94 protein-coding genes, 1 tRNA gene, 1 pseudogene and 1 riboswitch (2 of these 97 only partly in view) are annotated in these 115,343 nt (G+C 41.4%); of the genes and pseudogenes, 49 read left to right on the top strand and 47 right to left on the bottom strand.

Annotated elements, in window-relative coordinates:
- The 3 genes in view from IPM71_03825 to IPM71_03815 are tightly spaced (at most 14 nt apart) and all read left to right on the top strand, a layout consistent with a single transcriptional unit that may run on beyond the window.
- Positions 1–311 carry the 3' portion of a TPM domain-containing protein gene (locus tag IPM71_03825; GenBank protein QQS51863.1) on the top strand. It extends 130 nt beyond the left edge of the window, so 311 of the gene's 441 nt are visible here — the last part of the coding sequence; its start codon lies beyond the left edge, outside the window; its stop codon occupies positions 309–311.
- Positions 312–314: 3 nt separating this feature from the next.
- Positions 315–1,097 carry a TPM domain-containing protein gene (locus tag IPM71_03820; GenBank protein QQS51862.1) on the top strand — a complete coding sequence of 261 codons (783 nt, stop codon included), beginning with the start codon at positions 315–317 and terminating at the stop codon, positions 1,095–1,097.
- 14 nt (positions 1,098–1,111) lie between these two features.
- Complete coding sequence (locus IPM71_03815) at positions 1,112–2,293, top strand: CapA family protein (GenBank protein QQS51861.1); 1,182 nt, start codon at positions 1,112–1,114, stop codon at positions 2,291–2,293.
- A 70-nt stretch (positions 2,294–2,363) separates the two neighbouring features.
- Here IPM71_03815 and IPM71_03810 read toward each other — a convergent pair whose 3' ends face one another.
- The 5 genes from IPM71_03810 to IPM71_03790 all read right to left on the bottom strand — a co-directional run bounded on the left by IPM71_03810 (position 2,364) and on the right by IPM71_03790 (position 6,838).
- Complete coding sequence (locus tag IPM71_03810; GenBank protein ID QQS51860.1) at positions 2,364–3,143, bottom strand: hypothetical protein; 780 nt, start codon at positions 3,141–3,143, stop codon at positions 2,364–2,366.
- 1 nt (position 3,144) lies between these two features.
- Positions 3,145–4,242, bottom strand: coding sequence for a Nif3-like dinuclear metal center hexameric protein (locus IPM71_03805; protein QQS51859.1), 1,098 nt, complete (start codon positions 4,240–4,242; stop codon positions 3,145–3,147).
- Positions 4,243–4,371: 129 nt separating this feature from the next.
- Entirely contained in the window at positions 4,372–4,707 is a 336-nt protein-coding gene (locus IPM71_03800; GenBank protein QQS51858.1) for a MerR family transcriptional regulator, read from the bottom strand.
- Between the two features lie 182 nt (positions 4,708–4,889).
- Positions 4,890–5,861 (bottom strand): M23 family metallopeptidase, encoded by a 972-nt coding sequence (locus IPM71_03795; GenBank protein ID QQS51857.1) that lies wholly within the window; start codon positions 5,859–5,861, stop codon positions 4,890–4,892.
- A gap of 11 nt (positions 5,862–5,872) precedes the next feature.
- On the bottom strand, positions 5,873–6,838 hold the full coding sequence (locus tag IPM71_03790) for a M23 family metallopeptidase (protein ID QQS51856.1): 966 nt from the start codon (positions 6,836–6,838) through the stop codon (positions 5,873–5,875).
- A gap of 135 nt (positions 6,839–6,973) precedes the next feature.
- Here IPM71_03790 and alaS point away from each other — a divergent pair, with 135 nt between their 5' ends.
- From alaS to IPM71_03700, 18 genes are all read left to right on the top strand, one after another.
- Entirely contained in the window at positions 6,974–9,592 is a 2,619-nt protein-coding gene (alaS, locus tag IPM71_03785) for an alanine--tRNA ligase (protein QQS51855.1), read from the top strand.
- Positions 9,593–9,757: 165 nt separating this feature from the next.
- Complete coding sequence (locus tag IPM71_03780) at positions 9,758–11,899, top strand: S9 family peptidase (GenBank protein ID QQS51854.1); 2,142 nt, start codon at positions 9,758–9,760, stop codon at positions 11,897–11,899.
- A complete protein-coding gene (locus tag IPM71_03775; protein QQS51853.1) occupies positions 11,900–13,750 on the top strand; it encodes a long-chain fatty acid--CoA ligase in 1,851 nt (616 codons plus the stop codon).
- Positions 13,751–13,792: 42 nt separating this feature from the next.
- Positions 13,793–15,583 (top strand): long-chain fatty acid--CoA ligase, encoded by a 1,791-nt coding sequence (locus IPM71_03770; protein ID QQS51852.1) that lies wholly within the window; start codon positions 13,793–13,795, stop codon positions 15,581–15,583.
- 164 nt (positions 15,584–15,747) lie between these two features.
- The gene (locus tag IPM71_03765; GenBank protein ID QQS51851.1) at positions 15,748–17,655 is read left to right on the top strand and encodes a PD40 domain-containing protein; all 1,908 of its coding nucleotides are present in this window, start codon (positions 15,748–15,750) and stop codon (positions 17,653–17,655) included.
- Positions 17,656–17,669: 14 nt separating this feature from the next.
- Positions 17,670–18,668, top strand: coding sequence for a hypothetical protein (locus IPM71_03760; GenBank protein QQS51850.1), 999 nt, complete (start codon positions 17,670–17,672; stop codon positions 18,666–18,668).
- Between the two features lie 10 nt (positions 18,669–18,678).
- The gene (locus tag IPM71_03755; protein QQS51849.1) at positions 18,679–21,813 is read left to right on the top strand and encodes a SpoIIE family protein phosphatase; all 3,135 of its coding nucleotides are present in this window, start codon (positions 18,679–18,681) and stop codon (positions 21,811–21,813) included.
- Between the two features lie 268 nt (positions 21,814–22,081).
- On the top strand, positions 22,082–23,188 hold the full coding sequence (locus IPM71_03750; protein QQS51848.1) for an ABC transporter substrate-binding protein: 1,107 nt from the start codon (positions 22,082–22,084) through the stop codon (positions 23,186–23,188).
- Positions 23,181–24,218: an iron ABC transporter permease gene (locus IPM71_03745; GenBank protein QQS51847.1), complete on the top strand. Its 1,038-nt coding sequence runs from the start codon at positions 23,181–23,183 to the stop codon at positions 24,216–24,218. The genes IPM71_03750 and IPM71_03745 overlap by 8 nt, the downstream gene beginning before the upstream one ends.
- 6 nt (positions 24,219–24,224) lie before the next feature.
- A complete protein-coding gene (locus tag IPM71_03740; GenBank protein QQS51846.1) occupies positions 24,225–25,247 on the top strand; it encodes an ABC transporter ATP-binding protein in 1,023 nt (340 codons plus the stop codon).
- Positions 25,248–25,270: 23 nt separating this feature from the next.
- A complete protein-coding gene (locus IPM71_03735; protein QQS51845.1) occupies positions 25,271–25,984 on the top strand; it encodes a ubiquinone/menaquinone biosynthesis methyltransferase in 714 nt (237 codons plus the stop codon).
- Between the two features lie 67 nt (positions 25,985–26,051).
- Complete coding sequence (locus tag IPM71_03730; GenBank protein QQS52778.1) at positions 26,052–26,456, top strand: PaaI family thioesterase; 405 nt, start codon at positions 26,052–26,054, stop codon at positions 26,454–26,456.
- 9 nt (positions 26,457–26,465) lie between these two features.
- Entirely contained in the window at positions 26,466–27,599 is a 1,134-nt protein-coding gene (locus tag IPM71_03725; protein QQS51844.1) for a chorismate-binding protein, read from the top strand.
- On the top strand, positions 27,596–29,263 hold the full coding sequence (gene menD / locus IPM71_03720; protein QQS51843.1) for a 2-succinyl-5-enolpyruvyl-6-hydroxy-3-cyclohexene-1-carboxylic-acid synthase: 1,668 nt from the start codon (positions 27,596–27,598) through the stop codon (positions 29,261–29,263). The genes IPM71_03725 and menD overlap by 4 nt, the downstream gene beginning before the upstream one ends.
- Positions 29,253–30,077, top strand: coding sequence for a 1,4-dihydroxy-2-naphthoyl-CoA synthase (gene menB, locus IPM71_03715; protein QQS51842.1), 825 nt, complete (start codon positions 29,253–29,255; stop codon positions 30,075–30,077). Before menD ends, menB begins: the two co-directional genes overlap by 11 nt.
- Positions 30,078–30,083: 6 nt before the next feature.
- Positions 30,084–30,989, top strand: a complete 906-nt coding sequence (gene menA / locus IPM71_03710; protein QQS51841.1) for a 1,4-dihydroxy-2-naphthoate octaprenyltransferase — start codon at positions 30,084–30,086, stop codon at positions 30,987–30,989.
- Positions 30,990–32,036, top strand: coding sequence for an o-succinylbenzoate synthase (locus tag IPM71_03705; GenBank protein ID QQS51840.1), 1,047 nt, complete (start codon positions 30,990–30,992; stop codon positions 32,034–32,036).
- A 6-nt stretch (positions 32,037–32,042) separates the two neighbouring features.
- Entirely contained in the window at positions 32,043–33,116 is a 1,074-nt protein-coding gene (locus tag IPM71_03700) for an AMP-binding protein (protein ID QQS51839.1), read from the top strand.
- A gap of 39 nt (positions 33,117–33,155) precedes the next feature.
- On the opposite strand, the gene IPM71_03695 is transcribed toward IPM71_03700, so the two are convergent.
- The gene (locus IPM71_03695) at positions 33,156–33,410 is read right to left on the bottom strand and encodes a hypothetical protein (GenBank protein ID QQS51838.1); all 255 of its coding nucleotides are present in this window, start codon (positions 33,408–33,410) and stop codon (positions 33,156–33,158) included.
- A 4-nt stretch (positions 33,411–33,414) separates the two neighbouring features.
- Positions 33,415–33,774: a thioredoxin gene (gene trxA / locus IPM71_03690; protein ID QQS51837.1), complete on the bottom strand. Its 360-nt coding sequence runs from the start codon at positions 33,772–33,774 to the stop codon at positions 33,415–33,417.
- A 144-nt stretch (positions 33,775–33,918) separates the two neighbouring features.
- Between trxA (IPM71_03690) and IPM71_03685 the strand changes: the two genes are divergently transcribed.
- The gene (locus IPM71_03685) at positions 33,919–34,128 is read left to right on the top strand and encodes an RNA-binding S4 domain-containing protein (protein QQS51836.1); all 210 of its coding nucleotides are present in this window, start codon (positions 33,919–33,921) and stop codon (positions 34,126–34,128) included.
- A 3-nt stretch (positions 34,129–34,131) separates the two neighbouring features.
- On the opposite strand, the gene IPM71_03680 is transcribed toward IPM71_03685, so the two are convergent.
- Both IPM71_03680 and IPM71_03675 read right to left on the bottom strand, forming a co-directional pair.
- A complete protein-coding gene (locus IPM71_03680) occupies positions 34,132–35,484 on the bottom strand; it encodes an ATP-binding protein (protein ID QQS51835.1) in 1,353 nt (450 codons plus the stop codon).
- Positions 35,474–36,850 carry a sigma-54-dependent Fis family transcriptional regulator gene (locus IPM71_03675; GenBank protein ID QQS51834.1) on the bottom strand — a complete coding sequence of 459 codons (1,377 nt, stop codon included), beginning with the start codon at positions 36,848–36,850 and terminating at the stop codon, positions 35,474–35,476. The genes IPM71_03680 and IPM71_03675 overlap by 11 nt, the downstream gene beginning before the upstream one ends.
- A gap of 181 nt (positions 36,851–37,031) precedes the next feature.
- Here IPM71_03675 and IPM71_03670 point away from each other — a divergent pair, with 181 nt between their 5' ends.
- Together IPM71_03670 and IPM71_03665 are read left to right on the top strand one after the other, a co-directional pair.
- Positions 37,032–37,715 carry an ABC transporter ATP-binding protein gene (locus IPM71_03670; GenBank protein QQS51833.1) on the top strand — a complete coding sequence of 228 codons (684 nt, stop codon included), beginning with the start codon at positions 37,032–37,034 and terminating at the stop codon, positions 37,713–37,715.
- Between the two features lie 21 nt (positions 37,716–37,736).
- A complete protein-coding gene (locus IPM71_03665; GenBank protein QQS51832.1) occupies positions 37,737–39,074 on the top strand; it encodes a TolC family protein in 1,338 nt (445 codons plus the stop codon).
- A 43-nt stretch (positions 39,075–39,117) separates the two neighbouring features.
- Here IPM71_03665 and IPM71_03660 read toward each other — a convergent pair whose 3' ends face one another.
- On the bottom strand, positions 39,118–39,618 hold the full coding sequence (locus IPM71_03660) for a GNAT family N-acetyltransferase (protein ID QQS51831.1): 501 nt from the start codon (positions 39,616–39,618) through the stop codon (positions 39,118–39,120).
- A 260-nt stretch (positions 39,619–39,878) separates the two neighbouring features.
- On the opposite strand from IPM71_03660, the gene IPM71_03655 reads away from it, so the two are divergent.
- From IPM71_03655 to IPM71_03625, 7 genes are all read left to right on the top strand, one after another.
- On the top strand, positions 39,879–41,369 hold the full coding sequence (locus IPM71_03655; GenBank protein QQS51830.1) for a hypothetical protein: 1,491 nt from the start codon (positions 39,879–39,881) through the stop codon (positions 41,367–41,369).
- A gap of 335 nt (positions 41,370–41,704) precedes the next feature.
- The gene (locus IPM71_03650; GenBank protein ID QQS52777.1) at positions 41,705–42,919 is read left to right on the top strand and encodes an IS701 family transposase; all 1,215 of its coding nucleotides are present in this window, start codon (positions 41,705–41,707) and stop codon (positions 42,917–42,919) included.
- Between the two features lie 18 nt (positions 42,920–42,937).
- The gene (locus IPM71_03645; GenBank protein QQS51829.1) at positions 42,938–43,603 is read left to right on the top strand and encodes a peptidase inhibitor family I36 protein; all 666 of its coding nucleotides are present in this window, start codon (positions 42,938–42,940) and stop codon (positions 43,601–43,603) included.
- Positions 43,604–44,344: 741 nt separating this feature from the next.
- Positions 44,345–45,268, top strand: a complete 924-nt coding sequence (locus IPM71_03640; GenBank protein ID QQS51828.1) for a hypothetical protein — start codon at positions 44,345–44,347, stop codon at positions 45,266–45,268.
- Positions 45,269–45,377: 109 nt separating this feature from the next.
- The gene (locus IPM71_03635) at positions 45,378–48,317 is read left to right on the top strand and encodes a hypothetical protein (protein ID QQS51827.1); all 2,940 of its coding nucleotides are present in this window, start codon (positions 45,378–45,380) and stop codon (positions 48,315–48,317) included.
- A 216-nt stretch (positions 48,318–48,533) separates the two neighbouring features.
- Positions 48,534–49,598, top strand: a complete 1,065-nt coding sequence (locus tag IPM71_03630; GenBank protein ID QQS51826.1) for a rhodanese-related sulfurtransferase — start codon at positions 48,534–48,536, stop codon at positions 49,596–49,598.
- Positions 49,595–50,587, top strand: a complete 993-nt coding sequence (locus tag IPM71_03625) for a tRNA-dihydrouridine synthase (GenBank protein QQS51825.1) — start codon at positions 49,595–49,597, stop codon at positions 50,585–50,587. Before IPM71_03630 ends, IPM71_03625 begins: the two co-directional genes overlap by 4 nt.
- 12 nt (positions 50,588–50,599) lie before the next feature.
- Here IPM71_03625 and IPM71_03620 read toward each other — a convergent pair whose 3' ends face one another.
- Complete coding sequence (locus IPM71_03620) at positions 50,600–52,009, bottom strand: HD domain-containing protein (protein ID QQS51824.1); 1,410 nt, start codon at positions 52,007–52,009, stop codon at positions 50,600–50,602.
- A 105-nt stretch (positions 52,010–52,114) separates the two neighbouring features.
- On the opposite strand from IPM71_03620, the gene trxA (IPM71_03615) reads away from it, so the two are divergent.
- Both trxA (IPM71_03615) and IPM71_03610 read left to right on the top strand, forming a co-directional pair.
- Positions 52,115–52,471 carry a thioredoxin gene (gene trxA / locus IPM71_03615; GenBank protein ID QQS51823.1) on the top strand — a complete coding sequence of 119 codons (357 nt, stop codon included), beginning with the start codon at positions 52,115–52,117 and terminating at the stop codon, positions 52,469–52,471.
- A 231-nt stretch (positions 52,472–52,702) separates the two neighbouring features.
- Entirely contained in the window at positions 52,703–53,503 is an 801-nt protein-coding gene (locus tag IPM71_03610; GenBank protein QQS51822.1) for an SOS response-associated peptidase family protein, read from the top strand.
- Positions 53,504–53,554: 51 nt separating this feature from the next.
- On the opposite strand, the gene IPM71_03605 is transcribed toward IPM71_03610, so the two are convergent.
- The 4 genes from IPM71_03605 to IPM71_03590 form a co-directional block, all read right to left on the bottom strand.
- Positions 53,555–54,400: a hypothetical protein gene (locus IPM71_03605; protein ID QQS51821.1), complete on the bottom strand. Its 846-nt coding sequence runs from the start codon at positions 54,398–54,400 to the stop codon at positions 53,555–53,557.
- Positions 54,401–54,409: 9 nt separating this feature from the next.
- Complete coding sequence (locus tag IPM71_03600) at positions 54,410–55,567, bottom strand: aldo/keto reductase (protein ID QQS51820.1); 1,158 nt, start codon at positions 55,565–55,567, stop codon at positions 54,410–54,412.
- Between the two features lie 109 nt (positions 55,568–55,676).
- Positions 55,677–56,822 (bottom strand): gliding motility-associated C-terminal domain-containing protein, encoded by a 1,146-nt coding sequence (locus tag IPM71_03595; protein ID QQS51819.1) that lies wholly within the window; start codon positions 56,820–56,822, stop codon positions 55,677–55,679.
- Complete coding sequence (locus IPM71_03590; GenBank protein QQS51818.1) at positions 56,819–57,400, bottom strand: RNA polymerase sigma factor; 582 nt, start codon at positions 57,398–57,400, stop codon at positions 56,819–56,821. Before IPM71_03590 ends, IPM71_03595 begins: the two co-directional genes overlap by 4 nt.
- Positions 57,401–57,567: 167 nt before the next feature.
- Here IPM71_03590 and IPM71_03585 point away from each other — a divergent pair, with 167 nt between their 5' ends.
- From IPM71_03585 to IPM71_03565, 5 genes are all read left to right on the top strand, one after another.
- The gene (locus IPM71_03585; GenBank protein ID QQS51817.1) at positions 57,568–58,422 is read left to right on the top strand and encodes a type IX secretion system membrane protein PorP/SprF; all 855 of its coding nucleotides are present in this window, start codon (positions 57,568–57,570) and stop codon (positions 58,420–58,422) included.
- A gap of 137 nt (positions 58,423–58,559) precedes the next feature.
- A complete protein-coding gene (locus IPM71_03580; GenBank protein ID QQS51816.1) occupies positions 58,560–60,044 on the top strand; it encodes a hypothetical protein in 1,485 nt (494 codons plus the stop codon).
- 42 nt (positions 60,045–60,086) lie between these two features.
- Positions 60,087–60,797, top strand: coding sequence for a HesA/MoeB/ThiF family protein (locus IPM71_03575; protein QQS51815.1), 711 nt, complete (start codon positions 60,087–60,089; stop codon positions 60,795–60,797).
- A 131-nt stretch (positions 60,798–60,928) separates the two neighbouring features.
- Positions 60,929–61,023, top strand: a riboswitch (TPP riboswitch).
- A gap of 28 nt (positions 61,024–61,051) precedes the next feature.
- Positions 61,052–63,346 carry a TonB-dependent receptor gene (locus IPM71_03570; protein ID QQS51814.1) on the top strand — a complete coding sequence of 765 codons (2,295 nt, stop codon included), beginning with the start codon at positions 61,052–61,054 and terminating at the stop codon, positions 63,344–63,346.
- A 387-nt stretch (positions 63,347–63,733) separates the two neighbouring features.
- Positions 63,734–64,618: a hypothetical protein gene (locus tag IPM71_03565; protein QQS51813.1), complete on the top strand. Its 885-nt coding sequence runs from the start codon at positions 63,734–63,736 to the stop codon at positions 64,616–64,618.
- A 509-nt stretch (positions 64,619–65,127) separates the two neighbouring features.
- Here IPM71_03565 and IPM71_03560 read toward each other — a convergent pair.
- From IPM71_03560 to dnaK, 8 genes are all read right to left on the bottom strand, one after another.
- Positions 65,128–65,619 (bottom strand): porin family protein, encoded by a 492-nt coding sequence (locus IPM71_03560; protein ID QQS51812.1) that lies wholly within the window; start codon positions 65,617–65,619, stop codon positions 65,128–65,130.
- A 93-nt stretch (positions 65,620–65,712) separates the two neighbouring features.
- Complete coding sequence (xseB, locus tag IPM71_03555) at positions 65,713–65,922, bottom strand: exodeoxyribonuclease VII small subunit (GenBank protein QQS51811.1); 210 nt, start codon at positions 65,920–65,922, stop codon at positions 65,713–65,715.
- Between the two features lie 24 nt (positions 65,923–65,946).
- On the bottom strand, positions 65,947–67,311 hold the full coding sequence (locus IPM71_03550; GenBank protein ID QQS51810.1) for an exodeoxyribonuclease VII large subunit: 1,365 nt from the start codon (positions 67,309–67,311) through the stop codon (positions 65,947–65,949).
- A 1-nt stretch (position 67,312) separates the two neighbouring features.
- Positions 67,313–68,959: a S8 family serine peptidase gene (locus IPM71_03545; GenBank protein ID QQS51809.1), complete on the bottom strand. Its 1,647-nt coding sequence runs from the start codon at positions 68,957–68,959 to the stop codon at positions 67,313–67,315.
- Positions 68,960–69,010: 51 nt separating this feature from the next.
- The gene (locus IPM71_03540; protein ID QQS51808.1) at positions 69,011–69,814 is read right to left on the bottom strand and encodes a toxin-antitoxin system YwqK family antitoxin; all 804 of its coding nucleotides are present in this window, start codon (positions 69,812–69,814) and stop codon (positions 69,011–69,013) included.
- Between the two features lie 404 nt (positions 69,815–70,218).
- Entirely contained in the window at positions 70,219–71,661 is a 1,443-nt protein-coding gene (locus tag IPM71_03535; protein QQS51807.1) for a hypothetical protein, read from the bottom strand.
- A gap of 39 nt (positions 71,662–71,700) precedes the next feature.
- Positions 71,701–74,694, bottom strand: coding sequence for a hypothetical protein (locus IPM71_03530; GenBank protein ID QQS51806.1), 2,994 nt, complete (start codon positions 74,692–74,694; stop codon positions 71,701–71,703).
- 634 nt (positions 74,695–75,328) lie between these two features.
- Entirely contained in the window at positions 75,329–77,239 is a 1,911-nt protein-coding gene (dnaK, locus tag IPM71_03525) for a molecular chaperone DnaK (protein ID QQS51805.1), read from the bottom strand.
- 330 nt (positions 77,240–77,569) lie between these two features.
- On the opposite strand from dnaK, the gene panB reads away from it, so the two are divergent.
- The 3 genes from panB (at position 77,570) to IPM71_03510 (ending at position 80,345) form a co-directional block, all read left to right on the top strand.
- Positions 77,570–78,385, top strand: a complete 816-nt coding sequence (panB, locus tag IPM71_03520) for a 3-methyl-2-oxobutanoate hydroxymethyltransferase (GenBank protein ID QQS51804.1) — start codon at positions 77,570–77,572, stop codon at positions 78,383–78,385.
- 71 nt (positions 78,386–78,456) lie between these two features.
- Positions 78,457–79,137: an RNA pseudouridine synthase gene (locus IPM71_03515; GenBank protein ID QQS51803.1), complete on the top strand. Its 681-nt coding sequence runs from the start codon at positions 78,457–78,459 to the stop codon at positions 79,135–79,137.
- Positions 79,138–79,301: 164 nt separating this feature from the next.
- Positions 79,302–80,345: a glucosaminidase domain-containing protein gene (locus IPM71_03510; GenBank protein QQS51802.1), complete on the top strand. Its 1,044-nt coding sequence runs from the start codon at positions 79,302–79,304 to the stop codon at positions 80,343–80,345.
- Here IPM71_03510 and IPM71_03505 read toward each other — a convergent pair.
- The 6 genes from IPM71_03505 to IPM71_03480 form a co-directional block, all read right to left on the bottom strand.
- Entirely contained in the window at positions 80,331–81,296 is a 966-nt protein-coding gene (locus IPM71_03505; GenBank protein QQS51801.1) for a methionyl-tRNA formyltransferase, read from the bottom strand. The two genes, IPM71_03510 and IPM71_03505, sit on opposite strands and share 15 nt — an antisense overlap.
- A 15-nt stretch (positions 81,297–81,311) precedes the next feature.
- The gene (locus tag IPM71_03500; protein QQS51800.1) at positions 81,312–82,556 is read right to left on the bottom strand and encodes a bifunctional 3,4-dihydroxy-2-butanone-4-phosphate synthase/GTP cyclohydrolase II; all 1,245 of its coding nucleotides are present in this window, start codon (positions 82,554–82,556) and stop codon (positions 81,312–81,314) included.
- 116 nt (positions 82,557–82,672) lie between these two features.
- Positions 82,673–83,842: a glycosyltransferase family 2 protein gene (locus IPM71_03495; protein ID QQS51799.1), complete on the bottom strand. Its 1,170-nt coding sequence runs from the start codon at positions 83,840–83,842 to the stop codon at positions 82,673–82,675.
- Positions 83,842–85,038: a glycosyltransferase gene (locus tag IPM71_03490; protein QQS51798.1), complete on the bottom strand. Its 1,197-nt coding sequence runs from the start codon at positions 85,036–85,038 to the stop codon at positions 83,842–83,844. Before IPM71_03490 ends, IPM71_03495 begins: the two co-directional genes overlap by 1 nt.
- Positions 85,039–85,084: 46 nt before the next feature.
- Positions 85,085–87,142, bottom strand: a complete 2,058-nt coding sequence (locus tag IPM71_03485) for an LptF/LptG family permease (GenBank protein ID QQS51797.1) — start codon at positions 87,140–87,142, stop codon at positions 85,085–85,087.
- Between the two features lie 52 nt (positions 87,143–87,194).
- Entirely contained in the window at positions 87,195–87,566 is a 372-nt protein-coding gene (locus IPM71_03480; protein ID QQS51796.1) for an SRPBCC domain-containing protein, read from the bottom strand.
- Between the two features lie 243 nt (positions 87,567–87,809).
- Between IPM71_03480 and IPM71_03475 the strand changes: the two genes are divergently transcribed.
- Both IPM71_03475 and IPM71_03470 read left to right on the top strand, forming a co-directional pair.
- Positions 87,810–87,886 (top strand) — tRNA-Met (locus tag IPM71_03475).
- Between the two features lie 182 nt (positions 87,887–88,068).
- Positions 88,069–88,572, top strand: coding sequence for a hypothetical protein (locus IPM71_03470; GenBank protein QQS51795.1), 504 nt, complete (start codon positions 88,069–88,071; stop codon positions 88,570–88,572).
- A 187-nt stretch (positions 88,573–88,759) separates the two neighbouring features.
- On the opposite strand, the gene IPM71_03465 is transcribed toward IPM71_03470, so the two are convergent.
- The 7 genes and pseudogenes from IPM71_03465 to IPM71_03435 all read right to left on the bottom strand — a co-directional run bounded on the left by IPM71_03465 (position 88,760) and on the right by IPM71_03435 (position 97,419).
- The gene (locus tag IPM71_03465) at positions 88,760–89,197 is read right to left on the bottom strand and encodes a hypothetical protein (protein ID QQS51794.1); all 438 of its coding nucleotides are present in this window, start codon (positions 89,195–89,197) and stop codon (positions 88,760–88,762) included.
- Between the two features lie 10 nt (positions 89,198–89,207).
- Positions 89,208–90,368 (bottom strand): annotated as a pseudogene (locus IPM71_03460) (IS4 family transposase).
- A 110-nt stretch (positions 90,369–90,478) separates the two neighbouring features.
- Entirely contained in the window at positions 90,479–91,081 is a 603-nt protein-coding gene (locus IPM71_03455; protein ID QQS51793.1) for a hypothetical protein, read from the bottom strand.
- 458 nt (positions 91,082–91,539) lie between these two features.
- The gene (locus IPM71_03450; protein ID QQS51792.1) at positions 91,540–92,370 is read right to left on the bottom strand and encodes an endonuclease/exonuclease/phosphatase family protein; all 831 of its coding nucleotides are present in this window, start codon (positions 92,368–92,370) and stop codon (positions 91,540–91,542) included.
- 73 nt (positions 92,371–92,443) lie between these two features.
- A complete protein-coding gene (locus IPM71_03445) occupies positions 92,444–93,364 on the bottom strand; it encodes a type IX secretion system membrane protein PorP/SprF (protein ID QQS51791.1) in 921 nt (306 codons plus the stop codon).
- A complete protein-coding gene (locus IPM71_03440) occupies positions 93,365–96,457 on the bottom strand; it encodes a gliding motility-associated C-terminal domain-containing protein (GenBank protein ID QQS51790.1) in 3,093 nt (1,030 codons plus the stop codon).
- Positions 96,458–96,525: 68 nt separating this feature from the next.
- On the bottom strand, positions 96,526–97,419 hold the full coding sequence (locus IPM71_03435; protein ID QQS51789.1) for a DMT family transporter: 894 nt from the start codon (positions 97,417–97,419) through the stop codon (positions 96,526–96,528).
- A 101-nt stretch (positions 97,420–97,520) separates the two neighbouring features.
- Here IPM71_03435 and IPM71_03430 point away from each other — a divergent pair, with 101 nt between their 5' ends.
- On the top strand, positions 97,521–98,354 hold the full coding sequence (locus IPM71_03430) for a hypothetical protein (protein QQS51788.1): 834 nt from the start codon (positions 97,521–97,523) through the stop codon (positions 98,352–98,354).
- 142 nt (positions 98,355–98,496) lie between these two features.
- Here IPM71_03430 and IPM71_03425 read toward each other — a convergent pair whose 3' ends face one another.
- The 3 genes from IPM71_03425 to IPM71_03415 all read right to left on the bottom strand — a co-directional run bounded on the left by IPM71_03425 (position 98,497) and on the right by IPM71_03415 (position 102,606).
- A complete protein-coding gene (locus IPM71_03425; protein QQS51787.1) occupies positions 98,497–99,444 on the bottom strand; it encodes a TerC family protein in 948 nt (315 codons plus the stop codon).
- 94 nt (positions 99,445–99,538) lie between these two features.
- Positions 99,539–101,476 carry a T9SS type A sorting domain-containing protein gene (locus IPM71_03420; GenBank protein QQS51786.1) on the bottom strand — a complete coding sequence of 646 codons (1,938 nt, stop codon included), beginning with the start codon at positions 101,474–101,476 and terminating at the stop codon, positions 99,539–99,541.
- A gap of 77 nt (positions 101,477–101,553) precedes the next feature.
- A complete protein-coding gene (locus tag IPM71_03415) occupies positions 101,554–102,606 on the bottom strand; it encodes an endonuclease/exonuclease/phosphatase family protein (GenBank protein ID QQS51785.1) in 1,053 nt (350 codons plus the stop codon).
- Positions 102,607–102,910: 304 nt separating this feature from the next.
- Between IPM71_03415 and IPM71_03410 the strand changes: the two genes are divergently transcribed.
- The 4 genes from IPM71_03410 (at position 102,911) to IPM71_03395 (ending at position 106,065) form a co-directional block, all read left to right on the top strand.
- A complete protein-coding gene (locus IPM71_03410) occupies positions 102,911–103,591 on the top strand; it encodes an inorganic pyrophosphatase (GenBank protein ID QQS51784.1) in 681 nt (226 codons plus the stop codon).
- Positions 103,592–103,674: 83 nt separating this feature from the next.
- A complete protein-coding gene (locus IPM71_03405) occupies positions 103,675–103,953 on the top strand; it encodes a YkgJ family cysteine cluster protein (protein QQS52776.1) in 279 nt (92 codons plus the stop codon).
- 137 nt (positions 103,954–104,090) lie between these two features.
- Positions 104,091–105,281 carry an aminotransferase class I/II-fold pyridoxal phosphate-dependent enzyme gene (locus IPM71_03400; GenBank protein ID QQS51783.1) on the top strand — a complete coding sequence of 397 codons (1,191 nt, stop codon included), beginning with the start codon at positions 104,091–104,093 and terminating at the stop codon, positions 105,279–105,281.
- 241 nt (positions 105,282–105,522) lie between these two features.
- Positions 105,523–106,065, top strand: a complete 543-nt coding sequence (locus IPM71_03395; protein QQS51782.1) for a YkgJ family cysteine cluster protein — start codon at positions 105,523–105,525, stop codon at positions 106,063–106,065.
- 3 nt (positions 106,066–106,068) lie between these two features.
- On the opposite strand, the gene IPM71_03390 is transcribed toward IPM71_03395, so the two are convergent.
- The 4 genes from IPM71_03390 to IPM71_03375 form a co-directional block, all read right to left on the bottom strand.
- Positions 106,069–106,650, bottom strand: a complete 582-nt coding sequence (locus IPM71_03390; protein ID QQS51781.1) for an indolepyruvate oxidoreductase subunit beta — start codon at positions 106,648–106,650, stop codon at positions 106,069–106,071.
- A 32-nt stretch (positions 106,651–106,682) separates the two neighbouring features.
- Entirely contained in the window at positions 106,683–108,275 is a 1,593-nt protein-coding gene (locus IPM71_03385; GenBank protein QQS51780.1) for an indolepyruvate ferredoxin oxidoreductase, read from the bottom strand.
- Positions 108,276–108,410: 135 nt separating this feature from the next.
- Positions 108,411–109,817, bottom strand: a complete 1,407-nt coding sequence (locus tag IPM71_03380) for a GAF domain-containing sensor histidine kinase (protein QQS51779.1) — start codon at positions 109,815–109,817, stop codon at positions 108,411–108,413.
- A 168-nt stretch (positions 109,818–109,985) separates the two neighbouring features.
- On the bottom strand, positions 109,986–110,306 hold the full coding sequence (locus tag IPM71_03375; GenBank protein ID QQS51778.1) for a hypothetical protein: 321 nt from the start codon (positions 110,304–110,306) through the stop codon (positions 109,986–109,988).
- A gap of 197 nt (positions 110,307–110,503) precedes the next feature.
- On the opposite strand from IPM71_03375, the gene IPM71_03370 reads away from it, so the two are divergent.
- On the top strand, positions 110,504–111,841 hold the full coding sequence (locus IPM71_03370) for an MFS transporter (GenBank protein ID QQS51777.1): 1,338 nt from the start codon (positions 110,504–110,506) through the stop codon (positions 111,839–111,841).
- 183 nt (positions 111,842–112,024) lie between these two features.
- Here the strand turns inward: IPM71_03370 and IPM71_03365 are convergent, their stop codons facing one another.
- From IPM71_03365 to IPM71_03350, 4 genes are all read right to left on the bottom strand, one after another.
- On the bottom strand, positions 112,025–113,194 hold the full coding sequence (locus tag IPM71_03365; protein QQS51776.1) for a BamA/TamA family outer membrane protein: 1,170 nt from the start codon (positions 113,192–113,194) through the stop codon (positions 112,025–112,027).
- 413 nt (positions 113,195–113,607) lie between these two features.
- Entirely contained in the window at positions 113,608–114,048 is a 441-nt protein-coding gene (gene tnpA, locus IPM71_03360) for an IS200/IS605 family transposase (protein QQS51775.1), read from the bottom strand.
- Positions 114,049–114,152: 104 nt separating this feature from the next.
- On the bottom strand, positions 114,153–115,277 hold the full coding sequence (locus IPM71_03355) for a hypothetical protein (protein QQS51774.1): 1,125 nt from the start codon (positions 115,275–115,277) through the stop codon (positions 114,153–114,155).
- A gap of 44 nt (positions 115,278–115,321) precedes the next feature.
- A protein-coding gene (locus IPM71_03350; GenBank protein QQS51773.1) for an aquaporin crosses the window boundary here: on the bottom strand, positions 115,322–115,343 show its end. The gene runs 776 nt beyond the window's last position; only the last 22 of its 798 coding nucleotides appear in the window; its start codon lies beyond the right edge, outside the window; its stop codon occupies positions 115,322–115,324.

The following is a 115,343-nucleotide window of genomic DNA, read 5'->3' as shown; positions in this document are numbered from 1 at the left end:
ACAGGGCAGCCTTCATTTTCGAAAAACTGAAGATGCACCGCACCGAGCTTCGCAATGGTGTTTTGTTTTATCTTTCGGTAAACGACCGCAAATTTGCAATTCTTGGCGATGCTGGAATCAACCATGTGACTCCTGAAAACTTCTGGAATGAGATAAAAGAAACTGTGCTGACTGAATTTGCTCAGAATCGTTATGCCGATGGGATTTGCATCGGAATTCAAATGGCTGGCCAGGCCCTTCGGGCTAAGTTTCCCTGTCAGAGTGATGATGTGAATGAATTATCAAATGATTTATCGTTTGGAAAAAACTAAAAGATGAAAAAAGTTATAACACTGTTATTCTTTACAGCGGGTTTGTTCTTACAGTTGTTGGCAATTCCCCAAAAGCCAGTTCCAGCAAGGTTGGTAAACGACTTTACCAACACTTTAAGTCCTGCACAGCAACAAGCCATGGAAAGCAAACTGGTTGATTTTGGGAATACCACAACCACTCAGATTGTTGTAGTAATTACAAACTCTTTCGAAGGAAATGATAAAGCCATGTATGCCTACAGCATTGGCGAACAGTGGGGAGTTGGTAATGCTCAGTTCGATAACGGCATTGTTATACTGCTTAAACCCAAAACAGGAGCTGAATCGGGTGAGGTATTCATTGCCCCCGGTTATGGTCTGGAGGCTGTAATACCCGATGCCATAGCCAAGCGCATTGTTGAAAAGGAGATGATACCCTCGTTCAGACAAGGAAATTATTACGAAGGAATTGATAAGGCCCTGAATGTATTGATGGAATTAAGCCTAAAGGAGTATACAGCACAAGAATATCAGCAAAAGGCCAATCAGAAAGAGTCTGTAGGCGGATTTGTTTTCCTTATTATAATTGCGCTCTTTATCCTGTTATCTATTTTTTCAAAGGCAGGCAGAGTTAGGAAATCTTCTTTGGGTGGTGGTAGTATCCCATTTTGGCTTCTACTTTCGATGATGTCCTCAGGAGGCCGCAGTCATGGAGGTAGTTTTGGCAATTTTTCATCGGGCGGTGGATCTTTTGGTGGCTTTGGCGGCGGTAGTTTTGGCGGCGGAGGTGCAGGAGGTAGCTGGTAAATATTTTTATATCAATGAGTAGAATAAAAATAGTACTTCTTCTATCGATGGTTCTTCTGTTCGCATCGAAGCAAGCACTTACTGCTGAAAGTTTTCATAGTCATGCCGATTCACTCGCAGAGGAGGCTTATTTTTCTCAAAAAAACGATTCCGCTTCTCAAACTCTTACACTTGTTTTTGCAGGTGATATCATGGGGCACGATCCTCAAATTTCAGGTGCCTTTAACGAATCGGATTCAACATACAACTACGAGCCTACCTTCAGGTATATAACCGACTATATTTCGGCAGCCGATATTGCCATTGCCAACCTGGAAGTTACCCTTGCGGGTGCTCCCTATACAGGTTACCCTCAGTTTTCCAGTCCTGATGCCCTTGCTGCTGCAGCCCATGCAGCAGGTTTTGATGTGATGATTACCGCCAACAACCATGCCCTCGACCGTGGAGCCAGGGGATTGGTGCGTACACTAAATGTGCTCGACAGTTTAGGCTTTCAGCATACAGGAACTTTTAAAAACCCTGCCGACCGTGCAAGCAGGTATCCACTTATGCTGACTAAAAATGGATTTCGCATTGCCTTGCTAAATTATACCTATGGCACCAATGGCATAGTGGTAAAACCACCATACAGTGTAAATCGGATAGATACCGCTCAAATTCGCAAGGACATTGAAAAAGCAGGTACCGATAGCGCAGAATACATTCTCTGTCTTATGCATTGGGGGCTTGAGTATGAACGAACAGAAAATACCGAGCAGAAGAGACTTGCGCAGTTTATTTTTAGCTGTGGTGCCGATGCCATCATCGGATCGCATCCACATGTTGTGCAGCCAATTCGAATGGAGAGGTACACGGAAATAGACAGCCTGGTTGATTATCCTGTAGTGTATTCTATGGGCAATTTTGTTTCGAATCAGCGTGCACAATACAAAGATGGGGGAATAATGGCAGAAATGCACCTCAGCCGGCAGGATGGGAAAGTGAAACTCGATTCGCTCTTATACCTTCCTTATTGGGTTTACCGGGAAGAGGTAAGAGCAGAAAAGTTCACCTTTTATGTGATACCTGTTTCGTTAATTGAGAAGCATCCCGAAACAACACATTTGAACAACGACGATTTGTACAGGCTTAACCGATTTAAATCCGATACCCGGAATCATCTGCTCGAAGCCAGGGAATCTAACTTCTACAAGTAAAGCTCTGTTGGAAATAAAAAAAGCTGCATCATATAAAATGGTGCAGCTTTTTTCTTTTAAGAAGAATGAATTACATGTTTTCTTCCTTTTCTTGCATAATATCTTTATCGACGAGAATACGTCCGCAATATTCGCATACAATAATTTTTTTACGTGATTTAATATCAAGCTGACGTTGTGGAGGGATATTGTTGAAGCATCCACCGCAGGCATCGCGCTCTACACTTACCACAGCAAGTCCGTTACGGGCGTTTTTTCTTATCTTTTTAAAAGCAGTTAAGAGGCGTTCTTCAATCAGTTTTTCTAAATCAACAGCCTGTTGTCCGAATTCTTCTTCTTCTTTTTTGGTATCGTTCACGATCTCGTCCAACTCTTTACGTTTCGAGTCAAGATCGGCTAGTCTTTCTTCCAGTTTCGATTTCGATTCGGTGATGATTGTAGTTTTGTCAGCAATCTGGGCGGTAAATTCGCGTATGCGTTTTTCGCACAATTCAATTTCGAGAGTCTGGTATTCAGTTTCTTTCGACAAAGATTCGAATTCGCGGTTGTTACGCACGTTGTTCTGTTGATCCTGATACTTTTTAATAAGCGCCTTGGCCTCGTTGATTTCGTTCTTTTTGGCTACAATGTTTGTATCAAAGCTTTTTACTTCCTGCTCGTATTTTTCAATACGTGTTTGCAAACCAGCTATTTCATCTTCCAGATCCTGCACTTCAAGTGGTAACTCGCCACGAAGGGTTTTGATTTTATCTATTTCCGATTTAATCGTTTGTAATCTGTAAAGCGCACGAAGCTTTTCTTCAACGGTTATTTCGGTAGTTTCAGCCGATTTGTTTTTTACGTCAGCCATATTAGTTGTAATAATTTATGGGATTTGTTTTTACTTCTGATAAATGAACGGCAAATTTAGGCAATTTTTTTATAACTGATTCATAAAAAATCTCTTTCGTATATTGTTCGCTTTCGTAATGTCCTATATCGATGAGTGACATCCGCTCCGAACCCTCAAAAAACTGGTGGTATTTTAGATCAGCAGTAACGTAGGCATCGACTTGTTGTTTAACAGCCTGTCCAATCAGAAAGGCTCCGCTGCCACCGCAGACTGCTACTTTATTTATGTTTTTATTGGTGTGGCCTGTATAGCGTATACATCCTGTATTAAAACTATGTTTAAGTAGGCGGATAAATTCTCCCAAACTAATTTCTTTCTCAAGGTATCCAATCATTCCGGCACCCACAGCTGGATTTTCATTGGCCAAAGGAATCAAGTCGTAAGCTACTTCCTCGTAAGGATGGCTGCTGAGCATTGCTTTTATAATTTTCGGTTTTAAAATTCTTGGCAAGATCACCTCGAGTCGCATTTCCGGTTCGGTATGCAGTATTCCTTTTTTACCTACAAATGGTTTTGCCTGGTCGAGTGCACGAAAAGTACCCTGACCATTCAAACTAAAACTGCAGCTATCGTAGTTACCTATTTGTCCTGCCCCTGCTTCGAAGAGGGCTGTCTGCACAGTTTCGAAGTGGGTTAATGGTACATAGCACACTAGTTTGTATAAATCATCGGGCTGAGGAAGTAAAATTCTGGTTTTTGTAAGGCCTATTTTCTCCGAAATTCTGGCGTTTACCCCATTGGGTACATTGTCGAGATTGGTATGCTGTGCATAAACCGAGATCTGATGCCGGATGGCTTTCATAATCAGCGACCCGGTTGTATTCTCGCTTGTAATTGATATTAGAGGGCTAAAAAGCAAAGGGTGATGACAAATAATCAGATTGGCTTTTTTTTGTAATGCCTCGTCTAATACTTCGTGGGTTACATCAAGTGTACAAAGTATTCCTGTAACCTCTTGGTCGAACGAGCCCAGGTTCAGTCCGCAGTTGTCATAATTTTCCTGTAAGCCAAGCGGGGCAATTTCTTCCAGTATATTGGCGATGTCTCTTACAGTCATTCTTTAGGGTTTAGGGCTATTGTAAGTTAGAGTTTTCTATTTGTTAGAGCTGTTGTATGTAGGAGAGAATAGGAAAATATTCAACCTAGCCTATGAGGGATGTGGTTAAATTGAGAAAAGAAATAGAGCTTAGAGCTTCTCTTTAATTTCCAGTAAAAGTTGTTTGATTGTGTTGAGGGTTTGAATGGCTTCGAAATTATCGACAGTATCTTCTTTGTTTTCTTTTATCTTTTTCTTGGCACCACTCAGGGTCATACCCTTTTCTTTTACCAGGTGAAATATCAGGTGAAAGTTGTCGATGTCCTTTTTAGTAAAAAAACGATTACCTTTTTTATTCTTCTTAGGTTTAATCACATCGAACTCTTTTTCCCAGAAGCGTATGAGCGAGGTGTTGACTCCAAACATTTCGGCCACTTCGCCGATTGAATAATAGAGTTTTTCAACCTTTTTCTCGATGTATGGCATTGATTTAAATTTAGGTGTTTAAAAATATAAAATAAAAGCTAATAAACCAATACCTTATGCATAATTACCTAAACCTAAAAAACAAGTGTTATTAAATACTCAAATCAAGTCTTTTTCTGAAGAAAAAATAGCGATAAAGAATAAAACTCTTTATCGCTATTTGATTTGCGAAAGGAAAGATATTAGTCGAAGGTTTGACCTGATTTTTGTGATATATCAATCATTCTTTCATATTCATCGGCAGTAAGGTCGTTGAAATAATAATTTACCGGATTGACTTTTTCTCCATTCAGAATAATCTCATAATGCAGGTGAGGGGCCGTTGAAAGCCCTGTATTTCCTACTGTTCCAATTACATCACCGCGTTTTACCTTTTGACCATAATTTGCTTTAATGCTATACAAATGCGCATAGAGAGTCTGGTAGCCAAAGCCATGGTCAACAATTATTTTATTCCCGTAACCGCGTTTGGAGGTTTCAATTTCGGCAATTACACCATCACCGGTGGCATACACATCTGTACCGGTAGGGGCAGTAAAATCCATTCCATAATGGAATTTCCTTATTTTGTAAATTGGATGAATGCGGTATCCCCAGCCACTGGCAGTTCTTTCGAGAGTTTTGTTGCTTACGGGTTGAATAGCCGGAATAGAGGCGAGCATTTCACCTTTGTTTTTGGCCAGATCAATGAGCTCATCGTAAGAGATAGACTGGATGTAGATTTTTTTCATCACCTTATCCAGGTTCTTTTTAATATCAATTACAATGTCTGCATCTATCATTTTTTCAAGCTCGCTATAACTGTTGCTGCCACCAACACCAGCTTCCCTTATTGAAGAATGAATAGGTTCGGCTTCGAATATTGTCCGGTAGATATTGTCGTCTCTTTCCTGAAGGTCTTTAAGAACCGCATTGATATTTTCAAGGTCTTGTTTTACAATTTCATAGTTGACTTTGAGTTCGCCTATTTGCCTTTTCAAGCCTTTTTCTTTAGGAGAATCGAAAAGACGGAAAATAGCGAACCAATAAATAATTGCAAGTAAAACACTCGATAAAAAATAGGTAAGGAATCGAAAAAACTTATGCTTAAAAGTTTTTTTAACTTTTACATAGCTTAATGATTCCTGGTTAAATTTATAATTGTGTCTAGCCATTGTTTGTGAGTTTAACGGTCAGAACTTGCCAGTTCTATAATTAAGTTATAGTCCGTGGGGGTCAGATCATCGGCAAAAAAGTTGATAGGGTTAATTGCCTCTCCGTGCAGATGCACTTCGTAATGCAGGTGTGTTCCTGTTGAGCGGCCTGTATTCCCCATTTTGCCAATTACTTGCCCGCGTTTTATTTGCTGCCCTTGCTCTACTAAAATTTCACTCAGATGGGCATAAAGCGTCTTATAACCAAAATTATGCGAAATTACGATTAGTTTTCCGAAACCAGCAAGAGAAAACTCAGTAATTTCAACTTCTCCGTCGGCAGTAGCATATATTTCTGTGCCTTGCATCCCAACAAAATCAACGCCATTATGTGAATGGGATAATCCTGTAAACGGGTCGCTCCGATAGCCATAAAATGAGCTAATCCTAACAAATTCGGCCGGTTTAACAGGTTGAATAGCCGGAACGTATTTATGTTTATTGTTTAGCGTGCTGGCTTCTTCAAGTATGTTTTCGTAAGAACTGCGCTGTATGTTTACCTTGTTTTTCAAGGTTTTTGCATTCGTAGTAATCTGGGCAATTTGGTTTTTATTAGGATAAAAGGTTAAAGCATCGGGGTCAACAGACCCTCCGGTACCTGCAATTCGAATTTCAACCGGAATAGGGTTAAGTTCTAAAAGTTGGCGGTAAAAGGCATCGTTCCTGTAATGTTGGGTATGAAGCACATTTTGAAGACTATCGATTTCTTTGTTTAAGGCAAGTAAGTTTTCGGAGTTAAGCTGGAATTTATGTTGAAGGAAAGTTTCGATGGGTGAACCATGCAGAGAAATTATCAGAACCGAAAGGATTAAAGCTAAAACACTGCTGAAAAATCCGAACCGCAGAAGGGAGATAAGTCTATCTCTGAAGGTTGATTTGTGATACTCATAGCAGAGTGTCTCTGTATTAAACCTGTATTTTCTTCTGTTTAGAATCAATTGGTAATCAATTAATTTGAGCTTATTTTTTCAGTACGCGACAAATCTATGAGAAATAAATTATTTTTACAACCTTTTTGAAAGGGGTATTTGTTAACAAGCCTTAATATTTATCAAATTATAAATAAAACTTAAATGAATTCGATAGAGATTCGTCAAAAATTCCTCGATTTTTTCGCTTCGAAACAGCACAAAATTGTGCCTTCAGCTCCAATGGTGGTAAAGGACGATCCGACTTTAATGTTTACCAATGCCGGCATGAATCAGTTTAAGGATATTTTTCTGGAAAATGCAATGGCTACCGATAAAAGGGTTGCCAACACTCAAAAATGTTTACGGGTTTCGGGCAAGCATAACGATCTGGAAGAAGTAGGCCATGATACCTATCACCATACCATGTTTGAGATGTTGGGTAACTGGTCGTTCGGCGATTACTTTAAACAGGAAGCAATTTCGTGGGCATGGGAATTTCTGGTAGATCTGATGGGAGTAGAAAAGGATAGACTTTATGCCACCGTATTTGAGGGAGATAAAACAGATAAGCTCGAATGGGACGAGGAAGCCAATAGTTTATGGAGCAAATACCTGCCCGAAGAGCGTATTTTAAAAGGCAATAAGAAAGATAACTTCTGGGAAATGGGAGAAACAGGCCCTTGTGGCCCCTGCTCAGAGGTTCATGTCGACATACGTTCTGACCTGGAACGAAAAAAGATTCCTGGTCGCGATTTGGTCAATCAGGGTCATCCTCAGGTAATTGAAATCTGGAACCTTGTCTTTATTCAGTATAACAGAAAAGCCGATGGCAAACTATACCCGCTGCCTAAAAAGCATGTCGATACAGGAATGGGTTTTGAACGATTGTGCATGGTTCTTCAAGGGAAACAATCGAATTACGACACCGATATTTTTCTCACCATCATTCGCCGTATAGCTGAATTGAGCGGCACTAGCTACGGAGTCGACGAGAAATCGGATATCGCCATGCGGGTAGTGGCCGATCATCTCCGCGCCGTAGCCTTTTCCATTGCCGACGGCCAATTGCCCTCGAATGCCAAGGCTGGTTATGTGATCAGGCGTATTTTGCGCAGAGCCATTCGTTATAATTACACCTTTCTTAACCAAAAAGAACCACTTATTTATCTTTTAGTGAAGGAGTTGGTAAAGGTAATGGGTGGCAATTTCTCCGAGCTCGCTAAACAGCAGGAACTGATCGAAAAAGTTATACTCGACGAAGAAAAAGCGTTTTTACGTACCCTTGATGCAGGAATTAAATTACTCGATGCACTGATACTCGAAGCACAAAAGCAAGGAAAACAAACCATAAGTGGCGCCAAGGCTTTTGAACTTTACGATACTTATGGTTTTCCGCTTGACCTTACACAGCTTATTTTGCGCGAGAAGGATCTGTTGGTCGATTTGGATACTTTTCAAAGCGAAATGGCAGCTCAGAAGGAGCGTTCGCGTAAAGCCTCTGAGAGCGATGCCACAGACTGGACTATTTTAATTGACGACCAGGTGCAGGAATTTATTGGTTACGATCAACTCGAGGCCGATGTATTTATTAGTCGCTACCGTAAAGTGAGCTCGAAAAAGGGAGAGTATTATCACCTGGTGTTCAATAAAACGCCTTTTTATGGCGAAAGCGGAGGGCAGGTTGGCGATAAGGGCTATCTTGAAACGGGAGGCATTAAGATTCCTGTGATTGACACTATAAAAGAAAACAATCTGAGCATTCACCTTGTAAGCAGTCTGCCAGCTAAAATCAATGCATCCCTTCATGCGGTGGTCGATAAAGCAGCCCGTCAGTCGACCGTGAACAACCATACAGCGACTCACTTATTGCATTATGCCTTGCGCACAGTATTGGGTAAGCATGTGGAGCAAAAAGGATCGATGGTGCATCCTGATTATCTGCGGTTTGATTTTTCGCATTTCGAAAAAATCTCGGAAGAGCAGTTATTGCGTATCGAGGAAATTGTGAATGAGAAGATTAGAGAAAACGCTGTAGCCCAGATCCGGCAAGCCAGCTTCGAACAAGCTAAACAGTTGGGAGCCATGGCTCTTTTTGGCGAAAAGTATGGCGATATGGTACGTGTGGTTCAGTTTGGTGAATCAATCGAGCTTTGCGGGGGCACACATGCCGAATCAACAGGCAACATAGGCTTTTTTAAAATTACCTCCGAAAGCTCTATCGCAGCGGGTATTCGCCGAATCGAGGCGGTGAGCGCCCGCAAGGCAATGGAGTACATACACAACCGCCTGCACTTACTCGACCAGGCAGTGCAAACCTCTGGTGGGGCTGTGAACAGCCTTGTACAGACAATTCAATCGCTTCAGCAGCAAAATACCGAAATGCGGAAGAAGATTGATGAAATTAACCGTCAGGAGGCTAAAAGATTGAAGTCTACCCTTATTGCCTCTGCACGCTCAATTGGCGGCATTAAACTAATCACTGCCAAGGTAGAAGTAGACGATGCTGCTGTGCTGAAGGATCTTTCGTTTCAAATTAAATCTGAACTCGAAAATGTAGTGCTTGTATTGGGTGCGGTAATCGATTCTAAAGCGCTTTTAGCAGTAGCCATTTCGGATGATGTGATAAAAAATAAAAACTATAACGCCGGAAACATTGTAAGAGATTTGGCCAAGGATATTGAAGGTGGAGGCGGAGGTCAGCCATTTTATGCCACAGCCGGAGGAAAACGTCCGGAAGGCCTCGAAAAAGCACTTGCTCGAGCAGAAGCACTGTTGGCTTAACTATTACTTGAATTCTATTGAAACTGTGCAGAAAAAATTCTTTTTGCACAGTTTTTTTACTTTACAGACTAAAAAGGCTGAAGATTCTCATAATCTGGCGGCTTATTTTTATATTTATTTGTAAATATCTAACTTAACCAGGCAAGTTTAATTTATACTTCGACCATGAAAACAAATTTCCTTTATTCATTTATGCTGCTTTTTATGCTAGTTTCCTGTAAAAGTGGAAAATTTCCATCCATTCCTGTAGAATACCCTGCTACTGTAAAAATTCCGGTAACCGACAATTTTTTCGGCACTGAGGTAGTGGACAATTATCGCTGGCTCGAAGACGATCGTTCGCCGGAGACCATGCAATGGGTTATCAAACAAAATGAACTTACTTTTTCGTACCTCGATAAAATACCTTTTCGAAAGGATATAAGAACACAACTCGATGCGCTGATTAATTTCGAGCGGTATTCGACGCCTGAGGAAAAGAACCAAACCATTTACTATTTCAGAAACAGCGGGTTACAGAATCATTCGGTATTTTATGCTGTCAACAAGCAAACAGGAGAGGAGAAGATGATAATCGACCCCAATACTTTTTCGGCTGATGGTACTACCTCATTAAGCGAATTGTCTTTTTCTGAAAGTGGAAAGTATCTTGCTTATTCCATTTCAGAAGGTGGTTCGGATTGGAGGAAGATAGTTGTGATCGATGCAGTTAGTTTAGAGCGTGTGGGTGATACCATTGTTGATGCCAAGTTTACATCCATTGTATGGAACCAGGATGAAGGCTTTTTTTATTCAAGTTATGACAAACCCAAAGGATCTGAGTTATCGGCTATGACCGATATGCACAAAGTGTATTATCATCAACTGGGCACCTCTCAGAATAAAGATAAACTCATTTATGGTAACCAGGAACAGAAAAGAAGATATAGCGGTGTGGTTGCCTTTAAAAATAGCGATTACCTTTTTCTTTCTGCCGCCGAGAGCACTTCAGGCAATGAACTTTATCTGAAAAAAGGATTGACTTCAGAAAATAAATTTCAACCCATAGTGAGCAATTTTGAGAATGACTTTTCGGTCGTGTATGCCAATGGTAAAGACGTTTATTTGTATACCAATTTCAAAGCCAACAACAAGCGTGTGGTAAAACTCGATGCAGATAAATTGATACTCGACAGCATCACTGACATTATCCCGGAAAAAGAGGAGCCCATCGAATCGGTCAGTTTTGCTGGCGGATATTTTTTTGTGCAGTATCTGAAAGATGCCTCGAGTTTTGTTCAACAATACGACCTTAAAGGTAGTTTAATTCGTAACATTGATTTGCCAGGTATTGGTTCAGTTACGGGTTTCGAAGGGGAAGAAGACCAGAAAGAAGTGTTTTATTCTTTCGAATCTTTTACAACACCAGTAACTATTTATAAGCTGGATGTAAATACCGGAAAATCAGAACTTTTCCGTCAGCCCAAGCTAAGCAGCGATGTAACACAATACGAAACAAAGCAGGTTTTTTATAAAAGTAAAGATGGCACCCGGGTACCGATGTTTATTGTGGCTCGTAAAGGGATCAAACTCGATGGATCTAACCCTACCTTGCTCTATGGATATGGAGGGTTTAACATCAGCCTGCCGCCCTATTTTTCAGTGCGTGCCCTTGCCTGGCTGGAAATGGGAGGTGTTTTTGCCCTGGCCAATATCCGTGGCGGCGGAGAGTATGGTGAAGAATGGCATAAAGCAGGTATGCAACTGAACAAACAAAATGTATTTGACGATTTTATTGCGGCTGCCGAATATCTGCAACAGGAAAAATATACATCTTCTGAGAAACTCGCCATCATGGGTGGATCTAATGGAGGTTTGCTGGTAGGAGTAGTGATGACCCAGCGTCCGGAGCTCTATAGAGTTGCCCTGCCTGCAGTAGGCGTGCTGGACATGCTTCGCTACCACAAATTTACAGCAGGGGCAGGATGGATTAGTGATTACGGGTGCGCCGACAGCAGCAAAGCAATGTTCGATTATATGGTTGCCTATTCTCCGGTTCACAACATTAAGGATAGCGTTGCTTACCCGGCAACGCTCGTTACCACTGGCGATCACGACGACCGGGTTGTGCCGGCCCATTCCTACAAATTCATTGTGGGTTTACAGGAAAAGCAGGTTGGTGAATTGCCGGTTCTAATCCGCATCGAAACCAAAGGCGGACATGGTGCCGGAAAATCGACAGCCATGGCTCTTGACGAATTGGCCGATCAGCTGGTTTTTGCCTTTTACAATATGAATGAAACGCCAGTAAATTACAGCGAAAAATAGTTGTTAGAGGCTTTCAGGCAAAACCTACCTGAGAAGGGCCAGTTTTTTAAAGCAAGGCTTATCGAAAGCATTACTGACATAAGGTTTACCTTCGACATACCACGGTATTGTGCACAGCGATACGGTGAGAGCCCTATTTTTTATATAAAGAAAGGCAGAAAGTGGCAGGCAATAAGTTGCAAGGATTATGAAGCTACAGTCAATTCGCTGGCGCTTGGACTCCTTTCGATGGGAATAGAGCAGCAAGAGAATGTAGCCACTATTTTCAGTTATAATTGTCCGCAGTGGAATTTTCTCGACATGGCACTCTCTCGTATTGGAGCAGTGCATATTCCGGTGTATCCGAACAACAGCGACAGCGACTACCTTTATATTCTTAAACAGGCTGGTGTGAGGTTTGTATTTGCTTCGGACCAGATTATTTACAATAAGATGGCCCGCCTTCAAAAGGAGATTAAAAATCTTGAAAAGGTAATCACCATCGAGCAGCTGCCTTTTACCGATAACCTCGACGAGATTATACAATGGGGTTTAAGCTCAAACAGAGCATCCAGGGTTGCACTTGCAGAAAGGACGAGTAGCATCTCTCCCGATGATATTGTGAGTATTATTTATACCTCTGGCAGTACAGGAATTCCAAAAGGAGTAATGCTCACGCATTCGAACATTATAAGCAGCATGTATGCAGCAGCAGCCATTCAGCCGGTAGGCAAAGACCGAAAAGTGATTAGTTTTTTGCCCTTGTGCCATATTTATGAACGTACTGCCAATTACCAGTTTCAGATAAAAGGTGCTCAACTTTACTATGTTGAAACCCTAAAATCTTTGACCAGCAGTTTACGCGAAGTAAAACCACATGGCATAACCGTAGTGCCGCGTGTGCTGGAAAAGGTTATAAAATTGGCCCTCGTAAATGCCCGCCAAAGTAATTTAATTGCACGCATGTTGGTACGATGGGCTATTCGTTTTGGCTTTAAGTACAAACCTTACCGAACACGAATTAGGCTTGGTGAAAGAGTAAGGCATAAGCTTGCAGACCTTGTATTGTATAGCAAAGTCAGAGGCAGTTTTGGAGGACGGATACAATACATTGGCTGTGGGGGTGCGCCTTTGAATCCAAAGGTTGAACGTTTTTTTTGGGCAGCACGCATTCCTGTTTTTCAGGGTTATGGCCTTACTGAATGCGCCCCCCTCGTTGCGCTTAATTTCCCGGGAAAAGAAAACACTTGTATAGGTACTGTTGGCAAGGTGGTGGAAAGTATAGAAGTAAAGCTTGCCCCCGACGGAGAAATAATTTGCAAGGGCCCCAATGTGATGAAAGGCTATTACAAACAGCCTGATTTAACAGAAAAGACTTTAGTGGATGGATGGTTATATACCGGAGATATCGGCACATTTGTGCAGGGTGATTTTCTGAAAATTACCGGTCGTAAAAAGCAGATGTTTAAAACTTCTTATGGAAAGTACATTGTGCCCCAGGCGATTGAGAACCGTTTTGTCGGTTCAGAGCTAATCGAATACCTTATTGTAGTGGGCGAAGGACGTCATTGTGCCGCGGCTATAATATCGCCCAACTTTGATAACATCAGAAAAATATTTAGTAAAACAAAAAACCTATCGAATGCCCGACTTATTGAACAACCACTGGTAAAAGCTGCTATTCGGAAACAGATTGAAGAAGTGAACCATGAGTTAGGTAAAAGCGAGAGGATTCAGAAAATACTGATTGTACCCGACGAATGGTCAGTTGAAACGGGTGAACTTTCACCAACCCTTAAAATAAAACGCAACATCATTCAAAAAAAGTATTCCAGAAAAATACAGGAACTCTACAGTAAAGAATCGGTCTGATTTTGATTACGACGAAGTTTCGCGAAATTAAAAAATGATATTATGAATGCTACTCGATTATTCGATTTGCTCGACCAATATTCAGGTATCTATGCCTATAAAGAGGATGCCTTGGTAGCAAAAGAAGATGGCGAATGGGTCAAATACAGTTCGGCAGACTATGTGCATTACGCATCTAAACTCAGTTATGGCTTGCTTGCTTTAGGTATTAAGCCAGGAGACAGAATTGCTACTGTTTCCAACAATCGCCCCGAATGGAACTTTCTGGACATGGCTATGCTGATGGCAGGCATCATTCATGTTCCGATATATCCTACCATAAGCCAGGACGATTTTGAGTATATACTCCACCATTGCCAACCCAGCCTTTTTTTCATCTCCGATGCGCAATTGTTTAAAAAGCTTCAACCTCTTGCCAGCCAGGTGAAAACCATCAGGGATATTTATTCCTTTAATCGCATCGATGGGGTGAAGAACTGGAAGGAAATCTTCCAGGCTGGCAGAGAAAGGGAACCTGAATTGAAACAACAGATAGAAACGATTAAGAGTTCCATAAAACCCGATGACCTGGCTACAATTATCTATACCTCGGGTACAACCGGAAACCCTAAGGGGGTTATGTTAAGTCACAGAAATATTATTTCAAATCTTAGTGGAATCGAAAAGGTTTTTCCATTTCATCATACCCAGCGAACCTTAAGCTTTTTACCCATAAGCCATATTTTTGAACGCACGATTAATTACCATTTTCAGAACTGCGGGTTGTCGGTGTATTATGCCGAAAGTCTTGCAACCATTGCCAATAATCTCAAAGAAGTAAAACCTCATGCTTTTATTGCAGTTCCCCGGGTGCTGGAAAGAGTTTACGACCGGATTATTGGAAAGGGAAAAGATTTGAAGGGAATCAAACGGCAGATTTTTTTCTGGGCTGTAAACCTTGGTTTACGTTTCGAGTTTGAGCACAAGAATGGCTGGTTTTATCATTTTAAATTAAAAATAGCAGACAAGCTGATTTTTAGTAAGTGGCGCGAAGCAGTAGGCGGTAATTGCGAATTAATAGTGGTAGGTGGTGCTGCCATGCAGCCCCGGCTGATTCGAGTATTCAATGCCGCTGGCATACCCCTTGTGGAAGGTTATGGAATGACCGAGACTTCGCCTGTGATTGCTGCCAATAATTTTAAAAACAGGAAGGTATGCCCTGGTACGGTGGGCACAGTTCTTCCGGGTATAGAGGTTAAACTTCTTGACGATGGTGAAATCATGACTAGGAGTGAGTCTGTGATGCTGGGATATTACAAAGATGAGGAACATACCCGCCAGGTTATTGAACCAGAAGGGTGGTTGCATACCGGTGACATTGGAACCTGGGTGGATGACATTTACCTCAAAATAACCGACCGGAAGAAAGAAATATTCAAGCTCTCCAGCGGTAAATACATCTCGCCGCAAGCAATAGAAAACCGTTTCAAGGAATCGTTTTTTATTGAGCAGGTATTTGTTTTTGGCGAAAATCAAAAATTTGCCAGCGCACTCATTTCTCCAAACTTCCAGTTTCTGCACGACTGGAGTGCCCGCCACGGAGTTAAATTTCGCGATAACATGGAGTTAATTAATAATCCGGAGGTGGTGAAACGTTTTCAGCGCGAAGTAAACCTTATTAATAAATCACTGGGGCAAACAGAGCAAATTAAGCGCTTCAGACTTGTGCACGAGGAATGGACAACGGCAACTGGCGAACTTTCGCCTACGCTCAAATTAAGACGAAGATTTCTTGTGGAAAAGTATAAAACCATAATAGAAGAAATCTTTTCAGTCGATAACGCTGGTAAATAGACTACCAATGAACTCTCAATAAGTGTATTCTCTGTTTTTTTTGCATTAGGTTAGGTGTAGTTTTGTTATTAACTTATTTCAGTTGCCAATTGAAAAGTGGTTAATTTTGGCTCTTAATTGTTGAATGCCCAGTTAAAACAACATCTGAACCAAATCCCTGCACTATGCAAAGCAAGAGAGCTCCCAGCTTTATCTTGATTTTTGCTATGTTCTGCACGCATAGCCTTTTTAGCCAGTCGCCTGACTTTGAGGTTACTCCTCTGCCCTTTTGTTCAGGTATAAACGACGAATTTGCTGCAGTGATTTATGGCGATGCCCTGGTATATTGCTCCAATTCATTAAGTAACTCCAACATTAAAACCGACGAAGGTAAACTATTTAACATTCTGACTGTTTCACAGCGCGATTCGGGTTCGTGGAAAAGTCCGGAATTGTTTTCGAAAGAAATTACCAGTTTGCTCAACGAGGGACCTGTAAGCTTTATGCCCGAGGGCCAGGTGGTCTTTTTTTCGCGAAATATTCAGATAGAAGGAAATTTTAAAACCATCAACAAACCTTCGAATACGCTCGGAATCTTTTCGGCCAGATTAATTGATGGAGTCTGGACCGAAATCATACCTTTTCCCTTCAACAGCAAAGAATATTCACTTGGAACACCCTCGCTTACGCCTGATGGAACCCGTTTGTATTTTGCCTCCGATAAACCGGGAGGACTCGGTGGCACTGACATTTATTTTTCCGATTTAGTGAATGGCCAGTGGCAAGAGCCAGTGCACACAGGCAAACAGATTAACACAGCCGGAAATGAATCCTATCCGTTTATGAATAAAGAAGGTTTTTTGTTCTTTGCCAGCGATGGAATACCCGGAAAAGGTGGCAAGGATATTTTTTATGCCAAAGAAACCGACAAGGGTTGGCTGGAACCCATTAATCTTGGGGCAGAAATCAATTCTGCTTTTGATGATTATGCATTGGTCACCGACAAAAATTTCAAGCAAGGTTATTTTTCGAGCAACCGTAAGCGATCGGCAGATATCTATAGTTTTGTGTCGGTTGTTCCTCAATTTGGGTATTGCGACACCATTAAGTTTGTTCCGCAGTGTTTTAGCTTTTTCGACGAGCGGTTTACCGATTCACTGCATCTCGCATATACCTGGAATTTTGGAAAGGGAATTAAAAAGACAGGGTATCGTGTTTCGCATTGTTTCGATAAGCCCGGTAATTATTCGCTCATGCTTACCATCACTCACAAACTTGCCGATAGTGTATACCGAACTTATACCAATTATTCCTTTACTGTTTCTGATCCTTACGATCTGTCGATTACCTCACCCGAACACACCATACAGAATTACCCTACAGAGGTTAAAGCTTTGGTAGCCGGAAAGTCTCAAGATAGCTTAACTACCTTTTATTGGAATTTTGGGAATGGCTATCTGAAAGGCGATACCGTTTTTACTGGTAGTTTCAATTCTGGCGGCAAAAAAATGCTTGCATTAGGCATAGAAGGGCAAAAAGATGAATGGGGAAGAATACCCCGGCGATGTGTGCTGAAACCCATGCAGGTAGAACCTGATTTTGAACACTACGCGCACACATTAAACAGCCAGAATTATTCGAATATTACAATACCTCAATCTGAAACACAACAGAGCATTATTCTCAACTTCAAGATACTCTCTGAAAGCATTCCCCTTTACGAAACTACTTTGCTGGAAGAAAAACTTGAGGCGTATAAGTTCTTAGAGCTTACTCAAACTACAGATAGCCTGAGCGATAGCGCTAAGCAGACTATTGAGGAATTGGCAAGCATTTTTGGAGTCTATTCGTCGGATAAGTTGTTTGTGATTGTAAATGTAAGAAGTAAGACCAATACGAAGCAACAACAAGATATTTTGGCTTCGATGATAAAAGAACTCAGCCTTGCTCTTGAAAGCAATGGGTTTAATTCACAAAAACTGGAAATAATCTATTCTGATCAGAAACGCAACAAGACTAATGAAAAAGAGGGGAAACAAGCAGTTGAACGGGCAGATATGGAGTTTTTTCTTTTGCCGGAAAAAATAAAATAGAAAAGAGTTTTAAAATGATTTTTAACCCAATATATAAATTGTTGATTTTAGTATGCCTGGTGGCTGTGTTTGCATGTGCATACCTTAGGGAGACCTCAGCGCAACCGGCACCTGCACTGGATGAAAATATTCCTTTCCTGGTAACTTTTGGGGCAAAATCATCGACATCGTGGGGCGATGACGATTTCTGCCAGATATTTTTTTGTCTTATCCCCGAAAAGGAAACCCGTCCGGTGTATATCAGGGTGTTTGATCCCGATACAGGCAACGAGCATGATGAAGCAAAAGGGCCATTCGATTCCGAAGTAAGATTCTCGGTGTACGGAGGGAAAGGATGCTGGTCGGCAGAAGATGCAAGAGACATCGACCCCATTGGCAATTATAAATCTGGTAGAATGTTGGCGAGTAAAACCTTTGGAGCCGAACCTGCCTACGACAATACATGGTATACTTTTGGTCCATTTAACCCTATGGATGGGGAGTATGTACCCCAGTTCAAAGGACGTGTGCTTAAAATTATCGCCGAGGGTTTCTCCGGTGACGATGGAAATTTATACAGTTACTTTCTTAGCACAGATGCAAAAAGCAATTTACAGGTCGAAGGTGGAAATCTTTTCACCTACGAATATACTTTCAGGCTACACAACAATAACAAGCAGATATCGCAGATTTATCCCTTTATCGATGATAAAACCATATCTGTGGAGATTTCCAACTTCGACTGGGACGATGATGGTTTGATCAGACTGGTGTCTGTAGCCAAAAATGGAACATTAAGTAAGTTGTCGGGCGAGAATAATTGGAGCAAAAGTGAATTTCCGATTGTAAAACAAGAGAATAATACTACACTTGAATTACAATTTATAAAAAAGCAGACTTCGCTGGTGCGCAACAACAATGTAGCTATTGTAGTGAAAAACCAATATGGCGAAACTTTGCCTTTTTATGTCATTCCAATTGGGGGTATACCTGTCTATTCTCCTAAGATTCGTATGCAAAATATTACCCAATAACCGAAGATTTATGTGGCGACCTCTATCCTGCATTTTTTTTATTACATTCTTTCATGTAGGGCTGGTCTTTGGGCAACATTATCAGTACAAGCATTTCGATCAGCAGGCGGGTCTGAATCAGGCATATGTGTATGCATTTACGCAGGACCACCAGGGATATTTATGGGTAGGTACAGGGAATGGGCTCTTAAAATTCAATGGATTTTCTTTCGAGCAATTTTCCACCGACGATTCAATTGCCGATAATTACATAACCGCAATGCTGCATCAGGGCGAAACCCTTTGGCTGGGGCATCAGACAGGCCAGATAACTTCTATCAGTGGCAATAAGATTCAAAAACACAATCTGCCTGGGGTTGAAGAAGCTGTGGTGGTGGGTTTTCAGGCTGCATCAAATGAATCAATGTGGATTGCTACTTATGAAAACGGATTGTTTTTTCTAGATAAAAATCGGCAAATCAGGGCACTGACAATGGTAGGTGAAGTGCCCAACATCAATTGCTTTGCTGTTGATTCGGCAGGTTGGGTGATTTTGGGTACGGACAAGGGATTGTATCTTGCCCTTTTTCAGTCCGACAATAATCTTCTGATTTGCCAGTCTGTAGGAGGAATTGAAGAGGGGAGGGTTGTAGCCATTCAAACTCTTTCTTCGGGAGATTACATGGTTGCAACTGAGGACAAAGGTATTTTTCGACTTAAGATTGAAGAGGAAAAAGTTTGGATACATCGAATAATTCCTGGTAAAATGCTGAACGATTATCTGGTTTCTTATGCCCGGGTCGATAGGCAGAAGAATCTCTGGATTTCTGCCATGGGAGGTGGTTTGGCACAAGTTCCCGGAGCCTTCTCCATGCACGAATATAAACCTGAATTGATATGGATTACCGGCAATAAAACCGAGTACATTAAAACAATATTTATCGACCGTGACGAGAACCTTTGGCTGGGACTCTATGGGCAAGGTCTTACACAGTTTCGCACAAACCCCTTTGATCTTAAAAAAATTGAATATCAAGGAAAGGTGTTGAGCGTAAGAGCTATGGCAAGCGATAGAGGCTATTATTGGTTGGCTTCCGGCTCTCTATTATTTCAATACAACAAAAATGGTGTTTTAGTAAAGAACCCAGCCTCATTTTCTTCTCCGATTTCGGCTCTTTGCCTGGGTTCTTCAACAGAATTATATATCGGCACAGAAAGCAGTGGTTTATATAAATTGAACCAAGAAAACAACCAAATTTCAAAAGTCAATCTCGGTGTAGGTTTATTGGAAAATTCTATCACAGATCTGGAGGTATTAGACAACACCCTCTGGATTGGTACCCGTAAGGGGCTTGCTGGTAAGTACAATTCTGCAGACGAAACTGTTTGGTTTACCATTCAGAATGGCAATCTGCCCCACAATGTTGTGAATAGCATTTATAACGACAACAAAGGGATATGGGTAGCTACTCAAAGCAATACACTGGTCTATTTTCAAGCGGGAGTCCTCCATCGAAAAATTGAAATACCTTCGGAAAATGGACGTATTCTTATCAATGGAATAACCCTTGATACATTGGGTAATATTTGGGTTGGCAGCAATGGACAAGGTATTTTCAGACTCTCGTCCGATTCGGTATTGAATATTCGGGAAAAGGACGGACTTTTTTCCGATTACTGCTATTCTTTGCTTACATCCGATGACGGCAATATTTTGGTTAGCCACCGTGGAGGCTTAAGTCGGGTCAATCCTTCGAATCTTTTTGTAAGCAAAGTGCAATCGGCAGTGGGACTTTCTGGCCAGGAAGAAATTTTCCCCGGATCCATTCTGAAAGAATCTAACAGTGAAATCTGGATAGGGACCTCTTCTGGATTGATCCATTATAAGCCCCAATTAGAGCAACCATCTTCTCAATCACCCCTTTTAAGTATGGTTTCGATGCGGGCAAACGGAATTGAGCTGCCACAGAAGGAGGAAATTAAAATACATTATGGAAATTATAAACTCCGGTTTGAGTTTATTGGTATTTACCTCAAAGAACCAGAAGGCGTAAAATACCAGTATCGTTTACTGGGTTACGACAACGAATGGTCGGAAGTAAATACCGAGGGTTTGGCAGTATTTTCGAATGTGTCGGCCGGAAATTATACCTTTCAATTACTGGCATCTACGAGCGAAGGTATCGTGACTCCAGAACCGCTTGAAGTGAAACTTACCATCAGAAGGGCAATCTGGACCCTTTGGTATTTTTACCTGCTTGTTTTTTCAATTCTAGCGTTTGGTGCCTTTCTATATATCAAACGTCGCGAATTTTACCTTATGCAGCGTAACAGGTTGCTTGAAGAAAAGGTACAGGAGCGCACACTTGAAATAGAGCGGCAGGGAGAAATTATTATGAAAAAAAATCTGGATATTACCGATAGCATTAAGTATGCCCGGACCATCCAGTCGGCAATCTTTCCACCTGAAGAAATTCTGGTGGAAGCATTGCACGAATATTTTCTTATTAATAAACCCAAAGACATTGTGAGCGGGGATTTCTGCTGGTATACGCGAAGCAAGGGTAAGTATGTAATAGCCCTCACCGATTGCACCGGACATGGAGTGCCGGGTTCTATTATGAGCATGCTTGGTATTACCCTGCTTAACGAAGTGGTTAATAACCTCGGCATAACAGACTCTGCTGAAATATTGGAGTTGCTTCGCGAAAAGGTAATCTCGGCACTTAACCAGCACCGGAGAGATAATCCTTCTTACGATGGTATGAATGTGGGTTTAGTTGTAATCGATAAACAGCAACAGACCCTGCAATATTCAGGAGCCTTTCACAACCTTTACTTTTTCAGGGGTGGTGTTCATCACACCATTAAGGCAGAACGCACACCAGTTGGATTCACTCCTCTCGAAAAGCCGCCTTTTTCTGCGCATATTGTTCCTTATCAGAAGGGCGATATGTTTTACTTGTTTTCCGATGGTTATCAGGATCAGTTTGGGGGTATCGAGGATAAGAAATTTTCTAACCGCCGATTATTAAAACATTTGAGCGAATTGCAGGATAAGTCTATTCAATACCAGAAACAAAATCTGGAACAAACACTTACAAACTGGATGCAGGAACGCGAACAAACCGATGATATTATTCTACTTGGATTTCGGATGCTATAGTGATTGGCTTATTCGTTTTCTTTGTATCCCTGCCTGGTTAAGTGTAACATAGTTTTTGTAAAACGACTATCTTAGATTGGTTTTTTAACATATTCTTTCTATTTAGAGAGAAGGCAAAACAGTATGAGTAAAATGTTGCTAAAAAGGCAATTGGCTCAACTGAAAAGAATCAATTGGCTTACAAGCTCATGGGTATGTCTGAGCAAATAGTATGAAGTATGCTGTTAAATAATAAAGGGTATAATATTAAAGTCCAACCAAATTCTAGATGAAAATCTTAATTTATTTTCTTTTTCCGGTTATTTTATTTTGGTGTTGCAAATCAAGTTCAGAGCCCCAATCCAAGCCTATATCCACCTTAAAATATGCAAAAGGATTTTCCATTTCTCACTTAGGAGATACTACTCTGGTAGAGGTATACAATCCGTGGGACAACAACAAACTACTTTCGCACTATAAGCTGGTTAAGAAGAAAGATACACAAGTACAAGCCAATCATATTATTCAAGTGCCAGCGGATCGAATTGCCAGTCTCTCCTCCACTTATACCGGCATGCTTTCAATTCTCAATGCCCGCGATAGGCTGATTGCCTGTGCCAATGCAAATTGGTTGGTCGACTCCGTGCTTTATGCACGTTTCATCAATGGTGATTTGACTAATTTGGGTAACGAATTAAATACCGATGCTGAGAATGTTTTGTCGAAAAATCCGGGAGTGGTATTAAAGTATATTTACCAGTCACCTGATCCGATTGATCCAATTCTTTTGCGGGCAGGAATACCAGTGGTGTACATCATAGAATTTATGGAAGATCATCCGCTGGGTCGGGCCGAGTGGATAAAATTGGTAGGTGCTTTGCTCGATAAGGAAGCACTTGCTGATTCTGTTTTTCAGGCAATCGAATCGAACTATATCAATGTAAAGAACCTGGCTTCTACTGATACCAACAGGCCATCTGTTTTGGATGGCACCATTTACAAGGGAAACTGGTTTGCTGCCGGAGGAAATAGTTTCGTAGCACAACTCATCCGCGATGCCAATGCCGGTTATGCCTGGAGTGGCGATTCATCCAGAGGTAGCCTCAATCTTAGTTTCGAGGCTGTAATTCACCGTCAGCAGGATGCGGATTTCTGGATCAATGCAAGTGCAGGTAGTTTGCAGGAAATTGAATCCATAGAACCCCGCTGTAAAATTCTTCAATCGTTTCAGCAGGGTCAGGTGTATCATTACAATAAGCGTGTCAATCCGAATGGGGGACTCGATTATTTTGAAACGGGTGTGGTGCGTCCGGATTTGCTTCTGAGGGATTTGTTGATAATTTTGCACCCCGGTATCATCGACGAAGAAACAGTATATTACAAAAAACTTGAATAGCAGAAAGCGTTTTTCCTCCTCCTCCTGGTTGCTATGGTTTCTGGCTGCAGCACTAATATTGGTGTTTTTTACCGATTTGGCAGTGGCTAGTGCCGATATATCATTTCGTGATTTTTACCATACCTTATTAGGCTTCACCCACAATACAACTATTGAGTATATTATTTACGAAGTACGTTTACCAAGAGCCCTTACAGCCATTCTGGCAGGTGGTAGCCTTGCACTTTCAGGCCTTTTGCTGCAGACCCTGTTCCATAATCCACTAGCTGGACCTTATGTGTTGGGCATCAGTTCGGGTGCAGGTTTAGGGGTGGCAGTTTATACACTTAGCGCAGCCACTTTTTTTAGTATGCAACCCTTGGTGGCAGCAGGAGGACAAGTATTGGCAGCCATGATAGGTGCTGCCCTGGTATTTTTGGTGGTATTGAGCTTTTCATGGCGACTTGCCGATACAGTATCCCTGCTTATCATTGGTATTATGATCGGAGCTCTTGCCTCTTCAATAGTAGGAATTCTCGAATATTTTGCCCCACCGGAACTGGTGCATCGTTTTGTGATATGGTCATTGGGCAGTTTGGGTGCAACAAGTTGGTTGCATTTAAAAATAATTATACCTGTATTCTTTTTAGCAATAGCATCTTCAATCTTACTCATTAAACCGCTTGATGCTATGCTTATGGGTGAGGTTCATGCCCGGATTACAGGTGTTAATGTGCGGCGTACCCGCTTTATGATGATCGTTATTTCGAGCGTGTTAGTTGGGGTGCTTACGGCCTTTACCGGCCCTATAGCTTTTGTTGGAATGACCGTTCCGCATATGGTGCGTCTGGTTTCCCACCGGGTGTCGTTTCGTTTTGTATTGCCGGGCGTGCTGCTTGCAGGTCCATTGCTAATGCTTGTTTGTGATATTATTGCTCAGTTGCCCGGGCGTGCAGCCACCTTACCTATCAATGGTGTTACAGCCCTTTTTGGTGCTCCTGTAGTAATTTTGCTCATTATTCGTTCGCGTAAACTGAATTCGAGTCTGTAAATACTCATGCAACAATCCACGATAAAACCACTTTTATCTACCCGCAAGCTAAGTGTAGGTTATTGGGCGCGCAAATCCAGGCTCGAGGTTCTGGGCAATTTAAATCTGGTAATCAACCCGGGTGAACTAATCAGCTTTATAGGTCCTAATGGTTGCGGTAAATCAACCCTTATAAAAAGCCTGATTGGCCTTATACCTTCTTTGGAGGGAGCCATTTTTTTTAAGGACGAAAACCTCGATCATATTTCTTTTCTCCAAAGGGCCGAACGCATTGGAGTTGTTCTTACCGATCCGGTTTATGAACGCAACATGTCTGTGCTTGAACTGGTTTCCATGGGACGTTATCCGCATACCAACTGGCTAGGCCGACTTACCTCAGCCGATTTGAAAGTTGTACACGACTCGATTCAGAAAGTTGGTTTAGTGCATAAAGCAGGATCAAGGTTAGGTGAGCTGAGCGATGGCGAGCGCCAAAGGGCTATGATTTCGAGGGTGCTGGCACAGGATGTTGATATGATTATTCTGGATGAACCAACGGCTCACCTCGATTTATCAAACCGAATGGAAGTTCTATTGCTACTTAAAAAGCTGGCACATGAAATGGGAAAGGGAGTGTTGCTTTCCACGCACGAACTTGGACTTGCTTTGCAGGTGTCTGATAAGATATGGATGGTTGGTCCTGACCAACAATTGATGAGCGATATACCCGAAGCTTTTATATACAATGGTACGCTCGACAAGGTGTTTGGCAACGAGAAAATAAGTTTTCAACCTTGGTCAGCCTCCTTTGAAATTACTACAGACAAGGAAAAAAGAATAGTGGTGATTGGGATGGGTTTGCTCCAGGCCTGCGTGGTGAGGCTACTGAAGCGTCTGGGGTATACTGTACTTTACAACGAAACAGAGAAAGTTCCTACAGTAGAGGTAAACGAGGACAGTCAGGAAATACGCATGATTACACCTCAGACAAAAACTTTTAATAGTATTCATGTGTTTCAGGAGTATCTTATCCAACAAAATCCTGCATAGGGATAATCACAAATAACTTTCGCATGACCAAAATTAAAGGGTTCAATTTAAATAGTTTTTACTCTTCTATTTTCAGGCATTACGACCTGATGAACAAACTGTTTACTTTTGGCCTCGATCGAAAATGGCGGAGCATGGCTATAAAGCAATGCCTTGATGCTAATCCGGAGAGTGTGCTCGACTTGTGCACTGGCACGGGCGACCTCGCCATTTCCCTTTCTCGCAAATCGAAAAAAAACTTAAGCATTAAAGCTTATGACATGAATCACGACATGTTGGGTCGGGCAACCGAAAAGGCCTCCGGTTTAACAGAATCGAGGCCTGAATTTATCCAGGGGAAAGCCTCGGTGCTACCCTTTCAAACCAATTCTTTCGATAGCATTGTCATTGGTTTTGGTTTTCGAAACCTCACCTTTAATAACCCCGAGGAGCAAAAGCATATAGATGAGATGAAGCGGGTACTTAAACCCGGTGGTCAGTTGTTTATTCTTGAAAGTTCCGTACCACAAAATCCTTTTATCCGGTTTGCTTATCTGCTTCATTTATACCTGGTGGTTATTCCTATGGGTGGGATTTTAACCGGTAATTTTAAAGCCTACTGGTATCTGGCTCATTCAGCCTCGAAGTATTATACCATTCAGCAATTGGAACAGCTTTTTGTGAAAAATGGTTTCAGAGATTTCTGGGTGAAACGTTTTCTTTTCGGCTCGGCTTGTTTAATTAAGGTTAGAAAATAGCCACCCTGATGGATATTAGCTGGCTCCGGAAAACATTTTTATATATTTGAAGATAATTACAACGCCTATGACCATCGAACAGATTAACGAATTCTGCAAAGACACTTTTATTGGTCACCTCGAAATCGAGTTTATTGAGTATGGGGCCGATTATGTGAAAGCCCTTATGCCGGTCAACCAGAAAAAACATCAACCAACGGGAATTTTGCATGGAGGGGCCTCTCTGGCTTTGGCCGAAACAGTGGCCGGTGCAGGATCGGTGATGATAATCGACGAAAGTCGTTACGATGTGTTGGGCCTTCAAGTAAGTGGCAACCATGTGGGCACTGTGAGCAGCGGCAATATTTACGCTACGGCAACTATCATTCACAAAGGGCAGTCGACTCATGTGTGGGATGTAAAAATAACGGATGAAAGCGATAAACTTATTTCCACGATTCGGGTTACTAACATCATACGCGAAAAAACTTAAGGAGGATTTGTGTCAATTGTTCAAACCGATACGATAAGCGTTTATCAGGCTGTAAAAATATGTCTCGAAAAGAATCTTGTTTTTGCAGCTTATCGGCTCCCCAATGCCAAATACCCAGAGATTGTTATTCAACGCTCCGAAAAGATTAAGTTGTTGTCCGAGGGCGAATCCTATTTCGACCTGAAAGGCTTTCTTGTAACTCCCTTTTCAGCCGATTCAAATTGTCCTTCGTTTCTTATTGAATCTGATATTTATGGTCAGGAAATTATATCAGCAAGAGACCATGACTCACTAAATACTTACAATTATTTTCCAATCCAGTCAGACAGCAGCCATATTCCCGATTCGGTAAGCCACAACGAATACATTTCTCAAATCGATCAGATTCTAAAACACATCGAGACAGGTAATTTTGAAAAAGTTGTTCTAAGCCGTGTTAAGAATATCGATGGAAATTATGTTCCATTGCTTGGAAAGATTTTTGCCCGACTTACCGAATCCTATCCCAATGCCTTCGTTTATATCTTCAATGCCGGACCCCATTTATGGATTGGAGCCACACCCGAACCACTTCTGAAGGCGAAAAACGGAACCATGTATACTGTTTCTTTGGCAGGTACTAGACCCTTTAACGAGCAAAATTTAAACATCGGAGCCTGGAATAGCAAGGAACGCCTGGAACAGGAATATGTAACCCGATACATTTCCAAAGTGCTTTCTAAGTTTAACCTGGTTGATGTAGATCTCGAAGGCCCCTATACCAAGCAAGCCGGAAATTTGGTGCATTTACGTACAGATTTTTCGTTTCGTAGCACCGAGTTAAAGAATTGTCTGGGTGAATTTCTCAGGAATCTTCATCCAACTCCTGCAGTGTGCGGCATGCCTCGGAAAGAAAGCCTCGAACTTATAAGCAGCCTCGAAAAACACCAGCGCGAATACTATGCAGGTTTTTTGGGGCCTTTGGGTTTGAACGACAGACTCTCTTTGTTTGTAAATTTACGTTGCATGAAAGTGCTGGAGAACAACCTTTCTCTATTTATTGGTGGTGGAATTACTGCCGACTCAGTACCCGAAGACGAATGGCTTGAAACAGAGATGAAAGCCGAAACCCTATTGTCCGTTATACGCCAGGTAAAAGGATGAATCCGAAACAACACATAGCAGTCCTGCCGCTTATTCTAAAAAGACTGGGTGTTGAGCAGGTGGTTATTTCTCCTGGTTCGCGCAATGCCCCACTCATACAAGTTTTTGTTAAACTTTTTGGGAACAATTGTTTTAGCATTGTAGATGAGCGCAGTGCAGGATATTTTGCTCTGGGTTTGGCCGTATCGAGCCAAACTCCTGTAGTAGTAATCACTACGTCAGGCACAGCGGTGCTTAATCTGGCACCAGCGATAGCAGAGGCCTATCATCAGGGAGTGCCCTTGATTATCCTTTCTGCCGACCGCCCGCCTGAGTGGATCGACCAACAAGACAATCAAACAATCAGGCAAAAAGAAGTGTTTAGTAGCAACAGCAAAGCATTTTTCGAAATGCCGGTTGCGTGCCTTACCGAGCATGATGCGTGGTATTCAGAACGCATTGCCCATGAGTGCTTTTTTCAAGCTGTAAGGGGTAAGCCAGGACCAGTACATGTCAATATTCCTCTTCGGGAACCTCTCTACGAGGAAATTAGCAGCATTCAACCGCAGCGAAACTTTCAGTTTGATAACAATCAACAAGTTCAGCTAAGTAGTTACCTTCTTCAGGAGTGGAAAGCATTTAGCCGCATTCTTATAGTATGTGGTCAGATGCCTTCAAATGACAACTTAAAAAGCTCACTTCGAAGACTTGCCGCAGACAAGCGTATAGTTGTTCTTGCCGAATCCATTGCCAATATCGGAGGTGAGGAAGTATTTTTTAACCCCGATTTATTATTTCAAAGTTTTTCTGAACAACTTAGAAAGACCAAGCCTGAACTTGTGGTTTACTTTGGCGGCCAGGTAGTTTCGAAACGCACAAAGAACTTTTTACGGTCTTTGCACACTGCGGAATTCTGGTGGGTTTCTCCCGATGGGTCGTTGGTAGATACTTTCAAAAATCTGACACGAATTGTAGAATGCCAGCCACCGAGGTTTTTTGAAATACTCAGTGAGTTACCTCTGGAGCGGCAATCAGAATTTAGTCGTGAATGGAAAGACCTCCATGAAAAGCAAATCGCTTCTATCCGCCGGCTCGGTTCAGAAGCAAAATTTTCCGATCTGGGAGTTTTTAGCGCATTGGCCTGTAAATTCCGGGAGCAAGATGTTGTTTTTTCTGGCAATAGCAGTGTGATCAGGTACTTGCAGTTTTTTCAATTTAAATCCAATAAAGTATTTGCCAACAGAGGTACTTCCGGTATCGATGGTTGCCTTTCGACATCAGTGGGAGTGGCTATTAATACTACCAAAACAGTAATAAGCATATTAGGTGACCTGAGTTTTGTGTACGACTCCAATGCATTATGGAACAGGCGTTTGCCTTCCAATTTTAAAATAATTGTTATCAACAACAAAGGCGGTGGCATATTTAGCTTGCTTGATGGTCCGGCAGAACAAGATGGGTTTATAGAATACATTCAGACAAATCATCCTGTATCCATCGAAAAACTTGCAGCTGCTTATCACATTACTTATTTTCGCAGTAGCGATTTTGGTAGCCTTCACGCTCAATATAGTATGTTGCTTGAGGCAGATGGTCCGGCTTTATTGGAGGTATTTACCGACCCGGATCGAAACAATGAAGAATACCGTGTATTTATGAAAAAACTAATCGATTATGAACAATAAAAGGGAATGGAAAACGCTTAAAGAGTACGAAGAAATTAAATTTGAATACTTTGAAGGTATTGGAAAAATTACCATTAACCGACCACACCGTCATAATGCGTTTACACCCGATACTACCCGCGAAATGTGCGATGCAATGGTATTGTGCCGCGAAAGCCCTGACATCAGCGTAGTTGTGCTCACCGGTGAAGGAGATAAGGCCTTTTGCAGTGGTGGTGATCAGAATGTAAAGAGCCATGCAGGCTACATTGGCAAAGATGGGGTGCCTCGCCTAAACATTTTGGATATGCAAAAGCTCATTCGTTCCATTCCCAAACCCGTGGTGGCAATGGTTAACGGATATGCCATTGGCGGGGGGCATGTACTGCATGTGGTATGTGATTTGAGCATTGCCTCCGACAAAGCCATTTTTGGGCAAACAGGTCCTAAGGTCGGAAGTTTTGATGCCGGCTTTGGTTCCTCTTATCTTGCTCGTATTGTTGGACAGAAGAAAGCACGCGAAATTTGGTTTCTTTGCCAACAGTATACGGCTGCCGAAGCGCTGGAAATGGGTTTGGTGAACAAGGTTGTTCCCCATCATGAGCTCGAGAATGTTACAGTGCAATGGTGTCAGAAAATGATGGAGCACAGTCCGCTGGCATTGCGCATGATTAAGGCAGGACTAAATGCCGAACTCGACGGCCAGGCTGGAATACAGGAACTGGCAGGCAATGCCACCATGTTGTATTATATGACCGAAGAAGCCCAGGAAGGAAAAAAAGCCTTTCTCGAAAAAAGGAAACCTGATTACAAGAAATTCCCTAAATTACCCTGATATATTTTGAAAAATTCATTATCGATATGGCTTAAAGCCTTCAGGTTGCGCACCCTGCCCCTGGCTTTTTCCAGCACCTTTCTAGGAAGTTTTCTGGCCTATGCAAATGGTCGTTTCTATTGGACTGTATTTGCCTTTGCCACTTTAACCACGCTAAGTCTGCAAATTTTATCGAACCTGGCCAATGATTATGGCGATGCAAAAAAAGGTGCCGATAATTCGAAAAGAGTTGGTCCACTTCGCGTTACCCAGACTGGCCTGGTGACACCCGGTGCCATGCTTCGGATGATTGCAGCTTTTATTCTGCTTTCACTCCTGTCAGGTTCTCTTTTAATTTATTTTGGCTTGCGCGATTTGCCGGCTTATTTAAGCGTGTTTTTCTTTATATTAGGAGTTACCGCAATTTTTGCTGCCGTAAAATATACGGTGGGTCGAAATCCTTACGGCTACATTGGTCTGGGCGATGTGTTTGTATACGTTTATTTTGGTTTAATTGGCGTTTGTGGCACCTTTTACCTTCACACAGGTACTCTCGATCCATGGGTGCTGTTGCCTGCTTCCACTATTGGATTGTTTAGTGCAGGTGTATTAAATCTGAACAACATACGCGATGCCGAGAATGATGCAAACTGTGGTAAAAACACCCTTGTTGTGCGCATAGGCGTGAAAGCTGCCAAAAAATACCACTTACTGCTGGTGGTTTTTGCAATCTTACTCAGCATGGCTTACACGCTCATATTCTTTACTTCGCCTGTTCAGCTTATATTTCTGGTGACTCTTCCATTTTTAATCCGCGATGTAATAATTGTGCTGCGTACGACTATTCCTGCAGAACTAAATAAGGAATTAAAAAAACTTGCCATCACTACTTTTGTTTTTTCTACTACATTTGGATTGGGCCTGGTATTATAAATGAAAGCATCTTTCTGTAAGCGCATCCTTCAATTTAAACAAGCTGTCGGAACTTCCCGGGGGTACCTGAATGAAAAGCCATCTTGGTATATTCTCCTCGACCATCCAACACAAAATTATAGGGCTATGGGCGAAGTTTCGGTAATTCCGGGATTGAGCATAGATGATTTACATTCCATGGGCGATCAGTTGAACCGTATTTGTAGTGCCATCAACCAAGGTGTTTTTGAGTGGGGTCTGGTGCCTGATAACTATCCTGCCATCCGGTTTGGATTGGAAATGGCTTTTATCGATTATCAGAATCAGGGATCGAAAATATTATTTCATTCTTCCTTCACGAATGGACTCGAAGGTATCCACACAAATGGACTCATTTGGATGGGTTCGGAAGAATTTATGTTGCAGCAAGTGGAAGAGAAGCTTTCTCTGGGGTTTCGTTGTCTGAAATTTAAGATTGGAGCAGATAATACAGACAATGAACTCTTACTGATTCAGAGTTTAAGGAAAAGATTTTCAGCTCAGGAATTAGAAATTCGGGTCGACGCTAATGGAGCGTTTTCATACGAAAAAGCGCTTTTAGTGCTTGATAGGCTCGCCAAGCTGGAGGTGCATTCCATCGAACAACCTATTAAGTCAGGTCAACCTGTACGAATGGCAGCACTTTGCAACCGGGCTGCCATTGCAGTAGCTTTAGATGAAGAGCTAATCGGCCATCATAATTATTCCGAAAAAGACCAGATACTTAGCCTTATAAAACCTCACTATCTGATTATAAAACCCTCTCTGCTAGGTGGTTTTAAGCATTGTAAAGAATGGATTGAATTGGCCTCAGCGAATCAGATTGGATGGTGGGCCACTTCAGCGCTCGAATCGAACCTGGGTTTAAACGCCATTGCTCAATGGCTTACGCAGCACTCACCTCAATTGCACCAGGGACTTGGACTTGGCAATTTATACAAACAGAATATTGCTTGTCCTCTAGTCCTTCGTGGTGAAAAACTTTTTTACGATCCCTCACACAAATGGAGCTACGAATTTGTATATTAGCGGTCTATGGATATGCAGTTTCCGGGAATCATACTCAACGATAAGCTTTTCTCTACAGAGGATTTAGTGCCTCATTGCAAGAAAATGCTCCGCAGGGTAAAATTACCCGAATGGGAAGAAAAGATATACAGCTTTCTGCTTGAATTTCTTGATGAAAAAGACTACATCGAGCAATTGAGTTCCGGTACTACCGGACCTCCAAAAACCATTCGCCTTTCAAAGAAATCTATGATTGAGTCGGCCAAAAATACGGTGTCTCAATTAAAACTCAAGTGGACAGACAAGGCGCTGCTTTGTTTACCTGTGGAATACATTGCCGGAAAGATGATGATTGTGCGCGCTTTTGTTGCCGGGCTTAATTTATTCTGGGAAGAACCCTCTTCGATGCCATCGCTTTCGAAGTATGGTACCATCGATTTTTGTGCTATGGTGCCTCTTCAGGTATATAATTCGTTTAGCAATTATGAGTTTCTCAAGAACGTTCGCAACCTCATTATTGGCGGTGCAGAGCTACGTTCCGAAGTAATGGCAATGTTCAGCGACGTTCCCAACAATACATACGAAACATATGGTATGGCCGAAACCTGTTCTAGTATTGCTATGCGCCGGATCAATGGTGAAAAACCCGACAAGTATTTCAAATCTATGCCTGGGGTTAAATTGCGTATCGATGAAAGGGGTTGTCTGGTGATCAACGCGAACTACCTCGATTCGGAAGTAGTTACTAACGACGTGGTGGAGCTTATTGATACCCATCATTTTATTTGGAAAGGACGTATCGATAACCTCATTAATACCGGGGGAATTAAAGTAAAACCCGAAGAGCTCGAAGCTTCAATCTCAAAAATACTTGATCTGGAATGCGCCGTGATAGGTGTTTCTGACGAAAAATTGGGCCAGCGCATTGTATTAATTGCTGAGACTAATAAGCAGCCTGACCTGGCTGAAGTAATGAAAACGTTGAAACACAACCTTCAAATCCATCTTGTACCCCGTGAAGTTATTTTTGTGCAGGAGCTTCCACGCACCAGTTCATTCAAAATTGACCGTAGTCAATTAGCCAATCTTATTAGCCATTAATGCCAACAGCACAATTCTTTCATTACAGAACCAACGCTATCAGCCTTGTGATTGTTCCGGAACATTTTCTGTGCTTATGTTCTTTTCAGTATCGGTATTTTTTACTTTAATACTATCGCTTATCAGGTATCCAAAAATACCGCCCATAAGCGTACTCGTATGCCAGTTGGAGGTGAGGGGGCATGTGCCCGAAGTGCAGCCTATAAAGTGCCAGTAGGCATAACCGGCAGCCATACCGACGATAATACCGCCTGCTAGGATGTAAAGCTTCTTTTTATTGATTTTTTTAAACATATCCTTAGCTTATTTTTAAAACTTCGCTAATGGCCTTTTTAAACGTATCCTTCGGAAGCGCTCCCATTGCCATTTGCGGCTGACCTTCTGCCGGAACGAATAGAAGACTGGGGATGCTTTGTATGCCAAACATGCCTGCTAGCTCCTGCTCATTTTCGGTATTTATTTTATAGATATCCAGTTTGTCGCCATATTCGGTTTTCAATTCTTCAAGTATGGGCGCTACCATGCGACAGGGAGCACACCAGTCGGCATAGAAATCGATAATAGCCGGTTTCTTTCCTTCGAATTTCCAATCCGAATTTTGCTCGTAGTTAAATACCTTTTCTTTAAAAGTTTGCTGATTTAAATGTTCGATAGCCATAGTATTCTATTTTAAAATTTGCGGTTAAATATCAAATTCAATGCCAAATATATATAAATCTAAATATGTGTATATAAAAAGATTTTTGCATTATTTTAGAACAAATAAACAAAAAGTACCTTATAAAAGTTCTACTTTTGGTGCATGGAACACACCTTCACACTTAATGGCGAGTATATCGAACTATACAAATTGCTAAAAATTTTACACTTAAGTTCTACTGGTGGCCATGGCAAACTATTAATTGAAGATGGCTGCGTAAAGCGAAACGGCGAGGTGGAATTGCGCAAGCGTGCTAAAATTATAGCCGGCGACATTATCGAATTAGACGAGTATTTGATTCGAGTATTGTAGCTGTCAGAATGTCAGAGTAAAAACTGTTTCCTTTTCAGGTATCGAATGTGCTGTAATGGAGCCATTGTGCAACCTCATAATTTGCCGCGACAATGAAAGTCCAATTCCAGAACCATTTGGCTTAGTTGTAAAAAAGGGAATAAATATCTTGTCCAGTACATCGGGTAAAATTCCAGGTCCATTGTCTGCCACCTGCAAGGTTACTTTGCCCCTTTTATTGTAGAACCCTGTGAGTCTAAGTTTGGCTTTTTCGGTTCCATTCAAAGCCTGGGCAGCATTTTTTACCAGGTTTATAAGCACTTGTTCAATTAATTGACCATCAGCTGTAAAGGAGATATTATGCGGGTCGAGCTTAATTTCGAGTTCGATATTATTGTGTTTTAGTTCCTCACTCATTAGATTGCCTACATTGGCAAATACATCCGCTAGCCGACAAATGGAAAAATTGGGTTGGGGTATCTTGGTGAGGTTACGATAAGTGTTTACAAAATGAAGCAGACCATTGCTTCGTTTGTTAATGGTATGCAATGCATGGTTAATTTCGTCGAGACTTTCCTGATCAAACAAATAGTTCCCTAATTCATTTTTTTTGAGATGCTGGGTTAAGCCTGTCAGGGTAGTGGCAATACTTGAAATTGGGGCAATGGAATTCATTATTTCGTGTGTCAGCACCCTGATTAGTTTTTGCCAGGCATCGGTTTCCTGCTCCTCGAGTACTGTTTGAATATCTTTGATTGTTACGAGGGTAATAAGTTTGTCTTTTACTTTAAAGGTCGAAGAAAAGATGGTTAATTGAAGAAATCCTTCTTTATCCTGCACCTTTACCAATTCATTTTGTCCAGGTTGAATATTAAAAAGAGTTTTAACAAGCTCTGCACTAAACGTTTCCAGAGCCTGAATATTTCGCAAACCGCTTACCTGAAAGAGTTTTTTCGCAGCTTTATTTATTAGCTCGATGGTACCATCGGAGCGATAGGCTATAACGCTTACATCGATGTTTTGCAGTATGGTTTGGAGGTAATAGAAGTGTTCTTCCTTTTCGGTACGCACCCGCTGAAAGTCATTGATTACTTCGTTAAAGGCGTGGTTTAACTCGCTAAACGATGCCCCCATGTTTTGGAAGTTAAATGATTGTGAAAACTCGGAATACCTTATGGATTCCAGAAGATTAGCCAATTCGCGGTTCGTTCTATCGGCATACCGGATAAGTGATACAACTAAAAAGACAATGATGCCGCTTACTATAAATGGCGTAAAAAAGAAATTAATGGAGAATGAATAATAGAATAGGAAAACTGCCATTACAATGAGCAGAATTCTTACAATAATATTGAAACGATAGTTTTTAAAGTTCATGTTTTTCCATTCTGCGATACAGCGAGGTTCGGGTCAATCCCAGTTCTTTGGCGGCTTTGGAAATATTTCCCTGATTTTGCTTGAGTACTTTTGTAATAATTTTGCGTTCCACTTCATCGAGGTTATAAGTATCGATTTCCATTTCAGCTTCTTTCCTGCGTGTCTGATTCAAAAAGAAATCGTCTGCATCGAGCGATCCGGATTCGCACATAATAACGCCTCTTTCTATGGCATGTTGCAGTTCTCTTACATTCCCCGGCCAGGAATATGCACTTAGCTTTTTTAAAGCCTGGCTAGTGACTTTTCCTGAATTCTTCTTATACTTTTTCGCATAAATCTTAACAAAATGGTCTACTAAAACCGGAATATCGCCTGTACGTTCCCGCAGGGGTGGGAGATGAATCTCCACAGTGTTTATTCGATACAGTAAATCCTGCCGGAATGTACTATTTTCGACCATATCGTACACATTGTTGTTGGTGGCGCATATCAAGCGCACATCAATGTTTGTCGGATGATTGTCGCCCACTCTTGTAACCTCTTTTCTTTCAATAACAGTTAGAAGTTTAGCCTGCAATGGCAGAGAGAGATTGCCAATTTCATCAAGAAAAAGTGTACCGCCGGAAGCTATTTCAAATCGTCCGGGTTTATCTTTTTTCGCATCTGTAAATGAACCTTTGACGTGACCAAATAACTCGCTTTCGAATAGAGTTTCTGTAATTGAACCCAGGTCTACATTCACAAACACATTGTTGCTTCGTTGACTGTTGCGATAGATAGCCCTGGCAACGAGCTCTTTTCCTGTTCCGTTTTCGCCCAAAATCAATACGTTTGCATCGGTTTTTGCAACTTTTTGTATGGTGTTGAATACATCTTCCATTTCTGGCGACTTAGCAATAAAATCCTGAAAAGGTTGATCTGTGATTGCGGTTATGGCTTCCTGCTTGTTGCGAAGAAGGGAAATTTCTTTTCTCGACCGGCGAATTTCAAGGGCAGCAGACAAGGTTGCAAGCAGCTTCTCGTTTTGCCAGGGTTTTAGCACAAAGTCTGTGGCTCCAGCCTTTATGGCCTGAACTGCCTTTTCCGAATCGCCATAGGCAGTAATAAATACAACTACTGCCTTCGGGTCGAATTCCAGAATTTTAGCTAACCAGTCAAAACCCTCCTTGCCGCTACTGGCATCACGTGTAAAATTCATATCAAGAAGAATTACATCGTATTCTTCCACTTTAAGCAAATCCAATACTCTTGCCGGTGATGATAATGTAGTAATTTTCTCTACCAGAGGCTTGAGCAATAGCTTTAATGCAAATAAAATATCTTCATTATCGTCTATGGCTAAGATTTTTCCTTTAAGTTGTTCCATATGGGGTACTTGTTTTAAAAGGAATTAAATGTACGAAATCGTACTTATTTTGTCGCAATTGCGAACAGAAAAAATATTTGGGACATGAAATCGATCGATCTAAATAAAAGATTTACAATACAATAACTGTATTGGCATAAAAGATGCTTTGAGCTGGCTTCAGATTTCACAGTATTTCAGAATGATACGAACGGAAAATTTATCTAAAACAATACTCAAACAAGGCATTGAGATACCTACTCTTAAAAACATCAACCTTGCTGTGGAACAATCTGAATTTGTGGCAATTTATGGTCCTTCTGGCAGTGGCAAGAGTAGCTTAGTGAATATTTTGGGAATGCTGGATTCACCTACGAGCGGCCTATACTGGATAAACGAAACAGAGGTGAGTCGATACAATGACCAACAACGCACCCGTTTCCGAAAATCTATTATTGGTTATGTATTTCAGAGTTTCAATCTTCTCGAGGAGCTTACTGTTTTTAAGAATGTTGAATTGCCTCTTTTGTACCTCGGTATATCTGATAAAGTAAGAAACCGTATGGTGAATGAAGCCCTGGAAAAGGTTAATTTCCCCCATCTGCATCAGAGTTGGCCCGCGCAATTGTCAAACAGCCAGCAGCAAAGAGTTGCCATTGCAAGGGCTATCGTGCACTCACCTACGCTCCTTATTGCTGATGAGCCGGTTGGAAACCTCGATTCAAAAGGGGGAAGTGAAATTATGGAAATATTAACGGAAGTAAACAACAAAGGGATTACTCTTATATTAGCAACCCATTCTATCGCTGAAGCCCAAAAAGCCAATCGTATCATTCAGTTGTTCGATGGGGAGATTCTATCGGAGAATTTTCGCAAAGCCATTTAAAAATCGTATAATCTACCAAGTATGAAGTATCAAATTTCAATTTTATTATCTGTTCTGTTTTTATCGGGCCAAACAGTGTTCTCTCAAAAACAATGGTCGTTAACAGAGTGCATCGATTATGCACATGCCAATAATTTAAGTGTGAAACAAGCCCAATATCAGGCAAGTATTGCCAGTAACGATTTGTTTCAGTCGAAGCTAAACCTTTTGCCCGATTTAAATGCCAATGCAGGGCGTACCTATAGTTATGGACATATACTCGATCGGAATACCAACGAATTTGGAAATAGCAGTAATTTCTCTGACAATTATTCCTTGAATACAAGCGTGCGCTTGTTTTCGGGTTTAACGAATTACAATAGCATTAAGTTGAATGAGTATAATACGCTTAGCAAAATGCAAGAAGTTGAAAAGGAAAAAATTGAATTAACCCTTGATATCGCATCGGCTTATTTGCAGATTCTCTTTAGCCGCGAATTGCTTGATGTGGCCATCAGCCAGCGCGATATCGCTCAATTGCAGGTTGAACGTACCAGCAAGCTGGTGGAGGCTGGAAGTGTAGCCAGGGGCGATTTGTTGGAAATAAAAGCCCAGCTGGCCGCAGAAGAATACAATGTAACCTCGAAGGAAAATGAAAAAGAGATTGCATACCTGAATCTCACTCAATTACTGGATCTTAAATCGATTGAAGGTTTTGATGTGGTGATTCCGGCATCCATCGACTCGAATCTTTCGAGCCCTGTAACCGATGTGTCTATTGTTTATTCCGAAGCTCTCTTGTTTTTACCCCACATTAAAAGTGCCGAATACCTGGTGGAGGCCAACGAAAAATATTATCTCGTTCAAAAAGGAAGATTAAGTCCATCGCTTCTGGCCTCCGGATCATGGTCAACAGGATATTCGACTTCGAATGTAGATCCTGGAGGTATCCGTTACCCCTACAACGAGCAATTGGATAATTTTTCAGGTAAGAGCTTAACTTTTGGTTTACAAGTTCCGATATTTAACAAATGGGAGGTTAAAAATGCTATCAGCAATGCGCGTATTGGAGTGATGTCCGCCGAAAACACACTCAATCTCACAAAGCAACAACTGTACAAAGAAATTCAACAATCTTATATCGATGCAGTTTCTTCGTCCGATAAGTATAAATCAGCTTATGAGGCTGTGGAATCTTACCGTGAGGCATTTGCCTATACCGAGCAAAAGTTCAATGTGGGCATTGTAAATTCTGTCGATTACAATATTGCCAAGAACAACTATATCAAAGCACAATCGGAACTGCTCAAAGCAAAATACGAGTATGTGTTTGCAGTGAAAATCCTCGATTTCTATAGAGGTATACCCATTACCCTGTAAAGGCAAGACTTATAGATTCAAAGAAGGTGGAACCGAATTCAGGTTAAAGGCTTTTCTCAAAAGCCAGATAGGGATTCTGTTGAAATTTTGAATGAAACTGGCCGGTTTGGTTAAACCCCATGGTGGAGCATAGATTAAAAGCTCCTTCTATGCCGCTGTATATGTCCATTCTCATGGAGCTGAATGCATTTTTCTTGGCATGTTCTTCTGCAAAGGCTACCAGTTTTTTGGCAATGCCTTTGCCTTGCCAAAGGGGATGTACGGCCAGAAATCGTATAAACAATACTTTATTGTTTTTGCCTTGCCAATCGATATGCTTGTATTCTTCGGGCTCATCCTGGCTGAGAATAATCATTCCCTTCGCCACTTCATTTTCCCGACATAAAAAGAGTGTGTTATTTTCGATGCAGCTCAGAAGGTAGTTGGATCCGGGGTAGGCATTGTTCCAATGCTTTTGTCCCTTTTCATTCATGTCGCTAACGCACACCTTTACCAGGTATAGTATTTCAACTAGATCCTGCAAAACTGCCTGTTGAATTTTCATCTAAAACGGGATTAGTATTGAATTACAAAACTATAAAATAAATATAGTAAAACTTTTTATTTTTTTTCTGCATTGTCAGGTCGGGTCGTAAACTTTTCAATTGCTTATTTTCACCTTCCTATTAAGTTTCATCAACAAGTTAGAAAAAATTTGGATGTAGATAGAATAAAAATAAAGATAATCTGTTAATAAAAATGAAATGAAGTTATTTGTATTCTTCTGCACAAGAAACGAATCGTTATTTTAGCGAAAAATTTAGTATGCATATTCGAATTATTCCTTTGGTATTGATATTTGTTTATCTGATCGTAGCAGCAGGTTGCGACAAGGAAGAATTTACCCAGGATCCGAATGATCGCATAAATATCTCGCTGGACACTTTGAGTTTTGATACAGTATTTACCGAACAGGCCACAGTTACCCGCTTGTTCAAAATTTACAACCCGCACGACCGTTCCATTCAGCTTTCGCGTGTGTACGTAAAGGGAGGTGCATCCTCGGGTTTTAGGCTTAATGTAGACGGGTTTCCAGGAACCGACCTGAAGAATATTCTTTTACCACCAAAGGACAGTATTTATGTATTTGTTGCCCTAACCCTCGATCCGGTTGGAGGCGATCTGCCTTTGGTAGTTTACGATGCCATTGTGTTTGAATACAATGGCACCGAGAGTCAAATTACCCTGGAAGCTTTTGGGCAGGATGTTTTTCTCATAAGAGGTATGCTGCCGGAATCGGCTACCTGGACTGCCGGAAAGCCCTATCTGATCTACCGGAACCTGGTAATCGATACAGATCAAACACTCACAATCGAAGCTGGGGCACGCATTTATCTTCATTACAATTCAAGCATAGTAGTGTATGGTAAGCTAATTGTAGATGGCACTCACGTGGCTCCGGTTACTTTTGAGGGCGACCGCTTTGACCGCGGTTACGCTGAGTCGGCCGGGCGATGGGGCACCATTATTTTTCAACCAGGAAGTACCGGCAATCTTATCCGCTATGCAATTATCAAAAATGCTCAGGCAGGTCTGCAGGTGGGCATTCCCGGCGAATTTGAGGTGCAACCTTCTGTGGTGTTGCACAATACTTTAATACAAAACTCATCCTTTTCGAGCATTCTGGCATTTGGTGCGCAAATCGAAGCTTATAATTGCATCTTTGCCGATGCCCAGTATTATGGCCTTATTTTGTTGATGGGTGGGGAGTATAATTTTTTTCACAGTTCAATTTCAATTTATGGCGCCCTCGAAAAGAATGTATATGAAACTAAATACAAGCGTGGAAATCCATCCAATGCTTTGTTTTTGTCCAATTGGTACCCCTATTATGTTTTAAATGAATATTACCTGGTAGAAGAAAAAACTGCCAACATTGAACTGGTATCAGCCAATTTCATTAATTCAATTGTATATGGCAACAACAAACTTGAGTTGAACAAAGACGACAACGAACAGACTGCCTTTAATTTTCAGTTCGAAAACTGTATACTCAAACTGGTAGAAGATTCGGTGGAAGCCTATGGCAGCGAGTTTTTTAAGGAGGTAATACTAAATAAGGATCCAAGGTTTGTAAACGATAGCATCCTGTTAGGCCCAATGGATTTCAGGCTCGATACCCTTTCGCCTGCCATTGATGCAGGGTCGTTGGTTCGGGTCAATGAGCATTTACCTTATTTGCAATTCGATTACAACGGAAACGACCGAACCCTTGATGGAAAACCAGACCTTGGTGCATTTGAACGACAAGAATGATTTTTCTTTTTATTGATTATTTTTTATATTGCTGAAATAAACTAATAACCTTATCAAAAATCTAATTATTTCTACTTTAACAGATTAAACAAAACCCTTGTAAACATTGATATTTCAAGGAAATTCAGTATCTTCAATGCACAGAAAAACAGGCTTATCGTTCCGAAAAATGTTTAATACAACGTAAAAATAATAATCGATATGGAAAAACACTGACCTCTGTAATAGAGCGAGTTAGTGTTCACCTTAATGATTATCAGCATGTATTTTGTAATTCAACAAAGAAGTTCTTTGACAAAGCACAGCAATATTCATTAGGAATAATACAAAGTCAGATGCGCAATATTGAAAGAATAAGCGAAGATTTGGGAGCTAACTACCATCAAATGCAGCACTTTATAACTGAGTCTAACTGGGATCATCGAGTTTTGATAAATCAAGTAGCCCAGGAAGTAAGCCAGGTTTTACCCAAAAGAAAACTTACAGGATTGATTATTGATGAAAGTGGTTGGGTAAAAAAAGGCGACCATAGCGTAGGCGTTGGACATCAATATTGTGGGAATGTAGGGAAACTATCAAATAGTCAGGTTGCGGTATTTGCTTGTTTAAGTAATGGGGATTTTGCATCAATGGTTGATGCCCGACTATACCTTCCCAAGGCTTGGTGTGACGACAAGACAAGATGCGAAAAAGCAGGCGTTCCTGTAAAGCACCGAACATTTAAAACTAAGCTCGAACTGGCATTAGAAATTATTCGCCAGCAAGTAACCAATGGCATCATCTTCGATTTTATTGGAGGCGATGGTTATTATGGTAACGATGTGGATTTTGCCAGCAGCATAGATTTGCTTGGTTATCTGTACATGCTGGATATCCATAAAGACCAAAAAATATATTTGGAACGTCCTGACTTGGCTATTCCCGAGCGAAAAAGCAATAAGGGTCGTGAACCCAAGAAATTAAAAGCAACTACAGACGAATTAAGTGTATCAAAATATTTACAGACTTTAAATGACGAAAATTGGCAGCGTATTAGTGTTCGTAATACAGCCAAAGGAGTTCTTGTAGCTGACTATCATTTTATAAAGCTTTGGATAATCAATAACAGTAAAATGCAAGTAGAGCAAAGGTTACTGGTTATCCGTAAAACGAAAACCAAAGAAGGCAAGGACGAAATAAAATATTCTTTTACCAATGCTAATCTTGAACAATACACTAAGAAAGCTATAGCCTATATGCAAGCACAACGGTACTTTGTAGAACATTGCATAAAAGAATCAAAACAGATACTCGGGCTAGACCAGTTTCAGACACGAAAATGGCTTGCATGGCAACACCAGGTTGCATTAAACTTTTTGGTCTCGTCATTTATTTTAAAAGAAAAATTGCATTGCTTTGATGATTTACCTTTACTATCGGCTCGTGATATTAAAGAATTTATCACTTTTAAACTTTATAAACAGATGACCGAAGAACAAATGATTGATAGAATTTATGACCGGCATTTAAAACGACAGCGTGATATAAATTACTCATATTCAAAATTGTAAATCTGTTAAAGTAGAATTATGAAAAAAATTAATCGCATTTTTATTACACCCTTATTAATCTCAATGACTTTATTAAGTTGTGAGAAAAATTCTGAAAAAATAGAAGAATTATGGTTAAAAGAAACATATGTATACAATAATGAAATAATAAATTTAGAATATCAAGAAATTGGCGATTCAATAATTTATAAAGATAATTCAGTTAATAAATTAATTGAATCTATATTAGACACCCCTGCTTCAGCAATCTTAATGGTTGAAGGAGACAATAAAATATATGTTTTTGACAATTCAGATAAAATGATGGCTTATAGTCTAGCTAACTATTCAAACGAGCAGTTTAAGGATTTTAAATCAACACAAACAGGCGGTGCAGTTTTTAAAGTTTATGAACATTCCAATTATACGGGCGCATATTTAAATTATAGTGCTTCCATTGTCCTTGTTCCCAGTCTAGGTAGTTGGAACGATAAAATCAGTTCCCTTAAAGGTTATGTGGCAGGTGGCCAAATAGCTTTTTATGAGGACAGTAATTATGGAGGAAAATCTTTTTCCTATATGTCCGCTACAATAAGTAGTGTAGCAAATTTTGCAGAATCAAATTTAAGCAGCAAGGAAATGTCAGGTTCATTATGGTGGAAGAAATACTGGAATGATAAAATTAGTTCATTTCGCACATTTTAATACAATCTAAAAAACTTAATAACCCCGAGGCAGAGCCTCAAGGAATACTCTTCATTAAAAATATAAACTTATTGTTTTCACTTCTCCTAATTATTCTGTCATTAAGGCAGATAATATTAAAATTCCCCGTTTTGCTTCGTCCTCATAAATAGGGTTAAGAAGCAGAACAGGAAATAACTCAGTAAACGAAGAGATAAGGTGTGCTTCGCACATATTATCCCAACCTTTTCAGGACATTGGTTAATAACCATAAGGGCTCGCAAACATAGCATTCAAAAAAACAATTGCTTAGGTAGTGAGGATATTGGATCTATTTATGGTAGTCTTCAATACTGGCCAAATTTGGCCATTCATTGAAATAAGAGTATTACCATTTACTGTACAAATTTATCTAGTTATGAAGTTTCAGTATCGTCATTAAAATGTTTTTCAATTTTTTCATTTGTTTATGAGCCGAAGAAAGAAAGCTTCATTTGGACATAAAAATGACATCTTTTCTGGGACGATTTGAATATTTGGTAATTATAAATTATCAAAATGTTAAACTATTCGACAATAATATCTATGAATCAGTTTCGGAATTCGGAAAAACTAAGTCAAAATTGGACTTTAGATTATGAAGAAATTGAATTGCTGAAAAATAAGCCTACAAAGTCGCATTTACCATTTTATTTGCTCTTAATGCTAGTAATTCCCATACTGCCTTCATATAATCAGGATGAGGAAACTAAAAGCTTCCGGATGATGTTTTACAATGTCGAAAATTTGTTCGACACCATCGATAATCCTGCCACACGCGACGAAGAGTTTCTTCCTGAGGGCGCCAATCAATGGAGCTCAAGCCGCTATTGGCGAAAAGTAAAAAGTCTCTATCAGGTAATTACTGCTGCCGGCGACAGCCAGCCCCCTGAAATAATTGCCTTGTGTGAAGTAGAAGAAATTATACCCTTGTATCACCTGACCCGCAGCACTCCGCTTTCGAAATTCCAATATAATATTGTGCACCACGATTCGCCCGATGAAAGAGGCATTGAGGTAGCTCTTCTGGTGCGAAAGGATAAATTTAAGATAATCTACCATAAAGCAATCCGCATCCGTTTCCCATCAGATTCATCCAATCATACACGCGATATACTACAGGTTGGAATGTTAATTGGCGCCGATACTTTGCATGTATTTGTCAATCACTGGCCTTCACGCCGGGGAGGGCAGGCACAAAGTGAGCCTCTGCGGTTGTATACAGCACAAGTACTACTTGAGGCAATAGACAGCCTGAAAAAGAAAAATTCCCAAAGCAAGTGCGTAATTACGGGCGACTTTAACGACGAACCAGACAATGCAAGCCTGCAAATGATTACCGAAGGTGCGAATCTTGTAAACCTCTCGCAGGATTTAAAGAAATCATGCAAGTGTGGCACTATCAAGTATCAATCGCACTGGAGCATGTTTGACCAATTTCTGGTCTCCGGATCTTTGCTTGGTAATGAGGGGGTACATACACACAATTATGCTATCCGAATTCTGGACAATCCATTTTTGTTGACCACAGATTCTGTTTATGGGGGCCTGAAACTCTTTCGTACTTATCAGGGACCAAGGTATCTGGGAGGCTATAGCGACCACCTCCCAGTGGTATTAGAGTTTTACTACGATGCCTATCCTTAAAAATTCGCTTCTGTTTCCTATCACCCATTCCATTAAAAATAAATCGAAGAAATACTGCCAGTTTCATCCGAATAGGTTCTATCTTTAAAGCTTTTGACACCTTATAGAAATGCAGTTTGTAATCGCTATAACCGAGCATCGTCTGCTTGGATTTGTTTTAGCTCCCTACATTGTTAAACGCGAAAGGGCAAAGGAGTATCTTGAAATTCATGACAGGCTTACCCTTCAGAGCCTGAAAACATATGAGCACATGCTAAGTCCTGAGCAAGTGCAAATTGTACGATACATCGAGAATTACAACAATCAGAATTTATTCAAACTTTTCTCGAAGAAGAAGAAACATACACCACGCGATTTTGTAGAAAATATACCTTCAGACTTGTTGGCTCAGCATGTAAAACCATACATCGAAAGGCAGATCACAAAATGCCTTGATTTAATGGAATTTAACCCTATGGATGTCTACCATAAGGTATTGCAGAATAAAATCTACGAAAAAGACAAAGTGGACCTGGTGTTGAACAAATGTGAAACTGTGTTCCATTTCGACCGAAATGTGGAAGGAATACGGTATAATCTAACCATCTTCTTTAACGAACAGGAAATTACCCTAACCGGTAAGCCGGTGATAGTGCTTACCAACGATCCATGTTGTTTAATTATCGAGAATCAGTTATTCCTTATCCGCGAAATTGATGCAAAAAAGCTGTCGCCATTTTTTGATAAACCTTTTGTGAGCATTGCAAAAGTTTCGGAAAAAAAATACCTCGAAAGCTTTGTAAAAAATATTATTTCCAAGCATAAGGTAGTTGTGAGTGGAATTCAGATTGAGTATAAGTCTGCCAAACCAAGGGTAGTTTTGTCGCTTGAACTGAATTTGCAAGGAAAGCTTGTACTTGTATTGAAATTTATTTATATAGACAACACCATTTTTCAGGCAAACCGCCTGTCGGAAACCAAGGTGACTTTCCGCATGCAAGACGATGAGGCATCATTTGTTTGCATTCTGCGGGATTACGATTTCGAAAACGAGCATATCGGAAAATTACTCACGTTTGGACTTGTGAATCGCGAGGGTCCATTTTTTGAGCCGATCGAAAAAAGACTAAATAGCCAGGGCGATTTTGGTGCAGTGACCTGGTTAAATTACAACCGGGAGATTCTCTCTAATAGTGGTTTTGATGTTGCACAAAGCAAGTTCGAAAAAGACTATTACCTCGATCAATTTCAGCTGAAAATAGAAGTATCAGAGCAAGTTAACGATTGGTTTGATATTAATGCTGTGGTGCAGTTCGATAGTTTTGCAATACCCTTTGTGGATTTTAAGGAACATATTGTCAGAGGTATTCGTGAGTTTACATTGCCCAATGGGAAGATAATGATTTTACCGGAAGAATGGTTTGAGTCTTACAGCGATTTATTAAAGTTCTCGAATGTTGAAGGTTCGCGTTTAAAACTAAAAAAGCAATATTTTTCCATTTTAAATAGCAGGGTCAGTCAGTTAAATACCAATTTCCGCGAGAACCTTAAAAAGCTTTTAGACTCTTCGGGTCGTGAGTCAGAACAAATACCCGATGGTGTGCTGGCTTCGCTGCGGCAATACCAGGTAGAAGGTTATTCGTGGATGTATCAGCTATACCTGAATGGTTTTGGTGGATGTCTCGCCGACGATATGGGACTTGGAAAAACCTTACAAACCCTTACACTTTTGCAGCGTATTGCCTCTGAGAACTTATTGCATAAAGCGAGTCCGGTTTCGAAAAAGACAGTTCAGCTTGACCTTTTCGCTGCACCACCAGATTCTACCCAGAAAAGAACAACCAAAACATCCCTCATCGTAGTACCTACTTCCTTAATCCATAATTGGGTGAACGAGAAGAACAAATTTTCACCTTCGCTTCGCATGCAGGTTTATGCCGGTCAGAACCGAGGTTTGCTGGAGGAGTATATTGAGCAATCGGACTTAATTATCACTTCCTATGGAATTTTGCGTAACGATGCAGAGCAATTCACGAAGGTTGATTTTCATACTGTAATTCTTGACGAAAGCCAGGTTATTAAAAATCCGGGGTCGAAAACATACCAGGCGGTAATGCTTTTAAAATCAACCCATCGACTAACACTAACAGGTACTCCGGTAGAAAATTCCCTCAGCGATTTATGGGCACAGTTTAATTTTCTAAATCCGGGCTTGCTGGGCAATTTGAATTTCTTCCAAAGCGAATTTCAGGTTCCTATCGAAAAAAAGTCGGACCAGAGTAAACGTGAACGTTTGCAGCAACTAATTGCACCTTTTATGCTGCGCCGCACAAAAGGTCAGGTGGCTTCTGAATTACCCCCGCTTTCCGAACAGATCGTTTATTGCGAGTTAAACGAAATTCAGGAAAGTATTTACGAGCGCGAAAAATCAAAGGCCCGCAAACTTGTGCTGGAGAATATAGGTAGCATGGGCATGGGAAAGGCGAGCCTGCAAATATTGCAGTCGCTGATGCGCTTGCGCCAGATTTCGAATCATCCGGCCCTGGTCGATGAGAATTACCTGGCTGGGTCCGGAAAATTCGATGAGATTACCCGAAACCTCGAGATTCTGCACAGCGAAGGGCATAAAGCCTTGGTGTTTAGTTCCTTTGTAAAACATCTCGACCTGGTAGCTCAATGGTTAGACGAGCGCAATATACCCTACCAGACACTCACAGGCGAAACACTTCATCGAGAAGAGGTGGTCAGCGAATTTCAAAACAATGATACCTGCCGCTTCTTTTTGGTTTCTCTTAAGGCTGGAGGTGTTGGACTAAATCTTACCGCTGCTGGTTACGTGCTTATGCTCGATCCCTGGTGGAACCCGGCGGCCGAAAAACAAGCCATCAACCGGGCGCATCGCATCGGGCAGGACAAACATGTGATGGTTTACCGGTTTATTAGCCGCGATACCCTCGAAGAAAAAATACTTCGTTTACAGGAGCGAAAATCGCAATTGGCAGATATTTTTGTGAATGAGAATGCCTTTCACAAGATTACTAAAGAAGAAATTCTCGAACTTTTTGAATAGCTATGCTTTTTTCATGCTTTACCTATTCCTTGAGATAAATTGTTTAAGGAGTAATCTGCTTCATTCCAACTTCCCTTTGCATTGTGTTAGCTCTTTATATTTCTGATTATCAGAAGGATTGATTCTTGTTTATCAAATTAATTCTAAATAGCATTCGATTCTTTCAGTAGTTTGGTGGGTGTGTAACTTTGCAAGCTGATTGAAAATGAACACAATATGCTGTTGCACAACCGGGTAAACCGACAAGAACTGATTGAAAGGCTGGCCAAAGAGCCTTTTCGCAGAGTGACACTCTCGTTTTACCGATATGTATACTTCGAAAATCCACAGGAAATACGCGATAAGCTTTACCAGCGTTGGGTTAAACTTAACTGCTTTGGGCGGATCTACCTGGCTCACGAAGGCATTAATGCCCAAATGAGTTTGCCGGAGCATCATTTGCAGGAATTTCTGAAGGATCTTGATACCCAAACCGGATTAGCGGAGATGCCCATCAAGTATGCGGTCGAAGACGATGGAAAATCTTTCTTTAAACTCACCATCAAAATAAGGCCTAAAATTGTGGCTGATGGATTGCCCGATTATACTTACGATGTAACCAATGTTGGAAAGCATTTGAGTCCGATGGAGTTTCATGACTTTGCCGGGCAGGAAGGTGTGTTGATCGTAGACATGCGAAACCATTACGAGAGCGAGGTGGGGCGATTCGAAGGGGCCTTCTGTCCCGATGCCGATACTTTTCGCGAAGCTATTCTGAAGGTGGAGGAGGAATTGATAGACAAAAAAGACCAGAAGCTTCTTCTTTATTGCACAGGCGGAATCCGTTGCGAAAAGGCAAGCGCCTACCTCAGGCATCAAGGATTTTCCGATGTGAACCAATTGCATGGAGGTATTATTGCCTATGCCCATGCTATCAAACAGGAGGATAAACCTTCGAAGTTTGTCGGAAAAAATTTCGTGTTCGATCAGCGCCTGGGTGAAAAAATCGATGAAAATGTAATTGCCCACTGCCATCAGTGCGGCGATTTGTGCGATAGCCATACCAACTGTGCACATAACGATTGCCATTTGCTTTTTATTCAATGTCCTTCCTGTGCTACCCGCTACAATGGCTGTTGCAGCAAAGAGTGCATGCAGGCTTTGACACTTACGCCCGAAGAAAAGGCTTCTCACCGAAAGACCAATACAGAAAAGTATGCGGCAAACAAAATTTTTCATTCCCGCTTGCGACCCCGGTTATCGATAGAGGTTCAAGCATGCGAATATCAACCAGAACAATGAGTAACTTCTGGAACGAGAGCAAAGAGCCTTTTTTTATTCTGGCTCCCATGGAAGATGTTACCGATACGGTGTTTCGGCAGATAATTCTTTCCGTTTCCGACCCTAAAATACTTCGGGTGGTTTTTACTGAGTTTACTTCCACCGATGGCCTTAGCGACCTGCGGGGATTTGAAAAAACTTCTGAGCGTTTGCGCGTAAATTCATCGGAAATTGACATGCTGAATCGACGAGGCAGCAAACTGGTGGCACAAATCTGGGGAAACGATCCCGAGAAATTTTACCGGTCGGCAGCGCTCATAAGTCAGCAAGGCCAATTCGATGGTATTGACATTAATATGGGGTGCCCGGTAAAAAAAGTTGTTGTAAAAGGCACTTGTTCGGCTCTTATTAAAAACCCGGCATTGGCAGCAGAAATAATCGCTGCTACCAAAGAAGGAACAAATCTTCCCGTTTCGGTAAAGACGCGCATTGGTTTTAATAGTGTTGTAACAGAAGAATGGATTGGGCACTTGCTTGAACAGGAATTGGCAGCCATAGCAGTGCATGGCCGCACACAAAAAATGCAGTCGGAGGGTTTTGCCGACTGGAATGAAATAGGAAAAGCAGTATCGCTTCGCGATTCAATGCATAAGACCACAGCCATTATTGGCAATGGCGATGTGGAAAGCTATCAGCAAGGAATTAATCTGGCAAATGCTCACAAACTGGATGGCGTAATGGTCGGAAGAGGGGTATTTAAAAATCCCTGGATGTTTAATAAAAATCTGGCAGTTCCTGAACCATCTGAGCGAATTGAACTACTGAGGGAACACTTGCAACTTTACGCAGCCACCTGGGGAAATGTCAAGAATTTTAATATTCTGAAGCGGTTTTTTAAAATATACCTGAGTAATTTCAGAGGAGCTGCTGAACTACGCGATAAATTGATGCACACCAACAATGCTGGTGAGGTGGAACAGGCATTGCTTCAGACCGAAGTGTTAGCCTGAGAGAGAATGAGATTAAGATTCGAGAGGTTTTAATCCAAGTTCTTTCCCTTTATCGAGCATAAGCTGAAAGGCTTCCTGGTAATTATTCCGAATTAATCCATCGAGTATGGCATCTTTAATAGTGGTCTTAATAATTCCCACCTCTCTGCCAGGTTTAATGCCAAAGGTTTGCATAATTAATTCGCCCGAAACAGGTGGCTGAAAGTTGCGAATGGCGTCTTTTTCTTCCAGCTCCTTAAGTTTTTGTCGTACAAGCTGAAAATTTTTAAGGTAACGTTTTACCTTTTCATCGTTTTTCGAAGTGATATCGGCTTCGCAAAGTTGCATCAGGTCATCAATGTCATCACCGGCATCGAAAAGGAGACGCCGCACTGCACTGTCGGTAACAAGGTCCTGCGAAAGTACTATGGGCCTAAGGTGCAGTAGCACCATTTTTTGTACGTATTTCATGGGTGCACCCATGGGTAATTTCAGTTGCCGGAAAATGTCGGGTACCATTTTAGCTCCCAAATGTTCGTGGCCATGAAAAGTCCATCCTGATTTGTCTTCCCATTTTTTAGTGGGTGGTTTTGCTATATCGTGCAACAATGCGGCCCATCTGAGCCAAAGATTATTCGAATTGGCCGCCAGGTTGTCGAGTACTTTTAAGGTATGAAAGAAATTGTCTTTATGTGCTCTGTTATTTCTTTTTTCTACACCCTTTAGAGCTTGAAGTTCGGGTAGAAAAAAAGGCAAAAGGCCACATTGTTCAGCCAACAGAAAGCCCATAGAAGGTTTTTCGCTGGCCATTATTTTGTTTAGTTCTTCTACAATACGTTCTTTCGAAACAATCTCAATACGCGAAGCATTTCTGCCAATCGCTTCGAGGGTTTCTTTTTCTATGGTAAAGTTCAACTGACATGCAAAACGAATGGCACGCATCATGCGCAAGGGGTCATCGCTAAAGGTAATATCAGGGTCGAGTGGAGTTCGGAGTATTTTGTTTCGAAGGTCATCCAATCCTCTGAAAGGGTCAACCAATTGGCCCCAGCTGGAACGATTAAGTGAAATGGCGAGGGCGTTGATGGTAAAATCGCGGCGTAGCTGGTCGTCCTCCAATGTGCCGTTTTCCACCAAAGGCTTACGACTGTTGGTTCTGTACGACTCCTTGCGTGCACCTACAAACTCCACATCGTATTCGGGTAGATGCACCATGGCGGTACCAAAATTCTTAAATACATTAACAGGCCTGTTACCCATATTCTTTGCTACCCTGGTGGCAAGTTCAATGCCACTTCCAAGCACAACCACATCGATATCCTTTGTATTACGGTTCAGAAAGATATCGCGAACAAAGCCTCCAATGACATAGCATGGCTGCCCTGTTTCGCTGGTTATGTCACCAATTAGTTTCAGAACAGGTATGTCGATGTGTTTATCCATTCAGACTTTTGTGTGGCAAAAATAATATAATTTAACTTGTGCTAGTTTTTATTTGAGGCGAACAATCCTCGCACAATAATGTTAAACAAATAAATTACACACATCATGATAGAGCATCTTACCAAGGAGAGTTTCAAAGAAAAGGTATTTAATTTCGAGGCTAACAAAGACTGGAAGTTTGAGGGCAGCAAACCCTGTCTGATTGATTTTTATGCCGACTGGTGTGGTCCTTGCCGTTCATTAGCTCCTGTGTTGGAAGAACTATCCATTGAATACGATGGTAAGCTGAATATTTACAAAGTGAATACGGAGAGTGAGCAGGAGATGGCGGCTATGTTTGGTATTCGTAGCATACCAAGTTTGCTTTTTGTGCCACTCGATGGCCAACCCCAAATGGCCATGGGAGCCTTGCCTAAAGAGAGCTTAAAAAAAGCATTTAAAGAAGTGATGGGGGTTGAATAGCACTTTTCGGTGCTTCTTTCCATAAGGGAGATGTTCTTACCTAAGTCTTCAGGAGGCTTGAATGAAAAGAAATCATTCAATGAATATTTGATTGGGCATAAGTATGTCCACATGCTGGATTGAATTGAGTTTTAAGTCTTGAATATTCCACTATTTTTTTTATAGATTGGTCAAATATCAGTGACAAGTATGCAATTAATCCCTTAAATTATCGCATCAAAATCTGATGTTATGATAATCATTGGTCAAATAGGAAAAGCAGTTGGCTTTGAGCAATATTTCGAAGCCACACTTCAGGATACCTTTAACCCACATTATAATATTCAACCAGGGCAAAACTGTCAGATTCTCACTTGCGAGTTGCCTCATACATTTACCGAAGCCAGTTATGGTATGGTGCCTTTCTGGTTGGCTCAGCGTAAAGAGTATTCCGAAGCACCTGTCGACGGAGGCCTGAGCTCTGATTCCGAAGCTCCACTTAAAATACGTATTATACAGGATCCGGCTTTTCGCAGGCCTATTCGCGAAACCCGATGCGTTATTCCTGCCGATTATATCATTTGCCAGCACAATGGCATGAACTTTCTCTTTTTTCATCAGGATCGCTCGCCGCTAGCTCTGGCAGGAGTTTACGACCGTTGGAAACCCACCATTATGGATAGGGATGTATACACAGGATTTTCGCTTCTTACACTTCCATCTCATGGTATCTTTGCGCAACTTGGCATGGATCGGGCTCCTTTTATACTTGATTCGGGCAAACACTCGAAATGGATACGGAGTAATGCTCATTTGATAGAAGTAACCCGCCTGATTGAGCCTTGTAAGGATTCATTGTTAAATGCTTACGAGGTTGCGTCTGATAAGATATCGCCTCTATTGAATGACAGAACGGTAGTAATGCCAATAGCTGATTTTATAAGGCCCTACAAAGAACATAACGGATTGATTGGTTCTTTCTTGCGGTCGCAGAAATACCGTTTTGGACAAAAGACAGAAACCGAAAAACCAGAAACTAAAATCTGGCGATAACTGAGGATTTTTAGAGGGCCACCACCAATATTATTGATGGATTAAAACTTATTACTCAAGAATCTTGCGGAGGATATTTCCTGATTCATTTTCGGGTTTGGAGTTTACCACCCCCAAAAGCATGCTGTTGCTAACAATAACAGATACCATTCCATTGAAAACATCGTCAAAAGTATAAATTGTATCGGGTTTAAAATCAGATTCCAAATTCATTTGGGTAGCATACCTTTTTAGAGGCTCAAGGGCAGAGTCGTTATTTTCTAATGCAATGCAAAACATTTCATAACTGTTTTTGTCATCCTGAAACGAGGCGGTAATTACATTTTTAAAAAAACTATAGCCAAGGTAATTCTCTGGTATGTATTTTTCGCTATGAGCTATTCGCTGCTCTTTAGGCAAGAGTCTTAATTCTGCTACTTCATTGCTCTGGTTTTCCAGTTTTTCTGAAATTGATGTCGCAATGTCTTCAATGGTTTTAAGGGTGAAGCTATCGGCCTGGTTGGAGTGAATTTTTACATAACAATTGCCCGAATAAAAGTTCAAGGCCGATGCAGCCTTGTATCCTTCATTTCCAATATTCAGAAAATCACCATCGTTGGGCCGCTCGAAGGCATAAATTCCAAAGGTATTAAGGGGCGAAGAATGCCAGTACAATTCAGCTTTTAAATAATTATTCTCATCGAGGGCATATTCCACAGTTTCCAGTTTTTGAAAGCCAAACCGAAGGTAGTACTCGGCAGCACCATTGATGTATTCCCACAAAATCTCGCTATCGTACGTTTTTATTTCGCTTTCTCTTGTCCATGGCTTCATTTCAGGGAATAAATCGGTTTGAGCCATGATGACTGGCACACCGAATGACAATACTAAAAGAAACAATACGGTTCTTTTCATCATAACAAATACTTAGGTAAGAAATTCATCTGGAATTGACAACAGTTGTGAAACCTCGCTGATTTTCGCCGGCACATCGAAACCTTTTACACATTTGGCGGTACAGGCTGAACACTCATGGCATGAAGAAAGTGTGGAATTGACCGAAACTAGCAGATCTTTCGCTTTTTTGGTCTCTTTGTAGCCAAAGGCATACATGTAAGCACGCATAAGCTCAGGAACCGGAAGAGAATGTTTACACCCAGGGATACATTTTCCGCAGGCATTGCAATACAGTCCGGATTGATTGGAAGCCAGCTGAAGTTGCTCTTTCTCCAGTTCATTTAGCTCAATATTTTCTAGTACGACAGCATTTTGTAAAAGCTGTTCGAGGTTCACCATGCTGGGTATGGTGGTATGAATATTTTCGTTTTGCAACACCCATTTAAGGGCTGCCAGACAATTAACAGGCTGTGTTTTTTCTTTGTCCAGATAGCCTCCTGCCATTACTTTCATGCCCACAATTCCTAATCCAGCGTTTGCAGCCTGATTTATTGCCTCCATCAGTTCAAAACGATGTTGTTGTTGAAAATTGATGGCCGTAAGCACTACCTCATAAAAGTTGCTTTCTACAGCAGCCTGTAATACTTCTATCTCGTTTTTGTGTGTTGAAATGCCTGTGTGTTTTGCCTTTCCGGAGGATTTTGCCTCGGCCATGGCTTCCAGCATCAAGGGGTTGAGTATATCCTCGCGGCTGGATGCAGCATGCAGGTAAAGAATATCGACAAAGGGTATTTGCAGGCGCTCCAGGCTTTCGTTGAGGGTTTTCAGAAAAGTTTCTTTCGAATCGGTGATTTTTACTTTTGTAGCGATCACAAAACTATCGCGAGGGTACTCTTTCAGCACCTCGCCCAACATTTTTTCACTGTTGCCTTGCTGGTAAACATGGGCTGTATCGAAATGAACGATGCCCAGCTTCATGGCACCTTTCACAACAGAGGGGCTGTTGCAGGCACCTACACCCATGCTCAATACCGGCAATTCAATTCCGGTTTTGCCAAGTTTGCGTTTTACAATTTTGGTTTGGTTTTTACCTTCTAAGGGTTGGGCTTTCAGGGTGGTGGCTATTCCTAAACCAGCCACCCCAGCTATGCCTGTTTGAAGAAAACGGCGACGGTTTAAGGTGTTCATCTTAGAAATATTTTGGTCAAGGTATAGAAAAGCCTGGAATGAAAAAACAAAACCACTACTAATTATTGCCAAAGATATTGGTTTATTAATCCAACGAACCTACAGGTTTTTAGCGAACAAGAGTGATGGTGCCTTGCAAAGGCTCGCCAGATGGGCATTCGATTACAAAAATGTAAACACCCATTGCAAGACCATAACCCGAGGAATTGGTTCCCTGCCAGGTATGTCTGGTGCCAGCAAATAGCATCTGCTCATACACCAAAATACCAGCCTTGGAATAGATTTTTATTTTTCCGTCAGTTTCAATCAGGGGTATTTCCCATTCTTCGCCTTTGTCGGGTGCAAAAACATAATCATAACTGCAATCGATGCTATTGATAGTAAAATTTCCCAACAGACTTGTGCAGCCTGTTGCATCCGAAATATGGAGTTGGTAAATTCCGGGAAATAAATCCTTAAAATGAAGTCCTTTAGGATTAGTTTTGCCAGCCAGAAATGCCTCAAAAGGCGCTGTGCCGCCAGTAATTTCTTCGGGGTTAATTATTATTTGCCCTGTAGCTTTATTACTGCAACTCTCTTTTACCAACACTTCTGCCCTGATTTCTATATCCTGACATGGATATTTCAATTCATCACCTGCCTTATCACTTTTAAAAGGAGACACAACATTAACAGCAGGCTCCTCTTTTAATGGAGCTTGAGTGGATTCAGGCAATGCATCGGTTATTGGTATAGATACGAAATTGGTTTTTGAAGTAAGTTGAACAGACATAGCTTTCTCCGGAAGGTCTGCATTTTCCTTTTTCCCTTTAACCTCAGGTTCCGGATCAGCGTTAATCTCTTTCGAAAATCCGACTGATTTTTCTCTTTCTTCCGAAGCCTTGATTTGTGTTTCATTCAATTCGGATTGTTGAATTGTCGAATCTTTTTGTGGTTTGTTAGTGACTTTGTGGCTCAACCGGAGAAAGAATGATACCGCAAGAATGAATGCAATAATTCCGGCAATAAAAATGAAATTACGACTATTTCCGAATTGCTTAGGTGTATGTTGGTTGTGTATGTGTTTGAGTTTGTTTTTTATTTCCACTAAGGTGGCATCTTCCACAAAGCGAAGTAGTTGCCGGTGCTTATTAAGTTGTTTACGAAGGCTTGGGTCGGTTGCCAATTGTTTTTCAAAGGCTTCGCGCTCACTTTCCGAAAGCTTGTTCAGAAGGAAAGATTCAATAAGTTCGAAATTTGTGTGCGCCTGGTTCATTGTATCAATTCATTCAGTTTCGGATTCTCTTCAAGTATCTGAAGGAGTTTCTGCTTGCATTTGTATTTCTGGGTCTTTACCGCATTGGCTGTGGCAAAGCCCATTTCGGTTGCTATTTCTTCGCTCGATGCCTTAAAAACAATCGATTGTTTAAGTAATTCAAGGCATTTTTCTCCCAGCAATTTTGTAATAACCCCCAGTCCACGGACCTTTTCATCAGTTACTATGTCGTCAGAGTAGTCATAATTATCGCTATGATCAAAATTTTCGGACATTCTTACCTTTCTTTTATCCCTTTTAGCCTTGTTAATCCACAAGTTACGGCTCACAAAAAATAAAAATCCGTCTATCTCGAACGCAGCATTGTATTTTCCGGCATGAACCTGTCTGCAAAGAACTACTACTGCATCCTGGAAAATATCGAATGCATCGTCGTAACTGCCTGCATTGGAAAGAATGTATTTTTTAATCTTCGGAAAAACTTCAACATAAAGGTGCTCCAACGCGAGGCTGTCATCTCCGGTTTGCAGACAATCGATTACTTCTGAATCGCTGTATTTTCTATTTTTTGTTTTCAAGTTATTTGTATTCTCTACACACAAAGGCTTAAAAAGTAACCACATCTGGTATCAGGTACCATACTATTTTATAGTTTTAGCCACTCATAGCAGGGCTGTCAATTGTTACTATGCGTTTTAGGCACTTAAAATACTCTTTTTTTGCTGTTTTTCAATTGACGGCGAACTTGAATGCGCAGCAAGAGGTTGCGCTTTACCCGGTTCAGTTTGGTCAATTTTACAACAATCTTACGTTGTACAATCCAGCCATGAATTGTACCGAATCAGATTATCAGGCTGGTATGGGCAATCAGCGATTATTGGGAAATTTTAACAAGATATCGACCTATTTTTTGCAGGCCGGCATGCGTATTGGCAGCCAAAAAGCCTTGAACAATGCACCCTTTAGTGCATTGGGTGCTATGTTGTATAACGATAGGGAAGGGAAATACCTGAACCGCACCCGCGCTTACCTCAATTATGTCTGGCATGGGCATGTATCGAAAAATCTAAGTATGGCAGGTGGTTTTTATGCCGGAGGGGTTAACTATTCAGTGCAGGGAACCGAGCTTTCTGGCAATGGATCGGACATTGCACCTGACGGCATGATCGGTATTCAATTCTATAACCGGCATTTTTATTCAGGCATTTCCTATAACCAGATCTTCTCGGGTCAGTTGCAACCCTTGGCTGAGGTATCGTCGCTTGTTCCTTATTTTAACGTAATGGCTGGTTACTACTTTGGTATTTCAAGCAATTTCGAAATGCAAACCGATGCCTTGCTCTCTTTGCCGGGCGGTTTGGATAATTATAAAGTAAATGCTAACCTTTTGTGCACCTGGAAGAAAAGAGTAGCCGTTGGTTTGGGATTGATCAACAATTCTTTTTTAAACCACAGCATCGAATTTCATGATCCGACCGAAGAATTGAAGGGTATGACTCTGACGCTTAGCTATGGTTATCCGGTTAAAAGCATGGGTGTGCCCGCAAGATTTCTGGAATTGGGCATTAATTTTAACTGGGATAGAATGCTTTACAGGTAAATGAAAAAGGAATGAAAAGAGTTACTTCTAAGCATATTAATTGTAGTTATTGTGTGCAAAACGACTTATTTTTAAACAGGATAACAGGATTTATGAATTATTGCGCCTCATATTGTACCCGGGCTTTATTTCTAAGTATGCTGTTAATACTATGCAACAACATAGTCTTTGCCCAGAAATCGGTGGTAATCGAATACCCCATCGTTTACCAGGGCTACCCTGTTGATACCATCGATGTGATTTCCGTTGAGTCTGTCGAAACCGGCAGCGAGGCTGTATGGGGTTCAGCAGTAACAAAAGCAGGAACCAGCCTGCAAATCAATTTACAAGGCAATGCAGCTTACGATCTAAATAGCAATTACAACAACCTGATTTTTACACATACCAATACAAGCAGGGGTTCCTGCATCAGCCAGGATTTTAGTTTTACCGTCGATTTTACAAAGACAACTTCCGATGTACTTTATCTTAAAAATTGTGTCATTGTCAACCAGCAATTTTATTTTGCACCCAGCACATATTGCCAGGGCGAAAGGGAAATTGCTCCGATTACAGATATTCCCCAGGCTTCTATTGAATTAGTTGCACCTGCCGGCATTGTTTTCGATGCAAACAACAACCTTCTTCCCTACCAGTCTTTACCTGGCAGCTATGAAGTACAAATCAATTCGAACTACTGCATTAACTATGGCGCGGAGACATTGTTTTTGAATATCACACCATTGGCAGAGGCTAATTTGCCCGATACGCTTGTTTTTTGCGACAATGGTATGAATCAAATGTTACCTGTGTCGGCCTACAAACTCTACCCCTTACCTGGTGGAATTAGCCTCGATCCGGTTGAAATTCCGCAAAGAAGTGGTTATTATCTGGCTCAGGCAAATAGTTCAAACTGTGCAGCGGTCGATACCGTTTATATTCAATTAAGTGAAGTGGGTACGCTGGAAATTCTGCCAAGCGAAGAATGCGTGAGAGTTATGCTTTCTGCCACAGCGAGTGGTTCATCACTCGCAAGTTACCTATGGTTCAATGGCAGCACAGAGGCTGTGACGGATACTCCTGAGTCAGGCGAAGTCTGGCTAAATGCCAATAACCAGGAAGGCTGTGGACTCTATGATACAGTAGATGTTATTTTTGAACCTCTTGCAATTGAAGCAGCAGAGTATATCCTTACACATGCCGGATGCTGGAACGATGGAGCGATCGAATTACTGAGCCTTACCACCAATCAGCCAGGGGTAGTGGTGAATCAGACTTTGTATAACACGGTCAAAAAAAATTATACAAACGATTTTGCAAGTGTACCCGAAGGAACATACAAATTCGAAATAACCAACCAGAAAGGATGCAAAGCATATTCGCTGGAAGAAATTACTGTGTTGCAGACCTGTCTGGAAGAGTACCCTGTGTTTACTCCCAACAGCGATGGGGTAGAAGATGAATATTTTATTCCGCATACCGGCTTTATACAAGTATTCGATCGCAATGGTACCTTGCTTCGTAAAATCGAAACACCTGCCTACTGGGATGGTCGTGATGACTCGGGCAACCTGCTGCCCATGGGCAATTACCTGATGATAACCAATACCAATAAAGCAGTAAACATTACCATTGTTCGTTAGTTAGTTCCCATTTTTCTCTATTTTAGTTGAAATTAAATTCGAATGTTAACTGAATCCCAATCAGAAAGGTACAGTCGCCAATTGCTTGTGGATGGATTTACAGAGGCTCACCAACAGTTGTTGTGTGAAGCTTCCGTTATGGTAATCGGTGCCGGTGGACTGGGTACAGCTGTGTTGCAGTACTTGAATGCTGCAGGTGTGGGGAAAATTGCAGTAGTTGATAAGGATACAGTTCAATTAAGCAACCTGCAAAGGCAGGTAATTTATACCGAAGCTGAATTGGGTATTGAAAAAGCATCACTGGCAGCCACGTATTTAAAAGAAAGAAACGGGGATAGTCTAATTGAGCACTTTGCCATTGAGTGGAACCTGACGTCAGCCTCAAAACTCGCTCCTGACTATGATGTGTTGGTCGATTGCAGCGACAATTATCACTGCCGGCTGGTAACTGATCAGATTGCCATTGAGTTGAATAAACCATGGGTATATGCAGCGGTGCGTGGCTGGGAGGGACAAGTTACTGTATTTAATTACCAGGGTAAGCATCACTATCAGCAAATTTTTGGCTTAACTGACAGTGTGATACCAAGCACTTCCAAAACTGAAGGGGTAATGGGGGTAACCGCTGCAGTTGCGGGCAGCATTCAGGCCGCCGAAGCGATAAAAATCATTACAGGTCAGGGTGAGATGCTGGCTGGAAGAATATTGCAGTTTTCGTTAAAGAAAAACAGTTTCAATCTTCTTGAGTTATAGACTGTAAAAGGCAACGGGTTTTTCGCTTTTCCCTTCTTAATTCAACCATAGCGGGGATGATTTTCTCTGTTTGAATAGAATTTTTCATTTTTCTTTGAAAAAAACCACATAAACTCTATTTTTACGCTCCACTTTCCGTTCGGGGGTGCCTTAATACAACGGGCTGAGATCATACTCCTTGAACCTGTGCGGGTAATGCCGCTTAGGGAGAAAGTGACAAAACAAGTCTTATTAATCACTTAAAATCTCTTGTCATGTTACGGAATGTAATGATGTGTGTGTATTTGTTTTTGTTTGTGTCTCAAACTTTTTCTCAGTTTTTTATTCGCGGTGTAATCAGCGATTCGGCCGGAACGCCACTTTTAGGGGCTAATGTGTTTCTGAAAGAAATTGAAACGGGCGTATCTACAGGCAGCAACGGCAGTTACAGTTTGTCGGTTCCTAAGCAGGGAAGTTATACCCTGTCTGTCACATTCCTGGGGTATGCCGAAAAAGATACCACAATTGATGTTACAGGAAATATTGAATTAAACCTTTCGCTTTCAAACCAGGCAATTATTGGCGAAGATGTGATGGTGCGGGGAACGAGGGCAGGGTATGCCGATCCGTATTCTTTCACTACCCATACCCGTGCAGAGATTCAGCAGATAATGGTGGGGCAGGAAGCGCCCTTTCTGCTCGAACGCATATCGCCCTCGGTGGTTTCGTATTCCGAATCCGGAAGTGCTTATGCAAATTATGCTTTTTTTAGCCTGAGAGGAATCGACCAGACCCGTGTCAATATAACTCTCAATGGTGTGCCACTGAACGATATGATCGATCAGGGTGTATTTTTTTCCAATTTCCCCGATTTTTCGAACAACGTCGAATCGGTTCAGGTACAAAGGGGAGTGGGCACTACAGCCAATGGAACAGCATCTTATGCCGGGTCGGTCAGTTACGAAACTGGTTTTTTGGCTAAATCCAAACCTTCGGCCGAAATACAGCTAGTAGCCGGTTCGTTTGGCACTTACCGCGGCAGCATGGGTATCGAAACCGGAGTGATGGGCAATAAAATGGCTTTTTCGGCACGTTTTACAACACTCAGTTCAGAAGGTTACCGCCATCATACAGCATCGGATGCCAGATCGTTTTATGGTTCGATGGCTTATTTTGGTAAACGCGATAATCTGAAAGTAAACACATTTATTGGCAGGTCGCAGAATGGACTTGCTTACCTGCCGGCGTCACTAAGTGATATTCAGAAGGATCCCAAAACCAACTACCTGAACGAAAACGACCGCGATGATTTTGGACAATGGTTTGTGCAGGCCTTGCACACCCACAAATTTAACAGCCAGCTAAACCTTATTACAGGACTTTATTACCAGGGCGCCGGAGGAGATTATTTATATTCCTGGACAGACAGTGTGGGTACCAGCCAGATTAATTACCCATTGCGCAACGACCATTTGGGATTACTCAGCACGATGCATTTCTCGGCAGCCGAAAAGAAGTTCAACCTGAACGCCGGCATCCATGCCTATCGTTTCGACCGAAAAAACTGGGAGCAACTTATGCCCGATAAAGAAAATCCCTATTACTCCGAAAGTTCACAAAAGGATGAGATAAGTTTTTTTGCCAAAGCAAGCCAGTTATTCGGGTCGTTTACCTTTTTTGCCGATGTGCAAACACGGTTGGTTCAATTACGCATAACCCCCGATATAGCCTTATTGCCAAACGAACCGGATGTGCAAAAAGAGTGGTTCTTTGTAAATCCCAAAGCAGGAATGAATTATAGAGTTAACCCTAAACACTTGTTGTACCTGTCATTTGGGCGCACAGGGCGAGAGCCTACCAAAGTAGATCTGTTTGGCGGTTTTCAGCTTAATCCATCCAATCTGCCTTATGTACTGAACGATTCGGTAAAATCCGAATTTGTAAACGACCTGGAATTGGGTTGGAAGTTTAATTCAACCCCCTTGCTAATAGAATGCAACGTGTTTTACATGAACTTTACCAACGAAATTGCTCCTATTGGCGAATTTGTGGAGGAAGGCTTTTTGCAACTGCGCAAGAATATGGAGCACAGTATGCGATCTGGTGTGGAGGCCCTTTTTTCGGTCGATTTCCTAAGCCATTTTCAGTTGCAGGCCAACGGCACCTGGCTATACAGTCGTATCGAAAAGTATGTTCCTGCCGATGTTGTTGAATACAAAAATGTAGCACCTGCTTTAAGCCCTGAATGGATAGGTAATGGCACATTGAGCTATTCGTTTTTAAATAGATTTACGGCAGCCCTAAGCGGCAGGTATCAGGGTAGCTATTACCTCGAACCAACCAACGATTGCAGGTTTAAAGCTCCTTCTTCTTTTGTTGCCAATGCAAGTCTTTTAACAAAATTGACAAAAAATTTGCAACTCGATTTCTATCTCAACAACCTCTTCAATACTCAATATTTTAACAGTGGCTCACCGGTCGATACCGATTGGGATGGCCTGTTTGATGAACCTGGCTATTTTGTGCAGCCACCACGCAATTTTTATGTCAAGTTGCAAATGAATTTTTAAGCCTGATTTTTGCCTCAAAAATGGAAACCGCATACAAGAACAAATAAGTTTGTGACTTTCTAACATGAAGTTTGTTTTAAATCAAACCATTTTAAAAACTTGCTGGCGAATTAGATATCACTCCAACTTCAAAGAAATCAATGAGATGGAGATTAGAAGTGTTTTAATATTTCATGACTTAATTGATGATTTGACCGCTATTGTAAGTGATTTCTTCGAAGCAAGGAGGTATTTTATAATTTTAGTATCGATTGATACAATTTGGCAGATTAACTTTATAATTTGAGTCACATTTTAGATTTCAATAAACCGTGTGTCCCAATTTTGATTTTTTAAAATCGCACTCCAACAGGTTCTTTTAACAATAATATTTTCTACTTTTCTATTATGGCACATATACTTAAAAACAAAAATCTGGAAATTCATATTGACCTGCCTCTTGAAAATTATAACTTTTCAAGATTTGACTGGACCGGAAAAATTGTGGATGTGAAATTTCAAAATATTCAAATATCTAATAATGAATGCTCTGATTTTGTGAATGAGAATTATTTTGGGAAAGGATTTTATAATGAATTTGGGATTGAGACAGCATTAGGTTTTGATGAAACAAATATAGGTGGCTGGTTTCACAAACCAGGAGTTGGATTATTAAAAAAGGAGGATTCTATATATCAGTTTAGCAAAAAATACGAGATTAAACCAGCTGAATTTGAGATTATTTCTGAACCAAATAGCCTTAAAATTATTTGTAAATCAGAAGATGTAAATGGTTATTCGTATTTATTGAAAAAAGAGATTGAATTACATACTAGTGGTTTTATTATTAAATATTATTTAAAAAATACAGGCGAGAAGGATATTACCACAGATGAATACGGTCACAATTTTATCGCAATTAATAGAGAACTAATAGGGAAAAATTATATTTTAAAATTCCCATTTCAATTGAAACCTGAATTATTTGGAGAAACGGTTAATACTGAACAAAAAGTTATTATTGGGCAAAATGAAATCAAATTTATTGGTACTCCACGAGAGCAATTCTTTTTTAGTAACCTCACAAGCAATGAAAATGTTGATGCAAAATGGGAGTTAATCAACCTTGAAAGTAAGATTGGCATTAGTGAAACAGGAAGTTTTCTAACGAATAAAGTGAATCTTTGGGGGTCAACACATGTGATCAGTCCGGAATTGTTTTTTAAAATATTTATTAAGCCAGGTCAATCAATACAATGGTCAAGACTATATGAAATATTTAAAGTTAACTAAAGCATTGAGCCACATTGCAGATAATTAGTAGCAAGTGCAGCTTATATTTGAAAGTATAAACAAAAAAGTAATGGAATAGCATTACAATAAGGTTTCTGCTGGCAATAAATTGATGTCTGTAAAATAGTTAAACACCTTTTTTCAGTTTATAACTATTGAATTTGTTAGCATAGAATAGCAAGGCATCTAAGATAATATTGTCCATTATGAATAGGCATTATCATACCAGTAGGATAGAAAAAGCTTGTATGATTATTAATTTCAAGCATTTGTTCTTTATTTGCTAACAGGCATTTTTTACCTCCCTTCTGGGAAAAGCGCGGGGGTCTTCCCCTTTAGGGGAAAGAGGGGTGAGCGTGGGCAAGAATTAAAATATGGTTGTAACTGGCATAATAGAGGCTAATCATTTGTCCATTTTATGCTGTAATTAAAAAATTACCTACGCTGAGCTTATATAAAAAGAGGCGGCACTTGAAAAAGGCCGCCTCTGCTATTTATGCCAATTAAGTTTAAAATCTATATTGAATAGATGCTCCTAGGCGCATAAAGCTATCATCCTGCAAAGTAAAACGTAATTCCGGAGAAAGTGTAAGGTCCTCGTTGATGTCATAATTTAAGCCAGCGCCAATATTTAAGCCAACATCAGAGTCAGTTTCATCATCCAAACCAAAATCTGATCCATCGAAATGTCCAGAAACAATAGAAATACCAGCCAGAGCATACACATTGAGCTTGTCGCTGGGGGTTACGAAAATATAATGGGCATCGAAATCGAAAATATTCCAGCTTACATAATCCTGCTTAAAGATATGGGTATAGCTAAAAGCGCCTTCCCACTGTTCGGTAAAGGAGTATACTGCGTTGAGGCTCAGACCAAAATTATCAATGTCCGATGCATACCACAATCCGACACCTGCACGCAGATTCGAAACATCAAAAGATTGGGCTGAAAGACTGGTCGTTAAAAGACCGGCAAGTAAAATAAAAACGATTTTTTTCATTGTTGTTGCATATTTAGGTGAATAATCAAATAAGGTCAAGTCGAATGGGATTTAGTTGCAAAGTAAATAATTTTTCATATTCAGAATAGTAGTTTATTTCTCCGTGTGGTCCAGATCTTCGAGAATTTTTTCAATTTCTGCCTCTGTTTCGAAAAGTTTGCTTTTGCAGAATTTTACCAATTCGGCAGCTTTTTTAACCTGTGCTGTGAGGCTATCCATATCGGGTTCTTTATTTTCGATGGTTTCGAGTATGCGGGTCAACTCACCGAAGGCTTCGTTATAACTAGTGTTTTGTTTGGCCATAAGTATGGAGTTTATGAATATTGTTTAGTCGATAATGCTTTTTTTCCTGCCATCTGCAAATACGGTTTCAACAACATCGCCTTTTTTCAGGGTATCTGCATGTTTTACTCTTTGTCCGTCCTTGAGGGTTAAGGTAAATCCTTTCTCGAGTATATGCCGGGGGTTGTTGTAAAGCAGGCTTTTTTCCAACATACTTAGGTGATGCTGTTCTGTGTTGAGAATGATTTTTAAGCTGGATTTAAATTCTGAATGAACAGAGTTCATGGAAAATAGATGTTGGTCGAGTTGCCGGTAGGCCGTATTTTTTAATTGTTCACAAGATTTATCCAGTGTATGCTCAAGTGAAAACATTTTTTTTCGTGCCAGCGTGCTCATTTGAAGAATTGCCTTTGACAGTGTTTTCGATTCAAGATTCATGGCTCTGGTGTAATACTTTTGCAAGCTTCGTACCCTCTGTTCGAGCAAGGATTGATGTACTGCTATTCTTTCCTGGCACAAGTCCATGATGTTTTCGTTTGTTTCTGCAAGGTCTTGCGCTACTTCCTGCATTTTATCGACAAGAAACCCGGCAACAGCTGTTGGTGTTTTCAGGCGGGTATGTGCCACCCGGTCTGTAACGGTATCGTCCTGCTCGTGCCCAATACCGCTCAAAACAGGCAAGGGGAATTGGGTAATGTGATAGGCCAGCCAGTAGCTGTTAAAGCATTCGAGGTCAGCGGCTGCGCCCCCGCCACGTATAATGACTACCACATCGAACAGGTCGGCATGTTGGTAAATTCGTTCAAGTTGATTGATGATAGATCCTTCGGCCTCATTGCCCTGCATAATGGCAGGAAATACTTTGGAGTAAAACTGAAATCCCTGTGGGTTATGGTGTAGCTGGTTCTGAAAGTCGAGCAGGCCGGCTGCAGTTTTCGACGAAACAATGGCAATACGGTTTACGAAGTAAGGCAGAAGAAGCTCGCGGTTCATGTCAATGACTCCTTCGTTGGTTAGTTTTTGCAGAATCTTTTGTCTGCGCAAACTTATCTCACCCACTGTATAGGTAGGCTCGATGTCGACAATGTTAAGCGAAAGGCCATATACTTCGTGAAATTCTACGATAACCCGCACCATAACCTTCATTCCGGCTGCCAGACTTTGCCCGGTAGTGGTCTCGAAATAGGGTTGCAACATCCTGTACACATTGTTCCAGATTGTAGCACGGGACTTTGCCACAAGCTGCTCGTTTTTTTCGCTTTTCTGCACCAGCTCGAGGTAGCAGTGACCCGAATAGTTGAGAGTGATTTCGTTTATTTCGGCCACCACCCAAAAACTATCGAGTTGATCTTTTAGGATGGACTTAATTATTTTATTGAGGGCTTCGAGGGTAAGGGGTGCAGCCTTCATTTCAATCGATTTTAATAAAGGGAAGACTGTAAAACCGTCCATCTATTTCTACATAGAGCATATAGAAGCCAGCATCGAGTATTGGTGTTTGAGGGACTTCGAACATATTCATGTCAGGCACAAAATTCGTCTCGTACTTAAAAAGCATTCTTCCCGCAAGGTCGAGGCCATATACAATACCTGATTTTGCCTGTTGCAGCCATGGAAGGTTAATTTGTATGTACAGTTTTTCCTGTGTAGGATTCGGAAAGAGTTTTATGTCGGTTAAGTCCGATTCATTCTTCAGTTCTAAAAGAATAGCATTGGCCAGCAATGCGTCCGGAATGCCATAGCCATAATTGTTATCTGGGTATTGAAAGCGGTCGCTGCTCTCTATGATGGCTTCGCGTAACTGCTGGGCAGTGCAGTGCCCGTTATTTTGTTTGAGCGAAGCTGCCAAACCAGTAATAAGTGGTGCCGAGCAGGAGGTTCCGTTGCAATTATAGATAGCACCCCTCGCGATTTGACCATAAGTATATTGTCCCATGGCACTTACATCTGGTTTAATTCTAACATCAGAAGAGGGGCCCCTGGAGCTGAAAGCTGTGATGGTCTCCTGGTAATTGACTGCACCTACAGCGAGTATGCTATCGGCATCGGCCGGGGCTATAATCTGAAACCAGTCGTTGTCGCCCTCATTACCTGCACTGTTTACTACTAATATTCCCCTGCGGGTTGCATGCAATGCAGCTAGTGTTACAGGGGTTGTTTGGCCATCGAGCTGGTCGTAGCTATGGTTTTGCCGGCTGTCATGAAACTGAAAATAACCCAATGACGAATTGATGATGTCGACCCCAATGCTATCGGCAAATTCGGCACCGGCTAGCCAGCTGTATTCCTCTGCCAGATATTCTGTGTCGCCTTTTTCGGTGCGCACAAGCACATAGTGGGCACCTGGGGCACTACCCACAAGTCTATCGGGCCACCATCCAGCCAGAATGGAAAATACTAAAGTGCCATGCGTATGATTGGAAAGCATATTCTCTTCATCTTTCACAAAGTCGCGCATGGCCAATACCTTGTTGCTATCCCACATATGTTGCAGCGATTCGACGGTTTGCACATCTTTGAAACCGGCATCCAGAATACCTATCAGCACCCCTTTTCCATTAATACCCTGGTTGTGCAGGTAATCGAGCTCAAGCATTTCAATTTGCGTTTGATAATTTGCCGCAGCGGCCGGCTCAGAAGCAAGAATATATTTCTCGTCCTTGCTGCTTTTAGTTTCCGGGAGATGTGGATAGCGGTCGAGATGTTTAATAAAAGTAAGTTGCTGAATTGCGTTCAGTGTGTTTGTATCGGCACATCGAATTAGGGCGCCATTCATCCATTTCGAAACAAGGACAAGCTCTAGATTGAAATCTAAAAGACTATCGGTATAGGTTTTATTTACAGGAATATCCTGTTCTGTTACCAGTATTTTCTGTTGTATTCTTCTATCAATTGCCCGTTGCGAAAGAAATTCTTCTGGTTTATTCAAACTGAAGGGCGTGTTTTGTTTGTCGGTAAATTCCAGCCAGTATAAATCGGGTGCAACCTGACTATGCAAACCGCTCAGTATCATTATGCAAAGCAGAAAAGCTGTAATATAGTATTTGGCAGTGGGCATCTGTGATATAAACGGTTTTTTGTCAGACAATAAATTTGTGAATGATAGAACCTAATAGCCACCACCATTCCGCAAAAAATCTTCTTCGGTGGGCTCTTCAAATTTTCCCATATTTTTTTCGATAAAATCAAAATACTCCTGGTCGCTTTTTAGCAGAGCATCGGCGTTGAGTGCCTCTCCGAAATTATACTCTATTTTGTATTTTTCTTTTCCGGCATCGTCATAAAAAACCCAGGGACCATGCCGGCGGCTGTCGACAAAATTACCCAGAATCATCATCAGGCCATTCTCGTAATAAAAATAATACCGTCCATTCAACAGGTTGAAGGAATAAGTTGCTTTTAGTTTTTCTTTTCCATCAGGAAAATACTGAATCCAAGGTCCTTCTTTGGTGTCAAGCTGCCAATGGATAAGTTCAGATACCTGACCGTTTTCGTAATAGCTTGTTTCGGTGCCATGTTTTTTTCCCTTCAGGTAGTTTTCTTCGCTAACCAATGCGCCGGAATAATAGCTATAATACCTCCAGGTACTGTCTTTAAGATTTTGGTAATAAAAACCTTCGGCAGATATATCACCGTCTTCGTAAAAGAGGCTGGCAGCAGCATAATTGCCATCCTCGCTAAAGTGCATCTTCGCCTGAAGGTCACCGCTTTCGTAATATCGAAACATGGTTCCCACCGGATGGTTATCTTTAAACTCGCCACGGTACATGAGTTTTCCTTCTGGGTAGGACTTTTGCCAAAATCCCTGTTTGAATCCCCTTGCATCGACCTGATTGAAGATTGTGTCGTTTTGTGCAAATGTTGTAAAGGTAAATGCAATAAGTGCTATCAAAGGAATCCATCTTAAGTTCATTGTACCGGGTGTATTTGTTTAGTTGCCTTTACTTGTTTTTTAATATTGCTGAGAAGTGATGGATTTAACTCCACACATTTGTTTTCAGTTCAATAACGAAAATTAAGCTAAAGATAGTACTAAACACTGTAAATTATAAAACTGAAAGAGCATCGTTGAAAAATTGGAGATTAACAATAAATGGGTTTTATGGAAATAAAATGAAAAGGATATTTATTTGAACGCTTAAATGTTATCCTGAAATTCTTCGCTTAGCCGTGAGGGTTATAAATTGGAGTGTTTGAACAAAATTATTGTCAGACTGGAGAGTTGGACTCCTACTAAAAAAATAAGAAGCCGTTTAATAAAACAGCTTCTTATTATTCATTCTAAAGACTAATTCTCGAGGTTCCTTTTCAGGTTTATTATACAAAAGTGCGTGTGGTGACAGGCAATAATGGGCCGGCCTGGTTATACGAGAAGATAAAACTACGAGGCACCGTTCCTCTCGACCATGCTAAATTGTTAAACTGGGTGTGCTGTTCCCACATCCTAAAAGCAGCGGCAATGTCGTCGGGGCATGCCTGCTTCAGGTGCAACCCAAAAATCCTTTTTCGGATATCAACTACCGAGGCATCCATTACTGAAACATTCATCTCGCCATCGGCACTGAACCCTCTGTCGTTAACGTTGCACGATCCCACTGTATAGCCGGCATCGTCTACTATCATCAGTTTGGCATGGAGGTCAATGGGCAGAAAGGTAATGACACCCTCGCTGTTGGTGTAATAGGTTTGCAGGAAATGAAACTGAAAATTCGGCCTAACACGCCTTATTTCCTGAAAGGCAGCATGTGTCCAGTAAGTGCTGGGCGATGCAATCTCCAACCTGCTACCGGGCGAATAGGTGGTGAGGTAGTCGGGTGGCACCACCACCACCACAATTAAGTCGCGGTTTCTGGATATCGCCCTTGCTATTTCCTGTGCTACGGGTTCGGAGCGGAAATATTGATCTTCGATATAAATATACCTTTCTGCGGTTCGGATGGCTGAGAGGTACACTTCTAAAATATCCGTTCGTCGGATTACAGCCGATCCATAAGGAGGAAGTGTACGCGTTATTTGCGAGCGAATGCCAGTTCCGCTTGAAGCAAGAGTGGGCAATGTTACAGTAGTAGCATGTCGGTGGTAATTGAGTCTGTTTGTTTTACAAAAATTCCATCGCTCGGCAAAGTTCGAAGCTACGTCATGTACCGCATCTCCGGTAAGTTTTGCCATATAGTCATGCCGGGGTGGATTGATGGACGAGGGATCGCGATGGCGGGCCAGGGATGAGCGTGCAGAGGCATCGGCATCAAAGGCGGCCCGTCGGATATCGAAGGCTTCATGGGCATTGGTATCCCAGTCGTTTTGTTTTGCATTCATTCCACAAACAAAGGCAACATTATTGTCTATCACAATGGTTTTTTGATGCCAGCTGCCACCAAAGTCGGGGTGTTCCTGGTACATGACTTCCAGGTGCCCCACAGCACCAGAGAGCCGGATCAGGGTATCGGCAAAGTTCTGTCTGGCATTAAACGGATAGTCCCATAGAAGAATTCTAACCTTCACACCTGCACGAAATTTAGTTCGTATTAAGGTGTAGATGGTATTGCTGAGTCGGTCAGCCGGATTACTAATCGCTGTTGCAAGATTTCTGGTTAGTTCGATGTCATTTTGCATTGCCCAAAAGCAAAGATGAATGCTTTCCTGGGCATTGGCAATCTGAGTTCTCACTTCAGCCCAGGCTTCTTCTCCGTTGATAAGAAGGGTGGCCTGAGTATTCGTGCGGACAGGGTATTCGCTCGTGACGAAAAAATTTACTGGCATGGCAGATAGTATTTGTACCCTTAGGGATTTATGAATACCTTATGGGTTTACACCAGTTATATTGATGTTGTTTCCGGTCATCATGTCTCTGATATTCGGAATTTCTGCTAAATCCTGCAGTACAACCAACGAAGTAGGAATAGTAACTTCCCAGGGTTTGGAGTCTTCAGGATAAGGCACACCATCGTCGAGTTTACCCAGGTTTTCGCTTATTTCTTTAATGATTGGTACATATAGGTCGTCACCAATTAGCGGAACATCATTGCCATTCCAGATAATTCCTGTCTGACAATAAAGTGCGATGGCTTTTTCAAATCCTGGTCTGACCGGAATCTGGACCCTTGCGGCTCCAGCTTTTAGAAAGGCTGCAAAATCGAGATCAGGGTCGGTTAAGTGCAAAGCATTTATCCATTTTGCATGACGGCCCCAGAAGTAGGGGTAAAAAACGTAAAGGATATTTTCCCATTCGAAAGCATTTTCGAAAAATCTGATGTATGATCCATTCGGACACACTTTTGCTAAATCCATGGTTGGTTCTACTGAAGATGCAAAAGAATTTATATTCAAGTAAGACGAATTAGTGAGAATCATTACTATGAGTTTTTTTAATTCTTCTTTCTCAATTCGTCTGTTTTCAATCGGATTTCTTCCTTCTATTTCAATACCTTTTTGAATATCTTTTTGGGCCAATTTTGAATCGTACAAAGCCTTTTGATCGAGATATGCCTGCATGATGCCATTGTACATTTTAAGCTGCCATTTTGCAAATGATTCGTCGGTTAGCCGGCAAATAACATCCACGCCAAGGGTAAAACTCCAGATTTGCATTAACTCTATTGCTATAGAAATTTCACCGCGGTAAGACCTTCCGAATGAATGGTACGAGGCGCCCCAGACATTTGATCTGTCAGCGCTGGCATCGCCTACCATCACCCTAAAGCTATGCTCCTTACCACGTTCCCATATTAAGTCCGATTTTATAATGGTAGCATATCCCTCATATCCATCATCGATGGCTAATGCAGTAGAACGGCCAATGTTTAAATTCGAACTGCCATCCTGCTTATCGAAATAGGATTTCACCTTAAATGCCGATGGGGGCTCTGGTGCATTGATAACATTGTATTTACTTATATAATCGTTGTAATTCGTGCGGGTTAGGTTTGATGGTTTTAAAGGGGCGCTGCCGTAAATCGGGTAGGTGGGTAGTTCGGGTTTAATGATTTCCGAATCAGCTGGAGGGTTTTCAACAGTGGCATAAAGGAAGTATGCTGCTGGTTCAGGTATTACAAATTCGTACATCATCCGTTGACCATAGTTGAAGATCTGTGCATCGTAAATTTTGTTGAGCCACCGATAAATACCTCTAAGGTGTTTGGCTCCGGCCAGCGTATTATCCAGACGGTGAGTATTCGATTCTTCTATCTGGTTCAGCACCCTTCTTCTGAGTTCTTCGGTTACTTTGGTTTTAACTTTTTCTGATGTTTTTTCAGTGACTTCTCTTGAATAGGAGGTCGATTTTTTTTGTGTTTCCTGCACTGACGAGGAGAAGCCTGCATTAAGACTCGCCGAAAAGCTTATGCTTGGCCCATAGCTGCCACTCACTTGTAGCCCTGCATCGACATGTGCTTTTTGTTCCACAATTTTCTCGGCCTCAGTTTGCATTTCGTTGCGTTCGGTGCTTTGCAGGTTTCGCTCTTTCTCGGTTTCGGTTTCTGTAATTGTGCTTGAGATTACTTCCGTAAGGTCTAAACGTTTGTGCACCCTTTCGCGAAATTCACCGGCCAGAGCATTTTCGACATGGGCAAATTCTGCAAGTTCATATGCCTTAAGAGTTTGTCTCACAATGAGTAAATCTCCAATTCCGGTATTAAAGGTACATTTCTGAACAAAGTTTTTTGGCGCTTGTGCGATGGTGCCAGATTTTTCTTGAAAAGCTTCTATGAGTTTTTTCTTTTCGACATAGTTGCCACCAACGGGAATCATTTTATTGTAGCTAAAATCAGATTCTGTATGGCTGTGAATGTATTTTATTTCTTCCTCAATTTTGCCGATAGCTTTTATTGGATTTATTTTTTCTGGTTCAAGCTTGAAGCTATTAAGAACTTTTTTCGAACCATCACTTAATTGACTAAAAGCTTTGTTAGACAGAATAAATTCTTGCCGTGCAGGATGAATCTTGTTGCTGATGAAACTGGACAGTAAAATATTTTTTTGCTCTGCGGGTTCTTTGCATTGGTTGGATAATAAACTGATATGGTTTTCCAGTTCTTTGATTCTGTCATTTTCGGTACTATGGTCTTCCGGTACAAACCTGTAATTTTCGTCCAGAGCCATGTTCGACAATTCGCGGTGGGCTAATTCAAGCTGTTGAAGCTTTTCTTTGTTCTTGTTTTTTTCTTTTTCCCTCTCGTCAATTTCCAAATCCGGAGCTGGTGGTTCAATTGGCTCAGGTTCCTTCCGGGAAGATTTTAATAAAGGAAACACTACAGTACTTCTGCCAAAAAAGTCATTGATCACTTCATCATCAATCAGCTTTAAAGTTTTATCGCCTAACGATTTTAGCGTAAACAAAATTTTAATTGCATTAATTTTCTCTTCCTTTTCCGAAGAAATGGTGCCGGAAAGAATATCAGCTAAAACCGAATCGCATAGTTGAAAATAGGTTTGTGTAAATTCTGCATCCTTCAAAAGGGCAGCCAGGGTTTTGCCTGCTATCTTTTCAAGTACAGCGATAAAATCATTTTTAGTAAACTTCTGGTTTCCATTCTCTGAAATCCAAACAGCCATTTCCTCCACCGGGAATTTTATGGCGTCCATGCTGTTCACATAATTGGAAGAGCTCTTGTATCGTCTGCCAATAGCAGAAAGTTCCTGAATAGTAGCTCCGGCAGCTACAGCTTTTTTAATTTCGTTGTAAAATGTTGATTTGCTATTAGGCTGATAAACATGCATGTTTAACCTGCCTTTTTCTTTCTCAAGCCTTGTCGGCCTTAGGGAAATAAACCTAAAAATGTTTTCGATGTTTGCCATGATTGGTTGGTTTTAAGTATTATTTAGTATTTGAAGTGGTTTTTTTGAGTAATAGATTTGAATTTGGCTTGTGCGAAAGCTTTTTGTAGCTTGTGAGAAGGTAGATATCAAAAAGAATTCAAAGAACGAGGAGGTTAAAACTTACTTTTTCATATCGCTCGATATGAAGAATAAGGATTATTTTTTATGATTTGACTTTTTAAAGTTGAAGTCAATTGCATTTCAACTTTATAAACTCTATTAAAAAATGAAGTATAAAATCTTTGAGATTGTGAAAGTTGAGTTAAACTTTGTTTGCTTAAGGTTGAATTAAAGATAATCCAAAATCTGCAAATCTGTATGGTTAGAAATCGAAAAACTCTATTTTTAATTTAGAAAAAAAATACTAATAAGCACTATTTCAGTATTTTGCAAGAGTAGTAATTTAAATTAAAAAAAACGGCATGCACAAATTATGCATGCCGTGATGGTTTTTTAAAAAAGCCCAAGTTGGAAGCCGGGTCGAATATAATAGATTTTCCTGGAAATCTTTTTAGGACAGAAACTAAACTTACTAACTGAGTATTTTCCCTTTGAAAATAAAAAATCCCTGCACATTTTCATGGCAGGGACTATAACTAAAAATTACAAGTTATTATTTTACTTCTTCGAAGTCCACATCGGTCACTTCCTGGTCTTTTCCTTTTTGACCTTCCGCCTGCTGGGTTTGCGGATTGTCACCAGCCTGTGCATTCTGCGTTTGCTGACTTGCATTGTAAATGTCCTGCGAGGCAGCTTGCCAAACTGTATTTAATTCGGCTGTGGCTTTGTCAATGGCATCAACATCCTGTTTTTTGTGGGCCTCTTTCAATTGTTCGAGGCCTTTTTCTATGGACGACTTTTTATCTGCCGGTATCTTATCGCCAAATTCAGTGAGTTGTTTTTCCGTTTGGAAAATAAGGCTGTCGGCGGCATTGATTTTATCAATGCGTTCGCGTGCTTTTTTGTCAGTTTCTTCGTTTGCTTTGGCTTCCTGGCGCATACGGTTTATTTCGTCATCCGACAAGCCAGATGAAGCTTCGATGCGAATGCTCTGCTCTTTGCCAGTACCTTTATCCTTTGCTGACACATGGAGAATTCCATTGGCATCAATATCGAAAGCTACTTCGATCTGAGGAATTCCGCGCGGTGCCGGTGGAATACCATCGAGGTGAAAACGTCCGATGGTTTTATTGTCGGCAGCCATGGAGCGTTCTCCTTGCAACACATGAATCTCCACAGAGGGTTGATTGTTGGCTGCAGTAGTAAAAGTCTCAGCCTTTTTCGTAGGTATGGTAGTGTTGGATTCAATGAGCTTGGTCATTACACCCCCCATGGTCTCGATTCCCAAAGAAAGAGGAGTTACATCAAGCAGCAATACATCCTTTACTTCTCCAGTGAGCACACCACCCTGAATGGCTGCACCAATGGCGACAACCTCGTCGGGATTCACCCCCTTTGAAGGTTTTTTACCAAAGAACTTCTCTACGATTTCCTGTATGGCAGGAATGCGTGTTGAACCACCCACAAGAATTACTTCGTCTATATCGGAAACCGATAAACCGGCATCTTTAATGGCCTTTTTGCAAGGCTCAATGGTGGCTTGGATCAATTTGTCAGCCAATTGTTCGAAATTTGCGCGGGTTAGTGTACGCACAAGGTGTTTAGGTATGCCATCAACAGGCATAATATAGGGTAGGTTAATTTCTGTAGAAGATGAGCTGGAAAGCTCGATTTTGGCTTTTTCCGCAGCTTCTTTTAAGCGCTGCAAAGCCATGGCATCTTTGCGAAGATCGATGCCTTCGTCTTTTTTAAACTCATCGGCCAGCCAGTCGATAACTACCTGATCGAAATCGTCGCCACCAAGGTGGGTGTCTCCGTTTGTCGATTTTACTTCAAATACACCATCGCCCAATTCGAGAATGGAAATATCAAAAGTTCCTCCACCCAAATCGAACACGGCAATTTTCATGTCGTGGTGTTTCTTGTCAAGTCCATAAGCAAGCGAGGCAGCTGTAGGCTCGTTGATAATACGTTTTACAGTAAGCCCGGCAATTTCTCCGGCTTCCTTGGTTGCCTGACGCTGTGAGTCGTTAAAATAAGCAGGAACAGTAATTACAGCTTCCGTTACTTCCTGACCCAAATAGTCTTCGGCAGTTTTTTTCATCTTTTGCAGAACCATTGCCGATATTTCCTGCGGTGTGTAAAGTCGGTCGTTTATTTTTACGCGAGGGGTGTTGTTGTCGCCTTTTTCTACAATGTAGGGTACCCTTTGCACTTCTTTTGTACAATTGGTAAAGGATTCACCCATAAAGCGTTTGATAGAATAGATGGTTTTTGTAGGATTTGTAATAGCCTGACGTTTTGCAGGGTCGCCCACTTTTCTTTCACCATTCTCAATAAAAGCCACTATCGAGGGGGTTGTGCGTTTTCCCTCGCTGTTGGGAATCACCACAGGTTCGTTACCTTCCATTACAGATACACAACTGTTGGTTGTTCCTAAATCGATTCCAATTATTTTACCCATGATTCGATATTTTATTTTACTAAATATTTCGTTTGATTGGCATCCTTTAGTCAATGATTATGCCAAGGGAATTTCCTATCCATTTTGCTGACAAAAATGAATCTGTCCTTGTTTCAAGCAATTTTTATTGTGACAAAAAGACAGAATTATTCTCATTTCATTACATCCGATTCGCATTACAAAAGACTATTTGACCCATAAATCAGAATAAACTAGTGATAAGATGGTAGTGTTATAGAGGCAAAAGAATTGTCTGTATTACTTTTTATCCTGTTGTGGCTTCTGTATTAAAAGTTTTTCTCAAATTTGCAGCGAATATAATCCGTCAACATGTCGATACACAGCCAGGTAAAAAGGATCACTACCCACGTACTTTATGAGATGAAGTTGCGGGGTGAAAAAATTTCCATGCTCACAGCTTATGATTATTCCATGGCCCGTATTGTCGACCAGGCCGGCGTGGATATCATACTGGTAGGTGATTCGGCTTCCAATGTCATGGCAGGCAACGAAACTACCCTTCCTATTACCCTCAACGAAATGATTTATCATGCGGCAGGTGTAGTAAGGGCGGTTAAGCGTGCACTTGTGGTTGTAGACTTACCCTTTGGTACATACCAGGGAAATTCCAAAGAAGCTCTGAATTCTGCCATACGGATCATGAAAGAAACCGGTGCTCACGCTGTTAAATTAGAGGGAGGAAAAGAAATAATTGAATCGGTGGAGCGAATTCTTTCGGCAGGTATCCCGGTAATGGGCCATCTGGGACTTACACCTCAGGCCATTCATAAATTTGGAACTTTTGTGGTGCGTGCCCGCGAAGAGCAAGAGGCCCTTAAATTGAAAGAAGATTCTAAATTACTCGATCAGGCTGGCGTGTTTGGTATTGTGCTGGAAAAGATTCCAGCCCAATTAGCCGCCGAAGTGACAAAGTCGATTAAAACTCCTGTAATAGGCATAGGTGCCGGATCGGGAGTTGATGGACAGGTGTTGGTTTTGCACGACATGCTTGGAATTACCCAGGAGTTTTCTCCGAGGTTTCTGCGCAGATACCATAACCTTCACCAGGAGATTCTAGGAGCAGTAGAGAATTACATCCGCGATGTAAAGAATCAGGAGTTTCCTAACGAGCGCGAGCAATACTAATTTAATATAGACCATCTGAGTTTCTATTACATGGCTTATTTCTAAAAGATAATAAGCTCTAATCTGTTTTTATGAGTTCCGATCTTGATATAATATTTGAAGACAACCACATTATTGCTGTAAACAAAGGCAATCACGACCTGGTTCAAGGCGATAAAACCGGCGATGCTTCGCTGGACAGACGGCTTAAAAGCTATCTGAAAGAAAAATACAATAAACCAGGCGAAGTTTTTCTGGGGGTCACGCATCGGCTCGACAGACCTGTGAGTGGTGTAGTGTTGTTTGCTCGCACCAGCAAAGCATTGGCAAGACTTAACAAATTGTTTAGTGAGGGAGGTATAAAAAAAACATATTGGGCCATTACACGAAATAGGCCACCGGCAGAATCTGATACGCTGGTATGTTACATGAAGAAAAACGAAAAGCAGAATAAATCTTATTGCTACGACGAAGCGGTGAAGGATTCTAAGCGGGCAGAACTTCATTATTCCCTTATAGGACATTCCGACCGTTACTATTTGCTCGAAGTGAACCTGAAAACAGGCAGGCATCACCAGATCAGGGCTCAGCTTGCCCGTATGGGTTGCCCCATTAAAGGCGACCTGAAATATGGCGACGATCGCTCGAATGAAGATGGAGGTATTTCCTTGCATGCCCGAAGGATAGAGTTTATTCATCCTGTAAAAAATGAACCAGTTGACCTGGTTGCCTCCACACCTGTCACCGAAAAGCTTTGGAACCTTTTTAAGTAGGGTGAAACGATTATTCTTATTTGAGTTTCCTTTTCTATTACATCTATTCAATTAACGAAAAACTCCTATCAATCCTCGCCCAGAAAGAAAAGATGTTGATAAATTGAAATAATCCGGCAGGTTTAAAGGTTTATTTTAGCAAGCAACATGAATTATCTTTTTACATGAGGAAATTAAAAATTATGCTGGCCGGAGTTATGTGGGTGGCCATGCTGCAGGCGCAGAAAGGGACGAAAATTACCCGTCAGGAATACATCGATACCTATAAAGAGTTGGCCATGGACGAAATGCGTCGCTCTGGTATACCTGCAAGTATTACGCTGGCGCAAGGATTGCTCGAATCGGGCAATGGCAATAGTTCTCTGGCGGTAAAAGGAAATAATCATTTCGGAATTAAATGCCATAATTGGACAGGGGCCACAATTCGACACAACGACGATGCCCGCAATGAGTGCTTTCGCAAATATAAATCGGCAGAGCTATCTTATCGTGACCATTCGGATTTTTTAACCTCTACAAAACGATACTCCGAACTCTTTGAGCTAGCCCCCGACGACTACAAAGGCTGGGCAAAAGGATTAAAAAAGACAGGTTACGCCACAAGCCCTACTTACGACAAAGCACTTATTACAATTATCGAAGAGAATAAGCTATACGAGCTAGACACCCAGGTGCTTTCTTCCCCAGGCAAAAAAGGCACAAAGGATTCTTTAGCCGAAGGTGAACTTCGCGAAGTGCATTACAACAATCGTGTCAAATACGTCGTTGCCCGTTCTGGCGACACATGGTACTCACTCACTCAGGAGCTTAAACTGTTCGACTGGCAATTGCCAAAGTATAATGAATGCAGCATAAATGATTCAATTTCTGCTGGTCAGCGCGTCTATCTTCAACCTAAGCGCAATCGTACTTATGGCAATACTAAAAGTCATGTGGTAAAGGAAGGTGAAACAGTATATACCATCTCGCAGGAATATGCCATAAAAGAGCAAAAGCTTCGCGAAAGAAATAGCTTACCCAAAGGTACTGAACCTTCACCGGGCACACTTTTGCTGCTCAACAAGAAATCTACTGTGAATTCGCAACCGAAAGTGGAAGCAAGACCTGAAATCTCTAAAGAGGAAGTTGAACCGGAGAAAAAGGTTCAGCTTTTTCAGACGCAGGATTCTACCGAATTTAAGATTATATATGATTTAGACAGCGAGTGAGTACTTTTCTTTTTTGTGGAACCCTAAGAGAAAAGAAGCAGCATCCATTTTGTTTTTTCCTGCCACCTGAAGGCTATGCACCACAATGCTTCCCTGGCTGCAACAAATGCGAATCCGGCCAGGTATCGAATAATCAATGCTGCCCGGAGCGCCAATGGCTTGATTGTAATCTGCAATGGCATCAAATATCTTCACGTCAAGAGTTTCTTCTTCTGTACTTGTAAATCTTGTCCATGCAGCAGGGTAGGGGCTTAACCCACGGATGAAATTATTTACCTTTTCGGCGGGCTGGTTCCAGTTGATCTGGCAATTTTCTTTAAATATTTTTGGAGCACTGTGTAAGTTCAAACCTTCAGAGAGGCTTTGTTGCGGAATAGCCTTTGCCGTTCCAGATTCGATAGCACGAATGGTTTTCACCAGGAGTTCAGCGCCAGAAAGCATTAATTTATCGTGCAGGCTGCCTGCATTGTCCGATTCTGAAATTTCCACCTCGCAGCTATCGATGATATGACCGGTATCGATTTCGTGCCGAATAAAAAAGGTAGTGGCACCGGTAATTTTTTCCCCATTGATAAGTACCCAGTTGATGGGTGCAGCGCCCCTATAATCGGGTAAAAGCGAGGCATGCAGATTGATGGTGCCCATAGGTGGCATGGTCCACACAATTTCGGGAAGCATGCGAAATGCCACCACTACAAATAAATCGGCATTAAGATTTTTTAGTTGACTTAGAAACTCATCCGATTTGAGGTTGGTGGGCTGAAGAATGGGAGCTATACCATGCTGAAGTGCATATTCCTTAACCGCGGGGCTCTGGATCTTTTTTCCTCTACCGGCAGGTTTGTCAGGTGCGGTTACAACTCCAGCCAGGGTGATTCCGTTTTTTACAATGGCATTGAGCGAGGCCACAGAAAATTCAGGGGTGCCCATAAAAACCACACGTATTGCCATTCTTAATACGATTTACTATTTTTTGTTTTGCTTGCTAAGCTTGTACGAATGCCCCATTTTTACCTCTTTCGTTTCGAGGTAGCGCCTGTTATGTTCGTTAGGCTCAATAATCAGGGGTATGTTTTCTACAATTTCAAGTCCATATCCTTCAAGTCCGGCCCGTTTTACAGGGTTGTTGGTAATCAGCCTTATTTTGCCTAGTCCCAATTCGTGTAAAATGCATGCTCCTACGCCATAATCGCGCTCGTCGCTTTCGAACCCCAGACTTATATTTGCTTCAACAGTATCCTGTCCTTCTTCCTGAAGTTTATAGGCATGGATTTTATGAAAAATACCTATGCCTCTTCCTTCCTGCATCAGGTAAACAATTACGCCGCGTTTTTCGGCATCGATCAAACGCATAGCTTCGTGTAGTTGTGGACCGCAGTCGCAGCGATACGAACCAAAGATGTCGCCAGTCATGCAGGAAGAATGCACTCTTACGAGCACTGAATCACCTTTGTTCCAGCGACCTTTGACCAGTGCCACATGCTCGCGGCCATTCGATTTTTGAATAAAGGGTATGATGTCAAAATTGCCAAATTCGGTAGGTAGTTTTGCCTGCTCTCCTTTAATAATAATACTGTCCCGGCGGAGCTGATATTCGATCAGACTTTTAATGGTTACAATTTTAAGGTCGAAGCGGTTGGCGATGGCAATGAGTTCAGGCATACGGGCCATTGTGCCATCTTCGTTCATTATTTCTACCAGGGCACCACCGGGCTTTAATCCTGCAAGTCTTGCCAGGTCCACAGCAGCTTCGGTATGGCCTGCTCTTCTTAAAACACCTCTTGTGCGGGCTTTGAGCGGAAAAATGTGGCCAGGCCGTCCCAGGTCCTGAGGTTTTGTATGCGGATCGACAAGGGCATTGATAGTTTTAGCCCTGTCTCTTGCTGAAATTCCGGTACTGCAATCAGGACCTAACAAATCCACTGAAACAGTAAAGGGTGTTGCATGCGAAGAAGTATTGGTGCGCACCATAAGGTCAAGTTCAAGTTCATTGCAGCGGTCTTCCGGAATGGCACAGCAGATGAGTCCGCGTCCATAGGTGGCCATAAAGTTCACCATTTCTGGGCTTACATGTTCAGCAGCAGCTACAAAATCGCCTTCGTTTTCGCGATCCTCGTCGTCTACAACAATTACCAGTTTACCGTTTCGAATATCCTGAATAGCCTCTTCGATGGTGTTTAATCGGTTTACAATATCGATGTTATCTTGCATTCTGTATGTTGAAATAATTCCAAATCAATTGGCAAAAGTAAGATTTGTATTAAAAAATCCACCACAAATATGTCATGCCAGTGCATTTTTCTGATGTATCATAAGTTTAATACCAACTATTCCTTTCTTTTAGCCTTTTCCCAGGCAGCATGTTGCGAACCTTTAAGGTAGCGGTAGAAACCTAAGAGGGTGGCATAGTTCATCATTAGCAGGTAATAGGGTAAAAAGAATCCCTTCCATCGAAGTTGATTTTTGCGCATCAAGTATCCAAACAATGCAAGTAGGTATACGATGGTCTGCATTGTAAGAATTGCCTGGTAAAAAGTATTTGTCTCTCCGGTTATTACGAGTAGCAGGTTAACCACAAACAGAAAAGGAATTGCCAGTGGTGCCAGAAGCCAGCGAAACACCTTGTGCGAAATGTATTGAAAAGCCAGCATGGGGTATCTGAAAATATTCAATGGCCGGCTCCAGCTAAAAAGTACCTGAAAGGCCCCGGCTGCAATACGGATTTTTCTTTTACTTTCTTCGCCAATCGAGGCCGAAGGTTGCTCGGTAGCCAATGCTTGAGGCACGTAGGAAATTTTGTAGCCTTTCAAAGCCACCTGCAACGAAATTACAAAATCATCGATGACAGTGTTTTCGGCGGGAGGGGAATACAATTCTGTTTTAATGGCATAGATTTCACCTGCGGCCGATAGGGTTGATCCTGTATGAGACTCAAGTTTTTTTATGAACGATTCATAATTCCAGTAAAATCCTTCGCCTGAGCCAGTAGCGGTATCTTTTTGATGGGATACAATGCGCTTTTCACCGGCGGCACAACCAACATTCTTATCAGAAAGTGCGGCTGCAAGCCATTTTACTGAGTCGGCGGTTAAAAATGTATTGGCATCGGAGAAAACAGTGACTGGTGTTTTTACGAACTTCATGGCTCTGTTAATTGCAGCAGTTTTTCCTTTTCTTTCCCCAGAATGAAGAGAGATCATATCGGGGTTGGCGGCGATAATTTTTTCAGTGCCATCGTCTGACCCGTCTGTGACCCAAATTATCTGAAGTTTCTCTTTTGGATAATTGAGTTGTCTGCAGTTGTTGATCTTTTGCTGAGCAATTGCAGCCTCATTATAGGCTGCCACGACCATACTCACCTCCGGAAAATTATCGTCGGAAGGAAGCCTGGGAGGCCTGTTTTTCTTAAAAAGCCTTAGGCAAAGTAATACCAATGTATATCCGGCATAGGTGTAAAACAAGATGCCGGCCAACAGCCAAAATAGTATTTCCAGCATCAGAGGTTAGTAAGATAAAATTTTACCAGGTCTTCGGCCAGTGCCTTGTTGGTATAATTGTTTCGTATAAACCGAATAGAATTTTCGCCCAGTTTGATAAAGAAGTCGGTGTTCTCCAGCACAATCTGCACTCCTGTGGCAAAATCCTCAGGCGATTCTGCCACGATGGCATGGTAGTTTGGAATGATATCAAGACCTTCGGCCCCAATGGGTGTGGTAACCACAATTTTGCCTAATGCCATGGCTTCTACAATTTTTACCCGCATACCACCTCCCGACAAAAGAGGCACAATCATAATGTCATACTCATTCGCAAAATCAGTGGCGCTTTCTACCTCGCCATGAAAAAAGATACCCGGCTTGTCGATGGTTTTAGGAAACCACTCTGGAGCATTTCGGCCTGCTACATGAAATTCGATGTCAGAGCTTTGATAACTCAGCATAGGCCATACATTTTTCACAAACCAATGTACCCCTTCCTGATTTGGCAACCATTCCAGGGAGCCCAGAAAATAGAGTTTTCGGTTTTTTCGAATTTTAAGCCCATCGGCAATGTGATTTTCCGGAATGCCGGTTTGAATTACCCTGTAGTTTTTCTTGTTCCCGTATTTCTGGTATTCTACCGCGTCGCGGTATGTGATGGGTATCAGGTAATCGTATTTATTAATGGCCTTTCGTTCGTATTTTTCGACCCTTTTCGCCAGAATTTTAAAATAATGCCTTTTAAAAAACGATTGTTCATTTTCAACCAAACGATACCATATTTCGTTTTCGATGTTATGTGAGCGAAGGCTTATTTTAGCTTGCGAATTTGCACGGATATCTTCAAGATAAGCCATCATGTAAAGACCTTCGATTTGAACAATGTCGTACTTTTTCGCCTGAAGCATATTTATGAGCTCTGCACGAAATCTGCTGTCGATGAAGCGTTCGGCATTGTAAGGTATTTTTGAAAGTAAGAGATTGCGAAAAGCCTTGGGTACTGAGATGGTTGTATCGACAAATATGCTTCGCATGCTCAGCCTGTTTGCCAATTCAGACGAAGTAAGTGTGTTGGGATGTTTATGGGTTTCGATGGCGAGAATATCCACCTCATGACCGGCCTGCGAAAGTCCCAAAGCCATATTGTAAATGGCTATGCAACCGCCATCTTTGGGTGGGAAGGGTACTTTGTTGCAAACCTGTAGTATTTTCATCCTTGTTTTTGTTTAACGAATCATGCTCGTTTCAAAATAATAACTGCTAGGTATTAATTTTAAGCGAAGTGCCCAATTCCGGAATCAGTCGCTTGATTTGTTTTAGCTTCGAGCGCAGTACTATTAATTTAATAATATGACGCGCTGCCACAAACAAGGTAAAGGGAGGCAGACAGGCCAGAATAATTAACCCATACTGCCTTGCTATCGGATCCTGAAACTCGCTTATGTTCATGGCCGGAAACTCATAGATTTTAGCCCTGATGCTTTTGTTGTGAAAAACACTGCTGTTAATTATAGAGGCAAAGGTGTTGTAATAAAGTCTCTCGAATATGACTAGTTCAGAATCGTTTTGGGGAGAAAACATGTCGATGATTATGTCCGGCACGTTAAATTTATGTGTTTCGAGCAGCTGTTCGATGCTATCGTTGAGGCTAAACAGCGAAGAATACATGTTTTCGGTTTTAGCTTCAGTCCGAATGGTATCGTCCATTACATCTATATGCACCATGTCGACTACATTATAACGCTGGCCAAATACTTTTTTTATGAAATTACTATAAGTATCGAGGTTAAATATCGATGAATCGGTGGTGGCTTTATAAGTTATAAAGGCACCAATTACTGCAAACAATACCGATGTTGCCCACATGCCTTGTTCGTCTGTCCAAACACTCGAACGCACCAACTTTTCACCTATCAGCGAGAGTACATAATACAGAATAAAAAACACTACGGATATTACCATCGGAAGGCCTAGTCCACCTTTACGTATGATAGCACCTAAAGGGGCACCAATAAACATAAAAAGCAGGCAGGCAATGGAAACAGTAAATTTCCGCTGCCATTCAACCTCGTATCGGCGCAGGTTTTCGAATTTAAACTCGAGTGTTTGGTGCGAATTGGCGACCAGGTTTTTGGTGGTTCTGGCAGCAGACAAAGCAGCCGATGTGATGCGGCTTTTCTCCTGAAGGGTGAAGGTGTTAAAAAGGCTGTCTGTATCGAAAAGAATAACAGGGATACTAACCTCGGCAATTATGGAGTCCGGAGAATCTATTCGTTCAGGTTTTTTAGCATGTTTCGCCAACGAGTCGAGGGCTTGTTTTTTTTGCTGAAGTCTATTTCCGCCGATCGCATTACGCTCAGCTTGTGGTATGATTAGAGCATCCGGTTCTCTTTCACTTCGCTTACTTCTTGGGTTTCGCATTTTGAAATAGTCGTTATGAAGAGATTGGTAGAACTGGTTGTTCCTTTCATCAATTTCAAGAGACAGCGAATCGATATAATACCTCAGTTGCTTCAGATTAAGCATCGAGTAGTGACTTTTAAAAAGGCTCTGGTCTGTGCGTTGCAACCCGAAACCTTTTAATTCAATGATAATTTGTTGTTCTTTAAACTTATCGTAACGGTGCGGATAGCTTTGCATCCTTTGAGGTTTCTTCGAATCGTACAATTCGTTATAGCTATGTCCATTGTACAGGGTAATAATTAAATGTTTGTCGTTGGCAGTGACTAGCATGGTGCCAGAATCGGCAAGTGTTACCGAAGTATTTCCATGGCCCGACGAATGATCGTAAATGGTGAGTCCGTAAAGCACATTGGTTTTAGGGTCTTTGTTTTTCACCCTGATACTGTATCCGTCGATAAGGCTGTTAAACTCGCCGGGTTTTATTTGCAGTTCGGGGCGTTGTTGCCGGATATCGTACATGAGCGATCGCATTTGCAGGTTGGCATAGGGGAGCACATTGTTTGCAAAAAAGAAATCGCCAATACTTAATATCAGTACAACCAATACAAGGGGCCTCATAATACGCTGAAGTGAAATTCCAGAGGCTTTAATGGCAGTAAGCTCGTAGCGCTCGCCCAGGTTACCAAAAGTCATGAGCGATGCCATCAGTATGGAGAGGGGCAAAGCCATAGGAACCAGGCTCGCCGAAATATAAAGCATGAGTTCGGCAATGGTTTTAGTGTCGAGCCCTTTACCTACCAATTCGTCGATGTAACGCCAGAGAAACTGCACCAACAGAACAAATAGCACGATAAAAAAGATCAGAAAGAAAGGCCCGATAAAGGAACGAAGTATTAATAAGTGTAATTTTTTCACGCTTGGTAAGTTTTATCGCACAAAAACCGGAGCCAGTAAAAAGCTGATAAGTTTAAAGTCCAATTACTTGTTTTAGCCTTGTAATTTGTGTGTTCCATAGCTCGGTGGTGTCTTCGAACTCATCGGGTTCTACCATATCGGTTACTACAAGGGCTACATCTTTGGTAATTTCGTCTACATTAATGCGGAACTCAAAATAGGCTTCCGGATCGTCTATCCATTTAAACCGGATGTATCTATTTTCTTTTTTCTGCACTACTTCAGCCTTTTGTTCCATTCCATCCCAGATAAAAATGTACAAACTACCTTTGAGAATTACATCGTCGGCAAACCATTCGGCCAGGCCGCCCGGAGTGCTGAATCGCGAAAACAGAACCTTTGGGGATGAATTTATAGAGTACTCCAGTACCAGCTTTTCTTTCATGTAAATTTACTTAATCGGTCGTAAAAGCTGCAAGATATTAAATGCTGCGTTCGATTACAAATGTGCTCATCAATCGGCGGCAAAAATAGGTGTTTTTATTTTTTTTAAAGGCCAAACCAAAAATTATTGCAAAACAATCAAAAAGAAATTTATCTTTGCAACCGCTTTTTCCGGATGGGAGCATGAGATTTTCTGATGTATACAGAACCCATAGTTGTAAGCGGAAAACAGTATATTTTTTTTGGCGAGGTAGCTCAGATGGTTAGAGCGCATGATTCATAATCATGAGGTCGGCGGATCATTCCCGCCTCTCGCTACCAGCAAAGAAGGAACTTTCGAAAAAGGGTTCCTTTTTTTGTTAATAATATCAACGAAAAATCAATCGGATGTAACGATTTAATTTTAATATTCGTACACAGGTGAGGTTGATTGAATAGAATAGAGCGTAGTTGCAGGAATGAAATTCAATTTTATATACTATTATTCACTAACACCTTAACACATGAAGAATCTAAAATTTTTAACCATCAACGTCCTCCTTTTAGGATTTATGCTGTTTTCTCTTTCCTCTTGTGAGAAAGACGAGGATAAAAAGGAAGTTATTAAGGCCGAAATAGTTGGCGAATGGACCATTACCAACGGAACATTGAGTCTAACTGTCGATGGCAAGAATTATGTTCAGTATTTAATGGATGAGTGGGGATTTACACAAGAGGAAATTGATGAAATGGTTGATACAGATATTACTGGAACCTTTGACATTAACTCAGATGGCACTTATTTGACAACTGTAGATGGTGATGAATTTCCAGGAACTTGGGAATGGGGTTCAGGAAACGCAATTATTCTGGATGAAGGCACTGAAGATGAGGTTACCATGCAGGTTGAAGAGCTTACATCCAGCAAGCTTGTAATGAGTTATTCTGATGAATACGAAGAAGATTGGAATTTCGATGAAGACCCTGAAACTATTGTGGAGACCGTGAGAATGGAATGTTCGAAATAAATTACACCATTTTAAATAGATAAAAAAATCCGAGTAGATTCTTCTATCCGGATTTTTTTTAAGCATCAATTGTACTAAATACAACATTAGGATTTATCTAAAATTTGTGACTGTCTAAAGGTTCCTACGCTGGTTTGAAAAGGGAATGAATTAGATTTCAGCGAACTCAAGTTTAACTGATGTTAATTTATTTTGCATCAATGCTATTAAAATAAAAGTCAAATTTTGGGTATAAATGCGAATAAGGTTTGTAATGCATTGATAGAACTCCAAAGTCCATATTTTTATATATACTATCAAGATATACGATGTTTTGAACAGCATCATCAAATATTGAGATTCTTGGAATCCCGCTCCTATTCATACTATTAATACTCGACTGTCTAAAGAATGAACTCTCTTTACTCAATTCTTCCCAGGTAGAATAACCTTTTATGTAATCAGAGAACAAGTCAGACGCTTCCTCCAATATTTCGGTTTGCTTAGCAACATCAAAAATAACCTCATTTATTTCAAATTCAACATTTAAATTCACACCTATTGTGATAGCATTGCAGTATAAATCGCCATAAGTATTTTTAAAATTTTCGGCAGATATAGTTATTTCATCATTATCCAAACTCATGACTGTCCACTTAAAATAAGCTGAGTGACAGTTGTTTATAATCAAGTTCTTTGACATCATTGTAATCTATATTTGTAAATAGCTCTTTTACAGGAGTTTTGTCCAGTAGAGAGATTCCTAAAACTTGTAATATTTCGTAGGTTGAACGGTCTATTTTGAGATCATTGCCTACAATTGCAATCAAACAATATGTGATGATTGCGGTATAAATTTGGATACGGACAGCATTTTCAGAGTTACCCCAAAAGGATTTTAGCTTAAGATGCTGTTTTATCCATTTGAAAAATAGTTCTACCTGCCAACGATTCTTGTAAAGAAGTGCGATTTCCTGAGCGGTAAGCGTCATATTGTTGGTTAGGAATACAAAGGTGCGATTCATTTCGCTATCGTAGTATTTCACTTTTCGCAATTTAGCAGGGTAATCTTTTGAGACATAAAACCCTGTCAGTTTACCAATTTGGTCGCTTTGCACCCCGGTGGTCTTGTCAATCTTTTGAGAATAAATTCTTTTAAATTGAAGGTTTGACTTTGCACGGACTACGAAAAGGCAGAAAGCAGCGTTATCTTATATAACCGGCTGTAGTCGACATAACCACGGTCGAAAATGTAGTTGCACCCCCCTCATAAGGAATATAATCCATAACATTGACATCGTTTACCGTTGCAGCAGTAATATGAATGAAGGCCGGAATTTGAGTAGTGATATCGTAGAGTGTATGCAGTTTGATACCTCCTTTTGCTTTGCGGAATTTCGCCCACCAAAACACATTTAAACATAAATCAATGTGGAAGAATCAAAGGCATAAACTTTTCCTTTAATTTCAAAATTTTCATTTTTGCGTTTTTTTTGGGGGACATCAATAAGATAATACGCAAATTCTTCAAATACCTTGCTGTTTCGATTTTCATTGGCTTTTGAAAGATTACTGCGGGTAACACTTTTCCCAAAACCCAAATGGTAGGTTTTCCTGCTATGGGCTTCAATAGCAACAATCAAATCCCTGAGGCTATCTCGATTGGTAAGTTGCCCAAAGATCATGCATAACATTTGATTCCAGCAACTGAAATGACGAACATTTTTATCTGCGGAAAAACGATCTACAATACAATCGAAAACTCTCTTAGGCAGAAACTCTATAATCTGTGCAAAAACATACTTACCTTGATTCATGAAATAACATTTTCACGAATTAAGTATTTCAAATCGACACGTAACAAAAAAGTCCTGAAATATAGATTCTACAACGATTTCAAAGAACGTATTTTAATTTATAGTGGACACTAATGATCCAAACTATCAAATAAGCTTGATCTAAATGTAAGGTAATCGTTCAAAGCTTTATTCTCTATGTCAATTTGAATTTTACCCAGAACCCTTTTATATTTTAGATTTACAAACAGAGTAGATTTTTTTTGGTTAGTAGAAATTTGAGAGTTTACAGGAATATAACTTAATACAAAATCTGAAAAAAAAATTTTTTTTTTTTTTGGGGGGAAAAGCCCCCCCCTTTTTTTTTTTAAAATTTTCGAAGAAAAAAAAAAAAAACTTTGTTCGTTAAGGGTAAATTTCAATATAGAATCTCTTGGTATACTTTGTAGTATTGAAATTTCTTGTGTATTTTCTGTTGAATCAAAACCTGTCCCGATGCAATTAAGCATACCTTGCTCTAGCTGGGATTTTATAAATGATTCGCCTAGAAAAATACTTTCTGTGTTAGCTTCTTCTATTATTAACACCTCATATATTATGACTGTATCAGATATTTCTTTATTATCTTCTTCATTTTTTATTTGGCTGGAATTTTCCTTTTCACATGATTGAAAAATCGATAATAATGCCAGCCCTAATAGAATTGGGAACTTATAAAATGGTTTGGTTTTCATTTGATTAAATATAGAATTATCGCCTACTCTAATTTATGCTTTTCGGCTTACGCATATTTAGTTTTACGATTCGGTAAGGTAATATTCGACTTAACTAAATACAGTTAACTCTGTTCCTTATCTTATTGTGCTTAACTGACTTAAGGTTTCATCACAATATTAAACATTTCAAATAAACGACATTTTTCTGTTTCTGCAAAGAAATATTTATTTTTAATTCTAAGCACCTCAATAATAAACCGATTGGGTTGTAAATGATTTATTATTAGCCAGTAATTATCATCCTATTTTGAATAGATTTAGGTTTTGTTATTTTGGATCTAATTTTAAGCATAGGATCAGTTCATAAATTAAATTCACAAAATAAGATAATTCACCCTTTTCTTAAAAATCTATGCTGGTTTGGGTTACCAACCGAAAATACCGATTGTTCTTTTATGGCTCTTATCTGAATAAAGTTATTTCACCCTAATCATCACCGGTAAATGGTCCGACAGGTATAAATTGTTTATTCGACGATCATCGAGGTGTAGGTAACTTTCTACGGTTATGTTTTTTACAAAGATGTAGTCAATTCTTCTTTGTGGCACCATGCTGGTATCGAAATCGTTAAATGTGCCCTGTGGTCCATAGGCAGGAATCTCAGATGCCTGATAAGAGTCGTTTAGTTTTGATTGTAAAGTCTTAATGGGATAGGAGTCCGGCTCACTGTTAAAATCGCCCATTACAATTATTTTTTTATCCCTCAGTTCTTTCTTTTCAATCAGGTTGAGTATCAATTCCGAAGAGTTTTTTCTGGCTATTTCACCGATATGGTCGTAATGGCAATTAAAAACATACAAGGTATCCATCGATTGGAAATCTCTCAATACCCCATAGGTAACAATGCGTTTCATCGATGCATCCCAGCCTACTGAGATGGTGTCCGGGGTTTCTGAAAGCCAATAGGTTTTGGTCTCCAGCAGTTCAAATTTTGTGTTGTGAAAGAAAATGGCAGCAAATTCACCCTGTTTTTTTCCATCGTCACGCCCAACGCCTATATAGCTATAATTTTGTAACATTTGGTCGAGAAAGCTAACCTGGTCATAGAGCCCTTCCTGTATTCCCAAAATATCAGGATGATAAAATTCCAGCATGGTTACGATCTCTTCTTTGCGGTATTCCCAGCAATTCTCGTTGTCGTTTGGGTTGTTAAATCGAATATTAAAACTCATTACGCTTGTTTGTCCATGCAGCTGCGCACAGTAAAAGAACAACAAAGCAAGACTCAGGCATTTAAATGTTTTCATCTAATTCAACACACTTTAGAGATATTTATTTTGTTCTGGTTTCCATGGAACTCGAAAACTATATACAGAAATTTTAAAACCTTTTGGGGCCTACCACTTTGGAGTTGTAGTTAAACAGGTAGTTGAGCATAATCTCGTGCGAGCCTCCCATCTGTCTTGATTTGCCCGAAAGCCCCGTGTCGTATGAATATGCCAGGCGCAACTGGTCGGTTAACTGAAACTGCACAATGGCAACCAATGCATCCACGCTGCGGTAAGTGAGTCCCAGCCAAAGCTTGTTCCTCAGGATAAACTGAGCACTCACATCGGCCTGAAAAGCTTCACCTGGGTTAAACTTCATGATGATCGAAGGGAAGAAGGTATAGTCGTTGTTGAGTTCGAGTTTGTAGCCAGAAGTGAGGTAGAAATTGTATTCCGAAAAATCGTTCTTCAGTTCCAGGTCGGTTGCGTTCTCACCTGAGTAGCTGTAGCTTAATAACATTGGTGTAGAGAAACCCACAAAGAACTCCTTGTTATGGTAAAACAAGCCTGCACTGAAATTCGGATTGGTGAGTTTTTCCGGACTAATATTCAGTCCGTTATCGTTTTCGTCGGTGGCTTGCAACTTATCCCAGCTTACGTTGAGCATGCTGATACCAAGCCCGAATCCAAAAGCCAGTTTACCGTCGCCCATCTCAATGATATAGGCATAATTGGCCATTACGGTGGTTTGGTTGTTCACGCCAATCTGATCGTTCACTACCATTAGACCCAGTCCAACCCTTTCGTTTCGCAGTGGTGCATGCAAAGCAGCGGTAATGGTTTTTGGGGCACCGGTAAAACCAGTCCATTGATTTCGGTACATCAGGGTAGCACTCAGAGCCCCATCGGCACCCGAATAGGCCGGATTAATCGCCAGGCCATTTACAATATACTGGTTCGATAAGCTATGCAGCTGGCCATAAACCACCAGTGGTGCCATGAAAAATAATATGGTAAGCAGCTTTTTTTGCATTTATCGTTTGATTATCACAAAACCTTTCAACACTCTCGACTTATCGATTGTAGCTACATAAAAGTAGGTATCGTTAGTGAGCTCTGCACCCGATTTGTTGACTCCGTTCCAGGAATTGTTATAATTACCATCTGAAAAAACTTCCAAACCCCATCGATTGAAAATCGAAAGCTCTACTTGCGACACCTCGTCCACGCCCCTTATTACAAAATAATCGTTTTCGCCGTCATCGTTAGGTGTAATCACATCAGGAATAAAAATGTCATACACCATCACGAGCATGGTATCGGCATCGGAACATAAACCATTGTCGATGCTCCATGCCAGAAAGTTTTGCCCAAGTACCAAACCACTTACCTCCGTATTTGGCTGGTTGTTGTTGCCAAAAATTGCATTTGCACCCAGGCTGGTCCAGGCACCTTGCTCGTTGGGCAGAAGAGGAGTGGCATCGAGCTGAGTTTCGAATTCATTGTCGAGCTCCTGATCGGGCCCTGCATCGGCCACTGGGTTAAGAATGAGTTCGATAATCAGATTGGCAGTATCCTCGCATATTTCATTTCTTTCAGTCCAAAGAAGGGAATAATTTCCGGCTTCGGCTGCGATAAATTCAGCATCAGGAGCAATGTTATCGGGTATAAACTGTGCTCCATCTGCTCCGGCAGTTAGGCTCCAGTTTCCGGTGCCGGACGAAGGTGTGGCATTAAGCCGAAAACTGAACCCACATAACTGGTTGGAGTTGTAGGTACCTGCATTGGCTGTGGGTGCTTCAAGGAATCTTATAGCAACGGTTTCACTATCGGCACATACACCGTTAAAGGCATTGCGCTGAAATACATAGCTTCCAAAAGAATTTACCTGAACATTTGTGCTTTCCGCAATAAAATCTGTAAAAGTAGACTGGCCTGTGCCGCTTAACTGGCTCCAGGTGCCTGTGCCAATCGATTGAGTGGAGGTAAGCAGGGTGCTATTGCCGCAAATGCTATCGTCAGGCATTATTTCCACTACCGGTATTTCGAAAAAATGCACAGTAATGCTGGAATCTGTTGAACAAGATCCATTGTCGACCCGCCAGGTGAGCTGATAGATTCCTGTGTCAGCCACAACCAAATTGGCATTTGCCTGCTGCTCCGAAGGTTGAAATACAGCTCCGTCTGGTCCGGTTGCCACAAACCAGAATGCATTGTCAGCAGAGGGTGTTGCCTGTAGCTGATACGATAATCCGCATGCGTTGCCACCTTCACCTGCATCTGACAGAGGTTTTTCAATGAAAGTTACTTCTACAAAAGCAGAGTCCTCGCAGAGTGCATTGTTTTCTTTCCATTTAAACATGTAATCGCCAACCTCTGTAACGGTAGCAAGGCTATGGGTGCTATCATCAGGGGTAAAATTAGCTGTGCCCGGACCTGTTTGCTTGAACCAGAATCCGTCAGAACCTGCTATGCTTGGAATGGCTTTAAGATTAAAGTTCAAACCGCAGGTATCGCCGCCGAAGCCTGCGTTGGCATTGGGTTTTCTGAAGAAACTAAGTTCAATCTGGGCGCTATCTGCGCATATGGCGTTGACTTCTTTCCATTGAAGGGTATACACGCCAAAGTCGCTGGCATTTGCAGTTGTGTTGTATAGGCTGGGGAAAGTAAAGTTTACCTGATGACCGGGGCTTAAATCAACCTGTCTCCATTCTCCTGTGCCTGCCGAGGGAGTAGCGGCCAGGGTGGTGCTGAGGCTGCACAGGCTATCGGGTGCTCCGGCATTGCTCACAGGTTGCTCGAAGAATGTAAAACTGATGGTGTCGCTGTCTGTACAGCCATTGTTGTTTTCGTTCCAAGCGAAGGTGTATGGCCCATAATTATTATCAATGACAACATTAGTACTACTGATAGTGCTGTCGGCAATAACCGCAGTGCCAACGCCAGTAATCCAATTCCACCAACCCTCACCAACCGATGGATTTGCATTCAATTGAGCTGTTTCGCCGCAATTATCGGGTGTGGGAATGGCATTGGCCAGTGGTTGCTCTATAAAGGAGAGGGTTATCAGGGAGTCGTCTTCACAAAAAAAGTTTTGACAAAACAGTTGCACAGAGTAAGCACCATAATTGCTGGCTTCTACCTGAGTAGACAAAGAGGTACTGTCGCTAAAAATCAGCAAGCCTGAACCACTTTGCTGCCTCCAGATGTTGGTATTGCCCCATGTATCGGTGGCAGATAAGACGAGAATGCTATCGCAAACCGGAGCAGGGATTGAAGGTAAAGCCACAGGTTGCCTTTGCATTGTAAGGAAAATTACTGTATCGTCGATACACGCCCCATATGTTTCGGTCCAACGAGCCTGATAAGTACCTACATTTATTGGAGTGACCAAGGTGTTAGGGTCGTTTTCATCGGTAAATGCCAATGTACTTGGCACCACCGCCGACCATGTGCCGGTAGCACCTGCCCTTGAAAGGCTTGCTTCAAGCGGAAATTGCTTAGAAGCCAACCAGCAGTGCTCCAGATTGTTGTTGGCCTGGGCTGTGTTTTGTTCGTAATTGGTTACATTCACTGCTGCACATGCACCTCCTAAAACATTCCATGCAAAAATGTATAAGCCAAATGTGTCTACTTCTACATTTTGATCAGGATCGGTAAGTGGGTTGGAGAACATTACATTTGAATTTGGGCCTGATTTGAATGACCAGGAACCGGAAGGTGTTTCCGCATTCAACGAGAGTATTTTACCGCATGCAGCATTGGATTGCCCTACAGCAGTAAGCCCTGAATTTAATACATCGATTAATAAAGTAGTTGAAATTGAATCGGCACAACCATCTCTTTTAAGTTTGGCACGGTAATAAGTATCTACTGTCGGAAACACGGTAGTTTCCGGAGTTGTTACACCACTTATTACACTATAGGGTTCGATGCCAGTTTCAGAATATTCCCAGGTGATACCTCCAACATAATTGCTGAGAAGGAGGTTAGTGTGCTCGCCAATGCAACGGGTGGTATCACTACTGGAAACGAAACCACCTCTTAGGTCGTCGCATTGGCTATAAGCGCCTGAATAACTTCCTGATAATAAAAAACAAGAGATATAGAATGCAATTTTCTTCACGGCCTAAAAATACAAAATATTGATAGCATGGATGAATTTATTATCAACAGAAGCAGAGAGGGTTCCAACTAGGAACCAGTGATTAACAATACCATACCCACCAATATGCCAGCAAGTGCAAAGGCTTTTTTTCGAAGGTTACCTTCTTTAAAAATCAGAGCTCCCAGGCTAAAAGAAAGCACTACACTGCTGCGCCGCACCAGCGATACAATGCCAATTAGCGAATCCGGATCGCTGAGAGCCATAAAATACAAAAAATCGGCAGTAGCTAATACCAATCCTATGGCCGGTATACTCAGGCGCCATCGAAACCGGGGCAATTCTTTTCTCCGTGGATACCAAAGTAGTAAAAGAAAAGGCAGCATGATAACCACCATGTAAATCGAGAACCATGCTTGCACTGCCATCCGGTTATAATGCATCAGAAGGTGCTTGTCGAACAAACCCGATACGGCACCCAGAATGGTAGCGCCCACGATGGCATAAATCCATTTGTTTCTAACAAAGCGTATTCCCTCTTTCTGCCCTGCAAGAGAGAAAATGTAAAAAAACGCCAGCACCGTAATAATCCCCACCCATTGCAGAGAATTAAAGCGCTCTTGAAAAATGATCATTGAACCGATTAGCACCCAAAAGGGTCCGGTAACCCTGATGGGTACAACAATGGTGATGGGCAAATAGGTAAGAGCCATAAAAGAAAGGTACCACGAGATGCCCACAATAAGAGCTTTTAGAAAAAACAGGGCATGCTGTTCCGGGGGAACAGGTGGAACATAAAACAGGTTAGAGGCATCGAATACCCGAAAGTGCGAGCATAAAACAAACAGAGTAAAAACGATTGCTCCGGTAAGTGTAGCCAGAAAAAGCACAGGAATAAAAGCATTGTCCCTTAACGACCATTTTTTCAATAAGTCGTAGCTGCCCAAAAAGATGCTGGAGAAGAAGGAAAGAATTAACCACATATAAGTTGTAAGTTCAGAAATTAGATTGAACGGGGCATTTACCGCTCCGGTTTGGTTATGCAATTATAATTTGTAAATTCGTAATGAGAGTTATTTTTCTTATGAAGTTATTCGTTACAAACCTGTTTCTTATTTTATGGCTGCCACTTTTTGTTTTCTCGCAGGAAAGCAGCCAGGGTATCACCGGCGAGGTGCGATACCATCAAATGCCTGGTTCCGACTCCATTTCGGACAGGACTGTAATTGTTTGGTTGCCTCCTGGATATACCGACAGTTCGTATCGCGCTTATCCGGTTTTGTATATGCAAGACGGACAAAACCTGGTTGACCCGAAAACATCCAGCTTTGGTTACGACTGGCACTTCGATGAAGTGGCAGACAGTTTGATTCGTGCTAGTTTGATAGAACCCTTTATTTTGGTGGGTATTTACAATTCTCCACAACGAACTGCTGAATACATGACCAGTCTGGTGCCTTATTATACAAGTTGGATGACAGGCCTGCTAAAATCTTTTATCGATTCGGTTTACCATACCAGTTCAGGCAGAGAATCCACATTTACAGGCGGATCGTCGGCCGGCGGGGCCATTGCTTTTGAGCTTCTTTGGGAGCACAACGATGTTTTTTCTAAAGCCATTTGCATGTCGCCAGCCTTTATTGATTATCCCAATCAGGGCTTGGTAAATCTTGCCCATCGTGTTAAGGCTGACACCAATGAAAAAAGGTTCATGATGGCTTATTTCGATATGGGTGGTCATGGAGTGGACAGCCTGCTGAAGCCCGGACTTGATTTAATGGTTCTGAATCTGGAAGAAAGTGGATACCATCAGCAAACCGATTTCTTTGTAGTCTTTGATCCCCTTGCCACGCACAGCGAACGTGACTGGCATGCCCGACTTCCGGAGGCATTGATTTTATTGTTTGGAAAAAGGTAAAATAAACCCTCTATCTCTTTAGTTGCTTTAAATCGCAGCGTTTATAAAACAATTGCTGCGAAAGCAAACGTCACTGTCTTTTTTAGCTTTTGTGCTTTAAATCCGCCTATTTCAGTTAAATCTGCACTTCAAACTAAAAACCTTAAACTGCCTTTGGTACCTCTGAATCTGAGGCCTTTTCCCTGGGCTGAATTTTAAGTGAGATTACAATGCTGGCAGTAAGTACGATAGCAATAAATAGTAAGGACCATGCAATAGGTATTTTGTACACATCGACCAGAAGCATTTTTATACCCACATAAACCAATACTACTGCCAGTCCGTAACTTAAAAGCCAGAAACGATGCACTACGCCGGCAAGCGCAAAATAGAGCGACCTTAAGCCTAAAATGGCAAACACATTGGAAGTGTAAACGATAAAAGGATCGCGTGTGATGGCCAATATTGCTGGAATGCTGTCAACAGCAAAAATCAGGTCAGAGGTTTCGATAATAATCAGTACCAGAAAAAGGGGAGTAGCAAAGCGTTTCCCTTGTTGTTTCACGAAAAATTTTCCATCGTGTAACTCATGAGTAACAGGTAGGTGTTTTTTTACAAACTTCAGCAGCCGGTTGTGTTCGGGGTTGATAGGCTCTCCGTGCTGAGTAAACATTTTATAACCTGTATAAATCAACAGTGCACCAAAAACATAGATAGTGACATGGAATTTTTCAATCAGCGCAACGCCAGCAAAGATAAAGATTACACGAAGTACCAGGGCTCCCAGGATTCCCCAAAAAAGTACACGATGCTGGTATTTCGAAGGGATATGGAAATAGGTAAAAATCATGATAAACACAAAAATATTGTCAACGCTCAGCGCTTTTTCTATCAGGTAGCCGGTAAAAAACTCCAGGGCTTGCTGGGGTCCACGCCAGAAATAGATAATCGCATTAAAGATTAGTGCAAGGGAAATCCAAACAAAAGTCCAGGTAAGGGATTCCCTGAGGCTTACAACATGATTTTTTCGATTGAATACGCCCAAGTCCAAGGCGAGCATAAGAAAAACAAAAACATTAAAAAGTACCCAGAAAATAATTGGAGTTTGCATATTACCTAGCGTTTAAATACTAATGGTTCTTTGAGCCAGTTGGTAATGGATTTAAGTGGCGCAAAGGTAATATTATACTGTTGAGTTCTGCAATTTACCAATTCTTTTTTAGGACGATTTTTTGAGTAAAGTAACCTTCATTCTCCGAAATGATAACGAGGTAGTAATTGCCATCCGGTAAATGACTCAGATTTGTCTCGGTGTTGCCGCTGGCAGATTCGCTCCAGACAACCTGACCGGCCTGATTCACCACATTTACCTTATAATTTCCGCTTAATCCCTTAATGTGTATCAGGTCATTTGTGTAGGTAGGAAAAACCTCTACCAGGGGTGAAGAAGTATTTGTGAGGGTGGTTTCACCGATAAGGTCCACCGTTATTCGCACATAAGTTTCATCGCAAAGCCCCGGATAATTATTGGCACATACTTTATACCGGATCGAGTCGACACCTTGGTCAAAGCCGAGTTTTGGTCTGTAGCTGATGCTGTTATCAGTGTTTACCTCCACAATTCCCAGCTCAGTGTCGAGTGAAATACTCAGGTTTACAATTCCCTGAATGCTGTCGTTGTCGAGAACCTGAATGGTGAGGGGCGTAGTTGTTTCAGCGAATATTTCTGCCGAATCAGGTCGGCAAATGGGTGTGGTAGCCAGTATATCACCATTTTTAAAGCGGTTTGTAAACTCCTGGAAATAAAGGTTGGCAATTGTTTGGTCGTGCACAATTAAGGTGTTTTCATCGTTGCGGTCGCGTGCTGCTGCAGACCAATTATGAGAGCCTGTCAACACAAGTGGATCCGAATCGTTTTTTTGTGGATCGGCCATCATGTATTTGTGATGAAATATGCCTGTTTCGCCCATGACCTTAAAATTTTCTCCCAATGCAGGAACCAGAATTGCATCCTGCGACGAAGTATAACTCACATTGTCCACAATCATTCGGGTATCCACGCCGGCATTACTTTTATCTCGAATGGCACGAGCAATTTCATCGCGGGTTATTAGCATGGTGCCAATGTATAACTCTGCTTCGGCTGTTTTAATGGCTTCGATAATCTTACTGTCAGCACCATCAGTAGGGCTGAAAAAGCATTCTACCCTTCTTCCTCCTATATTGAATTCATGGGGAGTATTGTCGGCTTTATAGGGTCCAAATTTGGCTACTGAGGCATTGGGCTGCGCATCTGCGCTACCGAACATTTCGTTAAACTCGAGGGTAAAAGCCAGGGCAAGACTTTGATCCTGCAGTATTATTACATTGTTCGCGTCGGTATTGAGCTGAGCCGAGGTGAAGTTGGTAGACCCAGTCCATACGATAGGCAGGTTTGGATCAACGGCATGGGCATCAATAACCACAAATTTGTTGTGCATGATGCCATAACTGCTAGTGGTAGGGCTTTTAATTTTACCAATCTGGCTGTTCAGCTGGGCAATGCCGCTGTTGGAAGTACTGCCATCGTAAACCACACGCACAAGCACTCCCCTGGTATGTGCACTGTTTAGCGCCGAAACTATCTGATTACTGTTGTAGGTGTCGAGGTTGTATATGGCCATATCAATGCTCTCGGTGGCCCGGTTAATGTAACTTACCAGCGTATCGGCAATTGCCTGATACAGGGTAATAGCTTTTTCTCCGATAGCTACACTTGTATCAACCGTTGAATTAAAATAGACTTTTATCTGGCAGGACGAATTGGAGGCTGTCAAGTAAGGCTGCACTTTGCTGGCGAATGCAGTATCGGTGCCATCGACAGAAAAAGTTCTTACATAGACAAGGTCTGAGGCAGACAGGCCACTGAGAGTAAGCGTGTGCAGTGTGTCAGAACCAGCAAGCTTCAAGGGAGCTTGCTCCAGTTGGGGAGTATAACCCCAAAAGGTCTCTGTGGACGACGTAATGTTGGTTTCCCATCTCAAGGTTAAGGCCTCTTTTTGTATTTCTATGATCTGAGGCTGTGTAGAAAATGAAATCTGCTGGGCAACAATTCCAAAAAATGTGCTGAATACTATTGCTGCGGTTATTAAGAGCTTTTTCATCGTAATTCGGATAGTTTTATTTCAAACCTTCTTAAGTAACGAAGTTTTTAGAAGGAAATTCAAAAATAGAATGATAATTATTGATGTTTTAAAACAATGTATACTGGTAAATGATCGCTAAAACCATTCAGAAAATTGCCTCCGGCAAAGGTGCGGTGAGGATAGCCCTTGAATTTTCCTTCCTGTTCGAAAAGGTAGGGCGTATTTTCTACTTCGAAATGGCTAAAGCTATATTCCTTTTTATTTTCAGTCAATAAGTTGCCTGAAAGAAAAATCTGGTCGAACATATTCCATTTCCCCCGGTATTGGAGAGATCCCTTGCCTTGCATAAAAATTGAAGCTGATGGATTGTACAATTGTTCTTTCGCAAGGCTGTCAGCAAAAAAGTTAGCTTGAAGGTAATCTTTTGTACTGAGGTTGGTCGGGTCGTCGTTAAAATCGCCCATGACGATAATATTTGCAAGGCTGTCTGCTTCTAACAAAGAATCGATAATATGCCGGCTAAGCTGGGCAGCTGCCAGGCGTAAGGGTTGACTGCGCAATTCGCCCCCCATGCGCGACGGCCAATGGTTTACTAAAATAGAGATTTTCTGTTTTTTAATCTTACCGGATACCACCAGTTGGTCGCGGGTTTCGATGGATTCTCCGTTAACCGGATTGGTAAGGTTAAGCTTATAAGTTTTAGTGTGCAGCACTTCGAATGCATTTTTTTTATAAAGCAGAGCCACGTCAATACCACGCTTGTCGGGCGAATCGAAATGCACGATTTGGTAATGTTCCGGTGCTAAAGTAGCATGCTTTGTCAAGTCGTCGAGCACGCTTCGGTTTTCTACTTCACATACACCCAGTATGTCCGGACCATTCAAGGCACCATCCTTGCTGCCTATATCGGCAATTGCACGCGACATGTTGTTGAGTTTGCTGGTGTAGCGCTGGTGAGTCCAGTTGTTTTTACCTCCAGGAGTAAACTCCTCGTCGTTTACTTCTTCCTGATTAATGGTATCGAAAAGGTTTTCGAGGTTATAAAAACCAACGATCAAAATGTCGGAAGAAGTTGCTTTTTGCGAGAAAAGGCTTGTTGGAACTGCCAACAGCAGAATCAGGGCGAGTATGGAATTATTCCGGATCATAATTGTATGTTGAGGACTGCAAAAATAGAAATTGAACTTTCGAAAATAGAGAAAAACTGAAAGTATATTTTATCAAATCTCAGCATAAAGTAAACTTTGCAATTTCTTAATATTCAAAAAGATTCTAATAAAACACACCATAAATTTTTGAATTAACTTCGTAAACTAAAGCTTTATAGTATCTTTGCGCCGCTCAAATGGTACTAAAGTAAAGACCTATAAGATTTTGTAAGGTATACCTGAACAATTTCCAATCACAGTCTGTTTGAATCTGTTTGTAACACATTAAAAGGAAAATTCATTTATGGCAAATAAACTCATGGACCCAATTGGTCGCTTAATGGGGCTGCGTTACAAATCGCATCCATGGCATGGTGTGGATATTGGTCCTGATGCTCCGGAAAAAGTGGTGTGTTTTATTGAAATGGTACCTACAGATACGGTAAAATACGAGGTTGACAAGGTTTCAGGCTATCTGCGTATCGACCGCCCTCAGAAATATTCCAACGTGGTACCTGCACTTTATGGTTTTATACCCCAAACCTATTCGGGCAAAAAAGTAGCCGAGTTTGCCATGGAAAAAACAGGTTTAAAAGATATTAAGGGCGATGACGACCCGATTGATATCTGTATTCTTACCGAAAAAGACATCGTCCACGGCGATATCCTGGCCCTGGTGCGACCGATAGGTGGTTTTCGTATGATTGACGGTAACGAAGCCGATGATAAAATAGTAGCGGTGCTCCACAACGATGCTTTTTATAGTGTTTACCAGGATATTTCGGAACTGCCCGAATTGGTTACCGACAGGCTGAAACATTATTTTCTCACCTATAAAGACCTTCCCGGAAACAAGGCTGCAACTCAGATTACCCACACCTATGGGGCAGAGGAAGCAAAAGAAGTTATAATGCGCTCCACCGACGATTACCACGAAAAATTTGCCGGATTGGATAAAATACTTTCTTCGGCTACCGAATGGTAATCTTTCTGGAGAATTCATTTTCTTAAAAGGAAGCCAATCACTGTATGATAGCCCCAAAATACAATGCAACTAATTCTGGCTTTATAGAATGCCGTGCAGGCTGTGGAGCCTGTTGCGTGGCTATTTCCATATCGTCGCCCATTCCAGGTATGCCTAACGGAAAGCCTGCCGGGGTGAGGTGCATTCATCTAAGTGCCGATGGCTTATGCGCATTGTTTGGTAAGTCTGAACGCCCCGCAGTATGCCTGGGCTTTAGAGCAGAAAAAGAAGTATGCGGCAACAATCGCGAAGAAGCAGTTTCTATCATTTCCGGGCTGGAAGGGATAAATGCCCATGAGGTAATGAAACAATTTATTCAATAGATTTCTGCAGAGAAAAGTTTTTTGAAAATATCTCTACTACCAGTATCTTAGTTTTTTTCTGAAATACAGCTCTGTGCTGTAAATTATCATGTATTGTGGCCATAGGATATGCTATTTTTTTGAAAAATTTCTATGCCATGAAAATTGACCCCGCAAGCCGCATTCAGGACCTTAAACAATTTGGCGAGTTTGGAGGTGTAAACCCCTCTATTACCGATTCTTCGACCTATACATTTATGGAGGCAGAATCGATGACCGAAACCTTTCTGGGACATCAGGAGGGATGCTTTCTGTATTCGCGCCACTGGAACCCGAGCAACAAATACCTGGCCGATGCCCTTGCTGCGCTGGAAGGAACCGAATCGGCATGGATTACAGCTTCCGGCATGGCGGCCATTACCTGTGCCATTTTGCAGTTGTGCAATTCCGGCGACCATATTGTTACCAGTGTAACTACTTATGGTGGCACCTATGCCTTTTTAAAGAACTACCTGCCTAAGTTTAATATCGAAGTTTCGTTTGTAAACATTTCTGACCTCGAGAGTGTGGAAAAGGCTATTAGACCCAACACCCGTGTGATTTATACCGAAAGCATGACAAACCCTCTTTTGCAGGTTTCCGATATTCCTCGTTTAAAGGATATTGCAGCACGTCATCATGCGGTATTGATGGTCGACAACACCTTCACCCCTATGATTATGCAGCCGGCACTGCTTGGTGCCGACATTGTGGTATATAGCATGACCAAGTACATTAACGGCAAGAACGATTGTGTGGCAGGAGCTATATGCGCTTCAGAAAAATTTGTCAATGCCCTTTCGGATGTAAACAGTGGCACGGCTATGTTGCTTGGGCCAGTGCTTGATCCCTTGCGCTCGTCCAGTATACTTAAAAATTTACATACCCTGCATATTCGCATGGTACAGCATAGTAAAAACGCCCTCTTTCTGGCACAAAAGCTTAAGGAAGAAGGCTTCAGGCCTATTTACCCCGGATTACCCGAACACCCCGATTATGCACTTACCAATCGCTTAATTAACAAGGAATTTGGATATGGCGGAATGCTTTCTGTCGATTTTGAAACTCCTGAGAGGGCATCGAAGGTAATGAAAGAATTACAGGAAGAAGGGGTAGGTTATCTGGCGGTGAGCCTGGGCTATTTTAAAACCCTTTTCAGTAATTCAGGAAGCAGCACCTCCTCGGAGATACCCATTGAAGTTCAATACTCTATGGGGCTGACTCCAGGATTAGTGCGGTTCTCTGTTGGCCTCGATTACGACATAGAACGAACCTGGCAAAGGATGAAAAAAGTAATTATTAATAGTTAAGTTAAACTTTTTTGATCCTTAAGCTAAATTATTTGATGGTGCGCAGGGCATAGCTTTCGACCTGATTGCTTATTTTATGCTGTCTTTCGCTTCATTTGTTTTATTAAAATCCATGTTTAATTATTTTAGGATCGATTACAGTTTTAAGAAAAACTTAAGCTTTGCTTCAGACTATTTTTTTGTTTTGTTTAAAATACCTATCTTATTTAAGAATTAATTTTTTGAGTAAGTGGATTTGAAAATGGGTAAGTTGTTTTTTGAGAGATACCTTAGTTTACGTCAGGAGCTGGATGATCAATGTGCCGGTTTATGGAAAGTGCATAAAACAAACATGCTCTGTAAATCGGGTTGTTCTTCATGCTGTACAGCATTTAAGGTTTTGCCTGTAGAGTTTGGATACATTCGCTGGCAGATGAAAGAAATGCAAATGCATCTGAAACCCGAGAGCAACGATGGTATGTGTCGTTTTCTGATCGATAATAAATGTTCCATCTATTTGCATCGTCCTTCGGCATGTCGTTACGAGGGCTTTCCAATAGTAAGGCTTAACGAAGAGCTGGATGAATACGAGTTGTCCTTTTGTCATTTGAATTTCAGAAAAGTGACACTCAAAAAATTTAACTCCCGAAACGTATTTCTCGAAGATGATTATCTAAAAAAGCTGCTCGATCTTAACAACGAATTTATTACTTCGTTCACTGAAACTGAATATGAACCTGGAGAAATGGTGGATTTAAACAGTCTTATCGGTTATTACATAACAAACCGTATCTCTGATCATTAAGGTTTAATTTTGATTTTTCCCGGCTTGCAATCCGGCCCTGAACGCAGCAAGATTCTGTGAAACAATTTCTTCTCCTTTCCTCTCAAACAACCAGGTAATGGCATCTTCCAGCGAGGCATTGGATAAGCCTGTCAGGTGGGCAGCAGCACCAAGCATGACCATGTTCGATGTTTTACTGCTTCCTTGTTCACGGGCAATTTTTTCAGCTTCAACCAGAAGTTTTCGTGGGAGCTTGTTTAATGCATTCCTGATTGAATTGTCATCGGGGTAGTAAGCGATATTATTATAAGGTGTCAGCGCACTTACAACCCAACCGGAGTTGGAAAGAAAGGGCAGGTAGCGCAAAGCTTCCAGAGGTTCCACGGCAAGTATCAAATCAGCACAGCCCTGCGATATGAGGTCGGAATAAATGATGTCGGAGGAGATCCGTAAATGCGATTGGACATCACCACCTCTTTGGCTCATTCCATGCACCTCGGCTTGCTTAAAATGGAGTTTGTTGTTCAGGGCCGCCCGGTCGATTACCGCAGCAATACTTAATATTCCCTGTCCGCCCACACCCGCCAGAATAATATCTTTTTTCATAAAAGAGCTATATTTAAAGAGCTACTATTAATCTATTTTGCTTTCTTTTTCTTTTTTGCCAGGGTTTGGATGCATTCTCGCTGGGCAATTATTACCGATACTCCTTCGTATGCAAATTCTTCCTGGAAGATTTTTACATTTTCAGCGTAATGCACTTTTAAGGGGTTCATTACCCGAATGTGATTTTCTTCTACACCCAAAGCCTTGCAAATGGCAATGTATTTGCCTTCTCCGGACGAGTGCTGCCCACCTGTCATGCCGGTGGTAGAGTTGTCGGAGATAATTACTGTAATGGGCGATTGATCGTTCACGGCATCAAGCAGTCCGGTCATGCCGGAGTGGGTAAAGGTAGAATCACCGATCACTGCCACGGCGGGTCGCAATCCTGCGTCAGCAGCACCCTTGGCCATGGTAACCGAGGCGCCCATATCCACACAGGTAGAAATCGACTCAAAGGGTTGTAATGCGCCCAGTGTATAGCAGCCAATGTCAGAAAATACATGCCTTTCATCATTCCTGATCGCTTCGTTCAAAGCTTCGTATACATCGCGATGGCTGCATCCCTGGCAAAGCATGGGAGGCCGTGGCTGCAAAATTTCGGAAGGCGGAAGGGCAGGGGGCAGATCAATTTTAAGTGCTTTAGCCAGGTAATCGGGATTAAGCTCCCCGGTTCGTGGAAGGGTGCCATCGAGACGGCCCAGAATATTTTTTTCGTTGTTAAAATAGCCGCGAAGCAACTCCTCGTAAACCGGATAACCCTCCTCCACTATCATTATCGATTCGTGTTTTTCAAAAAATTTAGTGAGCATGGTGCGAGGCAAAGGGTATTGTCCTATTTTCATTACAGGATATTGAAGCTGGTGGCGTACCCTAATTTCCATGACATAATTAAATGCTATACCAAATGCCACAATCCCCATCTTTAAATTATCCCCTTCGACCAGGTAGTTTAAGGATGAATGGTTGGATATTTCTTCCAGTCCGGGTTGTTTTTCGAGAAGGCTATTGTATTGCCTGCGGGCATTGGCGGGCAATAAGATAAATCGTTTGCTCTGATTGAAGGGCGATAAGGTATTTTGATTTCGATTCTGAGTGCGGATGACCCCGGAACGGCTGTGAGAAATACGGGTTGTGAGTCGTATCATTACCGGTAAGCCGGTTTGCTCCGAGAGGTCGAATGCATAATGCACTGCATTATAAGCTTCCTGCTGGTTGGCAGGTTCGAGTGCAGGGATATATGCAAAGCGGGCGTAAAAGCGCGAGTCTTGTTCGTTCTGCGATGAGTGCATGCCAGGGTCATCTGCCACCACTACCACCATGCCACCGTGCACTCCTGTAATAGCTGAATTCATAAAGGCATCGGCAGCCACATTCAGGCCTACGTGTTTCATGCAAACCATACTTCGCTTACCTGCATAAGACATTCCCAGAGCTGCTTCGTAGGCTGTTTTTTCATTGGCAGACCAACTCGAGTGAATGCCCTTTTGAATAGCTTCGTGCGAATTTTGCACGTATTCGGTTATTTCGGTAGAAGGGGTCCCGGGATAGGCATATATGCCAGACATACCGGCATCGATTCCGCCTTGTGCAATAGCTTCATCGCCTAAAAGCAAGAGATTGTCCATTTGTTTTGTGTGCATTTCTATGAAGAAATGTAGCAAATGCCCACTAGGCTAAATATGATTTTTGTTGTGGCTGAAAGACAGCTTTGAATAAAATCTCTGGGCGCAATACAAACTCTAAAACTGTCGCAAGAATACTCAATAGGGGAACCGTATGCGGAATTCAACCCCTTCGTCCACAGCAGTATTGACTTCGATGGTTCCTCTAAGGGTTTTCTCGACCAGATTTTTTACCATGCTCAAGCCAAGGCCGGAATTGAGGGAGCGTTGTGTGGTGAAAAAAGGTTCGAAAATCTTTTGTTTTGTTTCTGGTTGAAGTCCGTGGCCATTGTCGCTGACAGAGATTTCAATGGTATCACCTGGCAGAACCTGGCAACGAATTGTTACTTCGCCAGTTTTGCAGCCCATAAAACCATGCTGATAGCAATTATGGAGCAATTGGGTAAAAATTTGCGATAGGGCACCGCTGAAGCACATAAATTCTAATTGGTCTTTGCAATGGATTGCAAACTTAATGTCAACATCCTTAAAAGAAGGTTTGAGCACTTTCAGGAGGTTTTGAATAAAGACTTTAAGGTTGATCAGTTGCCTTGATTCCTGGAATTGATCGATTGCAATGGCCTTGAAACTATAAATAAGTTCTCTTATTTCATCAATGTATTTAAGTGCTTTTTTTCCCTCACTGGCCAGTGTTGAGATTTCGCGGGCATATCCGGTATCTTTTTCGGCCAGGCTGTATGTGATTTCGAGTGCCCGCAATGAGGAGGTATGTGCTTGTGTAATGGGTTCGTAAATTTCATGCGCCATGCTGGCAACCATATCGGCAAGGCTTGCATTTTTTTTTGCGGTTATAAGCTGGTCCTGAAGGTTGTTGAGTTTGTTTAAACTTCCTTCCAAGTCGGTGTTTTGTTTCTTTAACTTTTCATAGAGAATTGCATTTTCAATGGCTGTTCCAATTTGCTTGCCAATCATCTCAATAAACTCAATGATGTCCGGTGAAAACCTGTCGCGTGCCTTGTGGTTAATCTGAAGCAGACCGATTATTGTTTCGCGATTTTTTATAGGAAACAAACCTATCGACTCATAGCCACATGCGTTGCAATAATTTCGAATAGTAAAGCCCTGTTCATTATCTTCTATTTGAGGTGTTGTTTCGGTAGAGCTATTGGTAAAAAAACTACCATTTTCTGTGTAATATGGCTTATTCGGGTCTGCCTTACCCGTTGCTACTTGTCCACAGAGGCATTCGTGTGCTGATAACTCCGGATTTTTTTCCAGGAGTGAATTTTCTTTATCAAGAAATGACTGAGGAAACCCTTCCGAAACATAATAAGGAAAATCGCCTTCTTCATTGAGCCTGATACTGATGGCATCGGCCCGGGTAAGGTCTTTAATTTGTGTAATTATTGAGGTGAGGGTGTTGCGCAGGTCTACAAAGTTATTGAGCTGTGCGCATATTTGTTTTACAAGCTGTTCTCTTCTAAGCAGGGCATCTAGGTTCATTGAAATAGGTGTTTCAGGCAGCACACTAAAAGTATTGCGCATGGAAGGGCCTGGCAATTTTTACGACATGTAAAAATAGAACCTTTTTAAGCAAAGACAAAACCAGTTTTTTAGATGGCTGGAGGCAACAAGTGGGTACCGAAGAAGTGACCGTGTTATTTTAGAACTCAATTGGTCGAATTGTTGAAGATTTAAAACACAATGTGCTTCCTAGCCATTCCTGCGCCGTTGCCGCTGGAGTGTTTTGTTACGCTGACTGGCTTTTTCGGAAAAATAAGGTTGCCATTGACTGCAAGTATAGTTTCGGCGATGTTTTTTGCCTGTCTTAATTTTTTGTTTTTTGCTGTTGTCTTCGATATGCCTTTTGTTGTTCCTGTTGCCGGGCCTTTTTGCTTCTACATCTATTTCCTCACCAGAAATACCAGAGCTTTTGGACTGCGGAAAAGTTTGAAATTGAGCAAAAATGTTAGCCGTACCGAAAAACAATGCGGCAATTAAGAATAGAAATGCTATTTTTTTCTGAGACCTCATTATTACTTTTTTTGATTACCAATTGAAACGGACATCATGAATATTCTGCTTTTCTGTCCGAATGTATTTTTTCTATTTTCTTGGAAAATAAACTAAAATGTATTGCGCATTAAACTTTGTTTGCCATTTTTGGGTTTTTACTAAGTGAAAAATGAATTTGTTTCCGGCTGGGTATGATTTTTTTCATTCTTGCTTAAATGAGACCTCAAAGGAAAAACTATTTTAAACTAATAATTGAAACAAGAATGAGTAAACGCACTGCTTTTCCGAAAGTGTTCTGGACAGCAAACCTCATAGAGGTGCTGGAGCGCTTTGCCTATTATGGTATTTACATGGGGTTTGGTATTTACCTTCAACAATTGGGCTATGAAAAATCTGATCTGGGTATTATACAAAGTGTGTTTCTGGGAATCTCCTACCTGATACCGCTTTTTTCTGGGACCTTTGCTGACAGGTATGGTTTTAAAAAGGTGCTGATAATCTCATACCTTGCTTATTTACCCTCAATTCTATTACTAATTGTAACTAAAACATTCTCTGGCATTGCCCTTACTATGCTTTCGATAGGTTTTGCTGCAGGAATTTTCAAACCGCTGATTTCGGCTACCGTAAGGGCCACCACCGACTCGACTAATAAAACCCTGGGGTTTGGAATTTTTTATGCCATGGTAAACCTTGGTGCTTCTTTTGGCCCTATAATTATGGGAAAACTGCGTGCCATGTCTTGGGACTATGTCTTTTACACTGCTGCAGCCATCATTTCGCTGATGTTTGTTATCACACTCTTTTTTTATAAGGAACCAGCCCGCGAAATTGAAGGTGCTACCCTGAAAAGTAAGTTTATCGACATGGGAGAAGCCCTTTCGGATTACAAATTTTTATTGTTTATTTTTTTGCTAGGGATATTTTTCTGGATGCCATTTTGGGCTTTTTTCAATACCCTGGCAGTGTATATTAACGATTACCTCGATAACGCTCAGCTTTATTTATCGGTTAAAGCAATGCTTGGCGAAACGGTTGCCAATTTTATCTCGACCAATACCAATGGGGTTTGGAAAATTAATGCTGAAGCTATTTCACATACCGGTTATATTATCATCCTTTTTCAGGTGGTTATCTCATGGTTTTTTGAGAAAAGAGCAGCTATTTCTTCCTTTTTATTAGGGTTGGTAATTGCGGCATCCGGATTTGTTTTACTTGGTTTGTCGGTCAGTTTTAACAATAACCTGGTATTTCTTGGTGTTTTTCTGTTTGCCATGGGCGAAATGATTTCATCGCCACGAATACAGGAATATATCATGTGGATTGCACCCAAAGAAAAAGCGGGTTTGTATATGGGTACAAATTTCCTGGCTGTTTTTATTGGCGCGGTATTGAGCGGGCTTTATACCGGACTCATGGGGCGTTTCGAAGAAGCCAGTCATCCGGAATACATTATGTACACGCTTGCTTTGCACACCTTGCTAGGCATACTGGCTATCTGGATTTTTACCAAAACTATGGGCGAATTTAAAGAGCGTAAAGAGTTGGCCTAATCAACTATGAACAGTTCAAGGTTCAAAGTTCAAGGTTCAAAGTTTTTCGTAAGATCTTAATATAAAAGGTTTCTGAGTATTTACTTCGGAAACCTTTTCCTTTTTTTGCAGGTTGAATCAATTACTGTGGCTGAATCAGAAAATTGGTTCTGAATGAAAGAGTAGTGGGTATAGGTTAGGACTCTAAAATGCCTCGTTAAAGTTGAAGTAGAAGCCCTGGCTTTCGAATCCAAATCCGTAGTCTATTCTGAGATTCATACGGGGTTGAACCTGAAATCTGTAACCCACTCCAACACAAGGTAACCATCCTTTAAAATTACTTGCATCCTGGCCTATTGTTCCTGCACCTGCAAACAATACAATTCCATGCGGGCTCATTTCATGGTTCGATTTCAGGAACATATGCCTGTATTCGGTTAGGGCAAATAACATGGAATAGTCACGGTAACGCCCCCAGGTATAGCCACGCAAATCGAAGGGGGTTCCGGGTTGCGACATCTCGCCATAGGGGATATTATTTAATCCAAACCGTCCTCTGAGCTGGAAAGCCAGTGTCTGTCCATCGCGATTTATTTGTTGGTATTTTCTAAGGTCGAGCTCATAAACCTGGTAGTTATTCTGGCTTCCCAGGTATTCGCTGAAAAAGGTGGATGATATTTCTACAAAGGTACCTTCCCAGGCATTAACCGGAACATCTCGTGAGTCGTACTGAAAAATCGCGCCCAGACCGCTGTTAAAAGGTTTTTCGTTGTATTTTATGTAATACGGGTCATTGGCAACCACTTCAGAGGCATCATTTCCCTTGGTATAATTGAGGTTAATAATTCCGCCGATAAACAGATTTTTTTTGAATTGCCACAAAATTTTCGGGTAAAACTGAAGCCAGTTTCTTTCATAAGCAGTAGTTGAATCGCCCTTTTCGGTATTTCTTGCAGCATCGTAGCCAACCCCCCAGTAATTATCGGGCATGGTTTTAAAATTTACATCGGCATAAATCCGCATCTTGTCTTCGAGCCAAAAGGTAGTCCATTTGGTTTGAACAAAGAATGCACCAGTGGAGGATACTCCGAGCATGATCGGTGCTGATGAACGCTGGATTAAACTATCGCTTTTATTGGTTTTGAACGAAGTCATGATGCCACCGGCAATAGTAAAGCCCAGCTCAGGAGTGTATGCCGGGCCGGCAAGGGGTGTGATCATTAATTTTCCGGCATCAATTTTCTCCTGCTTTTTTTCGGCCCGCATGGCTTTTTTGGATGGGATACTGTCAGTTTGTTGGGCAAAACAATTTGCTGAAAGAATAATTGCAATAAGAAAGACAAGAATTTGAGGCTTTTTATAAAATGTTTTCATAGAATAAGTTTTGCTTACTTTTTTGCCCATGGCTTAAGCCATGGGTAATTCAAAATTAAAAAAACTACTTTCAACCCAAATTGCTCCTGGCTTTAGCCTGAATAGCCCCTGGTATTATCCTGAATAGCCCCTGACATTATCCTGAATAGCCCCTGACATTATCCTGAATTGCCTCTTGCATTATCCTGAATTGCCTCTTGCATTATCCTGAATTGCGTCTTGCATTATTCTGAATTGCCCCTGGCATTATTCTGAATTGCCCCTGGCATTATTCTGAATTGCCCCTGGCATTATTCTGAATTGCCCCTGGCATTATTCTGAATTACCCTTGGCTTTATCCTGATTAGCCCCTGGCTTTAGCCTGAATTGCCCCTGGCTTTAGCCAGGGGTAAAAAAAGCAAATTGGCTTCAGCCTAATTTTCTTCCAAATACACAAAGCCATGCTTCAAAACAAAATCTTTGTATTCTTCATCGAATGATTTGTTCTTATGGTGTACTTCCTGGTTCTTAATATACTCCCTTGTTTTTTCTAGCAAGGACTCTGATACAGAGACCGCAAAATAGTCGTTTTGCCATGCAAACTGAACTTCACAAAGTTGCTGTTTGTTAATCCAAAAAGAAGATTCCCCTTTAATTAATTGCATCACATTTTGAATGGTTTGGTCGGTTCCAAGTGAAACCAGACAATGACAATGATCGCTGTATCCTCCAATGAAATCAATAAAAACGCCCTTTTCACTGGCATTTTCCTGGATATGATTCCATACTTTTCTTCTTAAATCAGGGGTGTTTAGAAATGGATATCTGTTTTTTGTGCTCCAAACAAAATGGATATAGAGTTTAATGTAAGGCATCTGCTTTAGAATTCTGCTTCTTTTGGCTAAAGCCGAAATGGTATTTTTTTTAACCCTGGCTAAAGCCAGGGACAATTCAGGAAAACAATATACTTATCATTCATTTATAATCCAAACCTATACTGCAATCCGCCCATAGCTTGAGTGCGGCTGCCTAAAAATCCAATTTCAGCTCTTAGCATCCAGTGTTTGTTGTATTGAAATTGGGTGCCCACAATAAAGTTCCATTTGTCTTTGAGCGTTTTGTCCAATGAGTACTGAACAGAAGCTGTATTTTCGTCATTCAGGGCACCATCAAGACTAGTTAGAATATTTCCTGCTTTATCAATGGCCCGGTTGGCTGTTTCATACTTAGCCTCGTTTACAGGATTGTTTTGTTCCCTTTCCGATAATCCGGCCCACCAGGTTTCGACATTTTCATAGGCTGCATCGACTTTTGCCAATCCTTCATCTACTTTTGGCTGTAAATCTTCAATAGGCACTACTTCATTTAATTTTATCGAGCCGTTAGTTTCTGAAGAAAATTTAACCCTAAAGCCACCTGCCCAAAATGCGATATTGCGTTCAGGCTTTTTAAATTTGAAGGATTTACCCAATCGTGGTCCAAAAACAAACGTAAAAACAGGCTTATCAAGGGCGCTAACATCCGACCAGGCAACATTCATATCAAGAGCTATCCAACCACCACCAACGCCTAATGTAGGAGTAAAGCCAAAACCAGCAACTGTAGCATCGAAGTTAGCAGTTGTAGAGAAAGAGGTAATTTCGTTCCAAACATTATTTGTGTCGGGGATGTACAGCCCGGCGCTTATTTCCGTCGAAGTTTTTGCTTTGCCAAAAAGGCCATACACGTTTAAAAATGGCAGCACCCATATATCGGGTCTGACTGTGAGAGCTCCGGCTCTTGCTGTGGCATCCTCGAAACGGATAACCTCATTCAGGTCATATTGCGGGCCATTATTGAAGCCCACAAAAAGGTTGTCGATTATGAGGGCAGATTCCTGCTGAAGATAGTTTACACTAATACCTGCTGAATATGGCAGGCTATAACCTTTTGCTGTAGCTTTTGCTCCCCAGATTGGCAATGTATAGGGGTAATTTGCTTTTTCAAGGCTATCGATAAGCTCTTGGTTCTTTTTTCCAACTTCTTTGTTGGTGTAAACCTGTGCATTCAGCGACAATGAAACAATTAAAAATACAGAGAGTCCGATTTTTGAGATAGTTTTCATATCGATTTTTTTATTGTTTAGTAAGATTCTGTTTAGGATGATTTCTAAGATTTGGGCTTTGCGCTT

The organism is Bacteroidota bacterium, from assembly GCA_016699695.1.
Taxonomy (GTDB): Bacteria; Bacteroidota; Bacteroidia; order Bacteroidales; family UBA10428; genus UBA10428.
Note: the sequence above shows the minus strand (reverse complement) of the source record. Positions and strands in the feature narration are given on the sequence as shown.

What these genes read in the sequence shown, in the direction of transcription:
- IPM71_03610 (QQS51822.1), top strand. Translation starts at nt 52,703, where the DNA reads ATGATAATCATTGGTCAAATAGGAAAAGCAGTTGGCTTTGAGCAATAT.
- IPM71_03545 (QQS51809.1), bottom strand. Translation starts at nt 68,959, where the DNA reads ATGCCCACTGCCAAATACTATATTACAGCTTTTCTGCTTTGCATAATG.
- IPM71_03650 (QQS52777.1), top strand. Translation starts at nt 41,705, where the DNA reads ATGCGCAATATTGAAAGAATAAGCGAAGATTTGGGAGCTAACTACCAT.
- IPM71_03415 (QQS51785.1), bottom strand. Translation starts at nt 102,606, where the DNA reads ATGATCCGGAATAATTCCATACTCGCCCTGATTCTGCTGTTGGCAGTT.
- IPM71_03800 (QQS51858.1), bottom strand. Translation starts at nt 4,707, where the DNA reads ATGCCATACATCGAGAAAAAGGTTGAAAAACTCTATTATTCAATCGGC.
- IPM71_03770 (QQS51852.1), top strand. Translation starts at nt 13,793, where the DNA reads ATGAATGCTACTCGATTATTCGATTTGCTCGACCAATATTCAGGTATC.
- IPM71_03410 (QQS51784.1), top strand. Translation starts at nt 102,911, where the DNA reads ATGGCAAATAAACTCATGGACCCAATTGGTCGCTTAATGGGGCTGCGT.
- IPM71_03365 (QQS51776.1), bottom strand. Translation starts at nt 113,194, where the DNA reads ATGAAAACATTTTATAAAAAGCCTCAAATTCTTGTCTTTCTTATTGCA.
- IPM71_03390 (QQS51781.1), bottom strand. Translation starts at nt 106,650, where the DNA reads ATGAAAAAAGATATTATTCTGGCGGGTGTGGGCGGACAGGGAATATTA.
- IPM71_03400 (QQS51783.1), top strand. Translation starts at nt 104,091, where the DNA reads ATGAAAATTGACCCCGCAAGCCGCATTCAGGACCTTAAACAATTTGGC.
- IPM71_03805 (QQS51859.1), bottom strand. Translation starts at nt 4,242, where the DNA reads ATGACTGTAAGAGACATCGCCAATATACTGGAAGAAATTGCCCCGCTT.
- IPM71_03505 (QQS51801.1), bottom strand. Translation starts at nt 81,296, where the DNA reads ATGGCAATACGTGTGGTTTTTATGGGCACCCCTGAATTTTCTGTGGCC.
- IPM71_03420 (QQS51786.1), bottom strand. Translation starts at nt 101,476, where the DNA reads ATGAAAAAGCTCTTAATAACCGCAGCAATAGTATTCAGCACATTTTTT.
- menB (QQS51842.1), top strand. Translation starts at nt 29,253, where the DNA reads ATGAACAATAAAAGGGAATGGAAAACGCTTAAAGAGTACGAAGAAATT.
- IPM71_03355 (QQS51774.1), bottom strand. Translation starts at nt 115,277, where the DNA reads ATGAAAACTATCTCAAAAATCGGACTCTCTGTATTTTTAATTGTTTCA.
- IPM71_03380 (QQS51779.1), bottom strand. Translation starts at nt 109,817, where the DNA reads ATGCGCAATACTTTTAGTGTGCTGCCTGAAACACCTATTTCAATGAAC.
- IPM71_03605 (QQS51821.1), bottom strand. Translation starts at nt 54,400, where the DNA reads ATGATGAAAAGAACCGTATTGTTTCTTTTAGTATTGTCATTCGGTGTG.
- tnpA (QQS51775.1), bottom strand. Translation starts at nt 114,048, where the DNA reads ATGCCTTACATTAAACTCTATATCCATTTTGTTTGGAGCACAAAAAAC.
- IPM71_03665 (QQS51832.1), top strand. Translation starts at nt 37,737, where the DNA reads ATGAAGTATCAAATTTCAATTTTATTATCTGTTCTGTTTTTATCGGGC.
- IPM71_03455 (QQS51793.1), bottom strand. Translation starts at nt 91,081, where the DNA reads ATGAAAACCAAACCATTTTATAAGTTCCCAATTCTATTAGGGCTGGCA.
- IPM71_03730 (QQS52778.1), top strand. Translation starts at nt 26,052, where the DNA reads ATGACCATCGAACAGATTAACGAATTCTGCAAAGACACTTTTATTGGT.
- IPM71_03470 (QQS51795.1), top strand. Translation starts at nt 88,069, where the DNA reads ATGAAGAATCTAAAATTTTTAACCATCAACGTCCTCCTTTTAGGATTT.
- IPM71_03795 (QQS51857.1), bottom strand. Translation starts at nt 5,861, where the DNA reads ATGGCTAGACACAATTATAAATTTAACCAGGAATCATTAAGCTATGTA.
- IPM71_03535 (QQS51807.1), bottom strand. Translation starts at nt 71,661, where the DNA reads ATGCCAGTAAATTTTTTCGTCACGAGCGAATACCCTGTCCGCACGAAT.
- IPM71_03765 (QQS51851.1), top strand. Translation starts at nt 15,748, where the DNA reads ATGCAAAGCAAGAGAGCTCCCAGCTTTATCTTGATTTTTGCTATGTTC.
- alaS (QQS51855.1), top strand. Translation starts at nt 6,974, where the DNA reads ATGAATTCGATAGAGATTCGTCAAAAATTCCTCGATTTTTTCGCTTCG.
- IPM71_03435 (QQS51789.1), bottom strand. Translation starts at nt 97,419, where the DNA reads ATGTGGTTAATTCTTTCCTTCTTCTCCAGCATCTTTTTGGGCAGCTAC.
- IPM71_03495 (QQS51799.1), bottom strand. Translation starts at nt 83,842, where the DNA reads ATGCTGGAAATACTATTTTGGCTGTTGGCCGGCATCTTGTTTTACACC.
- xseB (QQS51811.1), bottom strand. Translation starts at nt 65,922, where the DNA reads ATGGCCAAACAAAACACTAGTTATAACGAAGCCTTCGGTGAGTTGACC.
- trxA (QQS51837.1), bottom strand. Translation starts at nt 33,774, where the DNA reads ATGGCTATCGAACATTTAAATCAGCAAACTTTTAAAGAAAAGGTATTT.
- IPM71_03385 (QQS51780.1), bottom strand. Translation starts at nt 108,275, where the DNA reads ATGGACAATCTCTTGCTTTTAGGCGATGAAGCTATTGCACAAGGCGGA.
- IPM71_03465 (QQS51794.1), bottom strand. Translation starts at nt 89,197, where the DNA reads ATGAGTTTGGATAATGATGAAATAACTATATCTGCCGAAAATTTTAAA.
- IPM71_03685 (QQS51836.1), top strand. Translation starts at nt 33,919, where the DNA reads ATGGAACACACCTTCACACTTAATGGCGAGTATATCGAACTATACAAA.
- IPM71_03810 (QQS51860.1), bottom strand. Translation starts at nt 3,143, where the DNA reads ATGGCTGACGTAAAAAACAAATCGGCTGAAACTACCGAAATAACCGTT.
- IPM71_03480 (QQS51796.1), bottom strand. Translation starts at nt 87,566, where the DNA reads ATGAAAGAAAAGCTGGTACTGGAGTACTCTATAAATTCATCCCCAAAG.
- IPM71_03540 (QQS51808.1), bottom strand. Translation starts at nt 69,814, where the DNA reads ATGAACTTAAGATGGATTCCTTTGATAGCACTTATTGCATTTACCTTT.
- IPM71_03375 (QQS51778.1), bottom strand. Translation starts at nt 110,306, where the DNA reads ATGAGGTCTCAGAAAAAAATAGCATTTCTATTCTTAATTGCCGCATTG.
- IPM71_03700 (QQS51839.1), top strand. Translation starts at nt 32,043, where the DNA reads ATGGATATGCAGTTTCCGGGAATCATACTCAACGATAAGCTTTTCTCT.
- IPM71_03595 (QQS51819.1), bottom strand. Translation starts at nt 56,822, where the DNA reads ATGAACCAGGCGCACACAAATTTCGAACTTATTGAATCTTTCCTTCTG.
- IPM71_03560 (QQS51812.1), bottom strand. Translation starts at nt 65,619, where the DNA reads ATGAAAAAAATCGTTTTTATTTTACTTGCCGGTCTTTTAACGACCAGT.
- IPM71_03620 (QQS51824.1), bottom strand. Translation starts at nt 52,009, where the DNA reads ATGGATAAACACATCGACATACCTGTTCTGAAACTAATTGGTGACATA.
- IPM71_03645 (QQS51829.1), top strand. Translation starts at nt 42,938, where the DNA reads ATGAAAAAAATTAATCGCATTTTTATTACACCCTTATTAATCTCAATG.
- IPM71_03815 (QQS51861.1), top strand. Translation starts at nt 1,112, where the DNA reads ATGAGTAGAATAAAAATAGTACTTCTTCTATCGATGGTTCTTCTGTTC.
- IPM71_03500 (QQS51800.1), bottom strand. Translation starts at nt 82,556, where the DNA reads ATGCAAGATAACATCGATATTGTAAACCGATTAAACACCATCGAAGAG.
- IPM71_03630 (QQS51826.1), top strand. Translation starts at nt 48,534, where the DNA reads ATGCTGTTGCACAACCGGGTAAACCGACAAGAACTGATTGAAAGGCTG.
- IPM71_03430 (QQS51788.1), top strand. Translation starts at nt 97,521, where the DNA reads ATGAAGTTATTCGTTACAAACCTGTTTCTTATTTTATGGCTGCCACTT.
- IPM71_03635 (QQS51827.1), top strand. Translation starts at nt 45,378, where the DNA reads ATGCAGTTTGTAATCGCTATAACCGAGCATCGTCTGCTTGGATTTGTT.
- IPM71_03445 (QQS51791.1), bottom strand. Translation starts at nt 93,364, where the DNA reads ATGCAAAAAAAGCTGCTTACCATATTATTTTTCATGGCACCACTGGTG.
- IPM71_03820 (QQS51862.1), top strand. Translation starts at nt 315, where the DNA reads ATGAAAAAAGTTATAACACTGTTATTCTTTACAGCGGGTTTGTTCTTA.
- IPM71_03750 (QQS51848.1), top strand. Translation starts at nt 22,082, where the DNA reads ATGAAAATCTTAATTTATTTTCTTTTTCCGGTTATTTTATTTTGGTGT.
- IPM71_03515 (QQS51803.1), top strand. Translation starts at nt 78,457, where the DNA reads ATGAGTTCCGATCTTGATATAATATTTGAAGACAACCACATTATTGCT.
- IPM71_03580 (QQS51816.1), top strand. Translation starts at nt 58,560, where the DNA reads ATGCTGTTAATACTATGCAACAACATAGTCTTTGCCCAGAAATCGGTG.
- IPM71_03705 (QQS51840.1), top strand. Translation starts at nt 30,990, where the DNA reads ATGAAAGCATCTTTCTGTAAGCGCATCCTTCAATTTAAACAAGCTGTC.
- IPM71_03530 (QQS51806.1), bottom strand. Translation starts at nt 74,694, where the DNA reads ATGGCAAACATCGAAAACATTTTTAGGTTTATTTCCCTAAGGCCGACA.
- IPM71_03570 (QQS51814.1), top strand. Translation starts at nt 61,052, where the DNA reads ATGTTACGGAATGTAATGATGTGTGTGTATTTGTTTTTGTTTGTGTCT.
- IPM71_03575 (QQS51815.1), top strand. Translation starts at nt 60,087, where the DNA reads ATGTTAACTGAATCCCAATCAGAAAGGTACAGTCGCCAATTGCTTGTG.
- IPM71_03625 (QQS51825.1), top strand. Translation starts at nt 49,595, where the DNA reads ATGAGTAACTTCTGGAACGAGAGCAAAGAGCCTTTTTTTATTCTGGCT.
- IPM71_03660 (QQS51831.1), bottom strand. Translation starts at nt 39,618, where the DNA reads ATGAAAATTCAACAGGCAGTTTTGCAGGATCTAGTTGAAATACTATAC.
- dnaK (QQS51805.1), bottom strand. Translation starts at nt 77,239, where the DNA reads ATGGGTAAAATAATTGGAATCGATTTAGGAACAACCAACAGTTGTGTA.
- IPM71_03760 (QQS51850.1), top strand. Translation starts at nt 17,670, where the DNA reads ATGATTTTTAACCCAATATATAAATTGTTGATTTTAGTATGCCTGGTG.
- IPM71_03425 (QQS51787.1), bottom strand. Translation starts at nt 99,444, where the DNA reads ATGCAAACTCCAATTATTTTCTGGGTACTTTTTAATGTTTTTGTTTTT.
- panB (QQS51804.1), top strand. Translation starts at nt 77,570, where the DNA reads ATGTCGATACACAGCCAGGTAAAAAGGATCACTACCCACGTACTTTAT.
- IPM71_03370 (QQS51777.1), top strand. Translation starts at nt 110,504, where the DNA reads ATGAGACCTCAAAGGAAAAACTATTTTAAACTAATAATTGAAACAAGA.
- IPM71_03680 (QQS51835.1), bottom strand. Translation starts at nt 35,484, where the DNA reads ATGAACTTTAAAAACTATCGTTTCAATATTATTGTAAGAATTCTGCTC.
- IPM71_03675 (QQS51834.1), bottom strand. Translation starts at nt 36,850, where the DNA reads ATGGAACAACTTAAAGGAAAAATCTTAGCCATAGACGATAATGAAGAT.
- IPM71_03740 (QQS51846.1), top strand. Translation starts at nt 24,225, where the DNA reads ATGCAACAATCCACGATAAAACCACTTTTATCTACCCGCAAGCTAAGT.
- IPM71_03600 (QQS51820.1), bottom strand. Translation starts at nt 55,567, where the DNA reads ATGAACACCTTAAACCGTCGCCGTTTTCTTCAAACAGGCATAGCTGGG.
- IPM71_03450 (QQS51792.1), bottom strand. Translation starts at nt 92,370, where the DNA reads ATGAAAACATTTAAATGCCTGAGTCTTGCTTTGTTGTTCTTTTACTGT.
- IPM71_03695 (QQS51838.1), bottom strand. Translation starts at nt 33,410, where the DNA reads ATGTTTAAAAAAATCAATAAAAAGAAGCTTTACATCCTAGCAGGCGGT.
- IPM71_03780 (QQS51854.1), top strand. Translation starts at nt 9,758, where the DNA reads ATGAAAACAAATTTCCTTTATTCATTTATGCTGCTTTTTATGCTAGTT.
- IPM71_03490 (QQS51798.1), bottom strand. Translation starts at nt 85,038, where the DNA reads ATGAAAATACTACAGGTTTGCAACAAAGTACCCTTCCCACCCAAAGAT.
- IPM71_03510 (QQS51802.1), top strand. Translation starts at nt 79,302, where the DNA reads ATGAGGAAATTAAAAATTATGCTGGCCGGAGTTATGTGGGTGGCCATG.
- IPM71_03670 (QQS51833.1), top strand. Translation starts at nt 37,032, where the DNA reads ATGATACGAACGGAAAATTTATCTAAAACAATACTCAAACAAGGCATT.
- IPM71_03640 (QQS51828.1), top strand. Translation starts at nt 44,345, where the DNA reads ATGATGTTTTACAATGTCGAAAATTTGTTCGACACCATCGATAATCCT.
- trxA (QQS51823.1), top strand. Translation starts at nt 52,115, where the DNA reads ATGATAGAGCATCTTACCAAGGAGAGTTTCAAAGAAAAGGTATTTAAT.
- IPM71_03755 (QQS51849.1), top strand. Translation starts at nt 18,679, where the DNA reads ATGTGGCGACCTCTATCCTGCATTTTTTTTATTACATTCTTTCATGTA.
- IPM71_03395 (QQS51782.1), top strand. Translation starts at nt 105,523, where the DNA reads ATGGGTAAGTTGTTTTTTGAGAGATACCTTAGTTTACGTCAGGAGCTG.
- IPM71_03565 (QQS51813.1), top strand. Translation starts at nt 63,734, where the DNA reads ATGGCACATATACTTAAAAACAAAAATCTGGAAATTCATATTGACCTG.
- IPM71_03655 (QQS51830.1), top strand. Translation starts at nt 39,879, where the DNA reads ATGCATATTCGAATTATTCCTTTGGTATTGATATTTGTTTATCTGATC.
- menD (QQS51843.1), top strand. Translation starts at nt 27,596, where the DNA reads ATGAATCCGAAACAACACATAGCAGTCCTGCCGCTTATTCTAAAAAGA.
- IPM71_03550 (QQS51810.1), bottom strand. Translation starts at nt 67,311, where the DNA reads ATGAAGGCTGCACCCCTTACCCTCGAAGCCCTCAATAAAATAATTAAG.
- IPM71_03735 (QQS51845.1), top strand. Translation starts at nt 25,271, where the DNA reads ATGACCAAAATTAAAGGGTTCAATTTAAATAGTTTTTACTCTTCTATT.